The organism is Bradyrhizobium sp. CCBAU 53340 (assembly GCF_015291645.1).
GTDB lineage: Bacteria > Pseudomonadota > Alphaproteobacteria > Rhizobiales > Xanthobacteraceae > Bradyrhizobium.
On the sequence record NZ_CP030055.1, the window covers coordinates 2380687 to 2496029 of the forward strand.

Genomic DNA, 115343 nt, shown 5'->3' on the forward strand with positions numbered 1-115343 from the left:
CAACCGCGGTCGCCGTGGCGTAGCGCCGCTGCCTGTACAAAATCGAGACGCAAGGCCAGATGCCCACCATACAAAGCGCAAACTCTTGACTTTGATCAATATAGTTCTTGACCGGCACTCCTTCGCTTGCTGTGGCCGTCAATTTCAAGCCCGGTGCAAATAGCACAATCCAAGAGAGGATCATCAACAATACGCATGAGACAAAAAACGCGATGAAAACCCAATGGCCGCGTCGCGAGAGATGAAAATGGTGAACGAGGAACGGTATTACGAGCAACTTCGCAACCGGCTTAACTCCTAGAATCCTCGCCTGCCACGGTACGTCCGCCCAAAGCGTTCCGAGCACCGCGACCAGAAATAAAATAATTGGGAGTAAGCAAATTGGCCGCGATATAAGATGAAGGAATGCGCCCACATCCAATGATGGAAGCCGCGGAACCTGGACAAGGAACCAAAAGCCTAGTGAAATGTAAAAGCCGCTTGTCGACCAGGGCAACAGCGCAACTGTCAAAACAGCGAACAAATCAGTATAGAAGAGCGAATCCTGTGATTTAACCAACCATTTGTCTGAGGAGTACCTTAGAGCTTTTTGTCGAATGCTGGTCGTCTGAATCATCTCCAAAGTACCGTCTCCGGACATAAGGTGGTTCATACTAGTCTGATATTGTTACCGAACCAACAGTCTTCTGCTGGCTGTGTATGTTCATCCCGCTAACATTCAGGAGGAGCCCAAAGACTGAGCCGGTCCCGGTTGTCTGAACAGAACTTCCGCGTCGATAATGGAGCGTTCGACGAACACGTTGTCCCGCCCGGCGGTGAACCGCGAGCCCTGATCGTGTTGAAGATGCCCGGCTTGCCATGACGGGCCAGGGCATCCTCTACTGTTGCCACGCAGAAGGTCGCCTCCATCGTGATCGACAGCCGCCACGACAGAACCCGGCGTGCGAGATAGACGAAGCCGCGCGTCATCCGCCTGCTTGGTGATCGGCAACTCGTGTCCACGGTCGATCATCGCTTTGCGCTCAGCAGGCCGGCCTTGCTGAGCGCTCCTTACAAAAAATCGTTCTCCAGGGTCAGCTCGCCGATCTTGGCGTGCAGGTGTCGGCTCCCGCAAGGGTGCCGAAGGGCTCGCGGCCCTGGTAACTGAGATCATCCAGGCCGATCCGCTCTCCGGCGCCGTGTATGGGTTCCGCGCCAAGCCCGCCGATGGGGAGAAGCTGATCTATTGGGGCGGCACGGGTATGTGCCTGTTCGCCAAGCGGCTTGAGATCGGTCCGTTCTGCTGGCCCGACGTGCAGGACGACGTCATTCGCCCGACTGCGGCGCATCTATGATCCCGGTACGCACAAGGCGATGCTGCTGGCCGAACAGGCGAACAGGCGCGTGCCGCGCGACTCGAGCAGATCATCAAAGAGCAGCGTAATCGCTTCCGCCGGGCCGAGACGCTGCCGGAGGACCAGTTGCTGCTCGGGCTGGAGGAGGTCGAGCAGGTCGAGACGAGCAGTGACGCCGCGACCGATGCAGAACGGGCTGACGCGCTTCATTGCCCAATGCCGCATCGAGATGATTTCAGCGTCGTCGAGCACGCTATCCGCCAAACCGTGCTGAATCGAAGGAGCGCTCTGTTCGCTGGCTCAACGGCTGCGCCGAACATTGGGGCATCGTCACCTCACTGATCGAGACCTACAAGCTCATCGGCGTCGAATCCCACGCCTATCTCGCCGACGTCACGACCCGCATCGTCAACGGTGACCTTGCCCCACGGTCTTAATCCAGTTTGAAGTTCGCTCTGGCCCATGACGAGGACCAGAGCATGAAGCGAAGCCGGTTTACGGAAGAACAGATTATTGGGATTTTGAAGGAGCACGAGGCCGGTGTTTCGGTCGGCGATCTGTGCCGGAGGCATGGTGTGAGCGACGCCAGCATCTACAAATGGAAAGCGAAATTCGGCGGGATGGAGGTCTCGGAGGCCAAGCGGCTGAAGACGCTGGAGGACGAGAACACCCGGCTGAAGCGGCTGTTGGCCGACGCCATGCTAGACAATGCGGCCTTGAAGGATCTCCTGGGAAAGAAGTGGTGACGCCCGCGACCAAGCGGAAGGCTGTCGCGCATCTGGTGGATGCCCACGGGATGAGCGAACGGCGGGCGTGTAAAGCCATCGGCTGCTGCCGCATGACCATGAGATATCGGACGACCCGGGCGGATGATGCCGGCGTTCGCCAGCGCATGAAGGCGATCGCCCAGGAGCGCCGGCGCTTCGGCTATCGGCGCCTGCACGTCCTGCTGAAGCGGGAGGGCTATCTGATCAACCACAAGAAGCTGTTCCGGCTCTACCGGGAAGAGAAGCTTGCGGTGCGCCGCCGTGGCGGCCGCAAGCGCGCAATCGGGACCCGGGCCCCAATGACGGCGCCGATGACCGCCAATGATCGCTGGTCGCTCGACTTCGTCTCGGATCAGCTCACCGACGGACGTCGTTTCCGAATCCTGACCGTGGTCGACGACTGCACCCGCGAGTGCCTGGCACTGGTGGCCGATACCTCACTATCGGGAGCTCGGGTGGCAAGGGAACTGGACCGGCTGATAGCGGAGCGCGGCAAGCCAAAGATGGTGGTCAGCGACAACGGCACCGAACTCACCAGCAATGCCATCCTGGCGTGGGCCGATCAGAGCCGTGTCACATGGCACTACATCGCGCCCGGCAAGCCCACGCAAAATGCCTTCATTGAGAGCTTCAATGGTCGGCTGCGAGATGAGTTGCTGAACGAGACGCTGTTCACGACACTGGCTCAGGCCCGCGTGGCGCTCGGATGCTGGCGGGCCGATTACAACAACGAACGGCCGCACTCGCAGCTCGGATGGAAGACGCCCTCAGAGTTCGCCTTCACCTGTCACCCGCGTCGGGATCTGGCGCTGCGCTATGCCGAAGGCTCCGCGCCAGCCCCCGCCGCTACCACCGCCCAACTGGGCAAATCCAATCGTTGGAGCGAACTCAGGACTGGATAAAATCTGGGGGCAACGTCATTGCGGGAATCTTTATCGAAAGAAGCGCTTATGAGGTAAAGCAGGGCAGCCCGCCGCGCTGAGTAAGCCGAAATTTATGCTAGTGCAGCTTTATTCGCAACCTAACGATCACCCGTGCGAGGCATTAGCGTTCTGCGATGCTCTCGGAGCGGAAGCAGACAGCGCGCAAAATTTTCCTAGCGAGCGATAACGCGAAAATAACCCGCAGAGAATTGATGCCAGCCGGATAATGGATCCCAGACACCGTGTAGCGGTACTCCTTTATATATGTTCAAGGTAACCGATGAGCGATTCGCGGCGATTGTCACCGGATTGCCGCTAAGGTCGGCACTCCAGGACCAATTCAGCAGATACTCAGGCTCGCCATTCGGGCTCGGTGAGAACCACATCGTAACTTCCGTAGGAGCGGAAGGTAAACTATGCTTTATGGTGATCGTGCGATCCTGCTTATTGTCAGCCGAGACCCAGCCGCTGTCGAATAACGTGTGATTGCTGTCCCAGTACATGAGGACGGACCAACTCATCCAGCCAGCTAATGCTACGGGGCAAATGAACCACATCATAAGGTTCGAAAGAAACGCGGTCCACTTTTTCATGCTGCTTTCTCATCCACGATGTATCGCTGCTAGTGGCATTCTGGGCAGATGCTTTCTTGTAGCATTACTCGCGTGCCATCGAACTTTGTTAAAGGGCCAGCAACTTGCCAACAACGAATTTTCGCTTCGGATCGCGAAATGAAGAAGGCCAGTTCATGCGGCGGATTGATCGGTTTCATTTTGCTTTCTCTGGATTTTGTTTTCTCTGGATCGATATCCGCTCTACAGTTATCAGTCGGCAAGGCTGGACATTAAATTTCGCATTAGCCCATCGTCGAGAGGCGCTTTGATCTTGCGCGGTTCCCAACACAGCGAAACGGAAAGTGTGAGGTCGCGTTGGTGACTGAGCTTCGCTGCGGACAGCCAAAATTAGCGGCACTGGTCGGACAGGCTAACTGGTCTCGATCAGCCTCAAGAAGGCGCTCGACGCGTGAGGTCCTGAAGAAGTCCGATTTTGGTTGTCGCTGCCCTCAAGCGCGTTCGCGAGCATCGGGCGACGAGCCGCTCAATGGATACAGGCCTAAGGCGGACCCGGTCGTCTGAGCTGAGCTTTTGGATCGGTTGGCCCACAAGACTGACCGGTAGCGGTTGTTGAGGATTGACGCGAAAGGCAAGTTGCACTGAAATGCGGGCTGAGTTTCATCGATGGAGCCCAAAATGCATTTCACGCGCTTCGCCGGAATCGCTTTTATTGCCCCTTTCATCCTGGCAGGCCATTCCCAAGCGGCCCCTGTCCGCATTGGTACGTATTATGATGAAACGATCAGCACGACCTGTTCGAGCCCTTCGGTCAGTTGCGCGGCGTGGTTCTCTGGGTTGCCGTCGGACAAAATGGTGCTCGTCCAGAGAGTTAACTGTAATTTTGTCGGCAGCCTACCACTAGTGAAGGCGCATTTTGGAGTGTCTGTAACGAGTGGTGGTGCTAGTCAACCTCGCGAAATTGCCCTTCCTCTGTCCATTACTAACACGACCGCTGTTAACGGAAGTTACTTCGCGGCAACCGACACCGGAGCTGAATGGCTCATGGGCCAAGGAAGATTTCCCTATGTCGAAGTCTTTACGAACCAAGCGAGCGGAACAGGTAGTTTTAAGTGTACCTTGATCGGTAAGCTGGTCGATCCCAACACCGGCCCATAATTCTAACAACAAGGCCGGCTAATTTTGCGGCCTCTTCAACTAAACGGCGCGACTGTTCAGTGTAGTCGATAACGTCAGCATGCTTGGTCGCGGTATCCCGGTGCGCTTTAGTTCATTTAAAATCTTATATCGGCGCCGACCAAGCACCTGTGTCCGCGCGCGGCCTATGCGAGACGGGAACAAAAACAACTGACGGTGCATTGAGCGCATTGAGTTGGATTGCACGAGTGACGGTGCTCCCCTCAGAGTTGTTCAATCGCTTCGGCAATGACTTCTTCTGGATGTTGCCAGAGGATACATACAACGCACCTGCTATTTCGCCGCGCGGGTAAGCGCCGGCAAGACCCAGCAGCGGCGGCACGGCGCCACCGCCACGAACGAGATGCCGATGTCGGCGGACCAGGCTTCGGCCCGGTGAGGCTTTAGCAGTTGCGATTTCGGCGCCGAGTTCGATATCTGTCTCGAGTGGCCGCGCCAGATGACAACATTTCCAGGAGGCGGGTCGCCCGCCCTTGCTAGGTGGCAACGCGCGTCGCGCCCCAGCGGCTATCAGCTGTGCAATCGACGGCTGACTAGACTAACCCGAGGTCGAACGTTTATATTGCAATTTCAATGATCTTCTGAGTGGCGCGCCATTGAGAACATGGCTGCGAACTTTGCAATGAGTTCGTCTTAAGCACCGTGAGCTCGCCGATATCCGCGCGTTAGGCGCAGCGTTCGGCCAGGAGCCGCTCGTCCGCCGGCACGCCACACTCCACAGAGGCGCGCAGCCGGGCGTCGAGGACCGCCCCCAACGCCTGCAGGTCCGAAGCCGCGATCAGCTCCTGCACCTATCCGAGATGGTCCATCAGCCGCCGACTTGCCTCATCAAAGCTTCCGGCCTGAGGTTGGCACAGAGGCGGGGGAGGTCAAAAAGGTTTGCCGCCTGTTTACCCAACCGAATCTGCATGAAATAGCGACCGTCGCCGCGCCTGGCGAGGTAAAACGGACGAGCCACGTAGGTCCCTTTCTAAGCGCGTACCGGGTGAGACATTCCCGTGGGATGTAACACCGTCAAATCCGCCACCATATTTCGGCCGACGTGCTGGAAAATCTCAAGATTTCGCTTCGGCTTTGGACCTGGAGCGCCCCCTGATTTGAACCTACTCGCCGAGTATTGGGCGGCAAGGGATCGCGCGGAACGGACTGTCGAGCTCCGAGGTTCCGAGTTGGCTGCTTTCCGGAAACAGGGATCCAGAAATAGTGGGGTGAGCGATGTAGCGGACCAGGGACTCGAACCCCCGACAATCCAAGGCGGTCCTATCTCTGGCAATATAGATTGCGCAGCTCTCCAGGAGAGTGACAAGGCTATCCTGCGTTGGCCTTCAATCCCGCGGCCTGAATACCCGCCACCGCACACGCCTCGTCATTGTCGGACGTGTCGCCCGACACACCCACCGCGCCGAGCAGCGTCGTAACGTCCATGATCAGCACGCCGCCGGGGACCGGCACGAGCGCGCCCTTGGCGATGGTGTTCATCGCGTCGATGAAATAGGCCTGATCCTGCGCCCGCTGGTACAGCGCGCGCGAGCCCATGCCCATCGCGAGCGCACCGTAGGCCTTGCCATGGGCGATCTCGGCGCGCATCAGGCTGGTGCCGTCCTGAGCGGCGGCGATCTTGAGCACGCCGCGCGCGTCCAGGATGGTGACGACCAGCGGCTTCAGCTTCAGCTCGGTGGATTTGGCAAGGGCGGCGTCGAGGATTTTGCGGGCGATGTCGAGAGTCAGTTCAGCCATGGCGGGGTTCCTTTGTAGCGGTTGACGTGGAATTGGTCTCGGCGCGCTCGAGGCTCATCGCCAGCACGCGCGCGACGTGAAGCGCCTCGCGGCTAGCGCCGTCGTAGATCTGGTGACGGCAGGAGGTGCCGTCGGCGACGATGAGCGTATTCTGGTCCGCTTGGCGCACCGCCGGCAGCAGCGACAGCTCGGCCATTTCGATCGAGGCATCGTAGGTGTCGGCGCCATAGCCGAAAGCGCCGGCCATACCGCAGCAGCTGGACTCGATGGTCCTGACCTCAAGGCCAGGTACGAGGCGGAGCACCTGCTCGACCGGCTTGAAGGCGCCGAAGGATTTTTGGTGGCAGTGTCCGTGGACCACGGCCTTGTCGGCGACGCTGCCGAGCGGCAGTTGCAACTGGCCGGCCTCGGCCTCGCGCACCAGGAATTCCTCGAAGGTGAGCGCGTGGGCTCCGACAGCCTTGGCGTCGTTGTCCTTGCGTAAGGAAGCCAACTCGTCGCGCAGCGTCAGCAGGCAGCTTGGCTCGAGGCCGACGATCGGCACGCCGCGCGCGGCAAAGGGCGCGAAGGCGGCAACCAGCCGGTCGAGCTCTAACCTGGCTTCGTCGACGAGACCGGCAGAGAGGAAGGTGCGGCCACAGCACAGCGGGCGGCTACCGCTGGCAGGCTTGGGCAGATGCACACGATAGCCGCCGGCCGAGAGCACGCGCAGTGCTGCGTCGAGATTCTCACGCTCGTAGATGCGGTTGAAAGTGTCGGCGAACAGCACGACCTCGCGGCCGCTCTCCGGACCGACAACTTCCGCCGGCGGCACGAACACGTCGCTGCGGAAAGCGGGCAGGGCGCGGCGGGCGCTGATGCCGGCAAAACGCTCGAACAGGTTTCGCAAGAGCGGGCTGCGGTTGCGCAAATTGGCCAGCGGTGCAAAGCGCGAGGCGAGATCGGCGTAGCGCGGCAGGTAGCCGACCAGCCGATCGCGCAAGGTCAAGCCGTGCGAGGCGGCGCGCGCCGCCAGCACCTCGATCTTCATCTTGGCCATGTCGACGCCGGTGGGGCATTCGTGACGACAGGCCTTGCAGGAGACGCAAAGCTTCAGCGTCTCCATCATCTCGTCAGAGGACAGCGCGTCGGCGCCGAACTGGCCTGAGATCGCGAGCCGCAGCGTGTTGGCGCGTCCGCGCGTGACGTCCTTCTCGTTGCGCGTCGCGCGATAGGACGGGCACATCACTCCGCCTTCGAGCTTGCGGCAGGCGCCGTTGTTGTTGCACATCTCGACCGCGCCCTGGAAACCGCCGCCGGCTCCCGGATAGGCCGACCAGTCGAGCTTTGTCTTGAGCTCGCCGACGCGATAGCCCGGCTTGAAGCGGAACAGCGAACGGTCGTCCATTTTGGGCGCATCGACGATCTTGCCGGGGTTGAGCACGCCTTCGGGGTCGAAACGGTGCTTCACCTCGCGGAAGTCGGCGACGAGACGCTCGCCGAACATGGTCTCGTGGAATTCCGAGCGGACCAGGCCGTCGCCATGCTCGCCGGAATGCGAGCCCTTGTACTCGCGCACCAAGGCAAACGCTTCCTCGGCGATGGCGCGCATCGCCTTGACGTCCTTCTCCAGCTTCAGGTTCAGCACTGGGCGCACATGCAGGCAGCCCTCCGAGGCGTGGGCGTACATCGTGCCGCTGGTGCCGTGTTTCGCGAAGACCTCGTTCAGCCGGGCGGTGTAGTCGGCCAGATGCGGCAGCGGTACGGCGCAGTCCTCGACGAAGGAGACCGGCTTGCCCTCCTGCTTCATCGACATCATGACGTTGAGGCCGGCGGCGCGGAAATCGGCAATGCCGCTCTGCAGTGCCGGCTCGGTGATCTCGACCACGCCGCCCCATTTGCGCGTCTCGTTGTTCCAGCCGAAACCGAGATCGCCCATCAATTCGGTGAGCTGCTTGAGTCGCACAAGATTATCCGCCTGGTCTTCCTCGGCGAATTCGACCACCAGCACGGCATCCGGATCGCCCTTGATCGCCGCATTGATGATGGGCTTGAACATCGCGATGTCGCGGCCGAGCGCGATCATGGTGCGGTCGACCAGCTCGACCGCGATCGGTTTCAGCTTGACCAGATGCTGGGCAGCATCCATCGCCTCGTAGAAGCTGCCGAAATGGCAGACGCCGAGCGCCTTGTTGCGGATGACGGGCCACAGCTTCAGCTCGACCTTGGTGGTGAAGGCGAGGGTGCCTTCGGAGCCGACAAGCAGATGCGCCATGTTGTTGCGCGCGTTGCGCGGCACCAGCGCATCGAGATTGTAGCCGCCGACGCGGCGCTGCACCTTTGGAAAGCGCGCCGCGATCTCCTCCGCCTCGCGCATCCCGAGATCGAGCATGTCGCGGAACAACGCGCGCATGGTCTCGCCGGCGTCGCTGTCCGAGAGATCGCGCGAGACCTCGCCAAAGCGGCTCAGCGTGCCGTCGGCGAGCGACGCCTCCAGCGACAGCGTGTTGTCGCGCATGGTGCCGTAGCGCAGCGAGCGGCCGCCGCAGGAATTGTTGCCGGCCATGCCGCCGATGGTGGCGCGCGAGGCGGTGGAGACGTCGACCGGAAACCACAGGCCGTGTTTTTTGAGCTGGCGGTTGAGGTCGTCGAGCACGATGCCGGGCTCGACCACGCAGGTCCGGCCCGCGACGTCGAGGGACAGGATCTTGTTGAGGTGCTTCGAAAGGTCGACCACGAGGCCGTCATTGACGGTTTGGCCGCATTGCGAGGTGCCGCCGCCGCGCGGGGTGACCTTCACGCCCTCGTCGCGGGCGATTGCAAGCGCCCGCAGCGCCTCGTCCATGGTCTTGGGGACCACCACGCCTGTGGGCATAATCTGGTAGAACGAGGCATCGGTGGCGTAGCGGCCGCGGCTGAAGCCGTCGAACAGGACGTCGCCGGTGGTGTCCGCACGCAGGCGCCGTTCGAGCGAGGAGGCGTTCGTCATCCCTGGTCCCGGAGTGATCCCACGCGGCTTAAGCCGGTCGGAGTATTCATTCTCGTTTCTGGCTGGTTATATTATGAATTCAAAATGAGCAAGCCGGGCACCCGTCAGGGAGCCGCCGGCGCGTCCTCTTGGGGTTCGGCCAGGTGTTCGATTGCCGCTGTGCGCTTGTTGCGCAGATGCTGGAACAGGATGTCGCTAAGCTCGCTGGCGGCGCGGCGGCGCAGGGCATCCAGGATCGCCTCGTGCTCGCGCATCGCCTCCGCCCAGCGCTGCCGCTTGCGGGCGAAATTGGCGGAGTAGCGGACGCGGCGGATGCGGCCGGCGAAATTGGCGTAGGCGGTCTTCAGCGTCTCGTTGCGCGCGGCCGCCACGATGCTCTCGTGGATGCGCTGGTTGGCCTGGAAATAGCCATGCATGTCGCGATGCAGATAATGGCCGTACATCTCGTAATGCAGCTGCTCGATGGCCGTGATTTCCTCGTCCGTAATGGCCTCGCAGGCCAGGCGTCCGGCGAGGCTTTCGAGGCCCGCCATCACATCGAACAGCTCTTCGAGGTCGCGCTGGCTAAGCTGGCGGACGCGGGCGCCGCGGTTGGGCAAAAGCTCGATCAAGCCTTCGGCCGCGAGCACCTTTAACGCCTCGCGGAGCGGCGTGCGGGAGATGCCGAACATCTCGCAGAGCTGGCGCTCGGGAACGCGGGCGCCATCGGGAATGTTGCCTTCCACGACATAGTCGCGCAGCCGCAGCAGGATCTCGCCGTGGAGCGAAGCTTTCTGACGGTCGCCTTGATGATCGCCGCCGTCCTGGGCGGGCGGGGCGATCGGAACCCCGGTGTCGGGAATCGTGGATTTCATTTGCAGCACAGTAGTTTGCTCTGATAATCGCGTCGACGTCCACAATCGAATACCAAATTTCGATTGAAAGGACAAAAAATGAATGCAAAATAGCGCCCAGGCCGGCCAGAATCCGTTGCCAGGGAGGTTTTCATGCATCAGGGGCGCCATTTCCTTCAGATTCCGGGCCCGAGCCCGGTCCCCGAGCGCGTCCTGCGCGCGATGGACATGCCCGTCATCGACCACCGGAGCGCCGAATTCGGCGCGCTCGGCCGCACCGTGCTGGAAGGCAGCCAGAAGATCTTCCAGACCAAGGGCCCGGTCATCATCTTCCCCTCGTCGGGGACGGGCGCCTGGGAGGCTGCGATCGTCAACACGCTGTCGCCAGGCGACAAGGTGCTGATGGTCGAGACCGGTCATTTCGCCACGCTATGGCGGCAGATGGCGGGGCGGTTCGGCATCGAGGTCGATTTCGTGCCCGGCGACTGGCGTCGCGGCGCCGACCCGGCCCTGATCGAAGCCAAGCTCGGCGAGGACAAGGCGCGCGCCATCAAGGCCGTGATGGTCGTGCACAACGAGACCTCGACCGGCGCGACCAGCCGCATCGCCGAGATCCGCGCCGCGATCGACCGCGCCTCGCATCCGGCGCTCTTGATGGTCGACACCATCTCCTCGCTCGGCTCGGTCGACTACCGCCACGACGAGTGGAAGGTCGACGTCAGCGTCAGCTGCTCGCAGAAGGGCTTCATGCTGCCGCCTGGCCTCGGCTTCAACGCGATCTCCGAGAAGGCGTTGGCCGCATCGAAGACCAACAAGATGCCGCGGTCCTATTTCGACTGGGCGGAGATGCTCAAGCCCAACGCCGTTGGCTTCTTTCCCTACACGCCGGCGACCAACCTGCTCTACGGCCTTCGCGAGGCGATCGCGATGCTGCTCGAAGAGGGGCTCCACAACGTGTTCGCGCGGCATCAGCGGCTTGCGGCCGCAACGCGCGCCGCCGTCAATCATTGGGGTCTCGAAGTGCTCTGCAAGGAGCCGTCGGAATTCTCGCCGGTGCTGACGGCGGTGCTGATGCCGCCGGGGCATGACGCCGACCAGTTCCGGAAAGTGGTGCTCGACAATTACAACATGTCGCTCGGCTCGGGCCTGTCGAAGGTCGCCGGCAAGGTCTTCCGCATCGGCCATCTCGGCGAATGCAATGCGTTGACGCTGCTCGGCGCACTCACCGGCGTCGAGATGGGGCTGTCGGTCGCCGGCGTGCCGCACCGCTCCGGCGGCGTCGATGTCGCCATGAAGCTGCTGGAGCAGCGCCCGCAGGGCAATGCCTCGCCGCATCTGAAAGTGGTCGGCACTTAAGGCTCGCGCGGGACACGCGAGCAGCAATCATAAGAAGCGATCAGGAGGGTGGAGATGGGTGTCAGGTTCAAGGCCACGCATGTCGTGCTGGCGATGCTCTGTGCGATGTATTTCATCACCTATGTCGACCGGGTGAACATCGGCACGGCCGCGAGCGAGATCCAGAAGGAGCTCGGCCTGTCGAACACCCAGCTTGGCCTGGTGTTCTCCGCCTTCGCCTATCCCTATCTCTTGTTCCAGGTGATTGGCGGCTGGGTCGGCGACCATTTCGGGCCGCGCAAGACGTTGTTCTGGTGCGGCATGATCTGGGCGGTCGCCACCATCTCGACCGGCTTCGTGCATGGGCTGGTCGCACTGTTCGTCGCGCGCTTTGCGCTCGGCTTCGGCGAGGGCGCGACGTTCCCGACCGCAACGCGTGCGATGCAGTACTGGACGCCGGCCAACCGCCGCGGCTTTGCGCAAGGCCTGACCCATTCCTTCGCCCGGCTCGGCAACGCGGTGACGCCGCCGGTGGTGGCGCTTTTGATCCTCTGGCTGACCTGGCGCGGCGCCTTCGTCGTGCTCGGTCTCGTCAGCCTGGTCTGGGGCGTGATCTGGGTCTGGTACTTCCGTAACGAGCCGAAGGACCATGCGTCGATCACGCAGGCCGAACTCGCTGCGCTGCCGCCGCGGCCATCAGGCGAGAGGCCGCGCGTGCCGTGGGGGCCGCTGCTCGGGCGGATGTGGCCGGTGACGCTGACCTATTTCTGCTACGGCTGGTGCCTGTGGCTGTACCTGAACTGGCTGCCGCTGTTCTTCAAGAACAACTACAATCTCGACATCAAGAACTCGGCGCTGTTCGCCTCCGGCGTGTTCTTCGCCGGCGTGATCGGTGACAGCGTCGGCGGCGTGATCTCGGACAAGATCCTCGACCGCACCGGCAATGTCCGCCTGGCGCGGCTCAGCGTCACCGTAACAGGGTTTGCGGGTGCGCTGCTCTCGCTGCTGCCGATCCTGTTCGTCCACGACATCACCGTGGTGGCGCTGTGCCTGTCGGCCGGCTTCCTCTGTGCCGAGCTCGTGATCGGCCCGATGTGGTCGATCCCGATGGACATCGCGCCGAAATACTCCGGGACCGCGTCCGGGCTCATGAACACGGGATCTGCCTTTGCCGCGATCGTCTCCCCGCTGGTCGCGGGCTTCGTGATCGACGCGACCGGCAATTGGTACCTGCCGTTCCTGATGTCGATGGGGCTGCTGCTGCTCGGCGGCGTCTCGGCCTTCATGATGCACCCGGAACGCCCATTTACGGACGCGGAAGGGCGGCTGCCCACGGGCAAGGTGGTGGCTGCGGAATAGGAGCCGGCGAGGTCCACCCCTTATGCATGGGAGTCGCCCTTTGGAGAGGGGACAAGCCGGTCAAATGGTGCTATTCGGCGGCCTCCAAAACAAGGCTAGACCGGGAAGGACGCCTATGACCGTGCATACTGGAAGGCATTTCTTACAGATTCCAGGACCGACCAACGTGCCCGACCGCGTGCTGCGGGCGATGGACATGCCGACGCTGGACCATCGCGGTCCGGAGTTCGCCGAGCTCGGTTTCGCGGTCCTCGCCTCGATGCAGCGGGTGTTCCGCACCAAGCAGCCCGTGATCATCTTCCCCTCGTCCGGCACCGGCGCCTGGGAAGCGGCGATGGTCAATGTGTTCGCCCCCGGCGACAAGGTGCTGATGTGCGAGACCGGCCAGTTCGCCGTGCTGTGGCGCGGCATCGCCGACAAGTTCAAGCTCGACGTCGATTTCATCCCGAGCGACTGGCGCCATGGCGCCGACCTCGCCGAGATCGAGAAGCGTCTTGCCGCCGACAAGCAGCACACGATCAAGGCCGTCTGCGTCGTCCACAACGAGACCTCGACCGGCTGCGTCACGCCGCCTTTGGAGGTGCGCAAGCTGCTCGATCGCGTCAAGCATCCGGCGTTGTTGATGGTCGACACCATCTCCGGCCTCGGCTCGATGGAATACGAGCACGACGCCTGGGGCATCGACGTCTCGGTCGCCGGCTCGCAGAAGGGACTGATGCTGCCGCCCGGCCTCGGCTTCAACGCCGTCTCGGAGAAGGCGCTCAACGCCGCCAAGGCCAATCCCGGCATGCGCTCCTACTGGGACTGGCAGGAAGTGATCAGCTTCAACAAGCTCGGCACCTTCCCGTATACGCCGGCGACCAATCTGCTTTACGGCCTGCGCGAAGCGGTCAAGATGCTCGAGGAAGAAGGCCTCGAAAACGTCTGGTCGCGCCACAAGCGCCACAGCGCGGCGACGCGTGCGGCGGCGAAGGTCTGGGGCCTGGAGACGCAGTGCGTCGATCCCGCCGCGCATTCGCCGGCGCTGACCGGTGTGCGCGTGCCAGACGGCTTTGATGCCGACGCCTTCCGCAAGGTGGTTCTGGAGAACTTCGACATGTCGCTCGGCACCGGCCTGAACAAGGTCAAGGGCAAGGTGTTCCGCATCGGCCATATCGGTCATTTCAACGATCTGATGCTGATGGGCACACTCGCCGGCGTCGAGATGGGCCTGGATCTTGCAAAGATTCCGCACCGGAGCGGCGGCGTGCTGGCAGCCATGGACGTCCTGAAGGGACGCGACACGGTGCCGATGACGCAGGTGGCCTGAACGATCCAACTGGAAGAAGAAGTGAGCGCGCGATGAACCTACCTGCGTCGACCAACGAAGACCTGCTCTACTCCGTCACTGACGGCATCGCGCGGATCACTTTCAACCGCCCGCAGGCGCGCAACGCCATGACCTTCGCCATGTATGACCGCATGGCGGAGATCTGCCAGGAGATCAATGCCGATCGCTCGATCAAGGCGCTGATCCTCACCGGTGCGGGCGACAAGGCATTTGCCTCCGGCACCGACATTTCCCAATTCCGTGCGTTCAAGACGGCGCAGGATGCGCTCGACTACGAGGCGCGCATCGACCGCGTGCTCGGCACGCTGGAACAGTGCCGCGTGCCTGTGATCGCGGCCATCGCCGGCGCCTGCACCGGCGGCGGCGCCGGTATTGCTGCCTGCTGCGACTTGCGCATCGGCACCGAAACCACGCGCATGGGTTTCCCGATCGCGCGCACGCTCGGCAACTGCCTGTCGATGTCGAACATCAGCCGCGTCGTCTCGCTGGTCGGTCCCGCCCGCACCAAGGACCTGATCTTTAGGGCACGCCTGGTCGAAGCGCAGGAGGCGCTGTCGCTCGGCCTGCTCACCGAGATCGTGCCTGATGTCGAGACACTGCAGCGCCGCGCCGACGAGACTGCAAAGCTCGTCGCCAGCCACGCGCCGCTCACGCTCGAAGCCACCAAAGAAGCGGTGCGCCGCATTCGCCGCACGCTGTCGCGCGAAGAAGGCGAGGATCTGATCCTCAAGGCCTATATGAGCGAAGATTTTCGCGAAGGCATGGACGCCTTCCTCAACAAGCGCGCGCCGGTCTGGAAAGGCAAATAGCGCTTCGTCAGTCGAAAGTCATGGGCGGCGGGGTGTCCGCCAGCTTGAACTCGCGATCTTTAGTCCGCACTATGCGTCGATAGATTTCCCGGCGTCACAAAGCCAATAAGAACCAGGGGACGAAACTCGTGCGAATTCCAGTGAAAGCCGTCGGAGCTGCGACGGCCTTGTTGTTGAGCGCGCCGGCCGTCGCCGGCTGGGAACCGACAAAACCCGTCGAGATCGTGGTGGCGGCAGGCGCGGGCGGCGCCTCCGACCAGATGGCGCGGATGATGCAGGCCGCGATTCAGAAGAACAATCTGATGAAGCAGCCGATGGTGGTCTCGCTCAAGGGCGGTGCATCGGGTGCGGAAGCGCTGATGTACATGAAGTCCAGCGAGGGCGATCCAAACAAGGTGTTGATCGCCTATTCGCTGATCTACATGCTGCCGCTGTCGGCCAAGATTCCGTTCAACTGGCGCGAGCTGACCCCGGTCTCGGTGATCGCGCTCGACCAGTTCGTGCTGTGGGACAACATCGCCGGCCCTAAATCGGTGAAGGAATTCGTCGCGGCCGCGAAGGCCGCGAGTTCGCCGTTCAAGATGGGGGGCACCGGCTCCAAGCGTGAGGATCACGTGCTCACCGTCTTCCTCGAGCAGAAGACCGGCGCGAAATTCTCCTATCTGCCCTACAAGTCGGGCGGCGAGGCCGCGACCCAGCTCGTCGGCAACCACACCGAATCCAACGTCAACAACCCATCCGAAAATCTCGAAGTCTGGCGCGCCGGCCAGGTACGGCCGCTCTGCGTGTTCGACAAGGAGCGCATCTCCTACACAGCCAAGGTGACGGACACGCAGTCCTGGGCCGACATCCCGACCTGCAAGGAGGAAGGCGTCAACGTCCAGTATCTGATGCTGCGTGCGATGTTCCTGCCCGGCAAGGTGACGCCGGAGCAGCAGGCGTTCTATGTCGAGCTGTTCCAGAAGGTGACGCAGACCACCGAATACAAGGACTATATGGAAAAGCAGGCATTGAAGCCGATCTTCCTCACCGGCAAGGACATGGTGCAATTCCTCGAGGAGGACGATGCGCTCAACAAGTCACTGATGACGGAAGCCGGCTTCGTCGCGAAGTAGCTGTCTCTTCTCCCTCTCCCCGTCCTTACGGTGAGAGGGTTGGGGTGAGGGGCTCTCTCCGCGAGTCCAACTTTCACCGTCCCTGCAGAGACTCCCCCTCACCCAACCCTCTCCCCGCAGGCGGGGAGAGGGAGAAGCGAAGCCACTCCGTCCCCATCAGAGCATGTCCCAAACCGAGCTTGAAATCGTCGTCGACGATCCGACTGCGCCCGAAGACGACTCTCCCTCCGTCGCGAGCACCAGCACGGTCGAAATCATCGCCTGCGTGCTGTTGATCGCGCTGGCCGCAATCCTCGGCTACGACAATTGGCGCACCGGCGCGTCCTGGGATTCGACCGGGCCCGAGCCCGGCTATTTCCCGTTTTATATTTCCATCGTCCTCGGCGGCAGCAGCCTCTATGGTCTGGTTTCAGCGTTACGCGCACGCCGTGCTGCGTCCGAGACATTCGTCACGCGGGCGCAGGCGCGCCGCGTGCTGGCGGTGTTCGTGCCGACGCTGCTGTTCTGCCTGGTGACGCAATTCCTCGGCCTCTATGTCGCGAGCTTCCTGCTGATCGCGGGCTTCATGCGGGCGATCGGCAAGATCGCGCTGTGGAAATCGCTGCTCACCGCTCTCGTGTTCACGGCGATCATGTTCGTCACTTTCGACATCGCTTTCGACGTTATCATGCCGAAGGGGCCGCTCGAAGCGGCCCTCGGCTACTAGGCGGACCCGCGATGGAAGCTTTTGGTCTCCTGCTTCACGGCTTCGCCGTCCTGCTGACGTGGAAGACGCTCGTGCTGATGATGGTCGGGCTGGTGCTCGGCATCTTCGTCGGCGTGCTGCCCGGGCTTGGCGGTCCCAACGGCGTTGCCATCCTGCTGCCGCTCACCTTCACGATGGATCCGACCTCGGCGATCGTGATGCTGTCCTGCATCTATTGGGGCGCGCTGTTCGGCGGCGCGATCACCTCGATCCTGTTCAACATTCCGGGAGAGGCGTGGTCGGTCGCCACCACCTTCGACGGCTATCCGATGGCGCAGCAGGGCAGGGCGGCCGAGGCGCTGACAGCCGCCTTCACATCCTCCTTCATCGGCTCGCTGGTTGCGGTGCTGCTCATCACCTTCCTCGCGCCGATGATCTCGTCCTTTGCATTGCAGTTCGGACCACCCGAGTTCTTCGCGGTGTATCTGCTCACCTTCTGCTCCTTCGTCGGTCTCGGGCGCGAGGCCAAGCACAAGACGGTCATCTCCATGTCGCTCGGGCTTCTGCTCGCCGGCATCGGCATGGATACGGTGTCGGGCAATCTCCGCATGACCTTCGGCTCGGCGGAGCTGCTCCGCGGCATCAATTTCCTCGTCGCCGTCATCGGCCTGTTCGGCATCAGCGAAATCCTGCTGACGATGGAGGAGCGGCTCGCGTTGCGCGGACACGCAGCAAGCATCTCGCTGCGCGTCGTGCTCGGCGTCTGGAAGGACCTGCCGAAATACTGGATGACGCTGCTGCGCTCCTCCTTCATCGGTTGCTGGCTCGGCATCACCCCGGGTGGCGCGATCGCGGCATCCTTCATGGGCTACAATCTGGCCAAGCGCTTCGCCAAGGATCCCGAGAGCTTCGGCAGGGGCCGCATCGAGGGTGTGTTCGCGCCTGAGACGGCGGCGCACGCTTCCGGTACCTCGGCGCTGCTGCCGATGCTGGCGCTCGGCATTCCCGGCTCCGGCACAGCTGCGATCCTGCTGGGCGGCCTGATGGTGTGGGGGCTCAATCCGGGCCCGCTGCTGTTCGTCGAGCACAAGGACTTCGTCTGGGGCCTGATCGCCTCGATGTATCTCGGCAACGTCGTTGGTCTTGTGCTGGTGCTGACGACGGTGCCGGTCTTCGCCTCGATCCTGCGCGTGCCGTTTGCGGCGGTGGCACCGATGATCGTCGTATCCTGCGCCATTGGCGCCTACGCGATTCAGAACGCGATGTTCGACATCTGGCTGATGCTCGGCTTCGGCGTCGTCGGCTATGTCTTCAAGAAGATCGGCATTCCCCTGGCGCCGTTCACCCTGGCGCTCGTGCTCGGCAACCGCGCCGAAGACGCCTTCCGCCTGTCGATGATCGGCTCCGGCGGCGATCTCAAGGTGTTCTGGTCGAACGGGCTGGTCGGCTCGATCTCGACGCTGGCGATCGTGCTGCTGTTCTGGCCGGTGATCGACCGGGTGGCAGGGCGCATTCGCACGACGAGGGCCGGGCACGAGGCCTGAACCATCCTGCGCTCGACGGGATCGACGAACGACGTTGTCTCGGCAAATGATACCATTTGCGGTGTCAGACAACCGCTTGGCCAGCATTGGCCGCTGGGCGGTTGTACGTTTTGCAACTCACAGAAACCACCGGTTAACGGCAGCTCCAGCATCGCGCGGCCGTTAACGTTTCCTAAGCTCGGGATTTCCGAACGTTGCTGGTCAGAGAGCGTGCGGCAGCAGCTCATCCTTGTCCATCCGGAGACACGAGGCGGCAATGAAGAAGGGCATTCTCGACCAGTTCGATTCATTCGAGTTTGCGTCCGACGTCTTCGGTGCGGCGCCCTTGCCCTGGTTTGGGCCGTGGCAGGGTACGATGACCCATCAGGACCAGCCCACTGCGGTCCAGGTCAATCAGGGCATCGCGCCGGCTGCCGGTGCGAGCACGGTCGGTTCGGCAACGGTGGTGACGACCGGCGGGATCACGTTCGATCTCAACTTCACGGCCGCCGCGATGGCGGCACCCGCGAGCTTCCGTGCCGGCATCGTGCAAGCCGCTACCATGCTTGCCAATGTCATCTCGGACAAGATCACGGTCGACCTCAAGGTCGACTATCGCGGCACCGGCGGCGGTGCCGCGGCAGGTCCCGATGCCGGCCTCTACGACAGCTATTCGTTGATCCGGTCCGACCTGATCAAGACCGCAGCCGCAGGAGACACAACCTTCAACTATTTGCCCAACACGAGCACGATCCAGGGATCGTCGAACGTCGCGGTTTGGAACGCCGAGCTCAAGCTGTTCGGTCTGATGGGCGCCAACGACGCCACGACGGACGACGGCAGCGCGGTTTTTGCGACCGACATCAATCCGAGCCTGCTCGTCGGAGTGGCGTTGCACGAACTGACCCACGCGCTCGGTCGCGTGCCTTACGGCTCGGCGCCCGACATCTTCGATCTGTTTCGCTTCACCAGTCCCGGTGTCCGGCTGTTCCAGGGTGGCAGCACCGCACCCGCCAGCTATTTCTCGCTCGACGGCGGCGTGACCAAGCTGGCCGATTTTGGCCAGCAATCCGATCCCAGCGACTTCCTCAATAGTGGCGTCCAGGGTGCGAACGATCCGTTCAACGAATTTTACACCGGCAGCACCAGCCAGACGCTGAGCAGCGTCGATCTCAAACTGCTGCACGCGCTGGGTTTCCACACCGGCAGCCCGGCCACGCCGCTGCCCGATCTCACGGTTAGCAATCTCAGCGTCATCGGGTCGACGATCGGCTTTTCCCTGAATGATACCGGATCGGCTGCCGCTGGTACATCGACGAGCGCGCTCTATCTGTCGACACATTCGACCGTGACCACCAGCGACACGTTGCTTGGGACCTATGCAGGCTCGAGCCTGGGGGCCGGTGCCTCGCAAAGCGAAAGCATCGCCTTCTCGCTGCCCTCGAACCTCGCCGCAGGGACCTATTATCTCGGCGTCATCGCCGACTACACCTCCAAGGTGGCCGAGAGCAACGAGACCAACAACACGTCGAGCTCGATCACCGTCAGCGTCGGCAACGCCAACGCCAATACGATCTCGGGCAGCAACGCCATCATGTTCGGTCTGGCCGGCAACGATACGATCGTGAGCAATGGTGGAAACAACGTCATGGTCGGTGGCGCCGGCAATGACTCGCTTTATGGTGGCGCGGGCAATGACCAGTTCGTATTCAATGCGACCAGCGACGGTCTCGACCAGATCTACAACTTCCATGCCGGGGATCGGATCGAGTTCGCCGCAGCGGGCTTCGGTAGCCATCTGGCCGTAAGCGCCACCAACACCGGCGTGCTGGACGCATTCCATTTCGTCGCCAACGCAACTGGTCCGACCACGACCGCGCAGGAGTTCTGGTTCAATACGGCGACTCACACCCTGTATTTCGACGCCAACGGTTCGGCGCCGGGCGGCCAAGTCGCGATTGCGCACCTGCAGAACAGCTACGTGCTGCACAACACCGACATCGTCCTGGTGTGACCGGCTTCCGCTGCCGGCGGTCGATGATTGATCACTCGCCCGTGCCGGCTGGACGCAGCAGGCCAAGACGATACCGGGCCGACGCAATCGGACAATTTAGCTTTGAAATCAATCATATAAGGGAATGGTGGTACTTCGGTGCCGGGTGCTCCTTTTTCCCGATTCTTTCCAGATGTTGCTGACTCGGCACAGTCTTTGGTCCGCGCAAGGGGTATATTTTCATCACGAATTTTTGCGCGAAGAGGAATTGCCATGAAGCGGATTGTGATTGGAATGGCAGCGGCGATGTCGCTGTTCGCGACGGGCGCGATGGCTGCCGACCTGGCGGCTAGGCCTTACGTCAAGGCTCCGCCGATGGTCGCAGCCGCCTATAATTGGACGGGCTTCTATATCGGCGGCAACATCGGCTACAGCTGGGGGCGCTCCCGGGACGACTCCACTTTGACAACGCCTGCTGGTGCGGTGCTGTTTGCGAGCAGCGATCGTGCCAATATGGACGGCGTCATCGGCGGCGGCCAGATCGGCTACAATTGGCAGGTGCAGAACTGGGTTTGGGGCCTAGAGGCCGACATCCAGGGCAGCGACCAGAAGGGCAGCCGCGCCTTCACCTGTCCGACCGGTGTTTGTACGCCACCCTTCGGTGTGATTGCCGTCTTCCCCGGTCCAGCCGTGCCTGTCACGCTTGACCAGAAACTCGACTGGTTCGGGACGGTGCGCGGTCGCGTCGGCATCCTGGCGACGCCGACTGTGCTGTTCTACGGAACCGGCGGTCTGGCTTATGGAGAGGTGAAGACCACAGAGACCATCGGTGCGGCCGCGGCTGTGTTCTCGAACTCCGACGTGCGCGTGGGCTACACGGTCGGCGCAGGCGTCGAGGGCGTGATCAGCGGCAACTGGACCGCCAAGCTCGAATATCTTTGGATGGATCTTGGCCGCACCCGCGGTTCGTTCACGACCGCCATCGGAGCTCTCGGCGGCGGCGTGCTGACCAGCAACTACAGTTCGCGGATTACGGACAACATTCTTCGTGTCGGCGTGAATTACAAGTTCGGCGGCCCCGTGGTCGCGAAGTACTGAGATCGCCAGTGGCGTTCAACTAGCAGCAAAGCCCGGCCTTGTGCCGGGCTTTGTCGTTTCCAGGTGAGCATTCTTCAGATCGCCCGCGGGGCCCTGATCGCCCCGATGTATCTCGGCAGCGTCGTCGGCCTCGTGCCGGTCCTCACGATGGTGCCGATCTATCAACTATTAATTCGGTGGCCCGGTCGTCGCGAGGTACTGAACTCGATAGAGGCGTCCGACACGAAGCAAAGCCCGGCTCGCGCCGGGCTTTGTCGTTTCTGAACAACTCACCGCAGTCGTCGGATCGAGATTTGTTGCGGCAGTGTCACATCGGCGGCCAAATGCGCACGCAAGGACATGTGCAATCCTCTTCTGCCGAGGGGCCTCGCTTCGAGCTGCAGGAATTCATCGTGTCATCGGAAGGCCGATGAACTTGCGGCGATTTTTGCGATCACCCGCATGACTGTGCCACGTCCCCGTCCGCGCCATCACAAGCCTTCTCCTCCGAACGATTGATCTTCGAACGTAGGACGCGAAGTCGAAAGCACTTCCCTAGTGTCGCCGCTCTGAATCGCGCGCGCCAACAGCGCGCAAACGAGACGACGAGGGAAAAGCTGATGACACGAATTTTGCTGGTTGCGGCCGCGCTCGGGGTGTTGTTCGCACCGCCTGCCGTCGCCGCGGATCTGGCTGTGCCGCATGTCTATACCAAGGCGCCGCCGATGGCCGTGGATCCCGGCTATGACTGGGAGCGGCTTCTATGCCGGCCTCAACGTCGGCTATGGCTGGGGGGGCTCGGCCATGACGACGGATTTCGCCGATGGCCGGGGCAATGCGCTGCTGAGTTCGAGCGCGGGCAGCTTCGATCCGAGGGGCGTCATCGGCGGCGGACAGATCGGCTACCTGTGGCAGCGCGAGATGCTCGTGGAGGGCGTGGAAGCCGATTTCCAGGGGAGCGGCCGGAAGGGCGGTATCGATGCGCTGTGCGCCGGCGCGCCTGACGGTGCGCGAGACGGCGTCTGCACGCCGGGTCATCAAGGCGACAACACTTTCGATCCGGCCCTGCCAGTCGCGTTCAGCCTCACCCAGAAGCTCGACTGGTTCGGTACCGTACGCGGACGTCTCGGTGTCGCCGTGACGCCGCGCGTGTTGTTCTACGGCACTGGTGGTCTCGCCTACGGCGGCGTCGTCACCTCGGGCAATGTGAGCGGGATCAATGTTACGGGCTCGCCGGGCTCCGGCGACAACCTCGCGTTCACGCCGGTTGCATCAAGCTTCAGCAGTACGACCACCAGGGTCGGCTGGAGCGCAGGCGCCGGCCTCGAAGGTGCGTTCGCCGACAATTGGAGCGCCAGGCTCGAATATCTCTACGTCGATCTCGGAACGGTGTCCGGCTCGTTCGCAACGCCGGTGGTCGCGCTCAGCGATGCGCCACTCATCGTCGGCTATCGTTCGCGCATCACCGACAACATCCTGCGCTTCGGCGTCAACTACCGCTTCAGCGGGACTTGAGCGGCGGCGCAGCTCTTCAAGTCAAAAGCCCGACGCGGGGGCCGGGCTTTTTCGTCGGCGACATCGAGCGCGGCGCTCATACCACCTTGGCGTCCCTGAGCTTTGCGATCTCGTCGGCACCGAAGCCGAACTCCTTCAGCACCTCGTCGGTCTGCTCGCCGAATTCCGGCGGGCGCGCCACCATCTTGCTCGGCGTGCGTGACAACGTCACGGGCTGACCGACCAGGCGGATATGACGGCCTTCGTCGTTCGGCACGCCCTGCGCGATGCCGAGATGCTTGACCTGCGCGTCCTCGAACATCTGGTCGATGGCATAGATCGGCCCGCAGGGCACGCCGGCCTCGTTCAACTCGCGCACCCAGGTCTCGGTCGATTTGGTGACGGTGCGCTTCTCGATCTCCGCGTTGAGCGCATCGCGGTTCTTGGAGCGGGCAGGGGCGGTCGTGTAGTCGGGATGGCTGTAGAGCTCCGGCGCGCCGATCGCCTGCGCGCAGCGCTCCCAGATCCGACCGCCGGTCGTGGCGATGTTGATGTAGCCGTCCGAGGTCTTGAACACGCCGGTCGGGATGCTGGTCGGATGATTGTTGCCGGCCTGCTTTGCCACTTCCTTCTCCATCAGCCAGCGTGCGGCCTGGAAGTCGAGCATGAAGATCTGGGCCTGGAGCAGCGAGGTCTGCACCCACTGGCCCTTGCCGGAGACCTCGCGCTCGAGCAGCGCGGTGAGGATGCCCATGGCACAGAACAGGCCCGCGGTGAGATCGGCGACCGGAATGCCGACCCGCATCGGCCCTCCGCCCGGCGCGCCGGTGATCGACATCAGCCCGCCCATGCCCTGCGCGATCTGATCGAAGCCCGGCCGCTTGTGATAGGGACCGTCCTGACCGAAGCCGGAGATGCTGCCATAGACGATGCGCGGGTTGATTGCGGCGAGGCTCTCATAATCGATGCCGAGCTTCTTCTTCACGTCGGGACGGAAGTTCTCGACCACCACATCGGCCTTGGCGGCGAGGCGCTTGAACACGGCGAGTCCGCGCTCGTCCTTCAGGTTCAGCGTCATCGCCCGCTTGTTGCGGTGCAAATTCTGGAAGTCAGAGCCCCGCCGCGGCCCGCCCGGTTGTTCGCCGCCGGAATCCTCGGTCAGGGCGTCGATCTTGATCACCGTGGCGCCCCAATCGGCAAGCTGCCGCACGCAGGTTGGCCCCGACCGGACTCTCGTCAGATCGAGCACAGTGAAGCGCGACAGGGCTTCCGAGGCATGCGGAAAGGGCATCTTGGGTGGCTCCGGCAACAGATTGCCGCCCTACCATAGTGCTGAAAGATCATGCGGCAAGTGCAGCCCGGCGCCGATGCCGCCTGCCAAAATGCGATGCCTCGCAGCCTTTGTCGCACTGATCAGCGCGACAATCGCTTAAGCTCCGCCCGCGCCTGCTCGGCCAGCGGATCGTCGCTGTGGCGGGCGATGAAGAACTCATAGGCCTCCCGCGTCCCCTTCTGGCGGGCGAGCTCGTATTCCTCGGCGACCGCTGCGGCAGGGTCGCGGGCTGGGGGAACCGAGGGCGCGCGCCGCGCCTTGCCGCCGTCTTCCGCGCTGACTTTTCCGATCATGAGAGGCAGTCCTCCGGGGGGCAGGCGATCCAATCCTGAAAGTGCCATCAGGGCGCCGGCCAAGCAGATCAGGTGGAGTTTCATGAGTTCCTTCGCAAACCGCGACGGGCAGGTGGAACCACCATGGCTCGTCCTGTGCGTATGATTACGGGATTCGATACTTAAGACAGCCTTAAGGAAGAGCTCGGGTCACTTCGCCCCATTTAAACCAAACGTATATTTCTCAAGCTAGAAAATCAAAGTTCATCCCCCGAATCGAACGGGGCTTGCTGCTTCGGAGTTTCCCTTGGCGACCGCAGTCAACGTTAGTGCGACCAACAACGCAGACATCGACGGAATGTTGGCCGGTGTCAAATGGTCCGGCACGATCAGCTATAGCTTCCCCAATTCGTCGACCACTTATGCCTATCCCTATTCCGGTGGCGACAGTGAGCCGACCACGACAGGCTTTTCGTCTGCGCCAACCCAGATGCAGACTGCGATCAACTACGCCATTGCGCTGATCAAGAGCTACACCAACGCCAACATCAGTTATAACGGCACCGGCTCCTCCGACATCATGGTCGCGCAGTCGCCGGCGGCCAACCCGACCTCCTATGCCTATTACCCCGGCAACTATGCGGCCGGCGGCGACGTCTGGTTTGGCACGCAATACGATTACACGCAGGCGCAGCTCGGCAATTACTATTTCACGACGGCGCTGCACGAGCTCGGTCATGCCTTCGGCCTCAAGCACAGCCAGGAAACCGGCGGCGTCGCCAACGTCGCGGTGCCGACCGCTCATGACGATAGCGAATACACCGTCATGAGCTATCGCAGCTATGTCGGCGCTCCGCTCACCGGCTATACCAATGAGCAGTATGGATATCCTGAGACCTATATGGCCAACGATATCCTCGCGCTCCAGACGCTGTATGGCGCGAACTACAACACCCAGAGCGGTAACACCGTCTACACCTGGAGCCCGACGACGGGGCAGGAATTTATAAACGGCGCCGGACAGCCTGCGGATGGTGGTGGCGTCGGCGGCTCGGCCAATCGCATCTATGAGACGATCTGGGACGGTGGTGGCGTCAATACTTACGATCTGTCGAACTACACGACCGACCTGAGCATCAATCTCAATCCCGGCGCATCGTCGGTGTTCTCCACGACCCAGCTGGCCTATCTCGGCAACGGCCACTACGCGTCCGGCAACGTCTACAATGCCTATCTCTACAGTGGCGACGTACGCTCCTACATCGACAATGCCACGGGCGGCTCGGGCAACGACACCATCATCGGCAACGCCATTGCCAATGTTCTGAAGGGCGGCGCCGGCAACGACACCATCACCGGCGGCGGCGGCAACGATACCATCGATGGCGGTGCCGGCACGGATACGGCGGTGTATTCGGGGAATCAGGCCAACTACAGCATCTCGTACAATTCCACGACGCATACGTTCACGATTGCCGATTTGCGATCAGGTTTACCTGATGGCGCCGATACGGTCACAAACGTCGAAAATTTCCAGTTCGCCGATGGGACTGTCGCGAGCGCGACGCTCATCAGCGAGCTTGCGCCGGTCACGATCGAGGCATTCGGTGTGACTAGCTTGGTGCAGGAGAACGGAAACTATTTCCTTGATCCGATTGGTGCTAGCTCCGGTCCCGAACTGAAGTATGGCGGTTCGGCCGTCTTTGCTGGACAGTTCGCCCCGTGGACACTGATTGGCGCCGAGCAGACCGCGACGGGTTACGAGATCGCTTTCAAGCAGCAGGGCACAAACTATTTCACGGTTTGGAATACCGACAGCTCGGGCAACTATGTGAGCAATCCAACCGGAATTGTGCTTGGCAGCAGTTCGGTTCTGGAGAATCTCGAGACTAGTTTCCATCAGGATCTGAATGGTGACAGTGCTATTGGTGTGCCGGCTGTGCTGTCTGGCACCATCTTAGAGGCCTACGGTTCAACCAGCTTGGTCCAAACTAGTAGTGGCTATTTCCTCGATCCAGTCGGCGGCGGCACGGGCCCGCAGTTGAAATATGGTGGTTCAGCTGTGATTCCTGGTCAGTTCGCCCCTTGGACACCGATCGGTGCAGAACAGACTACGACGGGCTACGAGATCGCATTCAAGCAGCCGGGCACAAACTATTTCACGGTTTGGAATACCGACAGCTCGGGCAACTATGTGAGCAATCCAACCGGAATTGTGCTTGGCAGCAGTTCGGTTCTGGAGAATCTCGAGACTAGTTTCCATCAGGATCTGAATGGTGACAGTGTTATTGGTGTGCCGGCTGTGCTGTCTGGCACCATCTTAGAGGCCTACGGTTCAACCAGCTTGGTCCAAACTAGTAGTGGCTATTTCCTCGATCCAGTCGGCGGCGGCACGGGCCCGCAGTTGAAATATGGTGGTTCAGCTGTGATTCCTGGTCAGTTCGACCCTTGGACGCTGATCGGCGCCGAGCAGACTGCGACAGGTTACGAGATCGCATTCAAGCAGCCGGGCACAAACTATTTCACGGTTTGGAATACCGACAACTCAGGCAACTATGTGAGCAATCCAACCGGAATTGTGCTTGGTAGCAGCTCGGCTTTAGAGAATGTGGAGACTAGTTTTCATCAAGACTTAAATGGAGACGGTGTCATGGGGCTACCGTCGGCTTCTCCTAATCAAACATTCGCAAACGAGAATTTTTCTTTTAGCGGAGCGTCACTCACGCGAGCAGTAAGTTCCGATGGCATCGAAGCCTTGCGAGGGCCGGGCTCTCTCGTGTCGCACGAACAGCCCACTCTTTGGCACGAGTTGTTGGCGGGGGCTCATGAGCCAAACGCTACGCATGCTGCCCTTGATCCTCACAGCACTTACCATTTTGATAACCACCAAACTGATTTCATATTGCGCTAGTGATCATCTGATGAGGCGACCAAATCAAGGCGATCAGAATGGCTTGATGATTTGGATAATCTCGCATTCCGAGTTAGCTCTTATCTGAATGTCGACATGCACCTCCAAACAGTTCGCCTTCAGTTTTGCGGCGTCTTCGCCTGAGACCGGCGAGGCTCCGTACCTAGTCAGGAGATTGATCGTATAATCGTGCTCGATCGGAGCAATCAGTAGGGTCGTTTCCGATGTTGGCAGCGAATCTGAACAGATACCACAGTCGCATGTTATCGCCCCATGCGTACATTTCGATCGCCTTGAGCACATAGTAGCCGGGACGAAATCTTGTGGTTCTGCCGGACTCCAAGAGTTCTTTATATTCCGGCGTCTTCGCAAGCCATGTTCCAAGGGAACTCAATGTGACGTTGCCTTCGCCATTGAGAGCAAGCACGATATCATGGTCGTCGATCAAGCTTGGCTTCGCGTGATCGATCATCGGGAGGACAATCGTCGCCAAGAAGGTTGCGAGACGAACGTTAGAACGATCAGAATCAATCTGTTTCTGCGCCGTGCATGTTCCTTAGCTCCAAGGGTTGATGGTTGACCCGAATTGTCAGTGTACGCGTTCATGCTCTTCATCGGTAATAGTCTCACTCAGAGTCGGGAAACTGCTGTGTTGCACCGATGGCCCGTTATGGTCGCTGTCAGCAATGGCAACAACTGCAAATTTTTAACAATTTTGATGACTTCCTGCCTGGTTTTGTTCTACTTGCATGGGATTTGCGCCACAATGAGATGGTTAGGGAGTAGGATGAAGGTGGTCATTCTCGCGGGTGGTCTCGGCACCCGCATCGCCGAGGAGACCAGCACGCGGCCGAAGCCGATGGTCGAGATCGGCGGCCGGCCGATCCTCTGGCACATCATGAAGATCTACAGCCATTACGGCTTCCATGATTTCGTGATCTGCCTTGGCTACAAGGGCTACATGATCAAGGAGTACTTCGCGAACTACTTCCTGCACATGTCCGACGTGACGTTCCATCTCGCCGAGAACCGCATGGAGGTGCATCGCGAAGCCGCCGAGCCCTGGCGGGTGACGCTGGTTGACACCGGTGAGGAGACCCAGACCGGCGGCCGGCTGAAGCGGGTGCTGCCCTACGTCGCGAACGAGCCCTTCTTCGCACTGACCTATGGCGACGGTGTCGCCGACATCGATCTTGCCGCCGAGATCGCTTTCCACAAGGCGCATGGGCGGAGAGCGACCGTCTCGGTGGTGCGGCCGGCCAAGCGCTTTGGCGCGGTCGAGATCGAGGGCGACCGCGTCGTCAATTTCGAGGAGAAGCCGAATGATGACGGTGGCTGGATCAATGGCGGCTTCTTCCTGCTGTCGCCCTCGGTCGGCGACCTGATCACCGGCGACAAGACGATCTGGGAGCGCGAGCCGATGGAGCAACTCGCCCGCGGTGACGATCTGCGCGCCTTTGTGCATCCCGGCTTCTGGCATCCGATGGATTCGCTGCGCGATCGCAACTTCCTCGAGGGCGAGTGGGCGGGCAACCGCGCGAAGTGGAGGATCTGGTGACGGATTCGGCATTCTGGCGCGGCAAGAAGGTCTTTCTCACTGGGCACACCGGCTTCAAGGGCGCGTGGGCCTCGCTGCTGCTGCGCCGGATGGGAGCCGAGGTCTACGGATACGCGCTGGCACCGACGCATCCATCCTCCCTGTTCGTGACGGCGCGGATCGCCGACGACATCAGGCACCGCATCGCCGACATCCGCGATCTCTCCACCTTGCGCGCCGCGATGGCAGAGGCCGCGCCCGACGTCGTCATTCACATGGCTGCGCAGGCGCTGGTGCGTCAGTCCTACGAGGAGCCGGTCGAGACCTTCGCGACCAACGTGATGGGCACGGTGCATGTGCTGGAGGCTGCACGGCAGCTCCGCTCCGTGCAGGTGATCCTGAACGTCACCAGCGACAAGTGCTACGAGAACATTGGCGCCGGCGCAGCCTTTCGTGAAGGCGATCGTCTCGGCGGCGATGATCCCTACAGCAACAGCAAGGCCTGCGCCGAGCTGGTGACGCATTCCTACCGCCACAGCTTCTACAATGCCGAGGGAGCGGCGCGCGTCGCGACCGCACGCGCCGGCAACGTGTTCGGCGGCGGCGACTGGGCGCGCGACCGCCTGGTGCCCGATGCGATGCAGGCGTTCCTCGATGGGCAGGCGCTGCGCATCCGCAATCCCCATTCGGTGCGGCCCTGGCAGCACGCGCTCGATCCGGTGCTCGGCTATCTCACGCTGGTCGAGCGGCTGGCGGGCGACGAAGGCCTCGCAGGCGGCTGGAATTTCGGACCCGATGCGGCCAGCGAGGTGCCGGTCGGAACCGTGGTCGAGCGTCTGATCGCGCTGTGGGGCGATGGAGCGCGCTGGACGGCGGATGCCGGCCGGCATCCGCACGAAGCCGCCTATCTCAGGCTCGACTGCACCAAGGCGCGCAGCGAGCTCGGCTGGACCCCGCGGCTCGACCTCGCACAGGGCCTGCGGCTGACAGTGGATTGGTACAAGGCGCTGCGCGAGGGGCGTGACCTGCGTAAATTCTCGCTCGATCAACTCGATCAGGTCGTCGCGTAAGCGACGCTTAGAGCGGGAGCTGCAAAATCTCGGTGATGCGGGCCTCGGCAGATACCGCATGCTTCAGATATGCGCCCGAGCAGACCGCGAGGTAGGATTTGAGCAGGACGACGAGGGCAAGGATCGCGCGCTCGATGTCGGGCGCAAGGCCGGTCCGGCCGAACGCCGCCGTTTGCAGGAACGGCCGGTTTTCCATGAAGGTCAACCAGTAGAGATAGTCGTAGCCGTCGATCCCGAGGAATGCGTCTTCCCAGTCGATGATTCGCGGCTCGGCGCCATCAAGCATGATGTTCTTCGGTCCGAAGTCGCCATGGCAGAGCGTTGTGGGCAGGGTTGGATAACGCTCTTCAAGCACCGACATCAACAGGCGCAATTCGGTTGCGCTTGCCTGTTCCAGTAGGTCGCGTTCCGAAAGCGTCTTTAGGGCTCGTGTGGCGGTCGACAGATAGTGTTGGAACGTGGGGAGATCGTCCGGCTGCCAATCGGCGAGCCGCTCATGGCATCCGTGCATCAGCGCGGCGGCATCCGCGGGCTGCATCGGACCCGGCAGCGGTGTGAGTGCGGGCATCAGGAGGCACAGCCGCGCGGACCCGTCCCCGAGCGTAACCTCGAAGCGGTCGCGCACGACCGTGTCGCCGTAGAGCCGGATGAGAATGTCGATTTCCCTGGCAAGGCTCGCACGGGCGTCTCGGCCCGGAAGATGCGTCTTCAGAAACCGCTTCTCGCCGGCGATCTCCGCATCGAAGCAGATGCCGAGCGTGCCGCCGAGTGCCGGCGTCACGCTCGTAGCGCGGCTGTCTGATTGCAGATGCCGCTGAAGCGCGGGCAGGATGGCCGCGCGGTCGGCGGCAATGTCGATGCGGTCGCAGGTTTCGAAAAACGCGATCTTACCCAGCACGATAGAGCGGGCCCAGATAGTCGATCTGGTCGTAGCCGAAATGGCGGGCCAGCGCCGCGGTGCCCTGTGCGATCTGCCTGCGCTCGTCGTCCGAGAGTTCCTCGATGACGGCCTTGTTGTAGTCCTTGGTGCTCTTGAGCACGGTTCCCCAGGGCGCGATGGAATCCCTGATCTCGACGCCGTTCCAGCTCGGATAGAGCATGCTGTCGGCAAAGGGCACGCCGATGAAGTTCGCGGCTTCCGTCATGAACTTGCGCTTGTCCTCGACGAGGTCCTCATAGCGGAAGATGCGCACATTCTTCGGATACATCTTGGCGAACATCTCGACGGTCGAGTGATAGATGTTCCAGGTGATCAGGTATTTCGTTAGCGGCTGCGGGAACGGCCGGCGCTTGGTGTCACGATAGGCCGAGAACGGATTGCGCACGATGTGCAGGATGCGGATGTCAGGGAAGTCGCGCACTATGCGGTCGGCGTCGATGCCGATGGCCGGCGAGTAGCCGACATGGACCATGCCCGGACGCGGCTTGGTGTAGTAGTTCTCCCATGCCGCGAAGGTCGAGCGGAAATACGCCTCGACCACCTGGCGGCGGAAGATCGGCGGCTCGCCGACGATGCGGGCGAATTCGGCGACGCGCTTCTTCTCGTCCATCACGCAGTCGGCATCACGGAACTTGGAGCCGTTGCGCTTGCGCAGGAAGGTCTTCAGCTCTTCGTCGATCATCTGCTCGTAGAGCTCGATCGCCGTCAGCCCTTCCGGGAATTCGGGATAGCGGTACTGGACGCGCTCGACGGAAGCGAGGAAGTCGTTGAAGTTGCGGTTGCCGAGCTGCGACTCGAAGGGATAGACGAGCAGGTCGGGATGGCCGTCGAAGTGACGGTGGGTGACGTTGCCGCCGTGCTCGAAGCCCGCGGAAACCATGGCCAGCCTGAAGTCACTCATTCACCTACCCCTGTATCGTCGAAGTCAATTCTGGGCCCCCGTTTAGCTGCATGGGCCGGATAATCAAGCGCAGATGGTGCCCCCGGGAGCCCGTCCCCAGCCCCAACCCGGCGCCCCGGCAATTCCGATACGGGACATTGACGGGCCTCTGCGGCTGATCTACCCGGGGCGCCATGCGTATTTTCGTGACCGGCGCGAGCGGGTTTCTGGGCTCCTATCTCGTTGCTGACCTGCTGGGGCGGGGGCACGAAGTGGCGGTCCTGCTGCGCCCCGACAGGGCTCCTTGGCGCCTTCAAGAGGCCATTGGCCGTCTGAAGGTGATTCATGGCGCTCTGGAGCGTCTGGACGGGCTGCGTGGGCCTCTGGAGGCGTTCGCGCCCGAGGCGATCGTTCATATGGCTTGGCGTGGCGTCGCCGGCAGCGACCGCAACAGCCCCGACCAGGCCGTCAATGTTGCCGATACGGTCGGGCTGGCCGACCTCGCCGCCAGCGTGGACGCCAAAGTCTTCGTGGGGGCCGGATCGCAGGCCGAGTATGGCCCCTATGATCGCGCGATTCGCGAGGACGATATCACCCGGCCGACGACGCTCTACGGCATGGCCAAGCTCGCGGCGGGATCGATGGTGCTGCGCCTTTGCGAGGAGCGAGGGCTGCGCGCGGCGTGGCTGCGGATCTTCTCGACCTACGGTCCGAGGGATGCCGATTATTGGCTGATCCCGAGCATGATCCGGAACCTGCGCTCCGGGCAGCACATGGCGCTGACGGCGTGCGAGCAGCGCTGGGGATTTCTGCACGCACGCGATGCGGCCGCGGCCTTCCGGCTCGCGGTCGCCCACGATGCTGCGCGGGGCATTTTCAACGTCGGCAGTCCGGATGCGCCGCCACTGCGCGAGACGGTGACGAAGCTGCGCGATCTCGTCGATCCCCGCGCGAGCCTCGGCTTCGGCGAGTTGGCCTACCGGCCCGATCAGGTTATGGTCCTGGCGGCGGACGTTTCGCGCATGCGCGCAATGGGCTGGAAGCCCGAAGTGCCGTTGGATGAGGGACTACGCGAAACGGTTGACTGGCATGACGCGACCAAATCTTCCTGAACCGATTGAGTTCGCCCGCCGGATCCGCGCGCATGCCTTGCGGATGGTGCACGCCGCCAAGGCCTCGCATATCGGCGGCTGCCTCTCGATGGCGGACATCCTGGCGGTGCTCTACACGCGGACCCTGCGCCTTGATCCTGCCGAGCCGCAAAGTCCGGGCCGCGACCGCTTCGTGCTGAGCAAGGGGCACGCCACTGCGATCATGTACGCCACGCTCGCCGAATGCGGTTTCTTCTCCCTGGCCGAGCTCGATACCTATTGCCGCGACGGCTCGATCCTCACCGGTCACGTCAGCCATGCCGTTCCCGGCGTCGAGGTCTCGACCGGCTCGCTCGGCCATGGCTTGCCGATCGCGATCGGCATGGCGCTCGCCGCGCGTTCCGCAGGCCTCGGCAGCCGCGTGTTCTGCCTGCTCAGCGACGGCGAGTGCGACGAGGGCTCCAATTGGGAAGGCATCCTGTTTGCTCCCCATCACAAGCTCGACAATCTCTGCGTCATCGTCGACTTCAACAAGATCCAGAGCTTCGGCTCGGTCGCCGAGGTGCTCAACCTCGATCCTTTTGCCGACAAATGGAAATCGTTCGGCTGGCATGTCGAGGAGATCGACGGTCATGATGTCGTTGCGCTCGAGCGCGTGCTGGGCGGCGTGCCTGTCACGACGGGTCGGCCGACCGTGGTGATCGCCCACACCGTCAAGGGCAAGGGCGTGAGCTTCATGGAGAACAAGCTCGAATGGCACTACCGTTCGCCCTCGGATGAGTTGCTCGCGCAGGCGCTGGCCGAGGTCGGCGCATGAGGACGACGTTCATCGAAAGCCTCTCGCAGGCGGCGAGCGAAAACCCTGATATCTGGCTGCTCTGCGGCGATCTCGGCTATTCCGTGCTGGAGCCGTTCGCGGCGAAGTTTCCCGACCGGTACCTCAATGTCGGCGTCGCCGAGCAGAACATGGCCGGCATCGCCGCCGGCATCGCGCTGTCGGGCAAGACGGTGTTCATCTACTCGATCGGTAATTTCCCGACGCTGCGCTGTCTCGAGCAGCTCCGCAACGACGTCTGCTATCACGGTGCCGACGTCAAGGTGGTGGCGGTCGGCGCCGGCTATGCCTATGGCAGCCAGGGTTACACCCACCACGCGCTGGAAGACGCCGGCATCATGTCGATGCTGCCCGGTATCGAGGTGTTCGTGCCATGCGATCCCATGGAGGTCCGCGCCGCGACGCGCCTGATCGCAGGCAGCGGCAAGCCGTCGTATTTGCGGCTCAGCCGGCAGGGGGAGCCGAATCTTGGCGCCGCCATGATGGACCTGCGCAAGCCGCGGATCCTGCGCGAGGGACGAGATGTCGTCATATTCGCATCCGGGCCGATCGCTTCGCGCGCGATGGAGGCAGCCCGCGAGCTTGCCGGGCGCGGCCGAGATGTCGGGGTGGTCAGCGTCTCCTGCCTGAAGCCGCTTGACGAGGCGGCGATCCGTGATGCGGTGCGCGGCGCATCGCTCGTCGTGACGCTGGAAGAGCATATCCTGCGTGGCGGTCTGTTCAGCCTGGTGGCGGGCGCATTCGCCGGCGAAGCGAGGCGGCCGCCGGTTACTGGCATCGGCATTCCCGAGCAGGGCGGCAAGACATCGAGTGCGGGTTCGCGCGATGCGCTGCTCGATGCCGCCGGCCTGTCCGTGTCGGCGATCGCCGCGCGGATCGAGCAGTCGCTGGCGAAGCGATAGTCTAGGATGAGGGCGGGTCGAAATTGACGCGCTCGCGTTCAAACACCACGGGCTTCTCGCGCACCTGTCCGTAGATCGCGAGCACGTATTCGCCGATCATGCCCATGAAGAACAATTGTACGCCGCCGAAGAAGAACATGGCGACGATCAAGGTGAGAATGCCGGGTTCGGCGAGCTTCTGATAGAGCACGAGGCCGATGATGAAGTTGACGACCGCGTAGGCGATGCTCACCGCCGAGATCAGGAAGCCCGCGAACAGGCCGAAGCGGACAGGCGCCGTGGTGAAGGACACCAGCCCGTTGAGGCCCTGGTCGATCAGCGCGCTGGCGCGGTTCTTCGAAAAGCCCTTCTTGCGCTCACGCCAGGTGTAGGGCACGCCGACCATGCGGCCGCCGCACTCGAACGTCATCATCCGCATGAAGGGGTAGGCGTCGCGGACGTGCCGCATGGCTTCGACGACGCGCCTGTCGACGAGTTGGAAGTCGCCGACGCCTGGTGGCACCTGGAGCTCGGAGAAGCGGGTCAGCACGCGATAATACGCGTCACGGAGCCCACGCATCAGGCGGCCTTCTTCCCGGACGGCGCGGATGCCGTAGACGATCTCGTTGCCCGCCTCCCACAGCTTGACGAATTGCGGCAGCAGCTCGGGCGGGTCCTGGAGATCCGCAGGCATGAACAGCAGCACGGCATCGCCCGTGCTCGCCATCACCCCGTTATAGGTATTGCGTAGCGGCCCGAAATTGCGGGCGTTGACGATGACCTTCACCGAGGGATCTCGTGCGGCGATCTCGCGCAGGATTTCCACGGTGCGATCGTCCGAGGCGTTGTCGCAGAAGATGTGTTCGCGCTGATAGCCCTTGAGGTCGTTGTCGAAGATCTGTCGGATTGCCTCGTAGCAATCCCGTACATTCAGCTCTTCATTGTAGCAGGGCGTGATAACGCTGATTGTTTTCACCACTGAATCCCCGATGAAGATGACATTGAGCACACGCCTTGTTGTGATACGGGGCATACGTCGCAAATTTAGAATTGACCAAGAGTGTTAAACTTGAGAAGACAAGGGCGGACCTGACACGAAGTTAAGAAGGAAACTAGCGCCTTGCCGTCGCCTGTCTACTTCTCCGATTGAGTTTCGACTGATACCAAATCCGGCTGAGATCAAACAGTGAGTGATCGTTCGAACCTCAGTTCAGGTCTGACTTCCGTTCGCTCTTACGAAACAGGCTGGCTCGCTCCTGCAATTGTTACCGGGTGCTCTCTGTTTACGGTTCTTTGGACCGTGTCGTGGATGGACCGCGGCTTCGACTTCACGGACGAAGCCTTTTACCTCATGTGGGCACAAGAGCCATCGCGGTTCAAATTAGCCTACGGATTGTTCGGCTACGGCCTGCACCCCCTCTTCGAATTGGTCGGAGAATCGATCGTTGACTTGCGGCGACTCACAGCACTTATAGCTGCTGCGTTGGGAGCGCTGGCTTGTCTGACGATGCTTAGCTCTTTGCGAGTTCCACTTCGTAGTCCGACTACTCTCCAGATATTGAGCTCCTCGGCTGTATTCCCGTTTTCGTATTATGCATTTTGGATTCCAACTCCTTCTTATAACTGGTTCGCGCTAGTCAGCGGACTTTTCTTAGTGTCCGCAACAGCCGACCTTCTGAGACCCGAGCGCCTGACGCGATCCGCTTTTTTTGCTGGCCTTTCTGCGGTCTTGATCATGTTCTCGCGACCACAGAGTGCCTTTGCTTATGGGGCCGTCTATTTGGCTGCCGCTTTAGTTTTTGCTCCCGACGTCAGGCGCTTAATCAAGCTTCTGCTGTTCACGGCGCTCTGGACAGTAGCGCTTCTGACGATGGTCGCTTGGTGGATGCCTCTCAATACCATTTTGGCCCAAGTTAATTTGTATTTGGCGATATTTGGGGTAAGCCATCCGGTTCATTCCAGTGTACTGGTAAACCTCACAAGCTTCTTTCAGACTAGTGGTCAGTTGTTTCTATGCGCTGGATTGATCTTTGTCGTCACGTCCGTGCTGCATAGGTACGAGCGTTTGATCCCGTCGTTGGTGATCCTACAAGTCTGCGCGAGTGGCATTATCGCGCTAGATGTGTTTTTCAACCTGACGGCGAGCAACTTCGCATATCGGGTCGGCCCGATTACAGGCGCTATCGTCTATGTGGTGCTATCAATCTGCCGACTTCGACCAAGCGCGGATCAGCGATTTATCACTCTGATGGGTTGGGTTTCGCTTGTCCCTCTCGTGTCCACTTTTGGCAGCGTTGATCGCATTTCGGAGCAACTCAGCTACTCTTGCGGGATCTGGGGCATCATAACAGTGGTCGCATCTTTTAATGCGCTACCCCGATTCTTGTGCGCGGGTATTACTGGAGCGTGGCTCGCACTTACGTTCGTTGCCGTTCAGAGTGGGCTGGCCGCTCCCTATAGGCTTGCTTCACCCGTCGAGATGCAACTTAGTCCGACTCCGGTAGGAAGCAGGTCAACGCTCAAGCTGGATGAAAAAACAAGCAAATTTATAACCGATTTGAGGGATAGTGCGAAGACCAACGGGTTCTGCGACGGTGATTCGGTATTGGATCTAGGCAGTGCTTCTCCTGGGGTGATTTTCGCGATTGGGGGGCGCGCGCCCACCTTCCCATGGATCTTTGCGGGATACCCGTTCTCAGAACGATTTGGTCAGCAGATTATTGGTCAGACTGATCCCCAAATACTTGCTCGCACGTGGCTCGTTCTCAGCGAGTCACCTCGCACTTTCACGCCGGCTCAGATTCAGGCAATGGGTATCGACTTGTCGTCGTACACGCGTGTGGTCAGGCTGGACCACCCAGTTACGGGCTTTGCTGTGAGCCTATTCGCGCCGCCGCAACTTCACCGTTGCTAGGTAAGGGTTGAATTAGCGGGGGCCGCCGTCATCGTCCGAGGGTAAGCACGTCTGTCAAGCTCAAGCCGTGCATGTAGCATGTCCATAAGCTATTGAAATGTCGAGCTGACTTGGGATATGGCACTCCGCTACTTCCCTTGCGCTGACCGGCAACATGCTGGTAAACAGGCAGCCGTCAACGGGCGTGGACCTCCGATCGAGGTCATCATCCGTCAATTCACTGGAGATCCGCAGGCATGATTAGGGTTGGCCTGCTTGGCTGTGGGCGCATAGCCAAGCGTCACGCCGATTTGTTGGGCGGTGGGCACATCAACGGTGCGGTACTGGCCGCCGTTTGCGACGAAGTCCCGGAGCGTGCAAATCAATTCGCCAGCCGGTACGCGGTTCCCGGGGTTCACAACCTCGCGGATTTCCTCGGTCGGACCGACGTGGATGTCGTTTCCGTTCTGACGCCGAGCGGATTGCATGCGGTGCATGCGATCGGGGTCGCGAGGGCGGGCAAGCACATCATCGTCGAAAAGCCCATGGCCCTGCGCCTGGCGGACGCCGACGCGATGATCCAGGCTTGCGATGCCGCCGGGGTGAAGCTGTTCGTGGTGAAGCAGAACCGCTTCAACGTTCCGGTCGTGAAGGCGCGCGAGGCGCTGCTGGCCGGTAGGTTCGGCAAGTTGATCCTCGGCACCGTACGTGTGCGATGGTGCCGGGATCAGTCCTATTACGATCAGGACAAATGGCGTGGGACCTGGGCCTACGATGGCGGAGTCCTTGCCAATCAAGCCAGCCATCACGTCGATATGCTCGAATGGTTTTTCGGCGACGTCGTCAGCGTACATGCGCGAGCGGCAACGGCGCTCGTAAACATCGAGGCCGAGGACACAGTCGTCGCGACCTTGCAGTTTCGCAACGGCGCCCTCGGCGTCATCGAGGCTACGACGGCGGTGCGACCGAAAGATCTGGAAGGCTCGCTCTCGATCCTCGGCGAGAAGGGGACGGTGGAGATTGCGGGTTTCGCGGTCAACAAGATCCGGCACTGGCAATTTCGTGACGAGCTGCCTTCCGACGCCGATGTCTTCGAAAACTTTTCGGTCAATCCCCCCAATGTGTACGGGTTCGGGCATCAAGCCTATTACGAGCATGTCGTCGATTGCTTGAGCAACCAGAGCCCGGCGCTGGTCGATGGGCTCGAGGGGCGCAAGAGCCTCGAACTCATCTCGGCTCTTTACGAATCCATTGAGACCGGCAAGGAAGTCGAGCTCCACTTCAATCCAAAGCGGTGCCGGCTGGGCGAGACATCATGAACTTGCCAACCGTCAACGAGGTTGACGTCCGCGACGTGACGTTCGGAGTGCGGGTCAAGATCGTCCAGCCGTGCAACCTCTACGGTTGCGAGATCGGGGATGATTGCTTCATCGGGCCGTTCACGGAAATCCAGAAGACCGCCAGGATCGGGGCCAGAACGCGTGTGCAGTCGCACGCGTTTGTCTGCGAGCTGGTGACAATCGGCGAAGACTGCTTCATCGGTCATGGAGCCGTCTTCATCAATGACACTTTCTCGATCGGGGGGCCTGCCCGGGGCGACAAGGAGCTTTGGCGCGCGACGGTTGTCGGCAATCGTGTATCGATCGGTTCGAACGCCACGATCCTTCCCGTCCGGATTTGCGACGGCGTGGTCGTTGGAGCCGGGGCTGTCGTGACTCGCGATATCACCGAGCCCGGCTTTTACGTGGGAAACCCCGCCCGAAGGCTTGTCCGGAAATAGAACAGGCAGCTGTGACTGAGGGGACGCTATGAACGTACCGTTTGCGGATCTCAATCTTCAATATCAGACCATCAAGGACGAGATCGACAAGGCGATCGCTTCGGTCATTCGCGACAGCGCCTTTATCCGCGGGCCCTATGTCGATGCCTTCGAGCAGGAGTTTGCCGAAGCAATCGGCGTGGGCCACTGTGTTTCCTGCGCAAACGGTACCGACGCGCTCTACATCGCGATGCGCGCTCTCGGCGTCACGGCCGGAGCCGAAGTCATCACCACCGCGCATTCGTGGGTCAGCACGTCCTCCATGATCACCCATAGCGGCGCCGACGTGGTGTTCTGCGATACAGATGCACGTACCTTCACGATCGATCCGGTTGCGATCGAAAGCGCCATCACGCCGCGGACCGTGGGCATCATCCCGGTTCACCTCTACGGACAGCCCGCGGACATGGATGCCATCATGGCGATCGCCCGCAAGCACAAGCTTTGGGTTCTGGAGGACTGCGCGCAGGCCCATTTGGCGCGATATAAGGGGCAGCAGGTCGGCACTTTCGGTGACGTCGCGACGTTCTCATTCTATCCCGGCAAGAATCTCGGCGCGATGGGCGACGCCGGGGCCATCGTGACCAACGATCTCGCCCTTGCGAGCCGCATGGCCAAGATCGCGCGGCACGGCGGACTGACCAAGCATCAGCATGAGATCGAGGGAATCAACAGCCGGCTGGACGGTCTGCAGGCCGCAATCCTGTCGGCGAAGCTGCGGCACCTCGCGGACTGGACCAAGACGCGCAGGGCGGCCGCCGCGATCTATGATGCGGGTCTGAACCAGATCGAGGATCTGATCGTGCCCTATGTCGCGGCGGCGCGAGAGCACGTCTATCACCTGTATACGATCCAGCATCCCCGCCGCGATGAACTCGCCCGGTACCTGAACGCAAACGGCGTCCAGACGGCGGTCAATTATCCGACCGCCTTGCCGTTTCTTCAGAGCTACGAACGCCTGCGTTTGCGACCGGAGCAGTTCCCGAACGCCCATCGCCATCAAAGCCGCATTCTCTCGCTGCCAATGTTCGCCGAGATCACGCCTGAACAGCAGAGCGCTGTCATTGATCTGGTGGCGAAGTTTGGCCAGTCCTAAACCGTCCAATCGCCTGGGCAGATCCCTGATCGCGGCGGGATTTGGTCCCCTCGCGTCGCAGGCGTTTGCGATCGCCCTGCTGCCGGTGCTGTTTCGTCTCTACGCCCCCGCCGATTTCGGCATTTGGGCGGCTATCCAGGCGGCGGCGGTCACCGCGGGCTCGCTGCTCTCCTTTCGCTTTGACCTCGGCCTGGTCATCGAGCGCGACTCCGTGGCCGCGAGTGATCTTTTTTTTGCGATCGTGTGCGTCGTTTGCGCGGTGGCTCTGGTGCTTGGTTTCCTCCTGGTCCTCTCCATGGGCTCGCTCCGGGAGTTCGGGATCGGGCCGCTGCCTGCGGCGCTGGGGTGGGGCTGGCTTGCTCTCGTCGGGCTGGGGGTCGCATGCCAGGCCTGGTTGATGCGCGAAGGCGCATTTGCCCAGATATCGACGGGAGCCGTGCTGAATGCGATCGTCGCCAATCTCGTCCAGCTCGGCGGCGCTGTAAGCGGCGACGGGGTGTGGCTCGTGATCGGGAGCGTCGTCGGACAGGCAGCCGCGACGCTTTTCTATGCTCGCAGCGTGCGGCACTCCGCCGGGGCCCCCCTGCGGCCGGTGAATACGCGCGCAATGTTCGCCGCCCTGGCATCGAACAGGCGCTTCCTGCAGTTCTCGCTGCCTTTCACGGTGCTCTCCCTGCTGCGCGAGCGCGCGCCGATCTTCATCGCCGGCGCATTCGGGACGGCCGCACAGGTCGGCCTTTACAGCCAGGCCTGGAGATTGACGCATCTTCCGTCAGCGTTCACGAGCGCGGCCTTGAGGCCGGTGTTCTTTCATCGCGCGGCGACCGAAGGCCTTGCTGCGCAAGGCCCGGCGATCGACCGGATCATGCGCTGGCTGCTCGTTGTCAGCAGCCCGTGGATCGCTCTGCTGGTGTTCGGAGGCGACACGCTGTTCGAAATCGTGCTCGGGCCGCGATGGCAGGGTGTAGGCGGGCTTTCGGCGATCCTCGTGGTGCCTGCATCGCTTTTCATGATGACGAACTGGATGGACCGGCTTCTCGATTCGATCGGCCGCCAGGACCTCAATCTCAAGCTCGAAGCCGTCGCCGCGATCAGCTCGGTCGGCTGTCTGTGGGTCGTGCTTGCTTCCGGGCGCTCGCTGCCGGAGGCCGTGGCCCTGCAAAGTGTTGCGTTGACTCTCAGCTATCTTGCTGTCCTCTGGATTTGCTATGGTGCGGCCGGCTGGCCCACCGCGAGACTGCTGAAATCCTTTGCCGTCGCCGGCATCCTCGGCGCGGCGGTCTCTGCCGTCCTTACCGTGCTTGCGCGCTTTCTCGAACCTGTTGCGGTGATTGCGTTGGGCGTCCTGCTGGCTGGTATGATAAGTGCCTTCGCGCTATTGATGGCAAGGAGGGAATTGCGATGATTACCATCGTCGATTACGGAGTGGGAAATCCCGGCGCCCTCGTGAACATGTTGGAGTTCATCGGCTACGAGGCGAGAATCACCAATCAGCCCTCGGTCATTCTCGAAGCCAGTCACCTGTTGCTGCCGGGTGTCGGTGCGTTCGACGCCGCCATGCAGAGACTGCGCGATTCCAACCTCATTCCCGCGCTCGAAAGCGCGGCCCTTGTCCGGAAAACCCCATTGCTTGGCGTCTGCCTTGGTATGCAACTGCTCGGCCGCGGCAGCGAGGAGGGCTCCTCGGCAGGACTGGGCTGGGTTCCGGCGGTCTCGGTCCGGATGCGACCGGATTCCGCTCTCAAGCTCAAGGTGCCGTTCATGGGATGGGCCGACGTCGAGGCCGTGCCGAACGCAAAGCTGTTTGCCGGCGAGGGGCAATTCCGCTTCTACTTCACCCACAGCTATCGCATGGAATGCGACCATGCCGGCGACGTGGCGGCAACCTACCAGTTTGATCAGCCGGTCGTCTGCTCCGTGCAACACGATAATATTTACGGAGTGCAATTCCATCCCGAAAAGAGCCATCGGTTCGGCATGGCGCTGCTCCGCAATTTCGTCGAGAGAGCCGCAGGATGAGGCCCCGCGTCGTTCCGGTCCTGTTGCTCGATAGCCGCCGCCGCCTCGTTAAGACGCGCCGTTTCGGCGAGCCCGTTTATGTCGGCGATCCCTTCAATGTCATTCGCATCTTCAACGAAAAGGAGGTCGACGAGATCTGCGTGCTCGACATCAACGCCACGGTCGAACAAAGGCGGCCGGACGTAGGCTTCATCCGCGAGCTTGCGAGTGAGTGCTTCATGCCCATGAGTTACGGCGGCGGCGTCACCTCGGTCTCGGACGTGTCCCCCATCTTCGCGGCTGGCGTCGAGAAGGTTGTTCTTGGTCGCGCCGGTACGGAGACGCACGTGATCCGGTCAATTGCCGACGAATTCGGATCCCAGGCCGTGACGGTTTGTGTCGATTGCAAGCGCACGCAAGAGGGATGGCGAACCGCGATCGACCGCGGTCGCGTCGTGACAGATCTCGACCCGATCAAGCTGGCGCAGATGGCTGAAGCCGCCGGCGCGGGCGAAATCCTCCTGCAAAACATCGATCGCGATGGCGAGCGCAGCGGTTACGATCTTGCGCTCATCTCGGAGGTATCCAGGGCCGTCGAGCTCCCTCTGATGGCGGTGGGAGGTGCGGGCGAGCTCCGGCATTTGGCCGAAGGACTCGGGGCCGGCGCGTCGGCCGTGGCCTCCGGCAGCACCTTCGTATTCTATGGACGCCTGCGGGCCGTCCTCATCACGTATCCTTCTGCGGACAACATCGAGCAGATGCGGGCGAACCTGCGAGAGGGTGCTGATGCTGCAGAATAGCCGACGATATCAGGTCTGCTCGATCTGCGTGATGGACAACAACAATCCAGGCGTGACGTTCGACGAGACCGGCCAATGCATCTGCTGTCGGGATGCCACCGCGCGCAAGCCGCATGAGTGGTGGCCGACCAAGGAGGGTCGCGCCAGGCTCGAGAAGACGGTCGGGAGCATCAAGCAGGAGATGGCAGGCAAGCCCTACGATGTCATGATCGGGCTGAGCGGCGGCGTGGACAGCGCCTATCTCGCCCATTTTCTCAAGCGCGAGCTCAATCTGCGGATGCTGGCCGTTCATGTCGACGGTGGCTGGAATACGGAAGCGGCCGTCCGCAACATCGAGAAGATTGTCAGGCAACTCGACATCGATCTCTACACCTATGTGGTTGAATGGGAGGAAATGCGCGATCTGCAACTGGCCTATCTGCGCGCCTCCGTGCTCAATCAGGACACGCCGCAAGACCATGCATTCTTCTCCACCCTCTACAGGCTCGCTCACCGCTATGGTCAGCGCTACTTCATGAACGGCGTCAACTTCAGCAGCGAGAGCATCCACGTCCCTGATGGCGGGTATCCAGCCATGGACGGGCGCAACGTTCGGGCCATTCACAAGGCGCATGGAACGGCCCCCCTACGGACCTTTCCCCTCATGGGAACGCTTCAATATCTGTGGCTGGTGCGCGCCCGCGGGCAGGTTCAGATCCTCAAGCCCCTGAACTACCTTCCCTACGACAAGGAAGCCGCAAAACGCCTGCTGATGGATGAATACGGCTTTGTCGACTACGGCAGCAAGCACCAGGAGAGCCGCTTCACCAAGTTCTACCAGGAGATCTACCTGCCGAGCCGCTATTCCTTCGATAAGCGGCGGCTTCACTATTCCGCGCTGATCGTGGCCGGGCAGATGACGCGCGATGAGGCGCTGGCGCAGCTTCAGCAGCCCCTGGTCACGGAGGAGCAGGCCGCCCGCGACAAGCGTTTTGTGGCCAAGAAGCTGGGAATAACGGTAAGCGAGCTGGAACGGCTCGTCGCCCTGCCGCCGGTTCTGCACGAGAGCTTTGCGAACAACGCCTTGCTGTATCGGCTGAACCATTCTCTCAAAAAGCTATGGGCAGGGAGGCGATGATGGTCATTGCGAGCTATGCGGTTGTGATGCTGGCGATGATCGGCGCGGCGGCCTACCTGATCTTCCGGTGCGACAGGTTCGTCTCCGCATCGACGATGCTGATCAGCTTCCTGCTCCTGGTGTATGGGCCGGCCTACCTGCTTTACATGCTGTGGCGCATTCCGATCTCGGCGGTGGACAAGCAGATCTCGCAATCCGTGCATTTTCCGGAAATCACCGTCGCCTTGAATCTCTCGATCGCTTTGATGTTTGTCGCGGTGATTGCCGGGATCGAGCTGGTCACTCGGCTCATGCCGGCTGCGGTCAATAGCACGCGCGAGGGACTGAAGAACTGGAGCCATCAACCCTTGGCCAGGGCTCCTTCGGGAGAAATGTGGCTCCTTGCCATCGCTTTCTTGATGGCCGCTTTCATGCTCTGGGTCTCATACCGGGAGCATCACCTGCAGATCCTGCTCGGCTACCTCTCGGTGCCGGGCGACGAGTTTGCCAAGATCGTCTATCGCCAGCAGAACGGCGGAAGCCGGGTCTACCTGTTCAATCTGCTGACAGGTACTATCGCGCCGATGATCATCGTGTGGGCCGGGTTGGTCGCCTGGGGTCGGCGCTCATGGATACTGGGCGCTGTCACCGCGCTGCTTCTGGCCGCGACAATCCTCGGCAAGCTCCAGACGCTCAACAAGGCGCCGATCGTGCTGTTCATCCTGCAATTGCTGTTGGTCGGTTATCTTCTGTTTCGCAACAATCTCGATTGGCGCGTATGCCTTCTGGGCGTCGCCGCTGCCTTCCTGATTTTCATCCCGATCTTCATGATCGCGATTCCCGGCATGCAGCCGAGCGATGCGTTCGAGTTCTTCTACTACCGCGCTTTCGATTTCTCGAACGCCGCTTTGATGGAGTACTGGGGCGCGATTCCGTGGCGGCTGGATCACATGTGGGGGGGCAATTTGCGCGTGCTCTCGGCAATTGTCGGCTGGAAATGGCAGCCGTCCTACGACTTGGTCTCGGACACCTGGCGGTCGACCGGCGCGGGCACGCACACCACCGCGATGTTCATCGCGGATGCATGGACCGATTTTTCGTATTACGGCGTGGGCGTCTACGCTCTCCTTGTTGGTGTGCTTTGCAGGTGGATCGACTTGACCTTCTTGAAAGGAAAGACTGCGCTTGCGATCGCCATCCTTGCGGCTTCATTTCTGGGCATCTACAATCTGATGATCTCCGCCCTTCCCACGTCCCTGGTCACTGGTGGGATGGGCCTGCCGGTCCTGGTGGCCGTGATCCGCGCCGCCAGCCTGCATTGGACGCGGCCGCGCCGAGACGGAGACACGAGCCGGCAAGCGGCGCTACGGTGAGGCCGGATGGGGCCGCAGACCGGCTGCTTGTCAGCGTCGTGAGATGCCACTAACCCTCATGCCGTCAAATCGGTTCGCAAGGGATGCGCGTGGATTTGTGAGATTGCGGAACACTGAATGCGCTTGTTTCAGAACAGCGGGCTTTACCCATCCTATGTCGCCCGCCTCGATCAGCTGGCGCGGGGAAAGGACGAGTTCGCAGCCCGCCGCAGCGTTTTCCTCGCCGACCGGTTCGGCGCGCTGCACTTTCTCGAACCGGTCCTGACCGGCGATCCCGACGCGTTCTTCACCAACGGCGACGATGAAGTGTTGCAGCGGCAATGGGCGCGTCAGAGCGGCCTGCCCGCGAACACGAGCCTGGAGGACATCCTGCTCGCGCAGATCGAGCATCATCGAGCAGACGTCTTCTACAATATGGATCCCGTGCGCTATCCCAGCGCGTTCGTTCGCAGGCTTCCCGGCTCCGTCAAGAAGACGCTGTGCTGGAGAGCCGCTCCGTCGGGCGGTGCCGATTTTAGTGCCTACGGGGCCGTACTTGGGAACTTTCCGTCCATTCTGGAATCCTGGCGCAAGGCCGGTTGTCGCGCTGAACTGTTCTTTCCCGCGGTCGACCCGGTGATGACCGAGTACGGTCATGGAGACCGGCAGATCGACGTGCTGTTCGTCGGCGGGTACTCTCGTCACCACCGGGCGCGAGCCAGGGTCCTGGAGGAAGTCGCGAAGCTGGCGGGCAAGGTTCGTGTCGTCTTCCGGCTGGATTCGTCCCGGTTGACACGACTTGCCGAAAGCACGATTGGGACGTGGCTACCGCTCGGCAAGCACCGGCGGCCGAGGACGATCGCGCAGATTGCACATGGCCCTGCGTTCGGCCGCGAGCTCTACGAGCTGTTGGGGTCAGCCAAGATCGCGCTCAATGGCGCCATCGACATGGCAGGCCGAGACAGGGGAAATATGCGTTGCTTCGAGGCGATGGGATGTGGTGCGTTGTTGCTTTCGGACAGCGGGAACTATCCCGAGGGGATGGATCCGAATAAAAGCATTCTGACCTATACAAGTCCCGGAGCGTGCGTCGAGGCGATCGAAAGCGCTCTCTCCGACTGGGAGCGCATGAAGTCGGTGGCAGACCGGGGACGCCGGGAAGTCGAAGACCGTTACAGCAAGAAGCGCCAGTGGTTGCTCTTCAACGACCTGGTGGAATCGATTTGAGGACGATGCATGCACGTCGATGGACTGATCTTCAGGACGAAGGAGGTGCTGGACGCTTGCGCCGTCCCGCTCTATCTGCTCCGTGGCCGGCCGCCGTGGTCAGCCGGGTATTATACGACGAAGAAGCGAGTCGTCACCGACGCGATCGATGGCAAGGCGGTTCAGGTGGGGCGGCCCCTTCCTGATGGTTTCGGGGTCGGCGTCGACGAACGGGCCGTCGAATTCCCGTGGGTGTTCGATCGTTTGAGCCGCATAAGCTCGCTCGGGAGGATGCTCGATGCAGGTTCTACGTTGAACCACGACTATGTCCTGGATCGCGCGCCGGTGCGGGACGCCAAACTGACGCTGATGACGTTGGCGCCGGAGAAGAAATGCTATTGGTATCGGGGCTACTCCTACGTGTTCGGCGACTTTCGCGGCACCGACTTCAGGGACGGCGCTTTCGACACCATCGTGAGCATATCGACGCTGGAGCATGTCGGGCTCGACAATACGTTGCTCTACACCAGTGACCGGGCCAAGGCAGAGACCGACAAATACGGCTTCAGGGATGCAATTCGCGAGTTCAAGCGGATCCTCGCGCCGAACGGCCAGTGCCTGATCACCGTGCCCTTCGGCAAGTACGAAAACTTCGGCTGGTTTCATCTGTTCGACAGGCAGATGCTGGATATCCTGATCCAGGAGTTCGCGCCTTCGGCCTGTGAGCTTGAATTCTTTCGATACAAAAGATCCGGATGGCAGCGGGCTTCGGAGCAAGAGGTCGTTGATGCTTCCGCGTTCGACCCGCATAGCGGGCGTGGTCGGCTGGATGATCTGGCCGGATGCGCGCGCGCCATCGTCTGCATTCAATTGACCAAATGAACATAGATTACCGATTGCAGCAGTTGCTTGGGCGGGCGACATGTCGGCTCGGAAAAGGCGCGCGATTGATGCGAACCGCGAAGATTCGCAACATTCGCGGGAACTCCGATTGCATTACGATCGGGGCCAACAGCATCGTGCGGGGAGAGCTTTTGACCTTTGCTCACGGCGGGCGCATCGAAGTCGGATCCTGGTGTTACATCGGGGAGAATTCCCGGATCTGGTCGGCGTTGCGAATTCGTCTCGGCGACCGCGCTCTCGTCGCTCACAATGTGAACATCTTCGATAATCTTACTCATCCGCTTGATGCTGGACAGCGCCACAGGCAAATCAAGCAGATCTTCACGAAGGGACATCCCGCCGAGCTCGATTTGGACGAACGCGCAGTCGAAATCGGTGAAGATGCCTGGATCGGTGCCGGAGCATTTGTGATGCGAGGCGTCACCATTGGGTCGGGTGCGATCGTCGCCGCCGGCTCGGTTGTGACGAGAGACGTCCCCGACCACGCGGTCGTGGCCGGCAATCCGGCAACGCTCGTAAAGACGATCGAAGCAGATCGCGACCAGGCCAAGAGAAGCTGATCCATTATCGGCGAGAGCTCGCTCAGCCCCATCTTCCGCATCGGAAGCGTCACAATGCGCGCGGCCGGAGTCTGCAGCGTACCGTGACAGCGGTGCTTAAGGGTTGATTCATATCGGCTATTTCGACTATAGACCCGTCTGCCGGGTGTTTCGCCGAGCGGCCCCGCGGAAAGGACAATGAGATGATCAGATTCGGCCTGCTGGGCTGCGGGCGCATCGCCAAGCGTCATTCCGATCTGCTGGGTGGTAACCACATCGCAGGGGCTCAGCTCGTTGCTGTATGCGACTCCGAGCAAGCGCGGGCGGATGCGCTCGCCTCCAAGTTCGAGGTTCCCGCCCATTACGACCTCGACGACATGCTCGCCCGCAAGGACATCGACGTCGTCGCGGTGCTGACCCCGAGCGGCCTTCACCCGCCGCATGCGATCGCCTGCGCGCGGGCGGGTAAGCACGTGGTGGTCGAGAAGCCGATGGCGCTGCGGTTGCAGGACGCCGACGACATGATCCGCGCCTGCGACGAGGCGGGCGTGAAGCTTTTCGTGGTCAAGCAGAACCGTTTCAACGTTCCAATCGTCAAGGCGCGCGAGGCGCTCGAGGCGAACCGGTTCGGCAAGCTCGTGCTCGGCACGGTCCGCGTGCGCTGGTGCCGGGATCAGGCCTATTACGATCAGGATCCCTGGCGCGGCACCTGGGCGTATGACGGCGGTGTGCTCACGAATCAGGCTAGCCATCACGTCGACATGCTGGAATGGTTTTTCGGCGACGTTGTCAGTGTTCATGCGCGCAGCACCACCGCGCTGGTCAAGATCGAGACCGAGGATACCGCGGTCGCGACGTTGAAGTTCCGAAACGGCGCGCTTGGTATCATCGAGGCGACGACGGCTGTCCGTCCCTCCGATCTCGAAGGCTCGCTGTCGATCCTCGGCGAAAAAGGCACGGTGGAAGTCGGCGGCTTCGCCATGAACCAGATCCGGCACTGGCGCTTCGTCGATGAGCTGCCGTCGGACAAGGAAGTTGTTGAGAAGTTCTCGGTCAACCCGCCGAACGTCTACGGCTTCGGCCACCAAGCCTACTATCAGCATGTCGTCGAGTGCCTGTCTGATCGGGGCGCCGCGCTGGTCGACGGGCTCCAGGGACGCAAGAGCCTCGAACTGATCTCGGCGCTCTACGAATCCATCGAGACGGGGCAGGAGGTCTTCCTCCGCTTCGTGCCGCGGCGCGGTCGTCTCGGCATCGCCTCGTGATCATCCCGCGGTCTCGCAGCTTCGCTTGCACTAAAGGTTGAGAGAAGCCCGATGCCGCCATGCAGCAGCAGCGGAGAGGCCGCTTCCACCTTTGCCAGGGCGGGCAGAGCTGGCTTGAACGCGCTTTCCTTCCTCCGGATGTTGGTTATGTTTCGCTACGTTTCGATGAGTGCGGCAGGCTGTGGGCGTTGGGCGCTACCATGACAATCTGGATCACCGGTGCGAACGGATTTATCGGCAGGTATTTGACGCGCGAGCTTGCCCAGCGGGGATCCGCCGTACATGGCCTCGGGCACGGGGCGCTCGATGAACCTGAGAGGCGCCGGCTCGGGATGGGCCGTTGGCTCAACGGCGAGGTCGATTCCACCAATCTGGGCGCATTGGCTGTACACACGGGGCTACCGACCGTCTTATTCCATCTTGCGGGCGGATCGTCCGTTGGCGCGTCCATCGCGCAGCCCTACGAGGATTTTTCGCGGACGGTGGCAACTTCGGCCCGGCTGCTGGAGTGGCTGCGGACCAGCGCACCTAAATGTCGCCTCGTCGTTGTGTCCAGCGCCGCCGTGTACGGCGCCGGCAATGCGGAGCGCATGAGCGAAAGCGCCGCGACCAACCCGGTGTCTCCCTATGGGCAGCACAAGCTCATGATCGAGCAGCTCTGTCGCAGCTACGCGGCCACCTTCGGCTTGCAGAGCACGATCGTGAGGTTGTTCTCGGTCTATGGCGCCAATCTGCGTAAGCAGTTGCTATGGGACCTCTGCACGCGCCTGAGCGAAGGCGCTGGGGTGTTGAAGCTCGGAGGAACCGGACAAGAGCAGCGGGATTGGACTGACGTGCGCGATGTCGCGCGGCTGTTGGCGAGCATCGGCGACAAGCGGCAGGATCAACCGGTTGGTATCATCAACGGAGGTTCCGGCGTGGCCACATCGGTTGCCGATATTGCCAGATCCATCGTCGGCAGTTGGGGGGGGGGAATTCCCATCGAGTTCTCAGGTGTGACGCGCCCAGGCGACCCCTTCAGCCTCGTTGCCGATCCCCGTCTGCTGAATGCATTGTCCTTTGAGTGGCAAATCCCCGTTGGGGCTGGGATCGCCGACTACGTTGCCTGGTTCAAGGAGCAGCTTCGTTGACTCCGCCGCTCCGTGTCAGTTTTATCTTCATACCCCGTCGCCTGCATGCTGGAGGATTCAACTACCTTCGCAACCTGTTCGTCGCGCTGCACAGATATCGTCCCGGCGAGCTGGAGGCTGTCGTGTTTGCGGGCCTATCGGACGACGACAACGATCTGGCGAGCTTTGCGCGGATTCCCGGTGTTGAAGTCGTCAAGCGCAGGGCATTCGAGCGCGACCATTCCGGCTTGACGAGCGCACTCGTTGCCGGGATCGACTACGCCGCAGCGGCCGCATTTGATGAAGCGCGTGTCGATGTCGTATTTGAACATGCGCGCTTCTTCGGTTGGCGGCTTCCGCTGCCCATTGTCGCGTGGTTTCCCGACCTGCAGCACAGGAGCCTTCCTCACCTTTTTTCGAAAGCAGCCTGGTGGCGCCGCGAGATCGGTTTCCGCGCGCAGCTTGCGTCGGGGCGTTCGATCATCCTGAGCAGCGAAAGCGCCCTCAACGACTGCAAGCGCTATTATCCCCGTGCACGAAATCAAATGTCCGTCGTTAAGTTCGCCAGTCGCCCGACCGACGACCTTCTGGCGGCGAACCCGAGCGAGGTCATCCGTCTTTACGAATTGCCCGAGCAATATTTTTATCTGCCCAACCAATTCTGGCGCCACAAGAATCACCAATTGGTTCTCGATGCGCTCACGATCCTGGCCGGCCGCGGGATCAAGCCCGTCGTGGCGGTTTCAGGCGGGCCCGACGAACCACCGGCGTACTTCGACAGCATCATGCAGCAGGTTGAGAAGCGCGGCCTGCAGGAAAACTTCCGCTATCTCGGGATGATCCCGCTCGCGCATGTTTATGCGCTGCTCCGGTCGTGCCGGGCCTTGATCAACCCCTCGCGCTTCGAAGGCTGGAGCACGACGGTGGAGGAGGCGAAATCGTTCGAAGTGCCGATGATCATCTCCAATCTGGATGTCCATCTCGAGCAGACCAACGGCACCGAAAGCTACTTCGACGTCGACGACGCGGGCGCTCTTGCCGCGCATCTTGCCGAGGCTGTTGCGAAGGCCGGGCCTTTGTTGCCGAGGGACTTAGGACCATCGGTGGAAGGGCGGGTCGCAAAGTTTGCCGCCGATTTTACCGATGCCATCAAGCGCGCTGCGGCGCGCGGGTCGCCGCGCCCGGGCCAAATGCCTGCCGGTCGGTAGGGCGGTCGTCTCCAGGCGGCGCGCTGACCGCGATGTGTCATTCGGCCTGCAAAATTTTGGACGCCGATTGACACCGCGATGCCCATCACGGACATTCAGTTCGGGTTCGTTTCCTCTTCCGCGCACAGGTGCCGCACGATGTCGCGGTAGCGCAGTGTGGAGGCCTGCTCGGTGTATTTCAGGGCCGCGATCGCCGCCCGCCGGCCTCGTTCAAGCGTCGCAGTGCGATCGGCAGCAGCCTCGGATATCGCCTGCGCAAATGCGGCAGCGTCTTCCGCCGGAACAACCCAGCCGATGTTTTCCTCCGCGACCGCAAGTCCGGCCTCCGAGCCCGGCTCCGTTCCGACGATGACTGCGCGCCCGACCGCGAGGAAATTGTAGAGTCGGCTTGGAATCGAAACACCTGCAACATTGCGCCGGTAGGGAATGACCCAGGCGTCGGCTGCCGTCAGAAACTCTGCGAGCTGTTCCTCGGGTACGGGATCGAGCAGGGTGACGTTCTCGAGGTTCTCCGAAGCCTGCAAGGTCTTCAGCTCGGTCCAGCCGACGCCCCAGCCGGAGAGTACGAAGTGTATCCCTTTCTGTTTCCGCAGCAGCCGCGCGGCCTCGAAAATAGTGCGGGGCGCGTGCGTGAAGCCGAGATTGCCGCACAGGCCGACTAGGAATTTCGATGAGGAAAGGGACCTGAGGCGATTTTCTTCATCGGGCGGGCGAAAGCCGATCGGCAGCAACGTCCAGTTCGGCACGAAATGGATCACGTCCGCCCGCACGCGCGGGTAGCGCAGCAGCAGCGGGGCCACGTCACGACCGATGACGAAGATCGCGTTGAGGGATTTGAACAGCCAGCCGTTGGCGAGGCGCAGGGCACGCGCGACCACGGAGGTCTGCCGTGTGAGGCCAGCAGCGATCAGCGCTTCCGGATAAAGATCGAAGATGAGGAGCACTGTCTTGGCGCCCCGCAGCCGTGCGGCAAGCGTGATCGCGTAGGGCAGCGTGAAGGGGCTTGTTACCGACATGACGACGTCGCCGGAACGTGCCCATCTGTAGACGGCCCAGAACAACCGGATCGCCAGCATTGTGCTTGCGATGAGACGTTTTGCGAGCGCGTGTTTGGGCGGCCTCCAGTTCGCGATCTCGATGACTTCGACGGTACTCTGGCCGATCGCCTTCAGTTTGTCAGAACCCGGTGTTCCCGACAGGACGATCGTCGTCATGTCCTGCGCGATCGCCCTCGCGATCGCGCCGAGATAAGTCGCCGTCGTACTCGAGTCCGGCGGATAGTACTCCGTCGCGAGAATGAATTTGGGAGCTTTCGCCACGTGTTTATCCGCGCGCCAAAAGCGGCAGGATGAACTCTCGCAGGTTTCCGCCCGGAAAGACATGGCCCCGCAGGCCCGCGGCGTGCGCGGCCTCGATGTCCGATGGCTTGTCGCCGATCACGAAGCTCCTGCGCGGGTCGACCGGGAACCTGTTCAAAAGGTCGGTGATCATGCCAGGCTGCGGTTTGCGACGGTCGCTGACGCGCCGGTACCGTTCGATACGTGCCTCAGGATGAAATGGGCAATATTCGAAAGCATCGATGCGCGCACCGCGGGCCTCCAACTCCCGCGCCATCCAATTGTGCAGCCGGTGGATGTCGCTCTCCTCGTACAAGCCTCTGGCCACGCCCGACTGGTTGGTTATCACGAACGTGAGATAGCCGGCATCGTTAGCCGCCTTGACGGCCTCGATCGCGCCGTCCACCCAGACGAATTTGTCGATCTCGAACAGGTAATCGGTATCAATATTCAGAACGCCGTCGCGATCAAAGAAAACGGCCGGGCGCCGCGCTTGGTCGATCGCTATACTCTCTCTGTCGTTAGACATTTCGGCTCAAGGTAATGGTCTCTGCGGGGGCGCGAAAACGCCGACGCGGTCCAATCGACTGTGCGTTCAGTATCACGATTGTGTTCCAGGTCCAATCCGTCTCAGCCCTCTGGCTTTCCGGGGTTTCGGGGTGCGGTTCCTAGGGGGGACCGGCGCGGGACGATATGGCCAAGAAGAAGCGCGGTTATGCGCTCGTTCGGCGCCTTAGGACGGGGCCTATTTGGCCGAGCATCTGTTATCCGAAGCTCGCAGCCCAGCCGTTGCGCGAGGATTCGGTGCTCTCGGGTCCGCTGGAGCCGACCAACGAGCCCTATGCGATCGCCAAGATTGCCGGCATCAAGATGGCGGAAGCCTATCGCAGCCAGTATGGCAGCGACTTCATCAGCGTGATGCCGACCAACCTCTACGATCCCGGCGACAATTATCACCCCGAGCTGAGCCACGTCGTCGCGGTGTTGGTCCGGCGCTTCCACGAGGCAAAGCTGTCGGGCGCGAAGACCGTCGCGGTCTGGGGCACCGGCACGCCGCGGCGCGAGTTCCTCTATGTCGACGACATGGCCGGTGCCTGCGTGCATCTGATGAAGACCTATTCGGGCAGAGACCTGATCAACATCGGCACCGGCGAGGACATCGCCATCGCCGAGTTCGCCCGCTGGTCGCCGAGATCGTCGGCTACCGCGGCGAGATCAGTTACGACACCTTGGAGTGGACGGCACGCCGCGCAAGCTGCTCGATATCACGAGGCTCGACAGGCTCGGCTGGCGCGACGACGTCGCTTCAGGATGGCTTATGCCTATCTAGCCCCGAGTTGACTTGAACCCGAGACGGGCCTGTCTTTTAAGATTTTACTTCTTCCAAAGAGTTGTTGATTGCCGTCGGGCCAATGTTTTGAGCTCTCTGCCGGTACTGGCGATTGATTTGTGAACTTAGGACCGCTTCTGCCGAGTGTGACGTTCAAATTTCTTTGCGACTTGCAAGGGCGATATCTTAATATTTGCCAACTCTGCTCGTTCGGCCACGTGTGCATGGCGTGATGATCGGTTCGCGACCAACGGATGTCTCACTTGATAAACTTGATGGCGCTGACAGCCTATCTCGGATGAGTTGCCAGCCGCGCGACCGGTCAGGAAGCCGCTTCCCTGGCCTCCGCCTCGGCCTGTTGTGCCCGGATCACCATGCCGCCGGCAACGCCGACGCCGATGACGTACATCCAGCCCTCGTGGAAGTCGAATAAGTGGGAGTTGAATAGCGACGTGAAGATGTTCTGCACCACGACCAGAAGGCCGATCCACGTGGCAAGCCCGTCGCCACGAAATAGCAGGAAATGGGAGATCCAGATCGCATAGAGAACGCCGATGCCGATGAATCCCCACTGGATGGCGACATGCAGCGTCTGGTTATGCGGGTTCGGAAAGACCCTCACGCCCGGAACCCAGGAGGGTTCTTTTGCGGCTCTCTCGAACAGTCCTTGCGAGGAGCCGGTTCCATGCCCCACAAACGGCGCCTGCACGAAAAACCGGGCGGCATGCCGCCAATATTCGAGGCGCTCGCCGATGGACGTCGGCACGTTCTCCTGCATGTATAGCCGATAGTCCTGCGAAAACGTGTCGGCCGTCTTGCGCAATTGCGGCGAGGCCTGCCAAGCAACCGCGGCGAAGACGATCAGCGCGGCCGAAATCACGGCGATGCTGCGCCACCTCAAATGAAGCAGAGCGAACACGCCGAGCATGATCGGGACGGTTACGAGCGCAGTGCGCGACACCACCACGAAAACCATGTTTAGTAAAAAGTTGAGCCCCAACACGGTTAGAAGACCGGCGAGCCAGTAACGCTTATTGCTCAACAGCATCATCACGGGATAGGCGAGCGCGACCGTGCACAGCGTGAATTCCTGGCTTTGGTCGATGTAGTTCTTGACGAAGATGCCGCGTTGGAGCGGGTCGTAGGGTCTCAGCGCTAGTCCCGGATAGATCGCGACCAACCACGACATCACCGACAACAGAGTGCAAGACGCCAGGATGACGATGAAGATCCAGCTGCCGCGCGGCGAGCGCTGGAAATGGTAGAGCAGGACCGGAAGCACGAGCAGCTTGATCGTCGGACCGACGGCATAGAGCCGCGCGCCCCAAGGGGCGTCCGACCACAGCGTTCCCACCAGCGCCAGCAGGAATAGCGCGATCGGCGCCGCGGCGATCGGGCGCGTCAGGGATCGCAGGAAGGCCCTGATGTCGGGGAACGGCACCATGCAGACCAGGAACGCGGCGTTGAAGATCGCCGTGAGCGAGGTCGACCACGGCAGCGAGGCGGCCGCGAGGACCGCGAACAGATCGGCTGTTTCGCCCCAGGCCGCCGGGCTGCGGAAACGCCGCCGCAGCATCTGAACGGTCGTCTCCCGTGCAACTGCCGTCACGTCGTGCCTCCGCGCGCGCGGTGGACCAGCGCAGTCGTGCAGAAGCCCTTGAGGATGTCGATCAGCACGACCGCCCCGCCGACGAGCTCGTGCCCGAGCGCTTGCTCCCAAATGTAACTTCGCGCGACTAGCATGCTCACCTTGATTGATTTGGGCGACTGCGCAAGTAGCCAGATCATCGGGCCGAAACAGGCCCAGCCGGCTACTATGTCAAACCGCACGGCTTGCTGAATTCGTCATGAATCACACCAGCGCTTCGCTCTGGAGTGCCGCCGGCTCGGTCTCTTCGTGAGGTTGCATCAACCAGGCGAACGATAGCGTCCAGGTGGAGAGCATTGCGATCGGAACAACGTAGTAAGGAGTGAAGATTGGGTGGCTCAAAAAGAAGCCGAGATTAATTAAGAGATTGCCTGAAACAATGAGAGCGATCTGGCGGGCGGCCCTAGTGCCCGCCCGCAGCACCCACAAAGTCCAGCCGATTGAGAGCGTCATCAGGATAGATTGTGTGTCGCGCATATATTCGCCGAGAACAGAGACATTGAACGCAGGCCCCACCGCGTCGCTTGCGCCGTATGTCGTCGCAAACGGGCTACCGGCATTTATTGCTTGGGCGATCAGCGTCGGCGCCATTCCGATGGCGACTCCTGCACCAAAGGCAAGGGCATCCAGAAGGATTGTCAACGTACGCGATCGCATGAATCCGACGGCGAGGAAGAGGCAGTAGCCAGACGCGAGCAGGATGTTAGGCAGTCTGAAATTGACCGACGCGCCTATCAAGAGGCCGATGAGTGCGATTGGCCACAGGCTCCGCTTTGCCCTGGTCAGCCACAAGGCGGTCAGAAAGCCCACAATGCTGCAGAGCGCCACGGTAGGCGCCACTGAATAGCTCGCCTTCGCTGGGTTGATCATACTATAGATCGCCAGGGCCCCGAAGAGTCCAGCCCCGATCACGGAAGGTACCGACCTCGCGATGAAAATGCCGAGCAACGCGAATCCGCAGACAATAATGCTTGCGCTGATGTAAAGCGGAGCGACTTGGAAGCCCGATGGGAAGAGCGCCAGCAAAAATCCAGTTCCGGGCGGATATTGTAGAACTAGCTTGCCGCCCAGCTTATGAACGTGGCAGGGCCAGCGTTGGGGGTTTTCAGGTTCTGATAGCGCAATTTCCTTCAGCTTGCCCACAAAATAGCGATCGCTGTCCATCGATACGTCGGTATTGAGCCCACGGAGGCCGAAAAGTTGGAAAAGATGGGCTTGCCTGAGGTAACAGACGTCATCATAAACTCCGCGCGCCTCGCTCCAGCGCGACATCGAGATTGTGTGGCTGGCGAGGATCGCCAAGCAAATAAGGCCAAAAGTAACTTTGGCGGCTGTCCGCGGCACCATCAATTCGCGTGTCATTCTATGCATAGTTTACCCGGCGGAACCTTATTCAATTCGGCAGGAATTGAAAGCATTTCATTAAAATGGGCTCAAGTTCTTCGGGACCTTCAGTCAAATTTTCTGCGGCGCTCTAGAGCAGCCGCCAGTTGCATGCTGTCTCCGGAAGGGGGCTGGGGCGAACGGGGGTAGCACCCAACGGCTATGGAATAGCTTGGCGGTCGCGTGATCCTTGGCTCGCCCCAATCAGGGCGAAACATCTCGCCATGCTGTTCTGATTCGCGCTCAAGCTGATCGCGCGCAGATACATCGCCGCGGCTTCGCTGGGTCTGCTGCCACTATAGACGTCTCGGCAGCAAGATCGCCGGTTGGCCGGTACGGAACGATGGCGGCGCATCTTCCAAGAGAAAGGTGAGCAAGCTTGCTTGAGTTAGACGCCACGAAGCAGCACGCGTATTAATCCGTTGGCGTTTCGACCGGCCTCCGCAACCAAATCGAACCAACTGAAGATTTGCGAGCGGCGCGCGAGCACGAATATTTCTGTTGATTAGCTGCATCAATTAACGACCATCCGACTATTGAGCTTCTACAGGCGCGCAGTTGGTTTACCGCCAACGTAGCGAGGGATCACGATGGTCGTCCTACGCACTTCCTTCGATCGCTTTTGAGTGTGGTAGGCCAACTCAACTTATTCCGGCGGCTTTACACGCCCCGCGATGGTCGTGTTGTAGAGGAAGCCTACGGCTTTGGCCCGCTGAATGGTTGCTTGGTACCGACGACGAGCGGACCGTGCATCCTTCCCACTCATCAGCGATCCCCACAGTTCGTCATCAGCCCTCTCAAATAGATCTCGCAGGATTCGAGCCAGCGCGATGTCGCTGGTCTTCAGGGATAGCTTAACCGTGTGTCCTCGTACGTCGACATCTCGAAGCTCTGTCGGTACCCGGCGACGATAATAATAGTTGCCGTTGAGGCAAAGGAGATAGCGGTCGGGATCCGAAGCGCTCATTCGATGTCTGCCCATGTTCTCTCATGAATGATTTGCATTGTGTGCTTATTCTGGGCACGGACTCGACAACGGTCTGCCTTGCAGGCTAACCTAGACTCGAGACGCTCTCCCGATGCAGGCCGGCTTTGAGTTCCTCGAGAGTCGGTGGTTCGAGCCGCCCGATTCAATACCGACGATCTTGGCGCCCCACTCAATTGAACGTCACCGAGCGGATGTTCGTAGCAAGGTCCGCCTCAGTCATTGATCCTATTGTTGACGGGAACGAATTGTGAATTGGCACCGTGCGATTTTTACAGCCGCACAGTTGGCTTGCCTCGTTTCCGCTTCGGCTTTTCCGGGCCTGCGCTCGCCCTCACGACGAGCTTAATTCCTTCTTCAATTGCGAGTGTCGAATACTTTCCGCCGAAATGCTCGCGTTCCTTCAGCATTTGATGCGCTGCTCGGCGAAGCGATCCATTCACGATTTTTTCCAGGCCTAACGCATACTCAAGCTCTCGGTGCTTCCACTCCGATTTTCCCGACCACAGCTCCACGTCTGGAAGAATGAGCGCTTGCTTCTCATCCTCAGGAGCAAGAAAAGATCCGCTCAGGGACGCGAGCTTCCTTTGGGCGCTGACCAGCCTGAAAACGATTGGCATGATAGGTGCGGCCGATCCACTTCCAGCTACCGTCCTCAGCACGGCTGCAGCAAGATCTGCCAAGAGACTCATTGTGTGCTGTTTTGCATGAAGAATTTCGATCTCGCGATCAGAGTTTTCACTCACGAGCCTGGGGGTGGTCGGCTTGTCCTTATCGTTTGTCATGACAAGCATCTCCTGCTGATCTAGATAATGTTTGGTTTGCAAGTTTCACTGCCTGGCACCACCCTCTATCCCTGTCGGTGGTTTCGAAGGAAATCCGTTTTCGTCCTTCAACTGAGCAGGTGTTGGGAGAGGGCATCTCGCGAGTTCGAATCCCAAGATTTCGGAAACCCATGCGATTCGTACATCGTTGATCATGTCGAGATATTGCGAGTGAAGGTGATATAAGTCGGTCGCCGGAGATGGCGCGATGTGTTTCCACCAAGTCGTTCCATTGACGAGATGCACCAAGAAGAGCTCGCGGTTGCCTTGTCGTGCTAAAATCTCCCCTGACATTGCTAGCTGCGCGGCTTCCTGGTAGATCAAGTACAGTCCACGCATTTTGCCGATCTTGATGTGAAGCGCGACGCAGCCTTGAGGCAGATGCGCGCCGCCAGCGACACAGCAACCAGTTTCTGCAAATTTGACTTCGTCGTTTGTCGTGATCTCGCCCACGACTGGAACGGCCTTAGCCGCCCAAGCATGGGCATCGGACGCGTAGCTAAAGCAGAAGAGTTCGTAGGGCACGCGGAGGATGCGACCAATGTCCATGGCGCGGTCGGCATCGAGCCATATGTCGCATTGCTCCAACTTCCGAATAGTTTCGCCTGACACTCCGAGCTTGCGGCCGACTTCCTCTCTTGCGAGGCCCGCCCGAGTACGAAAAAATCGGATTGAGTTGGGAGGTGGTGGATTTACGAGCCGACTTTGCTCCTTTCGTGAGACACGACTCATTGTCTTTGAGCCTCCGGGCTTGTGACCGTTTCGGAGAAAGGAGACGCCTCTCCGGCCTGTGAATGGGCCGGACTCGTGGCCCATAGCTCTTTTGCGACTTGCAAGGGCTCTAGCTTCAGGTTGGTCCACCATGCGCGCTCGTTCCCATGGCGATGTAGAGCCTGGTGGTGAGACCGACAGAGTGGAACGGTGAATTCATCGCTCACTTTTCTTCCCAACGTGCTTGCCTGGGCAAACTTCAGGTGATGAGCGTCAACTGGCGATCTCTGGCAAACGAGACAGCCTTGTGCGCGGACGAAGGCGAGATGAGATTTGCTTCTCCTTCGCGAGGGCTCTTTGGGAAAGGCAAGAACTTGATCTGCGTCGGAACCGCGAGGAGGAGGGTTGGTAACCTCCTCCTGAGAAGTGGCCTTTTGGGTCTTTGCCGCACTGGCAGATGGCCGTGACGCTGCATTCGCATCCGACAGACCTATGCTGTCATCTTCGACGAAGAAGCCGATCATGCTGAAGAGCGCATAACGGCGAGCGCCAGTGAGTAGCGCTTCTATCTGGTCCGGCGTCTTGGGATTGACGGCGACCGGGAAGTCAGAGGAGATCCATTCTCCAGAAACGTGTGCGAGGATGGTCCTGACGCACATTTGGCCCGTCACTTGCTCGGTCCGGGTGGCCTGAATGATGGCAATCTCCTCCCGACCGAGTGTTCTGCGTACGACGTCAAAGCCGGTGGCCGATGAGCACTGTGCCGGGTTCGGCAGTTTAGCGTGAGCGCGGGCGATGGCAGCCGCGATGGTGTCGATGTGTTCACTGCACTGGCGCATGGTGGTCTTTAAGTTCGTTGATTTTGAAATTGAGCTCGCGCGCAGGGAAGGTTTGAGGCCGACGCGATTGCATCTCGGCCTGTCTCCCTTGCAATCACCTTTGCGCCCGCTGTGAGTTCTCCGGCTCGCTGAGTGCATCGCGGGCCCTGAGATGCGACGCTGGAAAGTTCGTCCACTGTCCGGAGGCAGACATGTCGATGACCTTGATCGAAGTTGGCCTAGGTCGAGGAGCTTCAATTCCGAAAAGAGCGGGCGGCTCGCCTAGCTGAACGCAGCGGCGGAATTTCTTCTCAGCTGTCAGGAGTAGGTGCTGATAGAGCGGATCGGCAGGAAGGGTCATTTCGATCCATTTCCCGTCTCCGGTGATAATAGACAGAAGGGCTGAGCGTGCAGCCATGACCCACATGGAATGTTGCAGCTGTGCCATGTGCAGGTCCGCCATTTCTGGCTCGGGGAGATGGCCGGATGGCAAAAAGCAAGCGCGGAAGACCGCCCCCGTATCCCGGACGACGCCGTTAAGATCGGCTCTCATCCACTTGTGGATCGGATGTCGGACCGGTCGCCGGAGATCTTGGATTTTGTTGCCGCTCACACGCTCATAGAGCTTGCGATTGAGGTGCTCGGTGGTGCTGCCGAGTTGGACGACCAGGTCGTTGCTGAAGTCCGGCGGAAGGGCCTCTCCCCGCTTTTCGCGCCACAGCCTAACGAGCTGGTCCCGGTCTTCCCCCATAATGATCCGGGCGTCGGATCCACAAATGAATGCGTGGCAATCGGCGTGCAACTTGTTGTGGACTCGCGTATCCATTCCGAATCTTCGCTCGTGGAGAGTTAAATTATATCAGATGGTGTAAAATAACCCATATGATAAAAAACGTCAAGGGCAGTCGCCCGCCACTTCTTGCAGCGCAAATTCGCGCAGCTCGAGCGCTCTTAAGATGGAGCGCCGAAGAACTGGCGCGGGCTTCTGCGCTGGGCGCAAATACGATTCGAAGGGCAGAGGTTGCGGAAGGGGCGACCGCCCTAACGGCCGCAAACGACCGCGCAATACGCAAGGCGCTTGAGGAAGCGGGCGTCGAATTCATTGACGAGAATGGTGGCGGCGCAGGGGTCCGGCTGCGTAGGTCCTAGTGCTGATTGGGCTTTACGAATGATGGTGCGTCACTTGCAGTGACTACAGCCTAGATTGCCAAGGAAGCGGCAGCAGCGCTTTCCCGGTGTCGGGGGCGCGCGTCACGGTCGCCCAAGGCGGAGGGAGCGGCGTCAGTCAGTCCCGGCCTTCCAGGCGACCACTACCACCGGCGGCGTCACCTTGATGGCGACAGGCCGCCTGTCGGGCAGCAATGGAGGTGGTTCCTACACGCGAAGCGATGGCTGCGTCGGTCGACGGACGGCTTCCAGGTAGATCATCCTCATCCTCTTTTGGGATGGTTCATCGCATGAGATCCCATCGATCATTCTCCGGCCATGCCAGTAGACGCGGCATTGGATGGCCTCCGATGAAGCCAGGGAATCGAGCCGCCAATTAAGTCGATCGGTGGGCGGATTACAGAAGTGGACATCCAGTCCGGCCGCCAAATAGGACAACTCAACGGTTCTTTCGACGGTAGCGGGACGTCATGGACCCTGGGGCGCCAGCCACCTTCCAGCTCCGGACCACGAGGCGCGAGCTGTCGGGAAGAGTTGGCAAGCTCATCGTCTTTTCGTCCTCCTGGTCAGCGGAGCACGGCTTTGACCGCGAGATGGCTCATTGGGGGCGGTCTGGTTTCGATTTACCGAAATACCGCTTGCACTGTCGGGCAAAACAGTGGTTCATAGGGTGCTCCTGATCGAATGAGGAGCATGCCAGATGGCCGAAAAATACCAAGCGTCCTCTGAGCTGTCGAACATAGCCAAGCTCAATGGTGAGTTCCGAAAAAACTACGGGCTGCTGCTCGGGGCGTTTCTGTATCTGAGATCTATGAGCGCCGCGCGCGGCCGCTCTTGCCTTTGGGGCGGCATATGTTCCTTAGTCTCCTCGGCCGTGCTAGGGTGGCTGGGAAGACATGGTCTTTCTTCGTTCTGGTGACTGCCCGTCGTGGAGGCATCACATGCGCAACGCGCTTATCGTGCGCCCAGGGACCGATTTGCTAGCTCCGACTAGTGAGGGGCGCGCTGCTCAGTACGTGCGGATGTCTACGGAACATCAGCGTTATTCGACCGAAAACCAGGCGGCAGCCATCGCCGTGTATGCCGCACAGCGTGGTCTCGCGATCGTTCGCACTTACAAGGATGAGGGTCGTAGTGGGCTTCGCATTCAAGAGAGAGAGGGCCTGAGGGAGCTAATTGATGACGTGCGAAGCGGCCGAACAGACTTCGATCACACCCTTGTTTACGACGTGAGCCGATGGGGGCGATTCCAGGACACTGATGAAGGCGCATACTACGAGTTCACGTGCCGTCAGGCAGGAATCAAGGTCTGCTATTGTGCTGAAGAGTTCGACAACGATGGGGGCATGATCGCGAGCATTCTGAAAAATCTCAAGCGGGTCATGGCGGCCGAATACTCAAGGGAGCTCTCGGTCAAAGTTCATGCTGGAGCCTGCCGTGTCGCCAGCCTCGGATTCAAGCAGGGCGGCCCCGCCGGCTATGGCCTGCAGCGGGAGCTGATCGATGAGGGCGGCTCTTCAAAGGGCATCTTGTTAAAGGGCCAACGCAAGCACTTGCAGACCGATCGGGTCCTGATCCGGCCCGGATCGGAGAACGAGCAGCGCATCGTTGCGCGGATTTTTAGGGAGTTTGTCGTTCATCGTCGTTCCCGAGGCTCAATATTACGCTGGCTCAATAGCGAGCAAGTTCCCAATCATAGAGGAACACCGTGGTCCTATGGGATGGTTCGTCAAGTTTTGAGTAACGAGGCGTATATTGGAAATAGTGTTTACAATCGGTCTTCTTGCCGACTGAAACAGGTGAGAAAGCCGAATCCGCCAGAGCAATGGATACGGGCCACTGGTTTGTTCGAGCCAGTCGTTGACAAAAGCATCTTCCAAAAAGCTCAGACGCTCTTGAATGAAAAAGAAGGTCGTTGGTCGAACGAGTGGCTCTTAGAGAAGTTGCGAGAGAAACTCGCTGCGAATGGGAAGCTGAGCGCCTCGTTACTAGCTGCGTCCGATAATATGCCCTCCGCCGCATTATATGCGCATCGGTTTGGTAGTCTGAGGGAAGCTTTTCGCAGGGTCGGCTATGTTGATTGTGAGAGGAACTACGACTATGCAGATGCGCGAAAGTACTCCGAAACTGAGTTGGCCAGGCAGGTAGATGCCGTCGTTACGCGCATCAAAGCGCGAGGCGTTAACGCCGCATTTGATCCACAAGCCGCAGTGCTGACACTTGCCGGCACGCTGGCGATATCGGTGCGGATGGCGCGTTACTACGTTGGTGGAAGCCACGCACCCTGCTGGTTGGTTCATCGACGCGCGATCGAGCCCGCCGGACACATTCTTGCCCTTCGCTTGGACAAAGAGACAAATAGGAAAGTTATCGACTACTTCCTCATGCCACTCGACGAAATGGCGAAACACGCGATCGCCCTCACGGAGACGGCTCGCTCCCGATTTGCTGTATATCGTTGCGCAACAGTCGATGATGCTGTGCGTGCTGTCATCCAGAAAGTTGCCGTTCTGCTGACCTAAAGAGCGCCCATTCTATCGGTTCTTCTGCCGGACAGCTCCTCCTACTTTCAAGAAAGAGATCTTGCGTTGCTGCTGGAAGCGTCGAACTGTCGGAACGGAAAGGATGCTTGCGACTTGCGCTATAGTGAGCAGCTCAGATCCGGTGGTGCTTGGTCAGTCCGCTTCGATAAGGCTCGGCAGGGCTCTCGCTAATTCCGAGGCAGAGGTTCAGATAGCCTTTGGAGACCACGATCGCTGATGCGCGCCAGGATGCGTCCGTCGACGCAGCGATCGTGAGATCAACTGCCAAAGAGTTGCTGTCGAAATCGCCGCTCGATGAGGCGAATTTGGTGCGTCCGAAGACTCGGACAATTGCCTGACGATTGGACGCCATCCAAGACGAGATGGTCCTCGCAACGACAGCGAGACCAACTGGCGACGGGTGTTGAGGCGGACGTTTTGCGGAACTAAAGGAGGTCGCAACGGATTCCACGCGCCCCGAGAGACTGATAACTGCTTCCGCTGCGACGGTCGGCGTTGCGATAGCGAGACCCACCAGCAACAGGGTAGTGAAGGCCAGGAGATACTCCAGGGCATTCGCAGGGAGCAGTGGATATCGCGCCTGGAGCTAGACCTCTTCCCAAGACCCTGACAAGAGCTCTCATAACTGCGGCCGCCTGGGGCGGATTCGGCGCGCACGATCTGCAATCGAGTCGGCCAATCCTAATGTCTTAGCTCAGATGTGTTGATCACGAGCAGCAGGATACTAACAGCGCCGTGGCGGCGCGTGCTAAAAGCATTGACCTGCTCTTGGTTTCTACCCTTCTGCACAAAGCTGTCACTTGTTGAGAAGGAAGGATAAGCAGCAATGCAACGGAGAATTCTGCGTTCGAAAGGTCAGCTGATCGGTCGTTAATTGCAATTAACCCATCAGCGCTTTGGACATCGGCGAATCAATGTATCGTTGATGGGAAGAGCCGAGTAGTTGGGTAACAATGAGAGAAGCCGACGCACAGAACTAGTGCTACGCACGTTTGGGCGGCCCACATCCCACATCCTATCGCCGCTCACGAACTATGGGATGTTCGTTGGATCTGCGTCTGCGGAGTGTCGCGCCCGATGCTCATGCTTTTGCCCTCTTGGCAAGACCCGACAGATTTTTGATTGTTTGATGAAAGCGATGTGGTTCGCGACTCGCGTCAGCGAGTCCTGCATCGGAGTTTGCCCCTCTCATGCTTTTCGACCCAGTGCGCATGAGGAAGGGGATTTAATGAACGGCAGACTGTTCGAAAAAAAGTTTGACTGCACCAGAGCACGTTTACTTCCCAGAAGGGAGAAAATTATCAGCTTCAGAAAGGGGTGATCATAATTGTCTTCCTGATTCTTCGAACAAGCCACATCTACACCTACACCTACACCTACACCCACGAACACCGGAGTGAGACTGAATGAAAGGCGACATGCAGAGAAAAGCGGCGCATCCGTTAGGTGAAAAGCTGCCAGCCCACGTCATCGGCTTCTTCACCGAACCAGCTCTTCTGAAGGACGAAAATTCTTCTCTCTATTGGGACATGGTTTCAGTCTTGATCGAGGAGCAACAGCCGGACACATTCCTCGATTGGATCCGCATACGAGACTTTGCCAGTAACCTTTGGGAAGAGAGTGTCTTTCAACGCATTACACATGCCTTAATCAGCGGCGGACGGCTCCTGGCAGTGCAACAATTCCTTGAGGAGATTGCCCCAGGCGAGGAGGGCGTTGGAGGACTCCTTAGAATCAGAGCTACTGATACGCCCGCTCATAAGGCCGCCAGGTTTTTTAGCGCCAAGAAAAGTGAGAGCGAGGAAATCCGCTCTCGGCTGGCAAAGTATGGTGTAGGGGAAGCGGTGCTCTTCGCCCGATCAGCACAGAATAACATTGATGCCATCCTGAAGTTTGAGCGGATGGGCGCCACACGGGTACGCGGTCGCCGAAAGCTTCAAAAAGAAATGAAGCGGCGCCTGGCTTCTCGACAGGTCCTACCTTCCCAAGTAGCGAAATCAGAATCGCAAACAGACGTAGCCACAAGTCACCTCGAGCCTACGCGAGCGATGCAACCGAGAACGAACGACAATTCGAAAGCGCATCATCATGCTGGCGCCCAGCCTCGCCAAGAACTGCAGAGGTCAGCGACATGCGGGAATGGGATCAATGAAATCGCTCAGTGCGGGTCTTGCCAAGAGGTGGAATCGCACCCGGATGGAGATCAGCAACCTCTGGAGTTTAAATTCGAAATGATCGATGAGGTAGGCATCCATCACCATGGCCAGTGAAAAGCAGATCCGGGCAAACCGCGAGAACGCGAAGCGTAGTACTGGGCCGAAGAGCCTGGCCGGGCGTTTAAAGTCGAGCCGCAATGCCCTGCGCCATGGTCTGTCAATTCCGGCGGCGGCGGATCATCCGTCGGGTGTGCGGCTAGATCCTCTTTTGCCGGAAGGCGCCAGTCAATTACAAAGGCTGGCTGTGCTGGATATGGTACGGGCTGAGAGCGAGCTGCAGCGGGTCGCCGCTGTGCGGAACGGGCTGCTGGCCGACCTGGATCTGCAATCTCCCTCGCTTCACCAGGTGTGGCGCTTGGCTGCCTTGGAGCGGTATGAATGCCGGGCCCGCAGGCAACGCCTTCGAGCGGAGGGCCGGCTTCGCGCAACAGAGCCAATGGACGATAATGTTGAGTGAGCACGGGCGAAAAAGTTGGCAAAACGAACCCAATTTTTCTTGTAAATTGAGTTCGCAAAGTTCTCTACCGCTCGTCGGCGATCACCTTGCCGTCATTCGGCAGCGCCCCGGGGCTGACCAGCTCGACGGCGCCGCCGAGCTTGGTCACGGCCCGCAGGCTGCTGGCGATCTCTTCACGCAGCGCATCGCCTGATGCATCCGTCTCGGCTCTCAGCGTCATCGCATCGGCTTCGCCCTGGCGCGTGACGACGAGGCGCAGCCTCCCGAGCGCGGGATGGCGCTTGCCGATCTCGGCGATCTGCTCGGGACGGACGAACATGCCCTTGACCTTGGTGGTCTGATCGGCGCGGCCCATCCAGCCCTTGATGCGCATATTGGTCCGACCGCATGTGCTTAGCCCCGGCAGCGCCGCCGTGAGGTCGCCGAGCGCGAGACGTATCCAGGGGTGATGCGGATCGAGCGAGGTTACGACGATCTCGCCGACATCACCCGGTGCGACGGGATCGCCGGTGCCGGGCTTGACGATCTCCACGATCAGGTCCTCGTTGACGACCATGCCATCGCGCGCCGCGGTCTCGAAGGCAATGAGGCCGAGATCGGCGGTGCCAAAGGCCTGGTAGGCGTCGATGCCGCGCCCCTTGATCTCGGCCTGGAGCGAGGGCGGGAAGGCCGCGCCGGAAACCAACGCACGCTTGATCGAGGAGATGTCGCGGCCCGCGGCCGTTGCGGCGTCGAGCAGGATCTTCAGGAAGTCGGGCGTGCCGCTGTAACCTACCGGCCTGTAGGCGTCGATCAGCTCGATTTGCTGTTCGGTATTGCCGGGGCCGGCGGGGATTACGGCGCAGCCAAGCGCGCGCGCCGAGGCGTCGAAAATGAAGCCACCAGGGGTAAGGTGGTAGCTGAAGGTATTGAGCACGATGTCATCGGGCCGGAACCCGGCGGCAAACAAGGCTCGCGCACCGCGCCAGGGGTCGGCCTGCCGTCCCTCCGGCTCGAAGATCGGACCCGGGGAGGTGAAAAGACGGGCGAACGAGCCCGGGGCCGCCGCCACAAAGCCTCCGAAGGGCGCAGAGGCCTTGTGCAAGGCGGGCAATTCCGATTTGCGCAGCACCGGAAGGCCCGCCAGCGCCGCCCTGGAGGTCACCGAGGCCGGATCGATGCCCCTGAGCCGCTCGGCATAGGCCGGTGCGGCCATCGCGCTGCGCAGCACGTCCGGCAGACGGGCAAACAGATCGGCCTCGCGCGCCGCGTGCTCGCGTGTCTCGAGGGCGTCGTAATGGGCGGTCATGGCAGTTCTTTCCGGGTTGGCATCCGTTGCGCGCCGCCGCCCGCATGGGTATCAGACGGCCATTGGCGGGACGTGGAGAGGACGCGATGGCGGACGAGAGCATCATTCCGGCGGACGAGATGGCCGGCGTCGTCGCGCGCCTGAAGCGCCGCATGATCGAGGACGCGATGCCGCTGTGGTCGACGGTCGGCTGGGACAGTGCCTCGGGTGGCTTCATCGATCGGCTGCACCGCGACGGCACGGCGGATGCCGCCGCGCCGCGGCGCGTGTTCGTGCAGGCCCGGCAAATCTATTGCTACGCCAAGGCGGCGCAGATGGGCTGGTATCCGCAAGGACGCAGCATCGCGCTGAAGGGGCTGGAGCACCTGCTGGCAAAAGCGAAGGCGCCGGACGGCAAGCCCGGCTATGTCCACCGCCTGACGCCCGATGGCGCGGTGCTGGATTCGCGGCGCGATGCCTATGACCACGCCTTCATTCTGTTTGCGCTGGCGACAGTCTATGCGCTCGACCAGGACGCGCAGATCCGCGCCGAGATCGACGCGCTGCTTGCTTTCCTCGACGGCCATCTGCGCTCGCCACATGGCGGCGTTCACGAAGGCCTGCCGGTGTCGCTGCCGCGGCGGCAGAATCCGCAGATGCATCTGTTCGAGGCGATGATCGCGTGTTTCGACGCGACCCATGATCTGTCGTTCCAGAATCGCGCCGGCGAATTCTTCGCGCTGTTCCTCGCCAACCTCTACGACAAGCGCAAATGCGCGCTCGGCGAATATTTCGAGGAGGACTGGTCCAAGATCGAGCCTGTCAGCGTCGAGGCCGGCCACCAGGCGGAATGGGTCTGGCTGCTGAAGGGATTCGAGCGCATCACGGGCTGTCCGACCGGGCAGCGGCGCGCCGAGTTGCTGGCGACCGCGCTGCGCTATCGCGATGCGGCCACCGGCTGCCTCGTCGACGAGGGGGACGATGCCGGCAACATCCGCCGCGCGACGCGCCGGCTGTGGCCGCAGACCGAGATCGCGAAGGCGTGGATCGCGCAGGCCGAATCCGGCGAGGTGGGCGCGGCGGAGGAAGCGCGCGCGGCGCTGGTACGGCTCGAACGGCATTATCTCAGCCATCCCGTGCGGGGCGGCTGGTACGACCAGTTCGACAGCGACGGCAAATCGCTGATCGACACCATTCCTGCGTCGTCGTTCTATCATGTTCTCTGCGCGGTCACGGAAGCGGAGCAGGTTTTGGAGGGCTAGAGCCACCGTTTGCGCCGCTTGAAGCTCTTGAGGTTCTTGAAGCTCTTGCGCTGGTCGCCGGCGCCGCCAAGGTAGAATTCCTTGACGTCCTCGTTGTCGCGCAGTTCTTCCGCGGTCCCGTCGAGCACGACCTTGCCTTGCTCCATGATGTAGCCGTGGCTCGCCACCGACAGCGCGGCGCGCGCATTCTGCTCGACCAGGAGGATGGTGACACCTAGGTCGCGGTTGATCTTCTGGATGATGGAGAACACCTCCTTCACCAGCAGCGGCGACAGGCCCATTGACGGCTCGTCCATCAGGATCATCTTCGGGCGCGCCATCAGCGCGCGGCCGATCGCCAGCATCTGCTGCTCGCCGCCGGAGAGATAGCCGGCAAGGCCGGTGCGCTCCTTCAGGCGCGGGAAATAGTTGAAGACCATGTCGAGGTCGGCGTCGACCTCGCGGTCCCTGCGGGTGAAGGCGCCGAGCTTGAGGTTTTCCAGCGACGTCATGTCGGCGACGATGCGCCGGCCTTCCATCACCTGGAAGATGCCGCGGCGGACGATCTTGTCGGGATCGACGCCGGCGATCGGCTCGCCCTCGAACAGGATCTCGCCGCGCGTGACCTCGCCGTCCTCGGTCTTGAGCAATCCCGAGATCGCCTTCAGCGTCGTCGACTTGCCGGCACCGTTGGCGCCCAGCAGCGCCACGATCGCGCCCTTGGGCACATCGAGGCTGAGGCCGCGCAGCACCAGGATGACGTCGTCATAGACGACCTCGATGTTGCGCACGGCGAGGAGGGGAGCGGGAGCCACGGCGGTCGGGGCGGTGCGAACTGCTTCTGCGGTCTGGGTCATGTGTCGAAACTCTCCGCTGTCGTCGCCCGGCTTGACCGGGCGACCCAGTATTCCAGAGACGCCGGAGATTCACGGAGAAGCCGCGGCGTACTGGATCCCCCGCGTTCGCGGGGGATGACATCTGTGCGTTTGGAGAATGCTGGGCTCACCAGCCCAGCAGCTCCGGCTTGCGCGGCAGCTCGACGGTCTTGACCTTCTCGAGCTTGATCGTGCCCTTGGCGATGAGGTCGTTGAGGTCGCCGTCGGTCGCGCCCGAGATCTTGGTGCGATAGAGGTCGACCTTCAGCGTGCCGCGATGGTCCTTGTCGGTCCAGGTCGAGGGATTGCAGACGCCTTCCATGCCTGCCGGCACCCAGTCCTTCTTCTGGTAGAAGCCCTTCACGACGTTGTCGCCGGTGGCGCCGCCGTTCTTGGCGGCCCAGTCGAGCGCCTCCTTCATGTAGAGCGCCGAGCAGACGGCGGCGATGTAGTGCACGGGCCGATAGACCTTGCCTGACGGGTCGGACATCTTGGAGATCTCCATCACCGTCTTCATGCCGGGCGCATCACCGCCCCAGCTCACCGCGGTGCGCAGCGGGAAGATCACGCCGTTGGCGGCATCGCCCGCGGTCTTGGCGGCGTTCTCATCCATGCCCCAGACATTGCCGAGGAACTGGATTTCGACGCCGGCGGTCTTGCAGGCCTTCATCACCGAGATGTTGGAAGCCGCGGTGTTGCCGAGATAGGCGTAGTTGGCGCCCGAGGATTTCAGGCTTAGGCACTGCGCGCTGTAGTCGCCCGGCGCCAGCGCGAACACCAGCGGCGGCAGCACCTCGAAGCCGAGCTCCTGCGCCATGGCTTCGCCGGCCGCCTTCGGTGCGTTGGGATAGGGATGGTTGGCGCCCATATGGACGAATTTCGGCTTGCCGGGCTTGCCCTTGGCCTTCCAGTCCTCGGCCGCCCACATCAGCATCGCGCGTAGCGCGTCCGAATAGCTCGGACCATAGAAGAAATTATAAGGTGCGGGCTTGGCCTTGCCGCTGACGCCTTCGGGATCAGTCAGTGCGGCGGCATAAGAGCCGGAAAGGTCCGGGATCTTGTCCTGCGCGAGGAAGCCAGTCAGCGCCTCGGTATCGGCTGTGCCCCAACCCATGATCGCCGCGACCTTGCTGTCGGGGGCCGACCACTTCTTGTAGAGCGCGATCGCCTTCGGCACCTGGTAGCCGTAGTCGTTGGTGTCGACGTTGACCTGCTTGCCGCCGATGCCGCCATTCTTGTTGACCCAGGCAAAGGTGTCGGCGACGGCCTGGCCGTAGGGTGTGCCGACGTCGGAGGTGCCGCCGGAATAATCGGCAAGATGGCCGATCGCGATCTGTGCCTGCGCGCTCGCCGAAAATGCGGCGATGGCGATTGCAAGCGATGCGGTGCTCAAAAAGGCCTTCATCTTCATGGGTCGGTTCCTCCGGTTTATTGTTTAAGTGCAGTGTCCCGAACTCAGTGCGAGAACGGGTAGAGTTTCCAGTACGCTTTGATCTGTCGCCAGCGATGCGCGAGTCCGTCAGGCTCGAACATCAGGAATGCGATGATGATCGCCCCGATGGTGATCTCGCGCAGGAAGGTGATGTTGTTGTTGAGCGCCAGTGCCTTGTCGATCGCGCCGCCTTTCAGGTACAGGCTGAGAAGTTCGATCGATTCCGGCAGCAGCACCACGAAAGCGGTGCCCATCAGCGTGCCCATGATCGAGCCGGTGCCGCCGATGATGATCATGGCGAGAAACAGGATCGAGCGTTCGATGCCGAAACCTTCCTGCGACACGACCTGCTGGTAGTGCGCATAGAGCGCGCCGGCGATGCCGGCGAAGAAGGCGGCGAGGCCGAATGACAGCGTGCGGTATTTGGTGAGGTTGATGCCCATGATCTCCGCGGAGAGATAATGGTCGCGGATCGCCACCAGCGCGCGGCCGTCGCGCGTGCGCATCAGATTGGTGACGAGGATGTAGCTCGCGAGCACATAGGCCAGCACGACATAGAAATATTGTTTGTCGCCGCGCAGCGTATAGCCGAAAATCGAGAATGGTTCGGCGCTCGCCGGCACGGAGCCGCCGGAGAACCATTCTGCACGGGAGAAGAAGTCGAGCAGGATGTATTGCGCAGCCAGCGTCGCGATGACGAGATAGAGCCCCTTCAGCCGCGCCGCCGGAATGCCGAAGATCAGGCCCACGAACGCGGTGACGATTCCGGCCAGCGGAATCGCGAAGAACACCGGGATCGGCGCGTTGTTGGAGATGTAGGCCGAGGTGAAGGCGCCGAGCAGGAAGAAGGCGGCGTGGCCGATCGAGATCTGGCCGGTGAAGCCGACCAGGATGTTGAGGCCGAGCGCCGCGATCGAGAAGATGCCGATCTGGATCAGGATGCTGAGCCAGTAGCCACTGATGATTTGCGGCACAAGGCAGAGCAGCAGCACGCCTAGAATCGCGAAGTTGCGGCTGGTGGTGGTCGGAAAGATCGTGGTGTCGGCCGCATAGGAGGTGCGGAAATCACCAGCAGGGATGAGGGCAGGGCCGGCCATGGATCAGATCCGCTCGATGTCGTGGGTGCCGAACAGGCCATAGGGCTTGATCATCAGCACGATGATGAGGACGTAGAACGGCGCGATCTCGTAGAGATTGCCCCAGTGCAGGTACTCGCTGTCGACATATTGCGCGACGTTCTCGAGCAGGCCGATGATGATGCCGCCGAGCACCGCGCCGCCGACGGAATCGAGCCCGCCGAGGATCGCTGCCGGAAATACCTTGATGCCGTAGGCGGCAAGGCCCGAGGAGACGCCGTTGACGACCGCGACGACGACGCCTGCGACCGCCGACACCGTCGCCGAGATCGCCCAGGCCATCGCAAACACGCTCTTCACGGAAATGCCGAGGGACTGCGCGACCTGCTGGTTGAACGCCGTGGCGCGCATGGCGAGGCCATATTTCGAGGCGCGGAAGAACCAGGCCATGCCGATCATCATCGCGACCGAGACGACCAGGCTCATGACATAGACGGTCTGGATCTGAAGCCCGAACAGGCTGACCGACTGGCTCTCGAACACGCGCGGAAACGGTTGCGGGTTGACGCCGAACATCCATTTCAGCGTCGCCTGCAGCATCGTGGAGAGGCCGATCGTCACCATGATCACGGAGATGATGGGTTCGCCGATCATCGGCCTGAGAATCAGGACCTGGATCGCGATGCCGAATACGAACATGAACACCAGCGTCATCGGCATGCCGATCCAGAACGGCACCTGGTATTTGGCGAGCAGCGCCCAGCACACCCAGGCGCCGACCAGCAGCAGTTCACCTTGCGCGAAATTGACGACCTGTGTCGCCTTGTAGATCAGCACGAACGACATCGCGACCACGCCGTAGAGCGTGCCGACCACGAGGCCGTTGACCAGGAGCTGAATGAGGAAGGCGGTGTTCATGGCTGTTGATCCGGCTCGTCATTGCCGGGCTTGACCCGGCAATCCATCGATGTGGAAAGTCGCCTGTTCGGAAGAGGATGGATGCGCGGGTCAAGCCCGCGCATGACGATCACCTGTGTCACTCCGCAGCCTCCGCCATGTGCCCGTGTCCGCCGAGATCCACCACGCGTAGCGTGGTGCGCACCCTCTGCGTGGTGCCGTCCTGGAAGCGGATCACGGTGTCGACGGGGATGTCGGCGTCGCCGCGGTAGATAGCGTCGATGATCCCGGCGTATTTCTCGTTGATGACGCCGCGGCGTACCTTTCGGGTGCGGGTCAGCTCGCCGTCGTCGGCGTCGAGTTCCTTGTAGAGCAGGAGGAAGCGCGAGATGCGCTGGGCCGGCGGCAGCGTGGCGTTGACGGTTTCGACCTCCTTCTGGAGCAGCGCGTAGACCTCGGGGCGCGAGGCGAGGTCGCTGTAGGTCGTGAAGGAGAGCCGGTTCTTCTCCGCCCATTTCGAGATGATGGAGTAGCGGATGCAGATCATCGCGGCCAGCGCGTCGCGGCCGGCACCCAGCACCACGGCTTCGGCGATATAGGGCGAGAACTTCAGCTTGTTCTCGATGAATTGCGGCGAGAAGCGCTCGCCGCGCGAGGTCTCGGCAAGATCCTTGATGCGGTCGATGACGACGAGCTGGCGGTTGGCGTTGAAATAGCCGGCATCGCCCGACAGCATCCAGCCGTCCCTGATGTCGGCAATGCTCGCCTCCGGGTTCTTGTAATAGCCGAGGAACATGTTGGGATGCCGCACCACGATCTCGCCGACGCCATGAATGTCGGCATTGTCGATGCGGATCTCGACGTTCTCGGCCATCGGCACGCCCGTCGTGTCGGGGTCGACTTTGCCCTCGGGATGGAGCGTGTAAGCCCCTAACAATTCCGTCTGGCCGTAGAGTGTGCGCAGCGGCACGCCCATGGCCTGGAAGAACTTGAACGTATCAGGCCCGAGCGCGGCGCCGCCGGTCGCGGCCGAGCGCAGGCGGGTGAAGCCGAGCCGGTCGCGCAGCGCGCGGAACAGGATCGCGTCGGCAAAGCCGGAGCGCTTGCCCTGCTCGAGCGCCGCGAGGCCCGACTTCATGCCGATGTCGAACAGGCGCTGCTTGAACGGCGTCGCGTCCATCACCTTGGCGCGGACGTCGGCGGCGATGGATTCCCAGACCCGTGGGGCAAAGAGCACGAAGGTCGGCGCGATTTCGCGCAGATCGTTCATCATCGTATCCGGCTCTTCGACGAAGTTGATCTTCATCCGGCAGAGCAGGCCTTTGCCGAGCACATAGACCTGCTCCATGATCCACGGCAGCGGCAGCACCGAGACATATTCGTCGTCGGGGCCTTTCGGATCGAAGGCGAGATAGGTCGCGCAATGGCCGAGCACGCGGCCGGCGGCGAGCATCGCAAGCTTCGGATGCGAAGTGGTGCCCGACGTCGTGCAGAGGATGGCGACGTCCTCGCCTCTGGTGGCGTCCACCAGCTGGTCGTAAAGCTGCGGCTCGCGCGCAGCCCGGGCGCGGCCGAGCTCGGCGAATTTCTCCGCCGACATCAGGCGCGGGTCATCGTACTTCCGCATGCCGCGCGGGTCGGAATAGATGATGTGCTTCAGCTTCGGCACGCGCTCGGCCAGCGCCAGCAGCTTGTCGACCTGCTCCTCATCCTCGGCAAAGACGAGCTGAGCCTCGCCGTAATTGAGGAGATAGGACGCTTCTTCGTCCAGCACGTCACGATAGAGCCCGAGGCTCAATCCGCCGATCGCATGCGTTGCGATTTCCGCCGCAACCCAGTCCGGCCGGTTATCGCCGATGATGCCGATGACGTCGCCGCGGCCAAGGCCGAGCTCGATCAGGCCGAGCGCGAAGTCGCGCACGCGGGTCTGGTAGTCGTTCCAGGTGAAGGGGCGCCAGAGGCCGAGATCCTTTTCGCGCAGCGCGATCTCGTTGCCATGCTCCTTCGCGTTCAGGCGGAGCATCTTCGGATAGGTGTCGGCCTGCGCCACGCGCCCTGCGTAATCCATCATGCCGCGCTCTCCTGTGCCGGCGGGGCATCATCGAGATCGACGAGAACCTCGTCCTCTTCGCCGAGATAGGCGCGCTTGACGTGCGGGTCGGCAAGAACTGCAGCCGGATCGCCCTCGGCGATCTTGCGGCCGAAATCCAGCACCATGACGCGATGGGAGATGTCCATCACCACGCCCATGTCGTGCTCGATCATCACCACCGTCATCCCGAACTCCTCGTTGAGATCGACGATGTAGCGGGCCATGTCCTCCTTTTCCTCGAAGTTCATGCCGGCCATCGGTTCGTCGAGGAGGATGAGGCGCGGCTCCAGCGCCATGGCGCGGGCGAGCTCGACGCGCTTGCGCAGGCCGTAGGAGAGGGTGCCCGCTGTCGCCTTGCGCACCGACTGGAGGTCAAGGAAGTCGATGATCTCCTCGACCTTGCGGCGATGCTCGAGCTCTTCCTTGCGTGCGCCGGTGAGCCAGTACAGCGAACCGGTAAGGAAGTTGTTCTTCAGGAGGTGATGGCGCCCGACCATGATGTTGTCGAGCACGCTCATGTGGTGGAAAAGGGCGAGGTTCTGGAAGGTGCGGCCGATGCCGAGCTTGGGGCGCGCATTCGGCGTTAGCCCCGTGATGTCACGGCCCTGGTAGAACAGCTGGCCTTCGGTCGGCTTATAGCGGCCGGAAATACAATTCACTATCGAGGTCTTGCCGGCGCCGTTGGGGCCGATGATCGAGAACAGCTCGCCCTCGCGGATCGAGAAGCTGACGTCGGTCAGCGCACGGACGCCGCCGAATCGCAATGACACGCCGCGCACTTCGAGACTGGTAGCCACCAAACAAATCCCTCCCGGTGATGGCGCATTCAGCGGCGCTCTTCCTCCGTTCCTCTCGGGCGATCCTAGTACGGTCGTGCCGGTGAGGCCATGCAGCACATGGTCCGACCAGAGCCGCGCTACTTTCGTACCCGTTTGGGATCAAAAGCCGCATCGCCCGAGGTGGTTCTCAATAGGGGAAAGCGCTATTTTGAAATGTCTCCGGCCTGACAATTCTGCGACAAAGTTTTTCGGGCGGCAGCGGCCTCCTTCTTTCGTCGGATGGTGGTCGGAACGATTGTGCTGCAGTGCAGCAGAAGGATGGAGTACGAAACGGTGCGGCTGGCCTCTCGATCATGATTTCAGAGGATCAACTGAAGCGCGTGGCCGCCTGGTCACGCGAGCTCACGCCAGCGGAGATCGAGGTCGCTCGCGCTGGGATCACGGAAAGGTCCTACGGCACTGGTGAGACCGTGTTCATGCGCGGCGATAAATTCGACTACTGGGCCGGTATGGTGAGCGGCCTTGCCCGCATGGGCGGAGTGTCGCGCGACGGCAAGGAGACCAGCCTCGCCGGGCTGACGGCGGGCGCCTGGTTTGGCGAGGGCAGCGTGCTCAAGAACGAGCCGCGGCGCTACGACGTGGTCGCTCTCCGTAATAGCCGCGTCGCGCTGATGGAACGCTCGGCCTTCATGTGGCTGTTCGAGAACAGCGTCGGCTTCAACCGCTTCCTGGTGCGCCAGCTCAACGAGCGGCTCGGCCAGTTCATCGGCATGCTCGAGGTCAACCGCACGCTCGATGCGACCTCCCGGCTTGCCCGGAGCATTGCCTCGCTGTTCAACCCGATCCTTTATCCGGAATCGACCGCCCATCTGGAGATCACCCAGGAGGAGATCGGCGCGCTCTCCGGCATGTCCAGGCAGAATGCCAATCGCGCGTTGAACCGGCTGGAGAAGGAGGGACTGCTGCGTCTCGAATATGGCGGCGTCACCATCCTCAATGTCGAGCGGCTGCGCGGATACGGCGACTAGCGAGCATTGGCGGGCGCGTGCACCGGCCAGAGGTCGGCGCGCCAGCGGATGGCGATCGCCAGCATCGCGATGAAGCCAGCAGCAGCATAGAGCGAGCCCGTCGCGGAATAGCCGATGATGTCGATCAGGCTGCCGGCCGCGAGCAATCCAAGCGGCAGACCGTAGATCACCATCATGCGGACTCCCATCACGCGACCGCGCAAATGCGCACTGGCCGTCCGCATCAGGATCACGGCAGCAGAAATCATCGACATGCTCTGGGCGATGCCGGTGAGCAGGAGGCACGCCATGGCGACGGGCATGGTCCTGATTTCGACGAATACCAGCAACATCGTGTACCAGGCCAGCGTCGCGCCGATCAGAAGCCGGGCGATGCGCAGGCCCCCGACCAGGCTGAGCGTGATGGAGCCGATCAGCGAGCCGGTCGCGAAGCTCGCCGAGAGATAGCCGAGGCCGGTCTGATCGGTATGAAAGATATCTCGCGCGATGTAGGGCAGCAGCCCATTGGTCAGCGGAAATGCGGTGAGATTGGCCAGGAATGCGACGCAGAGCGCGGCCAGCATGGCCGGTCCGTTCCAGGAATAGACGAGGCCTTCCCTGAGGTCGCGCAGCAGCCGCGAGCCGGAATGGCTCTCGACCGCGCGATGCTCGGCGGACTTTGCCGGTCGGGTCAGGCAGAACATTAGACCGGCGGCCACGACATAGAGGCAGGCGATCACCACATAGACCTTGCCGATGCCGAAGGCCGCGAACAGTCCGGCTCCGGTCAACGCGCCGGCGATGCGCGCGCTGTCCTGCGTCGTGCGCGACAGGCTGATCGCACCCACCAGCAGCTCGGCTGGCATGATATCGGCGAGCAGTGCGCTGCGAAGACCGAGATCCGAGGAGCGGATCAGGCCCATGATCGTCACGATGATCATCACCTTGAGCGGCGCCAGATGGCCGGTCAGCGCCAGCACCATGATGGTCGAGGCGAGCACCGTATAGGTGAGACGCAGTACGACAAGAAGATCGCGGTGACCGATGCGGTCACCGACCATCCCGAGCACCGGAGCGATCAGCGTTCCCACATATTGCAGCGAGGCGAGAACGGTCAGCAGCAGCACCGAGCCTGTTTCGACCAGGATGTACCAGCCGAGCACCAGCGTCTCGATCTCGAACGCCCAGGACGTGAGCAGGTCCGACGGCCACTGGAAGCGATAGTTACGGATGCGGAATGGTGCGAGCGCGGAAGGTCTTGTGGGTGTGCTCAAGATGCGTTGACGGGTTTCACGGCGATTCCCGGTCCTTATTATTCGTTCTTCTGTTCGGCAGGGTAGCCCCCGCGACGCTCCTGTCAATTGGCGCTGCCGCATGCCGCCATGTTTGGCGACGAGGTGCGGTGCACCAGCGTGTCCGCGGCAGTTGCCCGGCCAATACGGCACACGGACTAGCCGCCGCTTGCTCTTCCGGCACGCAAAGCCCATTCTGGTTCGCATCCTGAGGCCCATTCTCGTAGGGGGCAGCAGATCACACCATCGCGGCCTCCGCGAGGTCTTGAGCCATGAACTGCTCCGGTTGCGGTTTCGAGGTTCAGAGCGGCTTTGCCTTCTGCCCGAAGTGCGGCACGAAGCAGCCGCAGGCGTGTCCCGGCTGCGGCTTCCCATGCGCGCCGGATTTCGTCTATTGCCCGAAATGCGGCGTCCCGGTCGGCGGGACCAGGAATGACCACGGGTCGGGATCGGCACAGTCCTCGTCGTCGCTGCAGACGGCTCAACCCGCATTTCGACCGCAATCGGACAATGTCGATGGTGAAGCAAACCGCCGCACCATCACCGTGCTGTTTGCCGACCTCAGCGGCTTCACGGCGATGAGCGAGCGGCTCGACCCCGAGGTCATTCAGACGCTTCAGAACCAATTGTTCGAGGAGCTGACGGCCGCGGTGCAGAGTTTTGGCGGCTTCGTGGACAAATTCATTGGCGATGCGCTGCTCGCGCTGTTCGGTGCGCCGGCGGCGCACGAGGACGATCCCGAGCGCGCCGTACGCGCGGCTCTCGACATGATCAGCCGGACGGCGCTGCTCAGCGAACGCGCCGAGGCGTATGCCGGTTCACCGCTGCTGCTCCATATCGGCATCAACACCGGGCATGTCGTTGCGGGCGGGCTTGGTGTGGGCGTTGCCAAATCCTATTCGGTGACCGGGGACACGGTGAATACGGCCCAGCGATTGCAGTCGATGGCGGCTCCGGGAGAGGTTTTGGTCGGGCCCTTGACCTATCGTCTGACGCGGCATGCGTTCGCCTATGACTCGCTTGGCGAGGTCTCACTCAAAGGCAAGATGGGCAGCGTGTTGGTCCATCGCCTAAAGGAACAGCTCGACACGCCCCGGACGGCACGAGGTCTCGACACGTTGGGCCTCAATGCGCCGCTGGTTGGGCGCGACGCCGAGCTTGCGCGCATGATCGGCAGCCTCGATCTTGCGTGCGGTGGCGCCGCTCAACTGGTGCGGCTGGTCGGTGAAGCCGGCATCGGCAAAACGCGCTTGGTCAGCGAATTCGCCGCCCGCATCGGCGAGGAGGATCGCTTCGCCGGGCTGGCGATCCGGCAGGTGTCCTGCTCGCCGCTGGGCGAACAATCTTATGGCACACTCGCCGCCGTGCTGCGCAGTGCCTACGGCATCGCGCAGAAGGCTGACGCCGGGGAGGCTGAGACGAAGGTCGCCGAGGCGCTGGCGGAGCTTGGCCTCGCCAGTGACGAAGCTGACCGCCTGATGCCGCTCTATCTGCATGTCCTCGGGCTCGGCGACCCCAACGCCGGGCTCAAGCATGTCGAGCCCGAGCAACTCCGCAGGCAGATATTCTTCGCGATTCGTACCGTGTTCGAACGCCGCCTGGCGTTGTCGCCGCTTCTGATCATCGTCGAGGATCTGCATTGGGCCGACGCGGTGTCGCTTGAAGCGTTGCGGTTTCTGATGGACCGGCTGGAGCGGACGCGGCTGATGCTGGTGTTTACACATCGGCCGGTGCTGGAACTGGACCTGTTCGGTTCGAGCAGGATCAGTCACACGACCATTCGGCTCCCCCCGCTTGATGACGATGACGGACAAAGGCTGCTCGCGGCCTATTTCAGTCAGGGGTGGCGTGAATCACCGGGACGCCTGTTCGGTCGAATCCTCGATCGCGCCGGCGGCAATCCGCTTTTCCTCGAAGAGATCATCCGCGGCCTCATCGACGCCGGCGCCCTTGAATGCGACGGCGCGCAGTGGCGGATCAAGTCGGATGACGCCGCCGCCGATATTCCGGCAAGCATTCAGGCATTGTTGCTGGCGCGCCTCGACCGGTTGCCGCATCAGGCGCGCCGCCTGGCGCAGGAGGCTGCGGTGATTGGTCCGCGTTTTGATGCGGCGACTCTCGGGGCGGCCGCAACGGAGCCGGCAACGGCTGAAGCAGGGCTCGAACTTCTGTGCGATGCGGAGATCATCGAAGAGATCGCAGGCTCGAACTCGATCTCACTGCGGACCTATCGCTTCACGCAAACCATGCTTCAGGACGTGATCTACCAAAACCTGCTTCTTCAGCGGCGGATCGAGCTTCATGGACGGATTGGCGCCGCGCTGGAGCGGCTCTATGGCCATGAGCCCGAGCGCCTTGAAGATCTCATCCTGCTCGGACATCACTTCAGTCTAAGCGCGAGCAGGCCGAAGGGCGCGCGCTATCTGCGCGCCGCCGGCGATCGCGCACGCGCCAGCTATGCCAACGACGATGCCCTGCGCTTCTACCAGCAATCCCTCGCCGTGCTGTCGACCGGTAGCGGGTGGGAGGTGGAACGCCTCATCCTGTACGAGTGCATTGCTGATCTCTGTCGGGTGGCTGGCCGTCGAAGCACGGCCGAAGAGCACTATCGATGCGCGCTGGAGGGACACCGTACGGCTCAGGACCGCCTTGGTGAGGCACGAATTCATCGCAAGCTTGGCCGACTGTTCTGGGACGCCGGCAAGCGCGTCAGCGCAGAGACGCACTATGCCGATGCGGCTGAACGGCTGAGTGAGATCAACGCGCCGATCGAATGGGCGCACCTCTTGCAAGAGCGCGGTCGTCTCGCCTTTCGCATGGGCGATCACGGCGCCGCGGCAAGATGGGCAGACGAGGCTCTCGGCTATGCACGGTCCGTACCGGCGGACACGGACGAGCCGGCCGAGCTCGAGGCGGCACGCGCGATTGCGGAGGCCCTCAATACTAAGGCGGTCGCGCTGGCGCGGCTTGGGCGACATCTGGAGGCGGTACGCGAGGTGGAGCAAAGTGTCGCGGCAGCCGAGGCCGCCGGCCTGTTCAACGTGGCGTGTCGCGGCTACACCAACCTTGGCGTGCTCTACACGATCGTCGATCCGGCGAAAGCCGTCGAGGTTTGCCGACGTGGCCTCGATGTCGCGCGTCGGACCGGGGATCTCGGCTTCCAGGCGCGTCTTCTCGCCAACCTTGCCGTCGCCTGTTGCACCTTCACGGACAGATGTACCGAGGAGGGGGTGCCGGCTGCCGAAAAGGCGATTGAGATCGACCGTGCGCTCGATCAGCGCGAGCATCTCCCCGTACCCTTGATCGTGCTCGGGCAAATTCATCAATGCCACTTCCGCCCCGATCTGGCCGCGCGCTGCTACAACGAGGCCATCGAGGTGGCGAGCGAGACCGGCGAGCCGCAACAGCTGTTTCCGTGCTATGATGGCCTTGCGACATTGAACCTTGATCGAGGCGACATGTCCGAGGCCGAGCGATATTTCGCGCTGGCCCATGATGTCTGTGCCCGGCACGGGCTCGATCCTGCAGGGCTGATTGTACTGCCGTTTCTTGACTAGCCAATGTGAGGGATTTCAACCATGTCAGAACATCATGTGGATGGAACACTTCAGCCGGGCGATCGCGCACCGAACATCGTCCTGGACGCCATCACACGCGAAGGAAAGATCGCGCTGGAGGATTATCGCGGGCATAGTCCGATTTTGGTGGGCTTGTTTCGCGGCCTGCACTGCCCGTTCTGCCGGCGCCATATTGCGGCGCAGGCGCAGCTTGACGGGGCGCTGCGCGGGAAGGGCATCGAGACTCTCACGGTCGTCAACACGCCGATCGACCGGGCGCGATTGTATTTCCGCTATCATCCACTACCAAATCTGCTCGCGGCCGCCGACCCCGATCGGGTCTCACACCGTGCATTCGGCCTGCCCAATATCGAGTTCACGCAGAACGAGACGGAGTGGCCGCGTAAGGTCGGCATGGATGTGCTCATGAGCATGCCACCAGTCGATATGCCCGGCGAATTGCCTGGGCCGATGGCTCGGCCGGCGGCCGCCGAGTACCTCAACAACAAGGACGGATATGAAATGACCGACGCCGATCAGCGCATGGCAGCAACCGGCACGGGCCAGCTGTTCGGCCAGTTCCTGCTCGATCGGGAGGGGATCGTGCGCTGGACCTTTACCGAGGTTCCGGACGGCGGTCAGCGAATGTTCGGAGCGCCGAGCCCGCAGGAGCTGATGTCGGCGGCCTCGCAACTGGCGGGCTAGGCATCGCTGCCTGGCGGTTCACTCCGCCACCTTCGGTCGTTCGGCCATCGCCGCGGCCATCGCCGAGATCAGCGGGCGCATGAAATAGGCGTCTTCCGCCGGCGAGACATCCGTGCGCAGGCCATGCGCGGCGAGCTCGCCGGAAACTGCCGGGCCTACCGACGCAATGAGGGTTCGTTCGAATCCCGCGCGCAGCTTCGCCTCGCTGCCATGCGCCTTCGCGGCTTCGATCAGGCGGCGGACCTGGCCGAGATTGGTCAGTGCGATGGAATCGATCCGGCCCGCGGCCATCTCGTCGATGGCGGCGACGATGTTGGCGTCCGCTGCCTTGGAGTCATAGACATAGGGCAGGACCGTATCGACCTCTGCACCTTGCGCGGCAAGCGCGCCGGTCAGCGCGCTGTGATCCTTGTCCGGATAGAGTTGAAGGCCGAGGCGATGCCCTTTCAAATCGAGCTTGCCCAGCATCCCGATCACGCCCTCGGTGGTCGGCTTCTCCGTGGTCTGCTGCGCTTCCAGCGAGATCTCGCGCAGTGCCTTGCCGGGTTTCGGCCCGCGGGTGAATTTTCGTGATTTGGCGAGCGCGGCGACAAGGGCCTGGTTGAGCCCGCGAGCGCGCGCGAGCTTCATGATCCGCCGCAGGCCTTCGCCGGTCATCAGCACGAGGTCGTCGAACGGTTTGTCGATGGCGCGGCGGATCCAGGCTTCGACCGGGGCGGGGTCCGGCGCATCCTGGATGGTGAACATCGGGCATTGCACGACCTCGGCACCTTGCTCGGCCAGGAGCTTCGAGAACTGCGCCTCCTCGCGGGTCTCCAGGATCAGGATGCGGGTGCCGTTCAAACGGTCGGCCATGGGCGTGCTCCGGTCAGTCCAAAATCGCAATCGTCCGTTCATCCTGACTCCGTCGTCGGGATTGGCGCAAGGGTCGCCTCGGTGCTAGAGCAGGGCGCAAATCGCGGGTCGTTCCGCGCGGCCTGCCCAAACCTTCGTCAAGAACCCTCTCTTCAACAGCCATGCCCGATCATCAATACGTTCTGACCCTGTCCTGTCCGGATCGTCCCGGCATCGTCTCGGCGGTCTCGACCTTCCTGGCGAACTCCGGACAGAACATTCTCGACGCCCAGCAGTTCGACGACGTCGAGACCAAGAAATTCTTCATGCGCGTGGTGTTCACCGCGGCCGATCTCGCCGTGGAACTGGCCGCGCTCCAGACCGGCTTTGCCGCGATCGCCGAGCGCTTCGGCATGGAATGGCAGATGCGCGACCGCGCCGCGCATCGCAAGGTGATGCTGCTGGTGTCGAAGTCCGACCATTGCCTGGTCGACATCCTCTATCGTTGGCGCACCGGCGAATTGCCGATGACACTTGCCGCGATCGTCTCCAACCATCCGCGCGAGGTCTATGCCGGGCTCGATTTCGGCAGCATCCCGTTCCATTATCTGCCCGTCACCAAGGAGACCAAGAGCGAGCAGGAGGCACAGATCCTCGATCTCGTCGCCAAAACGGGGACCGATCTCGTGGTGCTCGCCCGCTATATGCAGATCCTGTCGGATAATCTGTCGGCAAAGCTCTCGGGGCGCTGCATCAACATCCACCACTCGTTTTTGCCGGGCTTCAAGGGCGCAAAGCCCTATCACCAGGCTCATGAGCGCGGCGTCAAGCTGATCGGCGCCACCGCCCATTATGTCACGCGAGATCTCGACGAAGGCCCGATCATCGACCAGGACGTTGAGCGCATCAGCCACCGCGACACGCCGGAAGATCTCGTCCGCAAGGGCCGCGACATCGAGCGCCGCGTGCTCGCGCGCGCGATCCGCTACCATCTCGACGACCGCGTCATCCTCAACAGCCGCAAGACCGTGGTGTTCGTGGATTGATGGCTCTTCACCTCTCCCCGCAAGCGGGGCGAGGGAGCCCTGCGCCTCAGTGCACCGCCTCGTTCGACGTCGACCCGGTCGCACCCTTCTGCGCCTGCTCTTCCTTCTCGCGATCGGCCGCGGGCATCAGCCGCTTGCGCTCGCGCTCCTTCATGTAGGCGTCGTATTGCGGCGTGCCCGGCCGGGGCGGTGCGTCCGCTGGCAGGCCGCCAGCCCATTGCGGGACGTAGTCGCCCATGCCGGCCGAGAGCTTCTCGTTGACCGTGCCGCAGCCAGCCAGCCCCGCGGCGAGTGCGATCAGGATCAGCAGAGAACGAAAACGCATGGACATCGTGCGGGCGCCGGAATCGGAGTGGTCGGACGCCGGATAACCAGCGGTCAGGGATGGTAGTCTTCAACAAGGTAAAATTGGCTTATTCGAGATAGGTAAAAAAATACCAAAGTGTCGCGCCCGTTTTGTTCGCCGATGTCCGGATTCTGCAAATGAAAGGCGAAATCCTCCATCCACGCCTCCTGCCGCCTTTCTAGATTGCCGCCGTGGGCTCGCGACAATCTGGCCTTATCGGCAGGGGCTTTTTCGTTGACAGGTCCATTTTATTTGTACAATCGTACAAATGGCGCGGCCGAGATCGATGTGCGCTGGTTACCTGGTCGTAACCGCGACATCGCGTCCCGTCGCCATGAATCGGAACGCACGGTTTGCGCCGAATGGTCGCCGAACGTCCGATTGACAATGAAGGCGCGAAAGACGCCATGTGACGCGCGACATCGCTCGTGCGTGGGCTAAAGTGAGGCAAGGACCGGGCACTCGGTCTGGCGCACAAGAGTTAAGGAATGAAGGGGAGGGACATCTGATGTTCGAACGCAAACAGTTTTCTCGCACGGCCGTTCTTGCCGCCATCACCGGTCTCGCGGCCGTTGCGCCTGCCAAGGCGGAAGACACCGTCAAGGTCGGCATGATCCTGCCGATGACCGGTGGCCAGGCCTCGACCGGCAAGCAGATCGAGAACGCGATCAAGCTCTACATGCAGCAGAACGGTGATACCGTCGCCGGCAAGAAGATCGAAATCATCGTCAAGGACGATGCGGCGATCCCGGACAAGACCAAGACCGCCGCGCAGGAGCTGATCGTCAACGACAAGGTCAATTTCATCGGCGGCTTTGGCGTGACGCCGGCGGCGCTCGCGGCCGCGCCACTGGCGACGCAGGCCAAGATTCCCGAGGTCGTGATGGCGGCCGGCACCTCCATCATCACCGAGCGCTCGCCCTATATCGTGCGCACCAGCTTCACGCTGGCGCAGTCCTCGACCATCATCGGCGACTGGGCGGTGAAGAACGGCATCAAGAAGGTGGCGACGCTGACCTCCGACTACGCGCCGGGCAATGACGCGCTCAACTTCTTTAAGGAACACTTCACCGCCGGCGGCGGCGAGGTGGTCGAAGAGGTCAAGACGCCGCTCGCCAACCCCGACTTCGCGCCGTTCCTGCAGCGCATGAAGGATGCCAAGCCGGACGCGATCTTCGTGTTCGTGCCGGCGGGCCAGGGCGGCAACTTCATGAAGCAATATGCCGAGCGCGGCCTCGACAAGGCCGGCATCAAGGTGATCGGACCGGGCGACGTCACCGACGACGATCTGCTCAACAACATGGGCGATGCCGTGCTCGGGACCGTGACCGCGCATATCTATTCGGCCGCGCACCCCTCGCAGATGAACAAGGACTTCGTCGCCGCCTACAAGAAGGCGTTCGGCAATCGTCCGGGCTTCATGGCGGTGAGCGGCTATGATGGCATCCACCTGATCTATGAGGCGCTCAAGAAGACCAATGGCGACACCGACGGTACCAAGCTGGTCGAAGCCATGAAGGGTCAGAAGTGGGAGAGCCCGCGCGGCCCGATCTCGATCGATCCGGAGACGCGTGACATCATCCAGAACGTCTACATCCGCAAGGTCGAGAAGACCGACGGCGAACTCTTCAATGTCGAGTTCCAGACCTTTGAGGCCGTCAAAGATCTCGGCAAGACCAAGAAGTGACCAGCTTCTTCTAAACCTCTTCCGCTTGCGGGAGAGGCCGGCGCGAAGCGCCGGGTGAGGGCTCTCTCCTCTGGGGGAGTCTTCGTTGTGGAGGCACCCTCTCCCCAGCCCTCCCCCGCAAGCGGGGGAGGGAGTGCAGCACGGCACTTGGCTACATCTCAGGTGATATTCGACGCGCGATGACCTCAATCCTCACCAATCTGTTCGATGGCGTCGCCTACGGCATGCTGCTGTTCGTGCTTGCCTGCGGGCTCGCGGTCACGCTCGGCCTGATGAACTTCGTCAATCTCGCCCATGGCGCCTTCGCCATGGCCGGCGGCTATGTCTGCATGATGCTGGTGAACCAGCACGGATGGCCGTTCTTCGCGGCATTGCCGCTCGCCTTCGTCTCGTCCGCGGTGATCGGAATCGCGCTCGAGCGCACGCTCTATCGTCATCTCTACACGCGCAGTCATCTCGACCAGGTGCTGTTCACTATCGGCCTGACCTTCATGTCGGTCGCGGCCGTGGACTATATCCAGGGCTCCTCCCGTGTCTTCATCAATCTGCCGGCTGCGCTGCAGGGCCAGTTCGATGTGTTCGGGGTCGGTATCGGCCGCTACCGGTTGATGATCATCGTGATCTGCGGCCTGCTCACGATCGGTCTGCAGATGGTGCTGGCCAAGACCCGCTTCGGCAGCCGTCTGCGCGCCGCCGTCGATGATCCGCGCGCCGCGAGCGGCCTTGGCATCAACGTGCCGCAAGTGTTCGCCTTCACCTTTGCCTTCGGATGCGGGCTCGCCGGCCTCGGTGGCGCGCTGAGCGCCGAGATCCTCGGCCTCGATCCGTATTTCCCGCTGAAGTTCATGATCTACTTCCTGATCGTGGTCACCGTCGGCGGCTCATCCTCGATAACTGGCCCATTCCTCGCCTCGCTTCTGCTCGGCATCGGCGACGTCGCCGGCAAATATTACGTGCCGAAGATGGGCCCCTTCGTGATCTACACCATGATGATCGTGATCCTGATCTGGCGCCCGAACGGCCTGTTCGGCCGCACGGCCGCGCGTTGAGCTTGCCGATGAGCGCTTCTTCCGACGTCGGTTATCACGCCCAGCGGCAGGCGCGCTGGCATTATGGCGAGGTTGCCTTCTGGCTCGTCGTGCTCGCCTGCGGCTTCCTGTTTCCCACACGCTATCTCATCATGACCGACATCCTGCGGCTGGCGCTGTTTGCGATGTCGCTCGATCTCATCCTCGGCTATGCCGGCATCGTCTCGCTCGGCCATGCCGCCTTCTTCGGTGTCGGCGCCTATGCCGCGGGATTGCTGGCGCTGCACGGCGTTATCAATGAGCCCGTGCTCGCCTTGATCGCGGCGGGCCTGGCCGCGATGGTGCTCGGCTTCGCCACCAGCTTCCTGGTGATCCGCGGCGTTGATCTCACCCGGCTGATGGTGACGCTCGGCATCGCGCTGCTGCTGGAGGCGCTCGCCGAGCGCTTCTCCAACGTCACCGGCGGTACCGACGGCCTGCAGGGCATCGAGATGCAGCCGATCCTGGGCGCCATCCCGTTCGACATGTTCGGCAAGGCCGGCTTCTTCTACTCGCTGGCCGTGTTGTTACTGCTGTTCCTGCTCGCGCGTCGCATCGTGCACTCGCCGTTCGGCCTGTCGCTGCGCGCGATCAAGAACAATCCATTGCGTGCAGCCGCCATCGGCATCCCCGTCAATCGCCGCCTGATCGCCATCTATACGTTAGCTGCGTTCTATGCCGGCATCGCGGGCGCGCTGTTCACCCAGACCACCGCGATCGCCTCGCTCGACGTGTTCGCCTTCGAGCGTTCCGCCGATCTGATGCTGGTGCTCGTCATTGGCGGCACCGGCTATCTCTATGGCGGACTGATTGGAGCTGTGATCTTCCGCATGCTCCAGGAAGTGTTCTCCACCATCACTCCGCAATATTGGCAATTCTGGATCGGCCTCGTGCTGGTCGTGATCGTGCTGGTCGGCCGCCAGCGGCTGCATCGCTGGGTGCTTTACGTGCCGAACCTGATCATCAAGCAGGTGATGGGACGCAAAGCCGTCGTCGCCGTGCCGGAGGGCGACGCATGACCATCGCGCTCGAAACGCGGAATCTCGAAAAGACGTTTGGCGGTCTGCGCGTCACGCGCGACCTGTCGCTCAGGATCGAGCAGGGCGCCCGTCACGCGCTGATCGGCCCGAACGGCGCCGGCAAGACCACTGTGATCAACCAGCTCACCGGCGTGCTCAGGCCGAATTCGGGTCGCATCCTGCTCGAGGGCCAGGATATCACCGACCTGCCCGTGCACAAGCGCGTGCTGCGCGGCCTGTCGCGCACCTTCCAGATCAACCAGCTCTATCCTGATCTCACCCCGCTCGAGACCATCGGACTTGCCGTCTCCGAGCGCCTCGGCCATGGCGGCGACTGGTGGCGGCGGATGGGCACGCGCAGCGACGTCAACGGCGAGATCGCCGATCTCCTGGCGCGCTTCCATCTGCTTGATGTCATGAACGAGCAGACCGTCACGTTGCCTTACGGCAAGCAGCGCCTGCTCGAGATCGCGGTCGCAATTGCCGCCAAGCCACGCGTGCTGCTGCTCGACGAGCCCGCCGCTGGCGTGCCCGAGAGCGAGCGGCATGACATTCTCGCGGTCGTCGGCGCGCTGCCGCGCGACGTCACGGTGCTCTTGATCGAACATGACATGGACCTCGTGTTCTCATTCGCCGACCGCATCTCGGTGCTGGTCTCCGGCGCACTGCTCACCGAAGGGCCGCCCGACCAGGTCGCGCGTGATCCGCAGGTGAAGGCGGTCTATCTCGGCGAGGAGGCGGTCAATGTCTGACCTGCTCGCGATCGACCAGCTCCGCGCGGGCTATGGCGAGGCGGTGGTGCTGCCCAACATGTCCTTGCGCCTTGCCGAAGGCCAGGTGCTGGCACTGCTCGGGCGCAACGGCACCGGCAAGACGACGCTGATCAATTCCATTGTCGGCGTCACCCGCCGCTTCTCCGGCACTGTCGGGCTCGCGGGCACCGACGTCACCTCGCTCCGGCCGGACCAGCGGGCGCGCGCCGGCATCGGCTGGGTCCCGCAGGAGCGCAACATCTTCCGTTCGCTGACGGTGGAAGAGAACATGACCGCGGTGGCGCAGCCCGGTCCCTGGACCGTCGAGAAGGTTTACGAGATGTTTCCGCGGCTGAAGGAACGCCGCAGCAATTTCGGCAACCAGCTCTCCGGCGGCGAGCAGCAGATGCTGGCGATCGGCCGCGCGCTGACACTCAACCCGAAGGTCCTGCTGCTGGACGAGCCGACCGAGGGCCTGGCCCCCATCATCGTCGAGGAATTGCTCAAGGCGATCGGCACCATCACCCGAGCCGGCGGCATCTGCTCGATCATTGTCGAGCAGAATGCCCAAAAGATTCTCGGGCTTGCCGACCGCGTTGTGATATTGGAGCGCGGAACGATCGTCCACGACGCCCCGAGCGCCGCGCTGAAGGCCGACCCATCGGTCCTGGAGCGCCACCTCGGCGTCGCAGGTGCAGCGGCCCACTAAGAAATATCTTGGGAGTAAAGAAATGCAGCGAACCAAAGCCCCCTTCCGTGCCGACGAGGTCGGCAGCCTCCTGCGTCCCGCCAAGATCAAGGAAGCCCGCGCGAAGCTCGAGAAGGGCGAGATCTCGGCCGATGATCTGCGCAAGATCGAGGACGTGGAGATCGAGAAGGTCGTACACAAGCAGGCCTCGGTCGGCCTGAAGCTCGCGACTGACGGCGAATTCCGCCGCTCGTGGTGGCATTTCGACTTCCTGGCCAAGCTCACCGGCTGCGAGCTGTTCCACCCCGACACCGGCATCCAGTTCGCGGGTGTGCAGACTCGCCACGATGCGGTCCGGGTCATCGACAAGCTCGACTTCCCCGACAATCACCCGATGCTGGACCATTTCCGCTTCCTGAAGAAGTACGCCGACCAGGCCCACGTCACCGCGAAGATGACCATCCCCTCGCCAGCCGTGCTGCACTTCCGCGGCGGTCGCAAGTCGATCTCCAAGGATGTCTATCCCGATCTCGAGGCCTTCTACGAGGATCTCGGCAAGACCTACCGCAAGGCCGTGAAGGCTTTCTACGATGCCGGCTGCCGTTATCTGCAGTTCGACGACACCGTGTGGGCCTATCTCTGCTCGCAGGATGAATTGAAGAAGGCCCGTGAGCGCGGCGACAATCCGGATGGTCTCCAGCAGATCTACGCGCGCATCATCAACTACGCGCTGGCCGAGAAGCCCGCCGACATGGTGGTGACGACGCATGTCTGCCGCGGCAATTTCCGCTCGACCTGGATTTCGTCCGGCGGCTACGAGCCGGTGGCCGAGACCATGCTCGCCGGTACCAATTACGACGGCTACTTCCTGGAATACGACAGCGACCGTGCCGGCGGCTTCGAGCCGCTGCGCTTCCTGCCCAAGGGCAACAAGGTTGTCGTGGTCGGCGTCATCACCTCGAAGTTCGGCGAGCTCGAGAAGAAGGACGACATCAAGCGCCGTCTGGATGAGGCCGCCAAGTTCGCGCCGCTGGAGCAGCTCGCGCTGTCGCCGCAGTGCGGCTTCGCCTCGACGGAAGAGGGCAACATCCTCTCCGAGGAGGAGCAGTGGGCCAAGCTGAGCCTTGCTGTGGAGATCGCGAAGGAAGTGTGGGGCCAGTAAGCTCCGCGCATTTCTTTGTGAGGCTTAGAGCTCTCGCCAATTCCGCAGTGTCGTCCCGGCGCAGGCCGGGACCCATACCCCCAAGGAGAAGTTTGGGGCAAGCGGGCAATTCCTAGCTTTCGCAAAACCATTGCTGCGGCGTATGGGTCCCGGCCTGCGCCGGGACGACGCTGAGTTTGACGCGTCGTCTCGTCTCACCGTAGCCACGGCAAAAGCCGTCCCTCACTTCTCCGCCAGGTAAACCTCGCCCAGCAGCGACGAGTTCGACCACGGCACCTGCTTGTTCTTGGTGGTCGAGACCACCTCCGCTCGCACCCGCGTCAGCATCTGCTGCACTTCGAGGCCCGGCGTGCCAATGTGGCGGGACAGCGCGGCGGAGAAGGGGGAGTTGGCGCCTTCTCCATCGAGCGCGACCTGGCCCGGCGCGGTCGCGAATGCGATTAGCGTGCCGGCGCCCAGCGTTGCGCCGGCGCCCAGACTTGACGGCGCCGCAAGGCCCGACGCGCCCTCGATGCCGCGGCTGCCGCCGGCGCTCGCGACCTGCTGCGCCATCGGATTGTTGCGGCAGGCATCGAAGATCAAAATGTTGGTGCGAACCTGGTCGTCGAGGCCCGCCATGATCGTGTCCATATCGATCATGGCCTCGGTCATGCTGCTGCCAGCCTTGAGCTCGATGTCGACGGGAATGAGGTAATTGCGACCGTCGACCTGCACGCCGTGGCCGGCGTAATAGACCACGACCACCTGTGCCCGCGCCGCGTCGCGCAGGAAGTCCCGCGTCATCTTCTGCATCGCGGCACGGTCGAGATCGACGCCTTCCGACACCGTGAAGCCGATGTCGCGCAGGCTTTTGGCTACAGCACGCGCGTCGTTGGGCGGATTGGGCAGCGCCTTGACGTGTGTATAGGCGCCGTTGCCGATGATCAGCGCCATGCGCGTGCCGCGAGCGGCCGGAGCGGGCGAGGGCGCCGGTGTCGCGCCGGTCTGCTGCGGGGCAGGGGCCGTCGTCGGCTGCGTCGCCGGTGAGGGGGCATCGCGCGGGATTGGCGCGGTTGCGTCGGTCACCAGCGACAGCCGAACCTTTGCGGTCGCCTGGTTGGCCTTGCTGCAGGCGTCGGAGGCCACGATCGTCAGCGTCGCCATGTAGTCCTCGCGCGCGTGGGCGTAGTCGCCCTTGGCCTCATAGGCCAGTGCGCGATGGGTATAGCCGGAGATCAGCACGCTGTTCGGCGGCGTCATGATGTTGGTCGGCGGCTTTTCCTTCGCGAGCCGGATCGCCTCGCTGCCGTCGGCGATGGCGCGCTCGAGGTCACCCTTGGCGCGCCAGATCGAGGTGCGGTTGATCAGCGGCTGCGGCAGCGTCGGATCGAGCCGGATCGCCTGGTTGATGTCGGCGAGCGCGCCGTCGAGATCGCCGAGCGCCTCCTTGGAGATGCCGCGGTTCTGGAACGAGAACGCCGATCTCGGATCGGCCTTGATCGCCATGTCGTAGTCGGCGATCGCCTTGGCGTAGTCGCCCTTGCCTCGCCAGGCATTGCCGCGGTTGTGGAAGATGATGCCGTCGGGCGGACCGAGCTTCAATGCATCGTCGAAGTCGGTGATAGCGATCTCGTTGTCGCCCCTGTCGTAGTAGGCCGATCCCCTGAGATTGTAGGCCGCCTGGCTCGGGCTGAGCCGGATCGATTCCGTGGTGTCGGCGATCACCTTGGCGTAGTCGCCCTTCTTGTTCCAGCCTACGGCGCGCCAGAAATAGACGGTCGCCAGCTGTCCGCCCTTGAATACCTTCAACGCGATGATCTTGGTGCAGGCGTCGACCATCTGGTCCGCCGGCGTGGTTTCGGTTGTGCACAGCGGCCCCAGTTGGCTGCGCGACTGGGCGGAGCAGGGCGCCGACCAAAGGGTCGCGGCGAGCAGGGCGAGCGCGACGAGCAGGCGGCTCATGCGTGATTCCTTGAGGAGACGTGCTTGTTTGTTGTCCTGCGACACGTTGCGGTTCATGGGTGCGTCATCGGACTTGGGAGAAAGCAGGCGGCGGTATTCCCTCGGTGGGCAGAATTTGCTAAGAGGTGGGTCCCAACCCTTCTGCCCACCGCTGTCCCACTCCATGAAGAACGACGAAATCCTCAGCCAGATCACCGAGTTCTGCCGCAAGGCGGACATGGCGGAATCGACGTTTGGCCGGCGTGCGGTGAACGATGGGAAGCTCGTGCACCGCCTGCGCGAGGGCAAGCGCATCACCATCGACACGCTGGAGCGGATCCAGGCCTATATCGCGGCATCGACGACCGGCGGCCTGCCGCCGCCGCGGGGACTTCAAGTGCCCCCGGAAAGGCGCGATCCGCGTGGCAATTTCCGCTTCTTCGAGAACCGGCAGAAGTACCTGCTGTTCGTCCACACCTGCAGCGAGAAGCGGGTGATCGCCGACCGCGTGGCGCTGGAGCTTTCCACCATCCATCCGCGGCCGCCGGCGCTGCGCATTTTCGACGCCGGTGTCGGCGACGGCACGGTGCTGGCGCGGGTGCTGCGCGCCACGCATCAGCGCTATCCGCACATGCCGTTCTACGTGGCTGGCAAGGAGCTCAGCCTCGAGGATCTGCGCCTGACGCTAGAGAAGGTGCCGGACCGCATTTTCGAGCACCCGGCATCGGTGTTCGTCTTCACCAACATGTTCTACTCCGAGGCTCCGTGGCTCACGCCGGCCTCGCCCGCGGCAGCCGCGGCCACCGTCTGGCACGAAGTCCCGCTGCGGGGCGCTTCGTCAGGCGAATTCGAGCAGCAGATCGCCGAGCTGCGGCCGTTTCTGGAGCAGAACTGGCGCGCCGCGATCAGCCCGCGCACGGCCATGCCGCTCTACGAGCGGCCGGTCGTCCTCGTGCTCTACCGTGAGGATCACAGATTCCTGCTCGATTCGACCATTCCGCGGCCGGGCCAGACCGAGGCCAATTTCGACCTCGTCATTGCATCCCAGCCCTACCGGGCCCTGTCCTCGGTCAATTTCCGGGCCAAGCGGATCATTGCACCGCTGGCGCGGGCGTTGCGGCCGGGCGGACGGCTGATTGGAATCCACTCCCATGGTCACGATCCCGGCATGGAAATGATCCAGGCGATCTGGCCCGGAGAAAACCCTTTCTCGGTGAGCCGTCATGAGCTATTGCGCGCCGTTAAGTACGAGCTTGGGTCGTTGGGCCGGGACCTCAATTTTAATGCTTATGCGGATAACCGTTCGATCTTCAGGTATGATATGGAAGCGCTGCCCAACGAGGTAACGGGTACCATCGGAACCTCGACAGCCTTTGCAGCCTGGAATGCGGCGGTGTATGTCGCTCAGATTGAGGACGACCGGTTGACAGATATGACTCAAAACGGCCGCACTCTGGATGCCGCCAGGGATGTGCTGCGAAAGTACAACGGGCTCTGGTTTCTCGACGAATCCTACGTCATCTCGCGCCGGCGTGATTGACATAATCCAAAGGTAAACATCGCAAACGTCCGCCTGATGTGGCGGAACAAGGGGTTACTGATGCGCGCGTCCTATCTCTTCACCAGCGAGTCCGTGTCCGAAGGCCATCCGGACAAGGTCTGCGACCGGATCTCCGACGAAATCGTCGACCTGTTCTATCGCGAAGGGCCGAAAGCCGGCATCGACCCCTGGGCTATTCGCGCCGCCTGCGAGACGCTGGCGACCACCAACAAGGTGGTGATCGCCGGTGAGACGCGCGGTCCGAAGTCGGTGACCAACGAGCAGATCGAGAGCGTCGTGCGCGGCGCGATCAAGGACATCGGCTACGAGCAGGAAGGCTTCCACTGGAAGACCTGCGACATCGAGATCCTGCTGCATCCGCAGTCGGCCGACATCGCCCAGGGCGTCGATGCGCTGCAGCCGGGCGAGGTCAAGGAAGAGGGTGCTGGCGACCAGGGCATCATGTTCGGCTACGCCACCAACGAGACGCCCGACCTGATGCCGGCGCCGATCTTCTATGCCCACAAGATCCTGCGCCTCATCTCCGAGGCCCGTCACTCCGGCAAGGAGAAGGTGCTCGGCCCTGATTCCAAGAGCCAGGTCACGGTGCAGTATGAGAACGGTAAGCCCGTCGGCGTGCGCGAGATCGTGGTGTCGCACCAGCATCTGATCGAGGACATTTCGTCCAAGCAGATCCGCGACATCGTCGAGCCCTATGTGCGCGAGGCGCTGCCGAAGGACTGGATCACGCCGAAGACGATCTGGCACATCAACCCGACCGGCAAGTTCTTCATCGGCGGCCCCGATGGCGACTCCGGCCTGACCGGCCGCAAGATCATCGTCGACACTTACGGCGGTGCGGCCCCGCATGGCGGCGGCGCGTTCTCCGGCAAGGATCCGACCAAGGTCGACCGCTCGGCCGCTTACGCTGCGCGTTACGTCGCCAAGAACATCGTCGCGGCCGGCCTTGCCGACCGCTGCACGCTACAGCTTGCCTACGCCATCGGCGTGGCGCGTCCGCTTTCGATCTACATCGATACCCATGGCACCGGTAAGGTGCCGGAGGAGCAGCTCGAGCAGGCTGCGGGCAAGGCGATGGACCTTACTCCGCGCGGCATCCGCACCCATCTCGACCTCAATCGCCCGATCTACGCGCGCACCTCGGCCTACGGCCATTTCGGCCGCACGCCCGACAACGAGGGCGGCTTCTCCTGGGAGAAGACCGATCTCGTCGAGCAGCTCAAGCGCGCGCTCTGATTCTTGTGTGACATTCCGGGTTCGTGCGCGAACCCGGATCCTTAAATCCTCACGTCGCTAGTCCGGGGCGCCTCTTCGAGGTGTCCCGGACCGCCCGTTCAACAACAGGACACTCGCAATGAACGCGAAGCCCGGCTTCACCGATTACATCGTCAAGGACATTTCGCTCGCCGATTTCGGCCGCAAGGAACTCTCGCTGGCCGAGACCGAGATGCCCGGCCTGATGGCCACCCGCGAAGAGTTCGGCCCGAAGCAGCCGCTGAAGGGCGCGCGTATCGCAGGCTCCCTGCACATGACGATCCAGACCGGCGTGCTGATCGAGACGCTGGCAGCGCTCGGCGCCGACATCCGCTGGGTCTCCTGCAACATCTATTCGACGCAGGACCACGCCGCCGCGGCGATTGCGGCCGCCGGCATTCCCGTGTTCGCCGTCAAGGGCGAGACGCTCAAGGATTACTGGGACTACACCGCAAAGCTGTTCGACTGGCACGGCGGCGGTCACCCGAACATGATCCTCGATGATGGCGGCGACGCCACCATGTACGTCCATCTCGGCCTGCGCGCCGAGAAAGGCGACACCGCGTTCCTGGACAAGCCGGGCTCGGAAGAAGAGGAAGTCTTCTTCGCGCTCCTGAAGAAGCAGCTCAAGGAGAAGCCGAAGGGCTATTTCGCCGCGATCGCCGAGAGCATCAAGGGCGTTTCCGAAGAGACCACTACGGGCGTGCACCGTCTCTACGACATGCAGAAGGCCGGCACGCTGCTGTGGCCCGCCATCAACGTCAACGACAGCGTCACCAAGTCGAAGTTCGACAACCTCTATGGCTGCCGTGAATCGCTGGTCGACGGCATCCGCCGCGGCACCGACGTGATGATGTCGGGCAAGGTCGCGATGGTCGCGGGCTTCGGCGACGTCGGCAAGGGCTCGGCGGCCTCGCTGCGCCAGGCCGGCTGCCGCGTGATGGTGTCGGAGGTCGATCCGATCTGCGCGCTGCAGGCCGCGATGGAAGGCTACGAAGTCGTGACCATGGAAGACGCCGCGCCCCGCGCCGACATCTTCGTCACCGCCACCGGCAACAAGGACATCATCACCATCGACCACATGCGCGCGATGAAGGATCGCGCCATCGTCTGCAACATCGGCCACTTCGACAACGAGATCCAGATCGCGGGTCTGCGCAATTTGAAGTGGACCAACATCAAGCCGCAGGTCGACGAGATCGAATTCCCCGACAAGCACCGCATCATCCTGCTCTCGGAAGGTCGCCTCGTGAACCTCGGCAACGCGATGGGCCACCCGTCCTTCGTGATGTCGGCGTCCTTCACCAACCAGACGCTGGCGCAGATCGAGCTGTTCGCCAACAACAAGGACGGCAAGTACAAGAAGGAAGTCTACGTGCTGCCGAAGTCGCTCGACGAGAAGGTCGCGCGCCTCCACCTCGCCAAGATCGGCGTCAAGCTCACCGAGCTGCGCAAGGACCAGGCCGACTATATCGGCGTCAAGCAGGAAGGCCCCTACAAGTCGGACCACTATCGCTACTGAGATCGCGTTCACTTGCGACACAAGGCCCCGGAGCGATCCGGGGCTTTTTTGTTGTCCCGCCGTCTGATACGCTCACAGGTAGAGCCAAGAAGAGCCCGCCACTCTTGAAGCGAGCGGCCACATTTCATTCATTGCATTTGGAGGGAACGCGATGTCCAGCGAAGCCAACGTTCGGTTGCTCACGGAAGCCTATCGCCTGTGGAATGACAGCAAGGGTCAAAGCGTCGACCATTGGTTCGACAGTGTCATCGGGCCGCAGATCAGCTTTGGATCGGCACCGCGCGGCGCTGAGCCATTGGCGTTTGCCACTCAGTACGACGACCGCACCAGACTTCGCGGCTATTTCGATGGTCTGCTGGCTGACTGGGCTATGCAATACTACACGATCAACGAATATGTCGCGCAAGGCGATGCTGTGTTCGCGCGCGGCATATGTGCTTGGACCAATAAGCGAACCGGAAAGGTCGCGGAAACGCCCAAGGTTGACTTCTGGCGCTTCAAGGACGGCAAGGCGATCGAGTTCTACGAGTATTTCGACACCGCTTGTGTCGCCGCCGCCGCCACCCCTTGATGGTTGCAATTTGGCGCGCTGCCGCCCATCCTGCGCGGAGGGAGAAGCGCCATGGCAGAAGCCAAAGAACATTTCGACGTGCTGATCGTCGGCGCCGGGCTATCCGGCATCGGCGCGGGCTATCGTCTCCAGACCAAGTGCCCGGGCAAGAGCTACGTCATCCTGGAGGGGCGCGACTGCATCGGCGGCACCTGGGATCTGTTTCGCTATCCCGGCATCCGCTCGGACAGCGACATGTTCACGCTCGGCTATTCCTTCAAGCCGTGGACCGACCCGAAGGCGATCGCCGACGGGCCGCAGATCCTGAACTATGTGCGCGAGACCGCGGCCGAGAACGGCATCGACAAGCACATCCGTTACCGCCATCGCGTCAAGCGCGCGGCGTGGTCGACGGGTGATGCGCGGTGGACCATCGAGGCCGAGCGCACAGCGGGCGAGGGCGCCACGGAGCTTGTGCGCTTCACCTGCAATTTCCTGTTCATGTGTGCGGGCTACTACAAATACGAAGCGGGCTACACGCCGGAATTCGCGGGCGCAGCTGACTTCGTCGGCCGCATCGTGCATCCGCAGAAATGGACCGAGGATATCGACTACGCGGGCAAACGCGTCGTCGTGATCGGCTCGGGCGCGACCGCGGTGACGCTGGTGCCGGAGCTCGCCAAGACGGCGGCGCAGGTCACCATGCTGCAGCGATCGCCGACCTATGTGGTGTCGCGGCCGGCGCAGGATCCCGTCGCCAATAAACTGCGCCGCAATTTGCCGGCGCGGCTGGCCTATCATTTGATCCGCTGGCGCAACGTGATGTGGGGGATGTTCTTCTTCCAGCTCAGCCGGCGCAAGCCGGCGAAGGTGAAGAACCTGATCCTGACCGGCGTGAGAGCCGCGCTCGGGCCGGACTACGACATCGCGACCCATTTCACGCCGCGTTACAATCCCTGGGACCAGCGGCTCTGCCTCGTCCCGGACGGCGATCTCTTCAAGGCGATCCGCGAAAAGCGCGCCGCCGTGGTCACCAACGAGATCGACACCTTTACGAAAGACGGCATCCGCCTCAAGGATGGCAGCGAGCTTCCCGCCGACATCATCGTCACAGCGACGGGCCTGGTGCTCCAGGTCGTCGGCGGCCTCGAGGTCAGCGTCGACGGCCGTATTGTCGATTTCGCCAAGACGCTCACCTACAAGGGCATGATGTATGCCGACGTGCCGAACATGGCTTCGGCCTTCGGCTACACCAATGCGTCGTGGACGCTGAAATGCGACCTCACCTGCGAATACGTCTGCCGGCTCATCAACTACATGGACCGGCACAATTTCCGCCAGGCCATGCCGCACAATGACGACCCTGAGATCACCGCGCAGCCGTCGCTCAATTTCACCTCGGGCTATGTGCAGCGCTCGGTCGCCATGATGCCGAAGCAGGGCTCGAAGCGGCCGTGGCGGCTGTACCAGAACTATGCGCTCGACATCGTCTCCTTGCGCTTCGGCCGGATCGATGACGGCGTGATGCAATATTCCTGACCTTGCCACGTATGATACCGGAGTAGTCTCGCGTTTGCTTGAGACGAATCGCGACTTGCGGTAGTATTTTTGCGCTGCAAGATGCTATTTCCGACAACGCCTGAGTTCCGCGTCGTTGCCATCTTGAGGAGAGCGCGGAACATGCACGTCCTTGCTCTGGTCACGCAAAAAGGCGGAAGCGGCAAGAGTACGCTGTCCGTTGGACTTGCGGTGGCAGCGATGCAGCGCGGAGAGCGCGTCGGTCTTATTGAAGCGGACGCGCAAGGCACGATTTCGAACTGGAAGGAGCGGCGAGCTGGCGCCTATCCTTGCGTCGACTGCGTTGCCGATCCCGCCGAAATCGAGCCGGTGATAGCCCGCCTCAAGGCCCAAGGGGTCTGGCTTGCAATTATCGACACAGCCGCCACGAACAATGCCTTGGCGATGCGCGCCATTGCCAGTGCAGATCTTTGTCTCATCCCGGCTCGTCCGAGTCCGGCCGATATCGAAGCCGCAATACCGACGCTGATCGCTATTCGCAGGCTCAATCGCCGGTTTGCCTTCATCCTCAATCAGACACCCACGCGAGGGGGCCGGCTGAGCGAGGCTGCCACGTCGCTCAACTCGCTCGGCTTGCTTGCGCTCCCCTTCATTGGGCAGCGTAACGATCACCAGGACGCGCTCGGGGCAGGGCTGGGCGTGACCGAGTTCGCACCGGAGGGAAAAGCCGCAGAGGAAATTGCGGCCCTGTGGGGTTGGATTTCGGAGCGCCTTATCGTGGAGTCGAATGATCATGGGCAAGCCGCGCTCAAGACCGCCTGCTGACGTTGCACGCGCCGGGCGTCGCTCGCTGGTGGAGCTGGCGGCGGAAGTGAGCCGTGCCGTCGACAAGGCCTTGGCCGAGTCGTCGGACCCGGTCACCGCCTTGCTTCAGGATGCGCCGCAGATCGCGCAAGCAGCGCCTGCTCCGATGACTGTTCCGGTACAAGAAGCGGCCAGCGTGGTCGTTGCACGGCCTGATGCAAGACATGAACCTCCGAGCAGCACCACCATTGATCTCATCGTGGACATGGCCAAGGATTGTCAGGCCCGTGCCTTGGACGGCATGAAGACTGGTGCTCACACTGCGCTGGATTATGCCAAGGACCTCGCCAAGTCACGGCTTGCCGGTGGAACGTCTGAGGCCGATGGAGACGTTGCCGCGGAAAGCCATCTCATCGAGGCGATTGGAACGGCAGCCGAGTGTCGCGCCGTCGTGCTCGAACTCATGAAAGTGAATGCGGGCGCGACCTTGGAGTATGCGCGGGAGTTGGGCCGTGCGAGAACGCTGGCGGAATTGGTTGAGCTCTCGAGCACGCATGCGCGGAAGCAATGTGAGTTGGTCACGAAGCAAACCGAGTTGCTGAGATCGCTTGCTCAAAACATGATAAAGCCCGGCGCCAGGTAGCGCCGCTCGCCTGTCGTCATGCGCTCAGGATCTGCGCGGGACAATCAGGGGGAGGCCCAGATCGATCGCGAGTGCAAGCAGCACAGCGCCGCCGCCAAGAGTGAACAGGAGCGGATAGTCGCCGCCGGTGTTCGCGTAGATCCAGGAGAAGCCGTAGGCGGCGGCTGCCTGGAATAGGGCAAAACTCGTAGTGGCGTGGCTCCATGTCGCGCGCTGCTGCTCGCTGGAGTGCGGGACAAGCTCGTGGATGCGTCCGAGCACCAGCGGCACGATGCCGGGCGTGAAGCCGCCGATCACCACGCTCGACACGATCAGCGACACCGGCGCAGTGCTGACGGTCGGGAGCATTACGGCGGCTGCCTCGATCAGGAAGGCTGCGCGCAGGGCTGGGCCGAATCCCGAGCGGTCGCCGAGATGGCCGGTGACGAGCGGTCCAACGATCGCGCCGAGGCCGTATAGCACCCAATAGCGCGATCCGGCAGCAATGCCCCGGCCGAGGCCGCGTGCCACGAAATCGACCACGAACACCATGTGCGGCACCAGCGCGACCGCGTTGAGGCCGTATTGGACCAGCAGCGCACGGGTGGCCGTCGACGTGTGAGGCTGCTTTGCATGATGCGCGGGCGCAGAGTCCGTCCTGGCTTCTGCAGGCCAGTTCCACCAACTCGCGAGCGTCAGCATGGCCGAGAGCACGCCAAGGCCACACCAGCTCTGCTGCAAGCCTTGTTGCAACAACAACGGGACCAGCGTGCCCGATGCGGCAACGCCGAGGCCGACGCCCGCAAAGATTACGCCGCCGATGATGCCGCGGCGCGCCGGCGAGGTGTACGGAAGGATGACGGATGCCGCCAGCACCATGATGATGCCGCCGGTGAGGCCAGAGAGCAAGCGCCAGGCGAAGAACCAGATGAAGGACACGGGCGCTGAGCTGGCAAAGAAGGAGAGGGTGGCGAGCAGCATCATTAACCGCAGTGCCGGGACCGCCCCGATGCGCGCCGCGACTGCTCGCGCCGTAAGCGCGCCGGCGAGATAACCGGCAAGGTTCGCGGCACCGAGATAGACGACGTCGGAGGCACTGAACCACTTTGCCGCGATCAACGCCGGAATCAGCGGTGTGTAGGAAAAGCGGGCGAGGCCGAGCCCGACCAGCGATGCGGCGAGGCCGGCGACGGCATATCGCCAAGTTGCCTCTGACGCCGTGCCCGGCCGCTGCTGCGGCCGCGCGTGGTTCTTGGTATTTGCATTGAGTTCGGTCATGTTATCCTCGTGCGCGCAGGGCGCGCGGATGCGTTCAGTGGCCGGCGCTCTGGCCGCCATCGACATGCAGAATCTCGCCGGTGACGAAGGACGCACCCTCCAGATAGAGCGCGGCATCGACGATGTCGGACATCTCGCCCATGCGCCCGACCGGGTGCATCGCGCCGTACTGGGCGTGCGTCGAAACCGGATGCATCGGCGACTTGATGATCCCCGGCGCAACCGCGTTCACGCGGATTCCTCGCCTGGCGTATTCGATTGCGAGCGACTTGGTGGCGGCGTTGAGACCGCCCTTGCTGAGCGAGGCCAGAACCGAGGGCACGTTCGAATTGGCCTGGTCGACCAGCGTGGTGGTGATCTGGACGACGTGCCCAGAGCCCTGCTTCTCCATCTCAACGATGGCAAGTTGTGTGATGTTGAAGAAGCCAGCGACGTTGGTGCCCATCACGGCCGCGTAGTCCTCGGCGGTATATTGCGTGAACGGCTTTGCGACGAAGATGCCGGCATTGTTGACCAGCGTGTCGACGCGGCCGAAGCGCGCGACGGCCTGCGCAACGACTCGCTCGGCGGTCCTGCGGTCAGCGATGTCGCCGGCAACGGCGAGAACATCATCGTCGCCTGACGGCTTGATCGACCTCGCTGTGGCAACCACGCGATAGTTGCGATCGCGAAAACCCTGGACCAGGGCAGCGCCGATGCCCTGTGACGCACCGGTGATGATGGCAACCTTCTGCTCGATACCCATGACGGGCTCCTGTTGTTGATCCGCGCCAGCGCTGACTGGCTTGCCCGCTGACGTACGCCGCGTCGGGCCGGCTGCGAATACGCGCCATCCGGCAGACACTCTTTCGCGGCGCGTATGAATGCCGGATCGGTGCCTGGTGGCGGTTGCCGTGGTTGAAGCAAGCGCCTAGTTTGCCGGTGGAATCTTGGGGATGACGGGAAGGCATGGATCGTCTGGATGCGATGAAGGTGTTCGTCCTTGCGGTGGACGAAGGCAGCCTCGCCGCCGCAGGTCGCAAGCTGGGCCGTTCGCCCGCGGCGGTCAGCCGCGCGATCGCCTTTCTCGAAGAGCGGGTCGGCGCCGAACTCCTGCATCGGACGACGCGTTCAATCAAGCTGAGCGAGGAGGGCGACCGTTACGTCGCAGTCTGCCGCCGCGTGCTGACGGAGTTGGAGGAGGCCGACGACATCGCAGCAGGGCCGCGCACTGCGCCACGCGGCTTGCTCACGATCACGGCCCCCGTCGTGTCGGGCGAGATGGTGCTGCGGCCGATCCTCGACGGGTTTCTCGATGCCTATCCGACGGTGTCGGCAAAGCTTTTGCTGTTCGATCGTGCGGTCAATCTGATCGAGGAGGGCGTCGATATCGCGCTTCGCATCGGGCCCTTGGCGGATTCGGCGATGGTAGCGATGCGGGTCGGCGAGATCAGCCGAGTCGTGGTGGCCGCGCCGCGTTATCTGAAGCAGCATCCGCGCATCATCGAGCCCGGCGATCTCGCCAAACATCAGATCGTGGCGCTGGCCCACCTTCCGAATTCCTGGACCTTTGCGCCGCAGACAGGTTCATCGGTGCCGCGAACGGTCCAGTTCACGCCGCGCTTCACGGTCAACAGCACCTATGCGGCGGTGGCCTCCGCCGTTGCGGGGCGCGGCGTCGCGCGGATGTATTCGTATCAGGTGGCCGAGCAGGTCGCGCGCGGCGAGCTCGAAATTGTGCTGGCCAGCGATGAGGATCCGGAGATGCCGGCGCATCTGATTGCTCCGCAGGGCCGGCTCTCGGTGCCCAAGGTGCGCGCCTTCACCGACTTTGCCGTGCCGCGGCTGAAGAAGCATTTTGCGCAGCTCAAAAAGAGCCTCAAGACGCGCTAGACATCGCGGCGACACCGCGACTGCCAATGCGTTGGTCGTGTATATAGCCGCAGCGCTGGATCGGCCATGGTTCCCGAACGGTTAACGCCGATTTAACGGATGAATCCTAGCCTGTCTCGGCCGGGGTTACTCGCAAGGCCGAGGTGAGCCCAATGGAAGCCCAGAAGATCGCGGTCGACGCCGTCGTCGCGCTGACCGATTGCGATCGCGACGCCGTCATAGCCTTTATCCGCCGGCTCTATCTCGCTGGCGTCACGGATCCCAAGCGCCTGACCTTCAAAGGTCTCCAGGCGCTGTCGCGGGCGTGATTCGGCTCGTTTCGGCCCGTTTTCGCGCCGGTTCCATCCCGAAGCCCTCTCGAGCGTGACCGCAACCCCCGGTGAATATCTTGCCGCTGGGGGCGCCGCGGGTTACACGACACCCGGCTGGGTCACTTGGGATTGGGGAAATGCTGAAACAGCTTTTTGCGCCGCAACTCGTCATTCTGTATGTGCTTGCGGCATCGACCATCTACGTTCATTTCCGGGGCAAGCAGCGGCTGCGCTTCGCGCGCCAGCTCGGCGATCACTCGACCTATCTCGCGCCCTACAACGTGCTGATGTATGCGGGCTCGGCGGTGCCGAACAAGCCGGTGATCTCGGTCGAGCAGTTTCCGGAGCTGAAGCCCCTCAGCGAGAACTGGGAGACCATCCGCGACGAGGCGGTTCGTCTGTTCGACGAAGGTTTCATCCGCGCAGCAGCGAAGAACAACGATTGGGGCTTCTATTCGTTTTTCAAGAGCGGCTGGAAGCGGTTTTACCTGAAATGGTACGACGACTTCCTGCCGTCGGCGAACACGCTGTGCCCGAAGACGGTGGAGCTGCTCAAGTCTATCCCGAGCGTGCACGGTGCGATGTTCGCGATGCTGCCGCCCGGCGGCAAGCTTGGGGCGCATCGTGATCCGTTCGCGGGCTCGCTGCGCTACCACCTCGGTCTCGTCACGCCGAACTCGAACAAGTGCCGCATCCTGGTCGACGGCGTCGAATGCGTCTGGCGCGACGGCGAGGCCTTCATGTTCGACGAAACCTTCATCCACAGCGCGGAGAATGCGACCGACGTCAACCGCATCATCCTGTTCTGCGACGTCGAACGCCCGATGAAGTACGGCTTCGTGACCGCGATCAACCGCTGGGTCAGCCATCACATCGTCAAGGCGTCGGCGACCCAGAATGTTGATGGCGAGCATGTCGGCGTGCTCAACAAGGTGTTCGGCAAGCTCTACGAGATCCATCTCGGCAGCCGCAAGGTCAAGGAGTGGAACCGCGACGTCTACTACACGCTGAAATACTCGCTGACGGCGTTGATCCTCGGCCTCATCGTGTTCTCGGCGTTGAAGTGATCGTACCGCCAAGTTGAAAATGAAAAGCCCCGGAGTGCTCCGGGGCTTTTTGTTTGTGGATGTGCCGAGCCGTCACGGCAGCTTGGCGCTTATGTTGATGATCGTCCCGACATGCTGGCCGCGCAGCGCCGCGGATATCCGGCCCGGCACGAGACATCCTCTCGTTTAACTGCGATCTCTGCGGCGGACTGGCAGAGCTCTACAAACCTTGTTGCACGCATCGGTCCATGGCAACAAGGTTGCAGCGATTTAGCGGCCAGACATGGAGCAGGCAATGACCCAATTGCCACTTGCAAACACCGGGACCGTGCGATTCTTCCGCGCGTGGCTGGACACCTTCTCAGGCTATGTCCGCGAGGTCGACTACGCGTCTGCGCGGCCGCTCTTCCATCCTGATGTGCTGGCCTTCGGCACGCATAACGATGTCATCCCCGGGCTCGACCAATGGGTGACCACACAATGGGACAACGTCTGGCCGAAGACGACGGACTTCCGCTTCGTGCTCGACCAGATCTCGGTTCTGGCCTCTGCCGATGGCACGATGGCGACGGTGATCGCGCCGTGGACGAGCACGGGCTATCATCTCGACGGCAGCGCGTTTCCGCGACCGGGCCGCGCGACCATGATCTTTTCGAGGAATGGCAATGGCTGGCTGTGCGTGCATTCGCACATGTCGCTCAATCGCGGTGTGCCGCAGGCAAGCCATGCCGATCGGCCGGTGAAGGCCTGGTAGGGTAAAGCCTTCAGGCATCGTGACGGGTCTTTGTGCAGCGATAGCCCTGGGACGCCGGCTGCAGTCGACCCGCCGGCTTGGGCGGCCGACGAAAGTTCTATGCGCTCGTTTCTGGCCCGCCGGAACCCTTGGAACCCAACTTCGTTTGTTCCTCAACGAATAACCAGCGAAACGTGCAGCGGGGGCCATCGGAGGAGACATTCCCATGGCAACACTCGGCCTTGACGCCAGCCAACTCACCGCATCCGAGCATCAGCGCCAGCTTCGTCGGGCCGTGATCGCCTCGACGGTCGGCACTGCGATCGAATGGTACGATTTCTTCCTCTACAGCACCGTCACCGGTCTGGTTTTCGCAAAGCTGTTCTTTCCGCACTCGGACCCCTGGGTCGGGACGCTGGAGGCGTTTGCGATCTACGCGGTCGGCTTCATCGCACGTCCGATCGGTGCGGCTATCTTCGGCCACTATGGCGACCGCATCGGACGCAAATCCACGCTGATCGCGACGCTGCTCCTGATGGGGCTGGCGACCGCCGCAGTGGCCGTCGTGCCGACCTATGCCAGCATCGGCATCTGGGGTGCCGTGATCCTTACCGTGCTGAGATTCATCCAGGGCGTCGGCGTCGGCGGCGAGTGGGGTGGCTCGGTGCTGATGTCGATGGAATGGGCCCGCAACGACCAATCTCGCGGATTGGTCGCGTCATGGCCGCAATTCGGCGTTCCTTGCGGCCTCTTTCTCGCCAATCTCGCGGTGCTGGCCTTCAGCCAGATGGCGGGCGAACAGTTCCTGGCCTGGGGCTGGCGCATTCCGTTCGCGCTCAGCATCATCCTGGTCGGCGTCGGCCTCTATATTCGTCTCGGCATCCTCGAAACGCCGGTGTTCTCGAAGCTCGTGGCCGAACGTCAGGTCGATCGCACGCCGATGCTGACCGTGATCCGGGAATATCCGAAGGAGATCTTGCTGTCTGCATTCGCGCGCATGTCGGAGCAGGCGCCGTTCTACATCTTCACCGCCTTCATCTTCTCCTACGGCATCGGCACCCTGCACGTTTCGCGCGACTTCCTGCTGACCGCGGTACTCTCGGCCTCGGTGCTGTCGTTCGTCTCGATCCCGCTGTGCGGGCATGTCTCCGATCAGATCGGCCGCAAGAACATGTACATGATCGGCGCTGCGGCGACCGGCATCTTCGGCTTCATCTATTTCGCGATGCTCAACACGGGATCGCTGACCGTCATCTTCCTGGCGATCATCCTGTCGCTGATTCCGCACGACATGCAGTATGGGCCGCAAGCCGCCTTGATCGCCGAGAGCTTTACCGGACGCCTGCGCTACAGCGGCTCCTCGCTCGGTTATCAGCTCGCATCCGTGATCGCCGGCGGCCCCGCGCCGCTGATCGCCACCTGGCTGTTCGGCACGTTCCACTCGGCGACTGCGATCGCGGTCTACATCGCGATCTGCGCGATCATGACGCTGGTCGCGACCGCCATGATGACCGACTACACCGGGAAGGATATCAACGCGGCGGGTGCGCACGAGCGGCGGACTTGAGGCCGCAAAAAGCCCCGGACGCGACATCCGGGGCTTTGCATCTTCCGCGATAGCAAGGTCAGCCTACTCCGGCTGGCCGATGCTCACCTTCAGCGTGCCGACGCCGTCGACGCCGCATTCGAGCTTGTCGCCGGGTTGGAGCTGCGACACGCCGGCCGGCGTGCCCGTCATGATGATGTCGCCGGCGGCGAGCTTCACCTGCTGCGAGAGCTGCCAGATGATCTCGGGCACGTTCCAGATCAGCTCGGTGAGGTCGCCCTTTTGGGCTTCCTTGCCGTTGACCGTGAGCCAGATCTTTCCCTTGGCGGGATGGCCAATCTTCGAGGCGGGCTGCACCGCCGAACAGGGCGCGGACCCGTCGAACGACTTGCCGATCTCCCACGGACGCTCCTTCTTGCGCGAGGCAATCTGAAGGTCGCGGCGGGTGAGGTCGATGCCGACGGCATAGCCGTAGACGTGATCCAGCGCCTTGTCGGCGGGGATATTGAGCCCGCCGCTCTTCATCGCGACGATCAGCTCGACCTCGTGATGCAGATCCTTGGTCAGCGGCGGGTAGGGGATCGTGGCGCCGTCGGGCACCAGCATGTCGGCGTGCTTGGCGAAGAAGAACGGCGGCGCGCGCTCGTCATTGCCCATCTCGCGGATGTGCTCGAGATAGTTGCGGCCGACGCACCAGATGCGGCGCACCGGATAACGGCCGGCCTCGCCGACAACGGGGAGCGAAGCCTGGGGCGGAAGCGGGATGACGTAGGAGGCGGCGTTCATGAAGCGGTCTCGCTGCTCTTGGGTTGAGTGAGGAACTCTATGCGGTTGCGCTGATCGGCGCCAGAGCGCCGGCATCGTGGTGTTGCAGGCGGAAGAAGGAGGCGTAGCGGCCCGAGCGGCGCAGCAGCTCGTCATGCCGGCCCTGCTCGACGATCTCGCCGCCCTCGACCACCAGGATGCTGTCTGCGTGCATGATGGTGTGGAGCCGGTGCGCGATCACGATGGTGGTGCGGTTCTGGCAGAGATGCTCGATCGCCTCCTGCACCTGCCGCTCGGATTCGGAATCCAGCGCGGCGGTGGCTTCGTCGAGCAGGATGATCGGCGCGTTCTTGATCAGCGCGCGGGCCACCGCGATGCGCTGGCGCTGGCCGCCGGAAAGTTGCGTGCCGTGCTCGCCGACCGGCGTGTCATAGCCGAGCGGGAAGCCAATGATGAAATCATGCGCGCAGGCCGCTTTCGCCGCCTCGATGATCTCGTCCTCGCTCGCGCCGGGCTTGCCGAAGGCGATGTTGTTGCGGATGGTGTCGCGGAACAGATAGACGTCCTGGCCGACATAGGCGGTCTGTGCGCGCAGCGATTTGCGCGAGACTGCGCCGATCGACTGACCGTCGATCACGATGTCGCCTTGTGTCACCTCGTAGAAGCGCAGGAGCAGCGCCAGCACGGTCGACTTGCCTCCGCCCGACGGGCCGACCAGCGCGGTGACCTTGCCCGGTTCGGCAACGAAGCTCATGCGGTTGAGCACGGTCTCGCCCGAGCGGTAGCAGAAGCTGACATCGCGTAGTTCGATCCGCGCATCGGTCAGCTTCAGCGCCGGCTTGTCGTCGTCGGAACGCTCGCTGGCGGGGCTGTCGACGACCTCGATCAGCATGCGCGCGCCGACGAGCTGGCTGTTCAGATCGATGTTGAGCCGCGCCAGCCGCTTGGCGGGCTCGGTCGCCATCAGGAACGCGGTCATGAAGGAGAAGAACGCGCCGGGCGTGGCGTTGAGCGCAACCACGGCATAGCCGCCATACATCAGGCAGCCGGCGACCGCAAAGCCGCCGAGCATTTCCATCAGCGGATTGGAGCGGTTGGCGACGCGGGCCATCTTGTTGGCGTTGCGCTCGACGATCGCGATGTTCTCGTCGATGCGCCTCTGCATGGTATCTTCGAGCGTGAAGGCCTTGACGGTGCGGATGCCCTGCAGCGATTCCTGCATCGTCTCCATGATGTCGGCCGTGCCGGTGAACTGGTTGTAGGCGAGACCCTTGATGCGCTTGACCAGCTTGCGCAGCACCAGCATCGCCGGCGGTACCGCGACGAGGCCGATGAACGACATCAGCGGATCCTGCCACACCATCACGCCGATCATGGCGAGCAGCATCAGCAAGTCGCGCCCGATGGCGTTGACCAGCATGTTGAGCACGTCGGTGATCGACTTGGCGCCGGCGGTCAGCCGCGCCAGGAACTCCGACGAATGCCGCTCGGAGAAGAAGCCGACGCTCTCGCGCATCAGCTTGGCGAACAGCTGGCGCTGGTTGGTGGCGAGGATCGCGTTGCTGATCTTGGTCAGGATCACCATGTGGCCGTAGGTCGCCACGCCCTTGATGAAGAGCAGGACCACCGTCAGTCCTGAGAACATCGCGATGCCTGGGATGTTCTTGTCGACATAGGCCTGGTTGATGACCTGGCCGAGCACGTAGGTCGCGCAGGCGGTTGAGCCTGCGGCGAGCGCCATCAGCGCAAAGGCGACGAGGTAACGCCGCCAGTAGATGACCCCCTGTTCCGTGACCAGGCGGCGAATGAGGGCCATCGCCGCATAGGGATCGTCGGTGATTTTCTTTGGAAACTGGGCCATCCGGTGTCCATTGACGGCGCAGGACAAAGCCTGCCCGCGCGTCAGGGATCGATGGGCCTCTGTGCCCGCTCAGGCGGGGTTTTTCAAGCCCAATTAAGGGCTTGCGCTCCGATGGAATCTAGGCCGAGGCGGCGTGGCGGAGCTCGCCGTGGCGCTCGCGGAACAGCTTCTCCTCCCAGGCGAGCGCATGTGCCGCGATGGTCTCGAGGTCCTCATATTGCGGCCGCCAGTCGAGCAGGCCGCGGATCCGGCTGGTGTCGGCGACCATGGTCATGATGTCGCCGGGCCGGCGCGGCGCGTACTGAACGGCGAAGCTGCGGCCTGACACCCGCCGCACCGCGTCGATGGTTTCCAGCACCGAGTAGCCGCGGCCATAGCCGCAATTCAGCGTCGTCGAGGCACCGCCATTGCGCAAATAGGCCAGCGCCGAGCGATGCGCCTGCGACAGGTCCGTGACGTGGATGAAGTCGCGAATACAGCTGCCGTCCGGGGTCGGGTAGTCGGTGCCGAACACGTCGATCTTGGCGCGCTGGCCGGTCGCGGCTTCCACGGCGATCTTGAGCAGATGCGTGGCGCCGACGGTCGCAAGCCCGATGCGGGCCTGCGGATCGGCACCCGCAACGTTGAAATAGCGCAAGGTCACGTATTGCATGCCGTAGGCGGCGGCGACGTCGTGCAGCATGATCTCGGTCATCAGCTTCGACGAGCCGTAGGGCGACAGCGGCCGCGTCGGCGCGTGCTCGGGCACGGGCACCTGGTCCGGATTGCCGTAGACGGCCGCGGTCGAGGAGAAGATGAAGCGATTGATGCCGCGCTTGACGGCGACGTTGAGCAAATTGCGCGCAGTGCCGAAATTGTTGCGGTAGTAGCCGAGCGGATCGCGCATCGAATCCGGCACGACCACCGAGCCCGCGAAATGGATGATGCTCTCGATGTCGTGCTGCGCGATCACGCCCTCGATCAAATTCTCATCGCCCGCGTCGCCGATGAACAGCGGCACGCCTTCCGGCAGGTACGCCGAGAAACCGGTCGAGAGATCGTCGATCACGACGACGTCCTCGCCGGCTTCCGCCAGCGCCAGGACCGTGTGACTTCCGATATAGCCGGCGCCGCCGGTGACTAGCACAGTCATGATCTCACCCGTCTTCGATCAACGCGCCAAACTAGCGTCCGCGTGGTGAAGAGGGGGTATCGGCGGCCCTGAACTGGTCACTATGCTTAATGTTGCGTATAGGGGGTCACCAAACGGAGCATGACGTGGCGAATTCTCCAGCCGATCTGCAAGTGATCGTGCCAAATCTGCACAGGCGCTATTCCGGGGTCACCGCGACCAACCGGATGGTGGCGCCGCGGCTGGCAAAGCTGTACCGCGCCGCGTGGTTCGGCTCGGACGCGCCGGAGGGGATCGCGCGGCTCGACGTCGCCGATCTCCTCAAGCTCTGGCGCCGCAGAAGGCCGCTGATCTGGCATGCGCGGCGCAACAACGAGATGATCGCGGGCGTCTTGCTGCGCGCGCTCGGCTGGCCGCTCAAGCTGGTGTTCACCTCGGCGGCGCAACGGCATCACAGCTGGATCACGCGCTGGCTGATCCGGCAGATGGACGCGATCATCGCCACGTCAGATATCTCGGCCTCGTTCCTGAAGGTGAAGGCGACGGTGATCCCGCACGGCGTCGACACCGACGTGTACGCGCCGCCGCACGATCGCGCCGCGGCGTTCGCGGAAACCGCGCTGCCCGGTCGCTACGCCATCGGCTGTTTCGGCCGCGTGCGCGCCCAGAAGGGAACCGATGTATTCGTCGATGCGATGTGCCGGTTGCTGCCGCGCCATCCGGACTTCACCGCCGTGATCGTCGGGCAAGTCACGGCCGAGCAGATACCCTTTGCGAACGACTTGAAGAAGCGCATCGAAGCATCTGGCCTGCAATCGCGCATCGTCATCACCGGCGAGCTGCCGATCGAACAGGTGCAGCGCTGGTATCAGCGGCTGACGATCTACGCCTTCACCTCGCGCAACGAAGGCTTTGGCCTGACGCTGATCGAGGCCATGGCAGCAGGCAGCGCGCTGGTCGCCGCGCGCGCTGGCGCTGCCGAGCTAGTGGTCGAGGATGGCGTCAGCGGCGTGCTGGTTCCGACGGGCGATGCTGATGCGCTGATGGCCGCGGCTGAGCCGTTGATGCGCGATGTCGCAGCGGCAACTGCGATGGGCGAGCGGGGGCGGGCGCGGGTGCTGGCCAAGTTCAGCCTTGATGCCGAAGCGGCGCGGATCGGGGAGATCTATCGGTCGTTGCTCTGAGCCAGCGGCCAAGAAGCGTGAAAACAACCCCATGCACAGTAGCCCGAGACAGAGGAATCAACGGCTTGGCGGCGCGCACGGCGGAGTCTGCGGAATTTACGAATTTTTCTTGATGCGTCGGGCAAAACACTGGCATGATGTCATCATCGGCACAGTGGGCGACCTCAGGTCGTAATCAGCTTCCCAGCCTCCCTCAGCACCCGCTGCACAATTCCCACCACCTCGCTCGCTGCGATGTTCCGCATGCAGCGGTGGTCGTTCATCTTGCAGATCGTGCTTTGGCAGGGCTGGCAGGACAGCACTTCCTTGTCCTGGACCACCGTTGCCGCAAGGCCGTTCAGCGGCGCCCAGAGATAGGGGCTGGTGGGACCAAAAATGCCCATGGTAGGCGTGCCCAACGCGGCGGCGATATGCATCAGGCCTGAATCGTTGGAGATCGCGACGCCGGCTGCCGCCATCGCCAGCACGCCGTTGCGCAAGTCGTTGCCGGTGAGGTCGCGGACCCCAGGGCCGCCGGCGGTCCCAGGGCCGCCAGCCGCGACGATCTCCTGGGCGAGGCCCTTTTCGGCGGGGCCGCCGACCACCCAGACCTCGAGGCCGCGCTCGACCAGCAGGCGGGCGGCCTCCGGATATCTGGTCCAGCGCTTTGAGACGCCGACCGAGCCGGGGGCGAGCGCGACGGCGGCGCCTGCGCTGATGCCGTTGGCCTGGCGCCACCGGGTGATGTCCTCGGCCGGGACCCGCAGCTGCGGCACCGGCCATTCGGGGGGCAGGGGGGCGCCGTCAGGCTGGGCCAGCGCGGCGTTCTTGTCGATGAAGCGGGGCAGCTTCTTCTCGCCCCAGCGCCAGCGGTTGAGCAGGCCGAACCGGAACTCGCCGACGAAGCCGACCCGCTCGGGGATGCCTGCCAGCGCGGGCGCGATGGCCGCCTTCCAGGTCCGCGGCAGCACCAGGGCCGTGCCGTAGTTCCGTTCCCGCAGCAGCTTCGCCAGGCCGAGCTGGCGGCCGACGGCCAGGCGGCCGCGGGGCAGGTCCCAGACGATGCCTTCCCGCACGCCGGGCATGTAATCCACCAGCGGGGCGCACAGGGAGGTGGTCAGCAGGTCCACGGGCCGATTCGGCCAGCGCTGCTTGAGGACCCGGACCACGGTGTGATTCCGGACGAAATCGCCGATCCACATATAGGGGACGATCAGAATCGGGCGTGTGTCGCTCCGATCTGCTTCCCCACTAAATTGCGAATCATTGTTCATTTGTTGATGGGGCCGAAACTGCTCTGATGTGGCGGTTCGGTTAGCCGCTCCCGGCCGGCAGGTAAAGCCGGGGAGAACGCCGATCCAGAAATGCTTACACTTGGCAACAGCTTGCACTTTGGCAAAGGCTTACACTTTGGCAGATGATGCGCTACGGCAGGTATCGGACCCCAAAATTCGGGCAGGATAGTTGGAATGTTGCTGGTGACCGGCGGGGCCGGTTTTATCGGATCGAATGTCGTCGCCGCGCTGAACGAGGCCGGCCGCAGCGACGTCGTGGTTTGCGATCTGCTCGGCAGCGAGGGCA

Annotated in this window: 102 protein-coding genes and 3 pseudogenes (2 of these 105 only partly in view); 65 read left to right on the plus strand and 40 right to left on the minus strand. The window is 62.1% G+C overall.

The features are described 5' to 3' along the window. Both XH89_RS11180 and XH89_RS41225 read right to left on the minus strand, forming a co-directional pair. On the minus strand, positions 1 to 616 hold the beginning of the coding sequence (locus XH89_RS11180) for an O-antigen ligase (RefSeq protein ID WP_194467112.1). 773 nt of this gene lie to the left of the window's left edge; the window shows 616 of its 1389 coding nt (coding positions 1–616); the start codon lies at positions 614 to 616; its stop codon lies beyond the left edge, outside the window. Between the two features lie 168 nt (positions 617 to 784). Further along, positions 785 to 969, minus strand: a pseudogene (locus tag XH89_RS41225) (IS3 family transposase); the annotation flags it as partial. A gap of 182 nt (positions 970 to 1151) precedes the next feature. Between XH89_RS41225 and tnpB the strand changes: the two are divergent. Then, complete coding sequence (tnpB, locus tag XH89_RS11190; protein ID WP_246767880.1) at positions 1152 to 1334, plus strand: IS66 family insertion sequence element accessory protein TnpB; 183 nt, start codon at positions 1152 to 1154, stop codon at positions 1332 to 1334. A 19-nt stretch (positions 1335 to 1353) separates the two neighbouring features. After that, positions 1354 to 1529: pseudogene (locus tag XH89_RS42070) on the plus strand (IS66 family transposase); the annotation flags it as partial. A 140-nt stretch (positions 1530 to 1669) separates the two neighbouring features. Here XH89_RS42070 and XH89_RS11200 read toward each other — a convergent pair. Continuing rightward, positions 1670 to 1906 (minus strand): hypothetical protein, encoded by a 237-nt coding sequence (locus XH89_RS11200; protein ID WP_194468750.1) that lies wholly within the window; start codon positions 1904 to 1906, stop codon positions 1670 to 1672. Between XH89_RS11200 and XH89_RS11205 the strand changes: the two genes are divergently transcribed. After that, positions 1814 to 3003 (plus strand): IS3 family transposase gene (locus XH89_RS11205; protein WP_194467113.1). Its coding sequence is split into 2 segments (ribosomal slippage): positions 1814 to 2063 and positions 2063 to 3003, totalling 1191 coding nucleotides; the frame shifts between segments, so codons are not numbered across the junction. The two genes, XH89_RS11200 and XH89_RS11205, sit on opposite strands and share 93 nt — an antisense overlap. A gap of 194 nt (positions 3004 to 3197) precedes the next feature. Here the strand turns inward: XH89_RS11205 and XH89_RS11210 are convergent. After that, positions 3198 to 3617: a hypothetical protein gene (locus tag XH89_RS11210; RefSeq protein ID WP_194467114.1), complete on the minus strand. Its 420-nt coding sequence runs from the start codon at positions 3615 to 3617 to the stop codon at positions 3198 to 3200. A 657-nt stretch (positions 3618 to 4274) separates the two neighbouring features. Here XH89_RS11210 and XH89_RS11215 point away from each other — a divergent pair. Then, a complete protein-coding gene (locus XH89_RS11215) occupies positions 4275 to 4754 on the plus strand; it encodes a hypothetical protein (protein ID WP_194467115.1) in 480 nt (159 codons plus the stop codon). A 1347-nt stretch (positions 4755 to 6101) separates the two neighbouring features. Here XH89_RS11215 and XH89_RS11220 read toward each other — a convergent pair. The 3 genes from XH89_RS11220 to XH89_RS11230 all read right to left on the minus strand — a co-directional run bounded on the left by XH89_RS11220 (position 6102) and on the right by XH89_RS11230 (position 10352). Then, positions 6102 to 6530 carry a heme-binding protein gene (locus XH89_RS11220; protein ID WP_194467116.1) on the minus strand — a complete coding sequence of 143 codons (429 nt, stop codon included), beginning with the start codon at positions 6528 to 6530 and terminating at the stop codon, positions 6102 to 6104. Continuing rightward, positions 6523 to 9498, minus strand: a complete 2976-nt coding sequence (locus tag XH89_RS11225; protein ID WP_194467117.1) for an FAD-binding and (Fe-S)-binding domain-containing protein — start codon at positions 9496 to 9498, stop codon at positions 6523 to 6525. The genes XH89_RS11220 and XH89_RS11225 overlap by 8 nt, the downstream gene beginning before the upstream one ends. A 104-nt stretch (positions 9499 to 9602) precedes the next feature. Beyond that, on the minus strand, positions 9603 to 10352 hold the full coding sequence (locus tag XH89_RS11230; protein WP_194467118.1) for a GntR family transcriptional regulator: 750 nt from the start codon (positions 10350 to 10352) through the stop codon (positions 9603 to 9605). A gap of 132 nt (positions 10353 to 10484) precedes the next feature. Between XH89_RS11230 and XH89_RS11235 the strand changes: the two genes are divergently transcribed. The 11 genes from XH89_RS11235 to XH89_RS11285 all read left to right on the plus strand — a co-directional run bounded on the left by XH89_RS11235 (position 10485) and on the right by XH89_RS11285 (position 23072). Next, positions 10485 to 11687 carry an alanine--glyoxylate aminotransferase family protein gene (locus XH89_RS11235; protein WP_194467119.1) on the plus strand — a complete coding sequence of 401 codons (1203 nt, stop codon included), beginning with the start codon at positions 10485 to 10487 and terminating at the stop codon, positions 11685 to 11687. Positions 11688 to 11741: 54 nt separating this feature from the next. Further along, complete coding sequence (locus tag XH89_RS11240; protein WP_194467120.1) at positions 11742 to 13025, plus strand: MFS transporter; 1284 nt, start codon at positions 11742 to 11744, stop codon at positions 13023 to 13025. A 115-nt stretch (positions 13026 to 13140) separates the two neighbouring features. Then, a complete protein-coding gene (locus tag XH89_RS11245; RefSeq protein ID WP_194467121.1) occupies positions 13141 to 14334 on the plus strand; it encodes an alanine--glyoxylate aminotransferase family protein in 1194 nt (397 codons plus the stop codon). 32 nt (positions 14335 to 14366) lie between these two features. Next, on the plus strand, positions 14367 to 15164 hold the full coding sequence (locus XH89_RS11250; protein WP_194467122.1) for an enoyl-CoA hydratase/isomerase family protein: 798 nt from the start codon (positions 14367 to 14369) through the stop codon (positions 15162 to 15164). A 128-nt stretch (positions 15165 to 15292) separates the two neighbouring features. Next, positions 15293 to 16279: a tripartite tricarboxylate transporter substrate binding protein gene (locus XH89_RS11255; RefSeq protein ID WP_194467123.1), complete on the plus strand. Its 987-nt coding sequence runs from the start codon at positions 15293 to 15295 to the stop codon at positions 16277 to 16279. Positions 16280 to 16442: 163 nt separating this feature from the next. Further along, positions 16443 to 16985, plus strand: a complete 543-nt coding sequence (locus XH89_RS11260; RefSeq protein WP_194467124.1) for a tripartite tricarboxylate transporter TctB family protein — start codon at positions 16443 to 16445, stop codon at positions 16983 to 16985. An 11-nt stretch (positions 16986 to 16996) separates the two neighbouring features. Further along, positions 16997 to 18508, plus strand: coding sequence for a tripartite tricarboxylate transporter permease (locus tag XH89_RS11265; protein ID WP_194467125.1), 1512 nt, complete (start codon positions 16997 to 16999; stop codon positions 18506 to 18508). Between the two features lie 256 nt (positions 18509 to 18764). Further along, the gene (locus XH89_RS11270; RefSeq protein WP_194467126.1) at positions 18765 to 20501 is read left to right on the plus strand and encodes an NF038122 family metalloprotease; all 1737 of its coding nucleotides are present in this window, start codon (positions 18765 to 18767) and stop codon (positions 20499 to 20501) included. 252 nt (positions 20502 to 20753) lie between these two features. Continuing rightward, positions 20754 to 21578: an outer membrane protein gene (locus XH89_RS11275; protein ID WP_194467127.1), complete on the plus strand. Its 825-nt coding sequence runs from the start codon at positions 20754 to 20756 to the stop codon at positions 21576 to 21578. A gap of 63 nt (positions 21579 to 21641) precedes the next feature. Then, a complete protein-coding gene (locus tag XH89_RS11280) occupies positions 21642 to 21842 on the plus strand; it encodes a hypothetical protein (protein WP_194467128.1) in 201 nt (66 codons plus the stop codon). Between the two features lie 459 nt (positions 21843 to 22301). Further along, positions 22302 to 23072 (plus strand): outer membrane protein, encoded by a 771-nt coding sequence (locus XH89_RS11285; protein ID WP_246767800.1) that lies wholly within the window; start codon positions 22302 to 22304, stop codon positions 23070 to 23072. 76 nt (positions 23073 to 23148) lie between these two features. On the opposite strand, the gene XH89_RS11290 is transcribed toward XH89_RS11285, so the two are convergent. Further along, positions 23149 to 24342, minus strand: coding sequence for a CaiB/BaiF CoA-transferase family protein (locus XH89_RS11290; protein WP_194467129.1), 1194 nt, complete (start codon positions 24340 to 24342; stop codon positions 23149 to 23151). 122 nt (positions 24343 to 24464) lie between these two features. Continuing rightward, positions 24465 to 24677 carry a hypothetical protein gene (locus tag XH89_RS11295; protein WP_371825209.1) on the minus strand — a complete coding sequence of 71 codons (213 nt, stop codon included), beginning with the start codon at positions 24675 to 24677 and terminating at the stop codon, positions 24465 to 24467. Positions 24678 to 24963: 286 nt separating this feature from the next. Here XH89_RS11295 and XH89_RS11300 point away from each other — a divergent pair, with 286 nt between their 5' ends. After that, positions 24964 to 27567: a M10 family metallopeptidase C-terminal domain-containing protein gene (locus XH89_RS11300; RefSeq protein WP_194467131.1), complete on the plus strand. Its 2604-nt coding sequence runs from the start codon at positions 24964 to 24966 to the stop codon at positions 27565 to 27567. 163 nt (positions 27568 to 27730) lie between these two features. Here the strand turns inward: XH89_RS11300 and XH89_RS11305 are convergent, their stop codons facing one another. Then, a complete protein-coding gene (locus tag XH89_RS11305; protein WP_194467132.1) occupies positions 27731 to 28039 on the minus strand; it encodes a hypothetical protein in 309 nt (102 codons plus the stop codon). A 315-nt stretch (positions 28040 to 28354) separates the two neighbouring features. Between XH89_RS11305 and rfbF the strand changes: the two genes are divergently transcribed. Further along, positions 28355 to 29125: a glucose-1-phosphate cytidylyltransferase gene (rfbF, locus tag XH89_RS11310; protein ID WP_194467133.1), complete on the plus strand. Its 771-nt coding sequence runs from the start codon at positions 28355 to 28357 to the stop codon at positions 29123 to 29125. Then, on the plus strand, positions 29122 to 30174 hold the full coding sequence (gene rfbG, locus XH89_RS11315; RefSeq protein ID WP_194467134.1) for a CDP-glucose 4,6-dehydratase: 1053 nt from the start codon (positions 29122 to 29124) through the stop codon (positions 30172 to 30174). Before rfbF ends, rfbG begins: the two co-directional genes overlap by 4 nt. Positions 30175 to 30181: 7 nt before the next feature. Here the strand turns inward: rfbG and XH89_RS11320 are convergent, their stop codons facing one another. Together XH89_RS11320 and XH89_RS11325 are read right to left on the minus strand one after the other, a co-directional pair. After that, positions 30182 to 31072 carry a phosphotransferase family protein gene (locus tag XH89_RS11320; RefSeq protein ID WP_194467135.1) on the minus strand — a complete coding sequence of 297 codons (891 nt, stop codon included), beginning with the start codon at positions 31070 to 31072 and terminating at the stop codon, positions 30182 to 30184. Continuing rightward, the gene (locus XH89_RS11325) at positions 31062 to 32015 is read right to left on the minus strand and encodes a sulfotransferase (RefSeq protein ID WP_194467136.1); all 954 of its coding nucleotides are present in this window, start codon (positions 32013 to 32015) and stop codon (positions 31062 to 31064) included. The genes XH89_RS11320 and XH89_RS11325 overlap by 11 nt, the downstream gene beginning before the upstream one ends. A 173-nt stretch (positions 32016 to 32188) precedes the next feature. Between XH89_RS11325 and XH89_RS11330 the strand changes: the two genes are divergently transcribed. Genes XH89_RS11330 through XH89_RS11340 form a run of 3 tightly spaced genes read left to right on the plus strand, consistent with a single transcriptional unit; the run spans position 32189 to position 34822 of the window. Next, positions 32189 to 33106 (plus strand): NAD(P)-dependent oxidoreductase, encoded by a 918-nt coding sequence (locus tag XH89_RS11330; protein ID WP_194467137.1) that lies wholly within the window; start codon positions 32189 to 32191, stop codon positions 33104 to 33106. Next, positions 33084 to 33902, plus strand: coding sequence for a transketolase (locus tag XH89_RS11335; RefSeq protein WP_194467138.1), 819 nt, complete (start codon positions 33084 to 33086; stop codon positions 33900 to 33902). The genes XH89_RS11330 and XH89_RS11335 overlap by 23 nt, the downstream gene beginning before the upstream one ends. Next, positions 33899 to 34822, plus strand: a complete 924-nt coding sequence (locus tag XH89_RS11340) for a transketolase family protein (protein ID WP_194467139.1) — start codon at positions 33899 to 33901, stop codon at positions 34820 to 34822. Before XH89_RS11335 ends, XH89_RS11340 begins: the two co-directional genes overlap by 4 nt. A gap of 1 nt (position 34823) precedes the next feature. On the opposite strand, the gene XH89_RS11345 is transcribed toward XH89_RS11340, so the two are convergent. Beyond that, a complete protein-coding gene (locus tag XH89_RS11345) occupies positions 34824 to 35777 on the minus strand; it encodes a glycosyltransferase family 2 protein (RefSeq protein WP_194467140.1) in 954 nt (317 codons plus the stop codon). 210 nt (positions 35778 to 35987) lie between these two features. Here XH89_RS11345 and XH89_RS11350 point away from each other — a divergent pair, with 210 nt between their 5' ends. The 15 genes from XH89_RS11350 (at position 35988) to XH89_RS11420 (ending at position 52085) form a co-directional block, all read left to right on the plus strand. Beyond that, the gene (locus XH89_RS11350; protein WP_194467141.1) at positions 35988 to 37715 is read left to right on the plus strand and encodes a hypothetical protein; all 1728 of its coding nucleotides are present in this window, start codon (positions 35988 to 35990) and stop codon (positions 37713 to 37715) included. A 236-nt stretch (positions 37716 to 37951) separates the two neighbouring features. Beyond that, the gene (locus tag XH89_RS11355; protein ID WP_194467142.1) at positions 37952 to 39013 is read left to right on the plus strand and encodes a Gfo/Idh/MocA family protein; all 1062 of its coding nucleotides are present in this window, start codon (positions 37952 to 37954) and stop codon (positions 39011 to 39013) included. Beyond that, entirely contained in the window at positions 39010 to 39474 is a 465-nt protein-coding gene (locus XH89_RS11360; RefSeq protein WP_194467143.1) for an acyltransferase, read from the plus strand. Before XH89_RS11355 ends, XH89_RS11360 begins: the two co-directional genes overlap by 4 nt. A 28-nt stretch (positions 39475 to 39502) precedes the next feature. Further along, on the plus strand, positions 39503 to 40609 hold the full coding sequence (locus XH89_RS11365) for a DegT/DnrJ/EryC1/StrS aminotransferase family protein (RefSeq protein ID WP_194467144.1): 1107 nt from the start codon (positions 39503 to 39505) through the stop codon (positions 40607 to 40609). Continuing rightward, positions 40596 to 42014, plus strand: a complete 1419-nt coding sequence (locus tag XH89_RS11370) for an oligosaccharide flippase family protein (RefSeq protein ID WP_194467145.1) — start codon at positions 40596 to 40598, stop codon at positions 42012 to 42014. The genes XH89_RS11365 and XH89_RS11370 overlap by 14 nt, the downstream gene beginning before the upstream one ends. Continuing rightward, the gene (hisH, locus tag XH89_RS11375) at positions 42011 to 42628 is read left to right on the plus strand and encodes an imidazole glycerol phosphate synthase subunit HisH (protein ID WP_194467146.1); all 618 of its coding nucleotides are present in this window, start codon (positions 42011 to 42013) and stop codon (positions 42626 to 42628) included. Before XH89_RS11370 ends, hisH begins: the two co-directional genes overlap by 4 nt. A gap of 23 nt (positions 42629 to 42651) precedes the next feature. Continuing rightward, entirely contained in the window at positions 42652 to 43407 is a 756-nt protein-coding gene (locus XH89_RS11380; protein ID WP_246767801.1) for a HisA/HisF-related TIM barrel protein, read from the plus strand. After that, entirely contained in the window at positions 43394 to 44524 is a 1131-nt protein-coding gene (locus XH89_RS11385) for an N-acetyl sugar amidotransferase (protein ID WP_194467148.1), read from the plus strand. Before XH89_RS11380 ends, XH89_RS11385 begins: the two co-directional genes overlap by 14 nt. Continuing rightward, on the plus strand, positions 44524 to 45876 hold the full coding sequence (locus XH89_RS11390) for a hypothetical protein (protein WP_194467149.1): 1353 nt from the start codon (positions 44524 to 44526) through the stop codon (positions 45874 to 45876). The genes XH89_RS11385 and XH89_RS11390 overlap by 1 nt, the downstream gene beginning before the upstream one ends. A 117-nt stretch (positions 45877 to 45993) precedes the next feature. Next, positions 45994 to 47082 carry a glycosyltransferase gene (locus XH89_RS11395; protein ID WP_194467150.1) on the plus strand — a complete coding sequence of 363 codons (1089 nt, stop codon included), beginning with the start codon at positions 45994 to 45996 and terminating at the stop codon, positions 47080 to 47082. Positions 47083 to 47091: 9 nt separating this feature from the next. Further along, the gene (locus tag XH89_RS11400; protein ID WP_194467151.1) at positions 47092 to 47943 is read left to right on the plus strand and encodes a methyltransferase domain-containing protein; all 852 of its coding nucleotides are present in this window, start codon (positions 47092 to 47094) and stop codon (positions 47941 to 47943) included. After that, positions 47940 to 48524: a DapH/DapD/GlmU-related protein gene (locus tag XH89_RS11405; protein ID WP_194467152.1), complete on the plus strand. Its 585-nt coding sequence runs from the start codon at positions 47940 to 47942 to the stop codon at positions 48522 to 48524. Before XH89_RS11400 ends, XH89_RS11405 begins: the two co-directional genes overlap by 4 nt. A gap of 182 nt (positions 48525 to 48706) precedes the next feature. Beyond that, complete coding sequence (locus XH89_RS11410) at positions 48707 to 49768, plus strand: Gfo/Idh/MocA family protein (protein WP_194467153.1); 1062 nt, start codon at positions 48707 to 48709, stop codon at positions 49766 to 49768. Positions 49769 to 49968: 200 nt separating this feature from the next. Further along, positions 49969 to 50898 carry an NAD(P)-dependent oxidoreductase gene (locus XH89_RS11415; protein ID WP_194467154.1) on the plus strand — a complete coding sequence of 310 codons (930 nt, stop codon included), beginning with the start codon at positions 49969 to 49971 and terminating at the stop codon, positions 50896 to 50898. After that, positions 50895 to 52085 (plus strand): glycosyltransferase family 1 protein, encoded by a 1191-nt coding sequence (locus XH89_RS11420; RefSeq protein ID WP_194467155.1) that lies wholly within the window; start codon positions 50895 to 50897, stop codon positions 52083 to 52085. Before XH89_RS11415 ends, XH89_RS11420 begins: the two co-directional genes overlap by 4 nt. Positions 52086 to 52180: 95 nt before the next feature. Here XH89_RS11420 and XH89_RS11425 read toward each other — a convergent pair whose 3' ends face one another. After that, a complete protein-coding gene (locus XH89_RS11425; RefSeq protein ID WP_194467156.1) occupies positions 52181 to 53404 on the minus strand; it encodes a glycosyltransferase family 4 protein in 1224 nt (407 codons plus the stop codon). A 4-nt stretch (positions 53405 to 53408) separates the two neighbouring features. Continuing rightward, a complete protein-coding gene (locus tag XH89_RS11430; protein WP_194467157.1) occupies positions 53409 to 53951 on the minus strand; it encodes an HAD-IIIA family hydrolase in 543 nt (180 codons plus the stop codon). 227 nt (positions 53952 to 54178) lie between these two features. Here XH89_RS11430 and XH89_RS11435 point away from each other — a divergent pair. Continuing rightward, positions 54179 to 54768, plus strand: a pseudogene (locus XH89_RS11435) (NAD-dependent epimerase/dehydratase family protein); the annotation flags it as partial. 306 nt (positions 54769 to 55074) lie between these two features. Here the strand turns inward: XH89_RS11435 and XH89_RS11440 are convergent. From XH89_RS11440 to XH89_RS11475, 8 genes are all read right to left on the minus strand, one after another. Beyond that, on the minus strand, positions 55075 to 56361 hold the full coding sequence (locus XH89_RS11440; protein WP_246767803.1) for an O-antigen ligase: 1287 nt from the start codon (positions 56359 to 56361) through the stop codon (positions 55075 to 55077). Further along, the gene (locus tag XH89_RS41110; protein WP_210345285.1) at positions 56358 to 56501 is read right to left on the minus strand and encodes a hypothetical protein; all 144 of its coding nucleotides are present in this window, start codon (positions 56499 to 56501) and stop codon (positions 56358 to 56360) included. The genes XH89_RS11440 and XH89_RS41110 overlap by 4 nt, the downstream gene beginning before the upstream one ends. Before the next feature lie 103 nt (positions 56502 to 56604). Continuing rightward, complete coding sequence (locus tag XH89_RS11450; RefSeq protein WP_246767804.1) at positions 56605 to 57762, minus strand: hypothetical protein; 1158 nt, start codon at positions 57760 to 57762, stop codon at positions 56605 to 56607. Between the two features lie 667 nt (positions 57763 to 58429). Then, positions 58430 to 58750 carry a DUF6538 domain-containing protein gene (locus XH89_RS11455; RefSeq protein ID WP_194467158.1) on the minus strand — a complete coding sequence of 107 codons (321 nt, stop codon included), beginning with the start codon at positions 58748 to 58750 and terminating at the stop codon, positions 58430 to 58432. A gap of 290 nt (positions 58751 to 59040) precedes the next feature. Next, the gene (locus XH89_RS11460) at positions 59041 to 59553 is read right to left on the minus strand and encodes a hypothetical protein (protein WP_194467159.1); all 513 of its coding nucleotides are present in this window, start codon (positions 59551 to 59553) and stop codon (positions 59041 to 59043) included. Positions 59554 to 59598: 45 nt separating this feature from the next. Beyond that, positions 59599 to 60141, minus strand: a complete 543-nt coding sequence (locus XH89_RS11465; protein WP_194467160.1) for a hypothetical protein — start codon at positions 60139 to 60141, stop codon at positions 59599 to 59601. A gap of 179 nt (positions 60142 to 60320) precedes the next feature. After that, on the minus strand, positions 60321 to 61142 hold the full coding sequence (locus XH89_RS11470; protein WP_194467161.1) for a DUF968 domain-containing protein: 822 nt from the start codon (positions 61140 to 61142) through the stop codon (positions 60321 to 60323). 94 nt (positions 61143 to 61236) lie between these two features. After that, a complete protein-coding gene (locus XH89_RS11475; protein ID WP_194467162.1) occupies positions 61237 to 61947 on the minus strand; it encodes a YqaJ viral recombinase family protein in 711 nt (236 codons plus the stop codon). A 1282-nt stretch (positions 61948 to 63229) separates the two neighbouring features. On the opposite strand from XH89_RS11475, the gene XH89_RS11480 reads away from it, so the two are divergent. The 3 genes from XH89_RS11480 (at position 63230) to XH89_RS11490 (ending at position 67504) form a co-directional block, all read left to right on the plus strand. After that, positions 63230 to 64810: a recombinase family protein gene (locus XH89_RS11480; RefSeq protein WP_194467163.1), complete on the plus strand. Its 1581-nt coding sequence runs from the start codon at positions 63230 to 63232 to the stop codon at positions 64808 to 64810. Positions 64811 to 66237: 1427 nt separating this feature from the next. After that, positions 66238 to 67101 carry a hypothetical protein gene (locus XH89_RS11485; RefSeq protein WP_194467164.1) on the plus strand — a complete coding sequence of 288 codons (864 nt, stop codon included), beginning with the start codon at positions 66238 to 66240 and terminating at the stop codon, positions 67099 to 67101. Further along, positions 67091 to 67504: a hypothetical protein gene (locus XH89_RS11490; protein WP_194467165.1), complete on the plus strand. Its 414-nt coding sequence runs from the start codon at positions 67091 to 67093 to the stop codon at positions 67502 to 67504. Before XH89_RS11485 ends, XH89_RS11490 begins: the two co-directional genes overlap by 11 nt. A 64-nt stretch (positions 67505 to 67568) precedes the next feature. Here XH89_RS11490 and XH89_RS11495 read toward each other — a convergent pair whose 3' ends face one another. Continuing rightward, positions 67569 to 68792, minus strand: coding sequence for a phenylacetate--CoA ligase family protein (locus tag XH89_RS11495; RefSeq protein ID WP_194467166.1), 1224 nt, complete (start codon positions 68790 to 68792; stop codon positions 67569 to 67571). An 86-nt stretch (positions 68793 to 68878) separates the two neighbouring features. Here XH89_RS11495 and XH89_RS11500 point away from each other — a divergent pair, with 86 nt between their 5' ends. Beyond that, positions 68879 to 70033, plus strand: a complete 1155-nt coding sequence (locus XH89_RS11500; RefSeq protein ID WP_194467167.1) for an AGE family epimerase/isomerase — start codon at positions 68879 to 68881, stop codon at positions 70031 to 70033. Here XH89_RS11500 and XH89_RS11505 read toward each other — a convergent pair. The 6 genes from XH89_RS11505 to XH89_RS11530 form a co-directional block, all read right to left on the minus strand. Further along, complete coding sequence (locus XH89_RS11505) at positions 70030 to 70869, minus strand: ABC transporter ATP-binding protein (RefSeq protein WP_194467168.1); 840 nt, start codon at positions 70867 to 70869, stop codon at positions 70030 to 70032. The two genes, XH89_RS11500 and XH89_RS11505, sit on opposite strands and share 4 nt — an antisense overlap. Positions 70870 to 71014: 145 nt before the next feature. Further along, the gene (locus XH89_RS11510) at positions 71015 to 72298 is read right to left on the minus strand and encodes an ABC transporter substrate-binding protein (protein WP_194467169.1); all 1284 of its coding nucleotides are present in this window, start codon (positions 72296 to 72298) and stop codon (positions 71015 to 71017) included. 44 nt (positions 72299 to 72342) lie between these two features. Further along, positions 72343 to 73416, minus strand: a complete 1074-nt coding sequence (locus tag XH89_RS11515; protein WP_194467170.1) for a branched-chain amino acid ABC transporter permease — start codon at positions 73414 to 73416, stop codon at positions 72343 to 72345. Positions 73417 to 73419: 3 nt separating this feature from the next. Continuing rightward, positions 73420 to 74313, minus strand: coding sequence for a branched-chain amino acid ABC transporter permease (locus XH89_RS11520; RefSeq protein WP_194467171.1), 894 nt, complete (start codon positions 74311 to 74313; stop codon positions 73420 to 73422). 118 nt (positions 74314 to 74431) lie between these two features. Then, positions 74432 to 76363: a long-chain fatty acid--CoA ligase gene (locus XH89_RS11525; RefSeq protein ID WP_194467172.1), complete on the minus strand. Its 1932-nt coding sequence runs from the start codon at positions 76361 to 76363 to the stop codon at positions 74432 to 74434. After that, positions 76360 to 77181 carry an ABC transporter ATP-binding protein gene (locus XH89_RS11530; RefSeq protein ID WP_194467173.1) on the minus strand — a complete coding sequence of 274 codons (822 nt, stop codon included), beginning with the start codon at positions 77179 to 77181 and terminating at the stop codon, positions 76360 to 76362. The genes XH89_RS11525 and XH89_RS11530 overlap by 4 nt, the downstream gene beginning before the upstream one ends. Before the next feature lie 335 nt (positions 77182 to 77516). Between XH89_RS11530 and XH89_RS11535 the strand changes: the two genes are divergently transcribed. Beyond that, positions 77517 to 78191 (plus strand): Crp/Fnr family transcriptional regulator, encoded by a 675-nt coding sequence (locus tag XH89_RS11535; protein ID WP_194467174.1) that lies wholly within the window; start codon positions 77517 to 77519, stop codon positions 78189 to 78191. On the opposite strand, the gene XH89_RS11540 is transcribed toward XH89_RS11535, so the two are convergent. After that, positions 78188 to 79444: an MFS transporter gene (locus tag XH89_RS11540; protein WP_194467175.1), complete on the minus strand. Its 1257-nt coding sequence runs from the start codon at positions 79442 to 79444 to the stop codon at positions 78188 to 78190. The two genes, XH89_RS11535 and XH89_RS11540, sit on opposite strands and share 4 nt — an antisense overlap. A 290-nt stretch (positions 79445 to 79734) precedes the next feature. Here XH89_RS11540 and XH89_RS11545 point away from each other — a divergent pair, with 290 nt between their 5' ends. Next, positions 79735 to 83019 carry an adenylate/guanylate cyclase domain-containing protein gene (locus XH89_RS11545; protein WP_194467176.1) on the plus strand — a complete coding sequence of 1095 codons (3285 nt, stop codon included), beginning with the start codon at positions 79735 to 79737 and terminating at the stop codon, positions 83017 to 83019. Between the two features lie 21 nt (positions 83020 to 83040). After that, positions 83041 to 83724, plus strand: a complete 684-nt coding sequence (locus XH89_RS11550) for a redoxin domain-containing protein (RefSeq protein ID WP_194467177.1) — start codon at positions 83041 to 83043, stop codon at positions 83722 to 83724. Positions 83725 to 83742: 18 nt separating this feature from the next. Here the strand turns inward: XH89_RS11550 and XH89_RS11555 are convergent, their stop codons facing one another. Next, entirely contained in the window at positions 83743 to 84579 is an 837-nt protein-coding gene (locus XH89_RS11555) for a uroporphyrinogen-III synthase (RefSeq protein ID WP_194467178.1), read from the minus strand. A gap of 161 nt (positions 84580 to 84740) precedes the next feature. Here XH89_RS11555 and purU point away from each other — a divergent pair, with 161 nt between their 5' ends. Then, the gene (gene purU, locus XH89_RS11560; protein WP_194467179.1) at positions 84741 to 85604 is read left to right on the plus strand and encodes a formyltetrahydrofolate deformylase; all 864 of its coding nucleotides are present in this window, start codon (positions 84741 to 84743) and stop codon (positions 85602 to 85604) included. A gap of 46 nt (positions 85605 to 85650) precedes the next feature. Here the strand turns inward: purU and XH89_RS11565 are convergent, their stop codons facing one another. Next, positions 85651 to 85935 (minus strand): hypothetical protein, encoded by a 285-nt coding sequence (locus tag XH89_RS11565; RefSeq protein ID WP_194467180.1) that lies wholly within the window; start codon positions 85933 to 85935, stop codon positions 85651 to 85653. 523 nt (positions 85936 to 86458) lie between these two features. Between XH89_RS11565 and XH89_RS11570 the strand changes: the two genes are divergently transcribed. The 6 genes from XH89_RS11570 to XH89_RS11595 all read left to right on the plus strand — a co-directional run bounded on the left by XH89_RS11570 (position 86459) and on the right by XH89_RS11595 (position 92325). After that, complete coding sequence (locus tag XH89_RS11570) at positions 86459 to 87637, plus strand: ABC transporter substrate-binding protein (protein WP_194467181.1); 1179 nt, start codon at positions 86459 to 86461, stop codon at positions 87635 to 87637. A 179-nt stretch (positions 87638 to 87816) separates the two neighbouring features. Continuing rightward, the gene (locus tag XH89_RS11575) at positions 87817 to 88686 is read left to right on the plus strand and encodes a branched-chain amino acid ABC transporter permease (protein WP_194467182.1); all 870 of its coding nucleotides are present in this window, start codon (positions 87817 to 87819) and stop codon (positions 88684 to 88686) included. Positions 88687 to 88694: 8 nt separating this feature from the next. After that, complete coding sequence (locus tag XH89_RS11580; protein ID WP_194467183.1) at positions 88695 to 89723, plus strand: branched-chain amino acid ABC transporter permease; 1029 nt, start codon at positions 88695 to 88697, stop codon at positions 89721 to 89723. Then, the gene (locus XH89_RS11585; RefSeq protein WP_194467184.1) at positions 89720 to 90475 is read left to right on the plus strand and encodes an ABC transporter ATP-binding protein; all 756 of its coding nucleotides are present in this window, start codon (positions 89720 to 89722) and stop codon (positions 90473 to 90475) included. Before XH89_RS11580 ends, XH89_RS11585 begins: the two co-directional genes overlap by 4 nt. Then, positions 90468 to 91184: an ABC transporter ATP-binding protein gene (locus XH89_RS11590; RefSeq protein ID WP_194467185.1), complete on the plus strand. Its 717-nt coding sequence runs from the start codon at positions 90468 to 90470 to the stop codon at positions 91182 to 91184. Before XH89_RS11585 ends, XH89_RS11590 begins: the two co-directional genes overlap by 8 nt. 22 nt (positions 91185 to 91206) lie before the next feature. Then, positions 91207 to 92325 (plus strand): cobalamin-independent methionine synthase II family protein, encoded by a 1119-nt coding sequence (locus XH89_RS11595; RefSeq protein ID WP_194467186.1) that lies wholly within the window; start codon positions 91207 to 91209, stop codon positions 92323 to 92325. Between the two features lie 222 nt (positions 92326 to 92547). Here XH89_RS11595 and XH89_RS11600 read toward each other — a convergent pair whose 3' ends face one another. Beyond that, positions 92548 to 94266, minus strand: coding sequence for a caspase family protein (locus XH89_RS11600; RefSeq protein WP_194467187.1), 1719 nt, complete (start codon positions 94264 to 94266; stop codon positions 92548 to 92550). 163 nt (positions 94267 to 94429) lie between these two features. Here XH89_RS11600 and XH89_RS11605 point away from each other — a divergent pair, with 163 nt between their 5' ends. From XH89_RS11605 to XH89_RS11635, 7 genes are all read left to right on the plus strand, one after another. After that, positions 94430 to 95785, plus strand: coding sequence for a hypothetical protein (locus tag XH89_RS11605; protein ID WP_194468449.1), 1356 nt, complete (start codon positions 94430 to 94432; stop codon positions 95783 to 95785). A 60-nt stretch (positions 95786 to 95845) separates the two neighbouring features. Next, on the plus strand, positions 95846 to 97042 hold the full coding sequence (metK, locus tag XH89_RS11610) for a methionine adenosyltransferase (RefSeq protein WP_194467188.1): 1197 nt from the start codon (positions 95846 to 95848) through the stop codon (positions 97040 to 97042). Between the two features lie 118 nt (positions 97043 to 97160). Then, positions 97161 to 98582 (plus strand): adenosylhomocysteinase, encoded by a 1422-nt coding sequence (gene ahcY, locus XH89_RS11615; protein WP_194467189.1) that lies wholly within the window; start codon positions 97161 to 97163, stop codon positions 98580 to 98582. A gap of 151 nt (positions 98583 to 98733) precedes the next feature. Beyond that, the gene (locus XH89_RS11620) at positions 98734 to 99153 is read left to right on the plus strand and encodes a nuclear transport factor 2 family protein (RefSeq protein WP_194467190.1); all 420 of its coding nucleotides are present in this window, start codon (positions 98734 to 98736) and stop codon (positions 99151 to 99153) included. Between the two features lie 51 nt (positions 99154 to 99204). Further along, positions 99205 to 100671, plus strand: coding sequence for an NAD(P)/FAD-dependent oxidoreductase (locus XH89_RS11625; RefSeq protein WP_194467191.1), 1467 nt, complete (start codon positions 99205 to 99207; stop codon positions 100669 to 100671). Positions 100672 to 100812: 141 nt separating this feature from the next. Beyond that, entirely contained in the window at positions 100813 to 101475 is a 663-nt protein-coding gene (locus tag XH89_RS11630) for an AAA family ATPase (RefSeq protein ID WP_194467192.1), read from the plus strand. Beyond that, on the plus strand, positions 101444 to 102097 hold the full coding sequence (locus XH89_RS11635) for a phasin family protein (protein WP_246767806.1): 654 nt from the start codon (positions 101444 to 101446) through the stop codon (positions 102095 to 102097). Before XH89_RS11630 ends, XH89_RS11635 begins: the two co-directional genes overlap by 32 nt. A 24-nt stretch (positions 102098 to 102121) precedes the next feature. Here XH89_RS11635 and XH89_RS11640 read toward each other — a convergent pair whose 3' ends face one another. Further along, a complete protein-coding gene (locus tag XH89_RS11640; protein WP_194467194.1) occupies positions 102122 to 103354 on the minus strand; it encodes an MFS transporter in 1233 nt (410 codons plus the stop codon). Positions 103355 to 103388: 34 nt separating this feature from the next. After that, positions 103389 to 104099 carry an SDR family NAD(P)-dependent oxidoreductase gene (locus XH89_RS11645; RefSeq protein ID WP_194467195.1) on the minus strand — a complete coding sequence of 237 codons (711 nt, stop codon included), beginning with the start codon at positions 104097 to 104099 and terminating at the stop codon, positions 103389 to 103391. Between the two features lie 203 nt (positions 104100 to 104302). Between XH89_RS11645 and XH89_RS11650 the strand changes: the two genes are divergently transcribed. From XH89_RS11650 to XH89_RS11670, 5 genes are all read left to right on the plus strand, one after another. Continuing rightward, positions 104303 to 105226 (plus strand): LysR family transcriptional regulator, encoded by a 924-nt coding sequence (locus tag XH89_RS11650; protein WP_194467196.1) that lies wholly within the window; start codon positions 104303 to 104305, stop codon positions 105224 to 105226. Positions 105227 to 105378: 152 nt separating this feature from the next. Further along, on the plus strand, positions 105379 to 105534 hold the full coding sequence (locus XH89_RS11655) for a hypothetical protein (RefSeq protein ID WP_014493894.1): 156 nt from the start codon (positions 105379 to 105381) through the stop codon (positions 105532 to 105534). 140 nt (positions 105535 to 105674) lie between these two features. Next, the gene (locus XH89_RS11660; RefSeq protein WP_194467197.1) at positions 105675 to 106604 is read left to right on the plus strand and encodes an aspartyl/asparaginyl beta-hydroxylase domain-containing protein; all 930 of its coding nucleotides are present in this window, start codon (positions 105675 to 105677) and stop codon (positions 106602 to 106604) included. A gap of 274 nt (positions 106605 to 106878) precedes the next feature. Further along, positions 106879 to 107337, plus strand: a complete 459-nt coding sequence (locus tag XH89_RS11665) for a nuclear transport factor 2 family protein (RefSeq protein WP_194467198.1) — start codon at positions 106879 to 106881, stop codon at positions 107335 to 107337. A 205-nt stretch (positions 107338 to 107542) separates the two neighbouring features. Next, on the plus strand, positions 107543 to 108883 hold the full coding sequence (locus tag XH89_RS11670; protein WP_194467199.1) for an MFS transporter: 1341 nt from the start codon (positions 107543 to 107545) through the stop codon (positions 108881 to 108883). Between the two features lie 63 nt (positions 108884 to 108946). Here XH89_RS11670 and XH89_RS11675 read toward each other — a convergent pair whose 3' ends face one another. The 3 genes from XH89_RS11675 to galE all read right to left on the minus strand — a co-directional run bounded on the left by XH89_RS11675 (position 108947) and on the right by galE (position 112620). Beyond that, complete coding sequence (locus XH89_RS11675) at positions 108947 to 109648, minus strand: fumarylacetoacetate hydrolase family protein (protein ID WP_194467200.1); 702 nt, start codon at positions 109646 to 109648, stop codon at positions 108947 to 108949. Between the two features lie 37 nt (positions 109649 to 109685). Then, positions 109686 to 111488: an ABC transporter ATP-binding protein gene (locus XH89_RS11680; RefSeq protein ID WP_194467201.1), complete on the minus strand. Its 1803-nt coding sequence runs from the start codon at positions 111486 to 111488 to the stop codon at positions 109686 to 109688. 118 nt (positions 111489 to 111606) lie between these two features. After that, positions 111607 to 112620 carry a UDP-glucose 4-epimerase GalE gene (galE, locus tag XH89_RS11685; RefSeq protein ID WP_194467202.1) on the minus strand — a complete coding sequence of 338 codons (1014 nt, stop codon included), beginning with the start codon at positions 112618 to 112620 and terminating at the stop codon, positions 111607 to 111609. 125 nt (positions 112621 to 112745) lie between these two features. Here galE and XH89_RS11690 point away from each other — a divergent pair, with 125 nt between their 5' ends. Continuing rightward, entirely contained in the window at positions 112746 to 113783 is a 1038-nt protein-coding gene (locus tag XH89_RS11690) for a glycosyltransferase family 4 protein (RefSeq protein WP_194467203.1), read from the plus strand. A gap of 164 nt (positions 113784 to 113947) precedes the next feature. Here the strand turns inward: XH89_RS11690 and waaF are convergent, their stop codons facing one another. After that, a complete protein-coding gene (waaF, locus tag XH89_RS11695) occupies positions 113948 to 115036 on the minus strand; it encodes a lipopolysaccharide heptosyltransferase II (RefSeq protein ID WP_194467204.1) in 1089 nt (362 codons plus the stop codon). Between the two features lie 195 nt (positions 115037 to 115231). Between waaF and rfaD the strand changes: the two genes are divergently transcribed. Next, positions 115232 to 115343, plus strand: partial view of an ADP-glyceromanno-heptose 6-epimerase gene (gene rfaD / locus XH89_RS11700; RefSeq protein WP_194467205.1) — the beginning only. It continues 869 nt past the right edge of the window; only the first 112 of its 981 coding nucleotides appear in the window; its start codon is at positions 115232 to 115234; its stop codon lies beyond the right edge, outside the window.

Coding starts and splice junctions, on each gene's coding strand:
- XH89_RS11385 (WP_194467148.1), top strand. CDS start 43,394: ATGCTGCAGAATAGCCGACGATATCAGGTCTGCTCGATCTGCGTGATG.
- XH89_RS11645 (WP_194467195.1), bottom strand. CDS start 104,099: ATGGGTATCGAGCAGAAGGTTGCCATCATCACCGGTGCGTCACAGGGC.
- XH89_RS11210 (WP_194467114.1), bottom strand. CDS start 3,617: ATGAAAAAGTGGACCGCGTTTCTTTCGAACCTTATGATGTGGTTCATT.
- XH89_RS11500 (WP_194467167.1), top strand. CDS start 68,879: ATGGCGGACGAGAGCATCATTCCGGCGGACGAGATGGCCGGCGTCGTC.
- XH89_RS11215 (WP_194467115.1), top strand. CDS start 4,275: ATGCATTTCACGCGCTTCGCCGGAATCGCTTTTATTGCCCCTTTCATC.
- XH89_RS11680 (WP_194467201.1), bottom strand. CDS start 111,488: ATGGCCCAGTTTCCAAAGAAAATCACCGACGATCCCTATGCGGCGATG.
- XH89_RS11575 (WP_194467182.1), top strand. CDS start 87,817: ATGACCTCAATCCTCACCAATCTGTTCGATGGCGTCGCCTACGGCATG.
- XH89_RS11670 (WP_194467199.1), top strand. CDS start 107,543: ATGGCAACACTCGGCCTTGACGCCAGCCAACTCACCGCATCCGAGCAT.
- metK (WP_194467188.1), top strand. CDS start 95,846: ATGCGCGCGTCCTATCTCTTCACCAGCGAGTCCGTGTCCGAAGGCCAT.
- XH89_RS11450 (WP_246767804.1), bottom strand. CDS start 57,762: ATGACACGCGAATTGATGGTGCCGCGGACAGCCGCCAAAGTTACTTTT.
- purU (WP_194467179.1), top strand. CDS start 84,741: ATGCCCGATCATCAATACGTTCTGACCCTGTCCTGTCCGGATCGTCCC.
- XH89_RS11325 (WP_194467136.1), bottom strand. CDS start 32,015: ATGAGTGACTTCAGGCTGGCCATGGTTTCCGCGGGCTTCGAGCACGGC.
- XH89_RS11550 (WP_194467177.1), top strand. CDS start 83,041: ATGTCAGAACATCATGTGGATGGAACACTTCAGCCGGGCGATCGCGCA.
- XH89_RS11355 (WP_194467142.1), top strand. CDS start 37,952: ATGATTAGGGTTGGCCTGCTTGGCTGTGGGCGCATAGCCAAGCGTCAC.
- hisH (WP_194467146.1), top strand. CDS start 42,011: ATGATTACCATCGTCGATTACGGAGTGGGAAATCCCGGCGCCCTCGTG.
- XH89_RS11495 (WP_194467166.1), bottom strand. CDS start 68,792: ATGACCGCCCATTACGACGCCCTCGAGACACGCGAGCACGCGGCGCGC.
- XH89_RS11245 (WP_194467121.1), top strand. CDS start 13,141: ATGACCGTGCATACTGGAAGGCATTTCTTACAGATTCCAGGACCGACC.
- XH89_RS11665 (WP_194467198.1), top strand. CDS start 106,879: ATGACCCAATTGCCACTTGCAAACACCGGGACCGTGCGATTCTTCCGC.
- XH89_RS11290 (WP_194467129.1), bottom strand. CDS start 24,342: ATGCCCTTTCCGCATGCCTCGGAAGCCCTGTCGCGCTTCACTGTGCTC.
- XH89_RS11675 (WP_194467200.1), bottom strand. CDS start 109,648: ATGAACGCCGCCTCCTACGTCATCCCGCTTCCGCCCCAGGCTTCGCTC.
- XH89_RS11660 (WP_194467197.1), top strand. CDS start 105,675: ATGCTGAAACAGCTTTTTGCGCCGCAACTCGTCATTCTGTATGTGCTT.
- XH89_RS11415 (WP_194467154.1), top strand. CDS start 49,969: ATGACAATCTGGATCACCGGTGCGAACGGATTTATCGGCAGGTATTTG.
- XH89_RS11510 (WP_194467169.1), bottom strand. CDS start 72,298: ATGAAGATGAAGGCCTTTTTGAGCACCGCATCGCTTGCAATCGCCATC.
- XH89_RS11430 (WP_194467157.1), bottom strand. CDS start 53,951: ATGTCTAACGACAGAGAGAGTATAGCGATCGACCAAGCGCGGCGCCCG.
- XH89_RS11265 (WP_194467125.1), top strand. CDS start 16,997: ATGGAAGCTTTTGGTCTCCTGCTTCACGGCTTCGCCGTCCTGCTGACG.
- XH89_RS11640 (WP_194467194.1), bottom strand. CDS start 103,354: ATGACCGAACTCAATGCAAATACCAAGAACCACGCGCGGCCGCAGCAG.
- XH89_RS11590 (WP_194467185.1), top strand. CDS start 90,468: ATGTCTGACCTGCTCGCGATCGACCAGCTCCGCGCGGGCTATGGCGAG.
- XH89_RS11580 (WP_194467183.1), top strand. CDS start 88,695: ATGAGCGCTTCTTCCGACGTCGGTTATCACGCCCAGCGGCAGGCGCGC.
- XH89_RS11460 (WP_194467159.1), bottom strand. CDS start 59,553: ATGACAAACGATAAGGACAAGCCGACCACCCCCAGGCTCGTGAGTGAA.
- XH89_RS11490 (WP_194467165.1), top strand. CDS start 67,091: ATGGCCAGTGAAAAGCAGATCCGGGCAAACCGCGAGAACGCGAAGCGT.
- ahcY (WP_194467189.1), top strand. CDS start 97,161: ATGAACGCGAAGCCCGGCTTCACCGATTACATCGTCAAGGACATTTCG.
- waaF (WP_194467204.1), bottom strand. CDS start 115,036: ATGAACAATGATTCGCAATTTAGTGGGGAAGCAGATCGGAGCGACACA.
- XH89_RS11595 (WP_194467186.1), top strand. CDS start 91,207: ATGCAGCGAACCAAAGCCCCCTTCCGTGCCGACGAGGTCGGCAGCCTC.
- XH89_RS11485 (WP_194467164.1), top strand. CDS start 66,238: ATGAAAGGCGACATGCAGAGAAAAGCGGCGCATCCGTTAGGTGAAAAG.
- XH89_RS11505 (WP_194467168.1), bottom strand. CDS start 70,869: ATGACCCAGACCGCAGAAGCAGTTCGCACCGCCCCGACCGCCGTGGCT.
- XH89_RS11470 (WP_194467161.1), bottom strand. CDS start 61,142: ATGCGCCAGTGCAGTGAACACATCGACACCATCGCGGCTGCCATCGCC.
- galE (WP_194467202.1), bottom strand. CDS start 112,620: ATGACTGTGCTAGTCACCGGCGGCGCCGGCTATATCGGAAGTCACACG.
- XH89_RS11285 (WP_246767800.1), top strand. CDS start 22,302: ATGACTGGGAGCGGCTTCTATGCCGGCCTCAACGTCGGCTATGGCTGG.
- XH89_RS11220 (WP_194467116.1), bottom strand. CDS start 6,530: ATGGCTGAACTGACTCTCGACATCGCCCGCAAAATCCTCGACGCCGCC.
- XH89_RS11365 (WP_194467144.1), top strand. CDS start 39,503: ATGAACGTACCGTTTGCGGATCTCAATCTTCAATATCAGACCATCAAG.
- XH89_RS11465 (WP_194467160.1), bottom strand. CDS start 60,141: ATGGACATTGGTCGCATCCTCCGCGTGCCCTACGAACTCTTCTGCTTT.
- XH89_RS11340 (WP_194467139.1), top strand. CDS start 33,899: ATGAGGACGACGTTCATCGAAAGCCTCTCGCAGGCGGCGAGCGAAAAC.
- XH89_RS11655 (WP_014493894.1), top strand. CDS start 105,379: ATGGAAGCCCAGAAGATCGCGGTCGACGCCGTCGTCGCGCTGACCGAT.
- XH89_RS11600 (WP_194467187.1), bottom strand. CDS start 94,266: ATGAGCCGCCTGCTCGTCGCGCTCGCCCTGCTCGCCGCGACCCTTTGG.
- XH89_RS11330 (WP_194467137.1), top strand. CDS start 32,189: ATGCGTATTTTCGTGACCGGCGCGAGCGGGTTTCTGGGCTCCTATCTC.
- XH89_RS11335 (WP_194467138.1), top strand. CDS start 33,084: ATGACGCGACCAAATCTTCCTGAACCGATTGAGTTCGCCCGCCGGATC.
- XH89_RS11275 (WP_194467127.1), top strand. CDS start 20,754: ATGAAGCGGATTGTGATTGGAATGGCAGCGGCGATGTCGCTGTTCGCG.
- XH89_RS11305 (WP_194467132.1), bottom strand. CDS start 28,039: ATGATCGATCACGCGAAGCCAAGCTTGATCGACGACCATGATATCGTG.
- XH89_RS11400 (WP_194467151.1), top strand. CDS start 47,092: ATGCACGTCGATGGACTGATCTTCAGGACGAAGGAGGTGCTGGACGCT.
- XH89_RS11535 (WP_194467174.1), top strand. CDS start 77,517: ATGATTTCAGAGGATCAACTGAAGCGCGTGGCCGCCTGGTCACGCGAG.
- XH89_RS11525 (WP_194467172.1), bottom strand. CDS start 76,363: ATGATGGATTACGCAGGGCGCGTGGCGCAGGCCGACACCTATCCGAAG.
- XH89_RS11270 (WP_194467126.1), top strand. CDS start 18,765: ATGAAGAAGGGCATTCTCGACCAGTTCGATTCATTCGAGTTTGCGTCC.
- XH89_RS11635 (WP_246767806.1), top strand. CDS start 101,444: ATGGGCAAGCCGCGCTCAAGACCGCCTGCTGACGTTGCACGCGCCGGG.
- XH89_RS11260 (WP_194467124.1), top strand. CDS start 16,443: ATGTCCCAAACCGAGCTTGAAATCGTCGTCGACGATCCGACTGCGCCC.
- XH89_RS11405 (WP_194467152.1), top strand. CDS start 47,940: ATGAACATAGATTACCGATTGCAGCAGTTGCTTGGGCGGGCGACATGT.
- XH89_RS11605 (WP_194468449.1), top strand. CDS start 94,430: ATGAAGAACGACGAAATCCTCAGCCAGATCACCGAGTTCTGCCGCAAG.
- rfbF (WP_194467133.1), top strand. CDS start 28,355: ATGAAGGTGGTCATTCTCGCGGGTGGTCTCGGCACCCGCATCGCCGAG.
- XH89_RS11630 (WP_194467192.1), top strand. CDS start 100,813: ATGCACGTCCTTGCTCTGGTCACGCAAAAAGGCGGAAGCGGCAAGAGT.
- XH89_RS11625 (WP_194467191.1), top strand. CDS start 99,205: ATGGCAGAAGCCAAAGAACATTTCGACGTGCTGATCGTCGGCGCCGGG.
- XH89_RS11235 (WP_194467119.1), top strand. CDS start 10,485: ATGCATCAGGGGCGCCATTTCCTTCAGATTCCGGGCCCGAGCCCGGTC.
- XH89_RS11555 (WP_194467178.1), bottom strand. CDS start 84,579: ATGGCCGACCGTTTGAACGGCACCCGCATCCTGATCCTGGAGACCCGC.
- XH89_RS11360 (WP_194467143.1), top strand. CDS start 39,010: ATGAACTTGCCAACCGTCAACGAGGTTGACGTCCGCGACGTGACGTTC.
- XH89_RS11480 (WP_194467163.1), top strand. CDS start 63,230: ATGCGCAACGCGCTTATCGTGCGCCCAGGGACCGATTTGCTAGCTCCG.
- XH89_RS11240 (WP_194467120.1), top strand. CDS start 11,742: ATGGGTGTCAGGTTCAAGGCCACGCATGTCGTGCTGGCGATGCTCTGT.
- XH89_RS11455 (WP_194467158.1), bottom strand. CDS start 58,750: ATGAGCGCTTCGGATCCCGACCGCTATCTCCTTTGCCTCAACGGCAAC.
- XH89_RS11545 (WP_194467176.1), top strand. CDS start 79,735: ATGAACTGCTCCGGTTGCGGTTTCGAGGTTCAGAGCGGCTTTGCCTTC.
- XH89_RS11250 (WP_194467122.1), top strand. CDS start 14,367: ATGAACCTACCTGCGTCGACCAACGAAGACCTGCTCTACTCCGTCACT.
- XH89_RS11295 (WP_371825209.1), bottom strand. CDS start 24,677: ATGATCGGAAAAGTCAGCGCGGAAGACGGCGGCAAGGCGCGGCGCGCG.
- XH89_RS11200 (WP_194468750.1), bottom strand. CDS start 1,906: ATGCCTCCGGCACAGATCGCCGACCGAAACACCGGCCTCGTGCTCCTT.
- XH89_RS11395 (WP_194467150.1), top strand. CDS start 45,994: ATGCGCTTGTTTCAGAACAGCGGGCTTTACCCATCCTATGTCGCCCGC.
- XH89_RS11515 (WP_194467170.1), bottom strand. CDS start 73,416: ATGGCCGGCCCTGCCCTCATCCCTGCTGGTGATTTCCGCACCTCCTAT.
- XH89_RS11520 (WP_194467171.1), bottom strand. CDS start 74,313: ATGAACACCGCCTTCCTCATTCAGCTCCTGGTCAACGGCCTCGTGGTC.
- XH89_RS11475 (WP_194467162.1), bottom strand. CDS start 61,947: ATGGATACGCGAGTCCACAACAAGTTGCACGCCGATTGCCACGCATTC.
- XH89_RS11390 (WP_194467149.1), top strand. CDS start 44,524: ATGGTCATTGCGAGCTATGCGGTTGTGATGCTGGCGATGATCGGCGCG.
- XH89_RS11410 (WP_194467153.1), top strand. CDS start 48,707: ATGATCAGATTCGGCCTGCTGGGCTGCGGGCGCATCGCCAAGCGTCAT.
- XH89_RS11585 (WP_194467184.1), top strand. CDS start 89,720: ATGACCATCGCGCTCGAAACGCGGAATCTCGAAAAGACGTTTGGCGGT.
- XH89_RS11650 (WP_194467196.1), top strand. CDS start 104,303: ATGGATCGTCTGGATGCGATGAAGGTGTTCGTCCTTGCGGTGGACGAA.
- XH89_RS11230 (WP_194467118.1), bottom strand. CDS start 10,352: ATGAAATCCACGATTCCCGACACCGGGGTTCCGATCGCCCCGCCCGCC.
- XH89_RS11570 (WP_194467181.1), top strand. CDS start 86,459: ATGTTCGAACGCAAACAGTTTTCTCGCACGGCCGTTCTTGCCGCCATC.
- XH89_RS11620 (WP_194467190.1), top strand. CDS start 98,734: ATGTCCAGCGAAGCCAACGTTCGGTTGCTCACGGAAGCCTATCGCCTG.
- XH89_RS11225 (WP_194467117.1), bottom strand. CDS start 9,498: ATGACGAACGCCTCCTCGCTCGAACGGCGCCTGCGTGCGGACACCACC.
- XH89_RS11565 (WP_194467180.1), bottom strand. CDS start 85,935: ATGTCCATGCGTTTTCGTTCTCTGCTGATCCTGATCGCACTCGCCGCG.